Source organism: Heyndrickxia sp. FSL K6-6286, assembly GCF_038630395.1.
Lineage (GTDB): Bacteria > Bacillota > Bacilli > Bacillales > Bacillaceae_C > Heyndrickxia > Heyndrickxia oleronia.
Genome location: NZ_CP152029.1, coordinates 1,097,743 through 1,213,085, shown reverse-complemented (window position 1 = coordinate 1,213,085; position 115,343 = coordinate 1,097,743). Strand labels below are relative to the sequence as shown.

Annotated in this window: 102 protein-coding genes and 1 pseudogene (2 of these 103 only partly in view); 33 read left to right on the top strand and 70 right to left on the bottom strand. The window is 35.4% G+C overall.

The window, feature by feature from the left end:
- The 4 genes in view from neuB to MHI39_RS06020 are tightly spaced (at most 4 nt apart) and all read right to left on the bottom strand, a layout consistent with a single transcriptional unit that may run on beyond the window.
- A protein-coding gene (gene neuB / locus MHI39_RS06035; RefSeq protein ID WP_342540900.1) for an N-acetylneuraminate synthase crosses the window boundary here: on the bottom strand, nt 1-973 show its 5' portion. It extends 101 nt beyond the left edge of the window; the window shows 973 of its 1,074 coding nt (coding positions 1-973); it begins with the start codon at nt 971-973; the stop codon falls past the left edge of the window.
- A gap of 1 nt (nt 974) precedes the next feature.
- On the bottom strand, nt 975-2,129 hold the full coding sequence (neuC, locus tag MHI39_RS06030; RefSeq protein ID WP_342540899.1) for a UDP-N-acetylglucosamine 2-epimerase: 1,155 nt from the start codon (nt 2,127-2,129) through the stop codon (nt 975-977).
- Nucleotides 2,130-2,133: 4 nt separating this feature from the next.
- Complete coding sequence (locus MHI39_RS06025; RefSeq protein ID WP_259549299.1) at nt 2,134-3,294, bottom strand: LegC family aminotransferase; 1,161 nt, start codon at nt 3,292-3,294, stop codon at nt 2,134-2,136.
- A complete protein-coding gene (locus tag MHI39_RS06020; RefSeq protein WP_259549298.1) occupies nt 3,291-4,295 on the bottom strand; it encodes an NAD-dependent 4,6-dehydratase LegB in 1,005 nt (334 codons plus the stop codon). The genes MHI39_RS06025 and MHI39_RS06020 overlap by 4 nt, the downstream gene beginning before the upstream one ends.
- Before the next feature lie 187 nt (nt 4,296-4,482).
- Here MHI39_RS06020 and MHI39_RS06015 point away from each other — a divergent pair, with 187 nt between their 5' ends.
- Together MHI39_RS06015 and MHI39_RS06010 are read left to right on the top strand one after the other, a co-directional pair.
- Nucleotides 4,483-7,089, top strand: coding sequence for an IPT/TIG domain-containing protein (locus MHI39_RS06015; RefSeq protein WP_259549297.1), 2,607 nt, complete (start codon nt 4,483-4,485; stop codon nt 7,087-7,089).
- A 135-nt stretch (nt 7,090-7,224) separates the two neighbouring features.
- A protein-coding gene (locus MHI39_RS06010; protein ID WP_085959889.1) for an IS3 family transposase occupies nt 7,225-8,387 on the top strand; the annotation gives its coding sequence in 2 pieces (ribosomal slippage) (nt 7,225-7,501 and nt 7,501-8,387; 1,164 coding nt in all).
- A 105-nt stretch (nt 8,388-8,492) separates the two neighbouring features.
- Here the strand turns inward: MHI39_RS06010 and MHI39_RS06005 are convergent.
- From MHI39_RS06005 to gnd, 15 genes are all read right to left on the bottom strand, one after another.
- Entirely contained in the window at nt 8,493-10,187 is a 1,695-nt protein-coding gene (locus MHI39_RS06005) for a 6-hydroxymethylpterin diphosphokinase MptE-like protein (RefSeq protein ID WP_342540898.1), read from the bottom strand.
- Nucleotides 10,168-10,698, bottom strand: coding sequence for a hypothetical protein (locus MHI39_RS06000; RefSeq protein WP_259549295.1), 531 nt, complete (start codon nt 10,696-10,698; stop codon nt 10,168-10,170). The genes MHI39_RS06005 and MHI39_RS06000 overlap by 20 nt, the downstream gene beginning before the upstream one ends.
- Nucleotides 10,699-10,758: 60 nt before the next feature.
- Complete coding sequence (locus MHI39_RS05995; protein WP_342540897.1) at nt 10,759-11,571, bottom strand: flagellin; 813 nt, start codon at nt 11,569-11,571, stop codon at nt 10,759-10,761.
- A gap of 149 nt (nt 11,572-11,720) precedes the next feature.
- The gene (gene csrA, locus MHI39_RS05990) at nt 11,721-11,948 is read right to left on the bottom strand and encodes a carbon storage regulator CsrA (protein WP_342540896.1); all 228 of its coding nucleotides are present in this window, start codon (nt 11,946-11,948) and stop codon (nt 11,721-11,723) included.
- 4 nt (nt 11,949-11,952) lie between these two features.
- Nucleotides 11,953-12,390: a flagellar assembly protein FliW gene (gene fliW, locus MHI39_RS05985; protein WP_259549294.1), complete on the bottom strand. Its 438-nt coding sequence runs from the start codon at nt 12,388-12,390 to the stop codon at nt 11,953-11,955.
- Between the two features lie 10 nt (nt 12,391-12,400).
- Entirely contained in the window at nt 12,401-12,991 is a 591-nt protein-coding gene (locus MHI39_RS05980; protein WP_259549293.1) for a DUF6470 family protein, read from the bottom strand.
- Between the two features lie 47 nt (nt 12,992-13,038).
- A complete protein-coding gene (gene flgL, locus MHI39_RS05975) occupies nt 13,039-13,917 on the bottom strand; it encodes a flagellar hook-associated protein FlgL (protein WP_342540895.1) in 879 nt (292 codons plus the stop codon).
- Nucleotides 13,918-13,931: 14 nt separating this feature from the next.
- Complete coding sequence (gene flgK / locus MHI39_RS05970) at nt 13,932-15,602, bottom strand: flagellar hook-associated protein FlgK (RefSeq protein ID WP_259549291.1); 1,671 nt, start codon at nt 15,600-15,602, stop codon at nt 13,932-13,934.
- 30 nt (nt 15,603-15,632) lie between these two features.
- The gene (locus MHI39_RS05965) at nt 15,633-16,124 is read right to left on the bottom strand and encodes a flagellar protein FlgN (RefSeq protein ID WP_259549290.1); all 492 of its coding nucleotides are present in this window, start codon (nt 16,122-16,124) and stop codon (nt 15,633-15,635) included.
- 15 nt (nt 16,125-16,139) lie between these two features.
- Entirely contained in the window at nt 16,140-16,400 is a 261-nt protein-coding gene (gene flgM, locus MHI39_RS05960) for a flagellar biosynthesis anti-sigma factor FlgM (protein ID WP_342540894.1), read from the bottom strand.
- Between the two features lie 330 nt (nt 16,401-16,730).
- Nucleotides 16,731-17,129: a TIGR03826 family flagellar region protein gene (locus MHI39_RS05955; RefSeq protein ID WP_251345382.1), complete on the bottom strand. Its 399-nt coding sequence runs from the start codon at nt 17,127-17,129 to the stop codon at nt 16,731-16,733.
- An 80-nt stretch (nt 17,130-17,209) separates the two neighbouring features.
- Complete coding sequence (locus MHI39_RS05950) at nt 17,210-17,920, bottom strand: ComF family protein (RefSeq protein ID WP_259549288.1); 711 nt, start codon at nt 17,918-17,920, stop codon at nt 17,210-17,212.
- Nucleotides 17,913-19,295 carry a DEAD/DEAH box helicase gene (locus MHI39_RS05945; RefSeq protein WP_342540892.1) on the bottom strand — a complete coding sequence of 461 codons (1,383 nt, stop codon included), beginning with the start codon at nt 19,293-19,295 and terminating at the stop codon, nt 17,913-17,915. The genes MHI39_RS05950 and MHI39_RS05945 overlap by 8 nt, the downstream gene beginning before the upstream one ends.
- A 49-nt stretch (nt 19,296-19,344) precedes the next feature.
- Nucleotides 19,345-20,187 carry a DegV family protein gene (locus tag MHI39_RS05940; RefSeq protein WP_259549212.1) on the bottom strand — a complete coding sequence of 281 codons (843 nt, stop codon included), beginning with the start codon at nt 20,185-20,187 and terminating at the stop codon, nt 19,345-19,347.
- A 200-nt stretch (nt 20,188-20,387) separates the two neighbouring features.
- Nucleotides 20,388-21,284 (bottom strand): phosphogluconate dehydrogenase (NAD(+)-dependent, decarboxylating), encoded by an 897-nt coding sequence (gene gnd / locus MHI39_RS05935; protein ID WP_259549211.1) that lies wholly within the window; start codon nt 21,282-21,284, stop codon nt 20,388-20,390.
- A 269-nt stretch (nt 21,285-21,553) separates the two neighbouring features.
- On the opposite strand from gnd, the gene MHI39_RS05930 reads away from it, so the two are divergent.
- Nucleotides 21,554-22,219: a DUF2569 domain-containing protein gene (locus MHI39_RS05930; RefSeq protein WP_259549210.1), complete on the top strand. Its 666-nt coding sequence runs from the start codon at nt 21,554-21,556 to the stop codon at nt 22,217-22,219.
- 101 nt (nt 22,220-22,320) lie between these two features.
- Here MHI39_RS05930 and MHI39_RS05925 read toward each other — a convergent pair whose 3' ends face one another.
- The 6 genes from MHI39_RS05925 to MHI39_RS05900 all read right to left on the bottom strand — a co-directional run bounded on the left by MHI39_RS05925 (nt 22,321) and on the right by MHI39_RS05900 (nt 29,982).
- On the bottom strand, nt 22,321-22,890 hold the full coding sequence (locus MHI39_RS05925; RefSeq protein ID WP_180212406.1) for a nuclear transport factor 2 family protein: 570 nt from the start codon (nt 22,888-22,890) through the stop codon (nt 22,321-22,323).
- A 139-nt stretch (nt 22,891-23,029) separates the two neighbouring features.
- A complete protein-coding gene (treR, locus tag MHI39_RS05920) occupies nt 23,030-23,746 on the bottom strand; it encodes a trehalose operon repressor (RefSeq protein WP_259549209.1) in 717 nt (238 codons plus the stop codon).
- A 129-nt stretch (nt 23,747-23,875) separates the two neighbouring features.
- Nucleotides 23,876-25,549 (bottom strand): alpha,alpha-phosphotrehalase, encoded by a 1,674-nt coding sequence (treC, locus tag MHI39_RS05915; protein ID WP_259549208.1) that lies wholly within the window; start codon nt 25,547-25,549, stop codon nt 23,876-23,878.
- Between the two features lie 87 nt (nt 25,550-25,636).
- Nucleotides 25,637-27,040, bottom strand: coding sequence for a PTS system trehalose-specific EIIBC component (treP, locus tag MHI39_RS05910; RefSeq protein ID WP_071977775.1), 1,404 nt, complete (start codon nt 27,038-27,040; stop codon nt 25,637-25,639).
- Between the two features lie 1,040 nt (nt 27,041-28,080).
- Nucleotides 28,081-28,761, bottom strand: a complete 681-nt coding sequence (locus MHI39_RS05905; RefSeq protein ID WP_058003586.1) for a response regulator transcription factor — start codon at nt 28,759-28,761, stop codon at nt 28,081-28,083.
- Between the two features lie 81 nt (nt 28,762-28,842).
- On the bottom strand, nt 28,843-29,982 hold the full coding sequence (locus tag MHI39_RS05900) for a sensor histidine kinase (RefSeq protein ID WP_078109169.1): 1,140 nt from the start codon (nt 29,980-29,982) through the stop codon (nt 28,843-28,845).
- 342 nt (nt 29,983-30,324) lie between these two features.
- On the opposite strand from MHI39_RS05900, the gene MHI39_RS05895 reads away from it, so the two are divergent.
- Nucleotides 30,325-30,966, top strand: a complete 642-nt coding sequence (locus MHI39_RS05895; RefSeq protein WP_058003584.1) for a YigZ family protein — start codon at nt 30,325-30,327, stop codon at nt 30,964-30,966.
- A gap of 568 nt (nt 30,967-31,534) precedes the next feature.
- Nucleotides 31,535-32,584 carry an LCP family protein gene (locus tag MHI39_RS05890; RefSeq protein WP_071975051.1) on the top strand — a complete coding sequence of 350 codons (1,050 nt, stop codon included), beginning with the start codon at nt 31,535-31,537 and terminating at the stop codon, nt 32,582-32,584.
- Between the two features lie 141 nt (nt 32,585-32,725).
- Here MHI39_RS05890 and MHI39_RS05885 read toward each other — a convergent pair whose 3' ends face one another.
- On the bottom strand, nt 32,726-32,971 hold the full coding sequence (locus MHI39_RS05885) for a hypothetical protein (protein ID WP_058003582.1): 246 nt from the start codon (nt 32,969-32,971) through the stop codon (nt 32,726-32,728).
- 407 nt (nt 32,972-33,378) lie between these two features.
- Between MHI39_RS05885 and MHI39_RS05880 the strand changes: the two genes are divergently transcribed.
- The 10 genes from MHI39_RS05880 (at nt 33,379) to MHI39_RS05835 (ending at nt 42,025) form a co-directional block, all read left to right on the top strand.
- Nucleotides 33,379-33,555: a hypothetical protein gene (locus tag MHI39_RS05880; protein ID WP_158022171.1), complete on the top strand. Its 177-nt coding sequence runs from the start codon at nt 33,379-33,381 to the stop codon at nt 33,553-33,555.
- Nucleotides 33,556-33,748: 193 nt separating this feature from the next.
- Complete coding sequence (locus MHI39_RS05875; RefSeq protein WP_235813286.1) at nt 33,749-33,814, top strand: YjcZ family sporulation protein; 66 nt, start codon at nt 33,749-33,751, stop codon at nt 33,812-33,814.
- A 224-nt stretch (nt 33,815-34,038) separates the two neighbouring features.
- On the top strand, nt 34,039-34,677 hold the full coding sequence (locus tag MHI39_RS05870; RefSeq protein WP_071975052.1) for a response regulator transcription factor: 639 nt from the start codon (nt 34,039-34,041) through the stop codon (nt 34,675-34,677).
- A gap of 1 nt (nt 34,678) precedes the next feature.
- The gene (locus MHI39_RS05865) at nt 34,679-35,782 is read left to right on the top strand and encodes a sensor histidine kinase (protein ID WP_078109168.1); all 1,104 of its coding nucleotides are present in this window, start codon (nt 34,679-34,681) and stop codon (nt 35,780-35,782) included.
- Nucleotides 35,783-35,900: 118 nt separating this feature from the next.
- Nucleotides 35,901-36,839 carry an ABC transporter ATP-binding protein gene (locus tag MHI39_RS05860; protein ID WP_071975054.1) on the top strand — a complete coding sequence of 313 codons (939 nt, stop codon included), beginning with the start codon at nt 35,901-35,903 and terminating at the stop codon, nt 36,837-36,839.
- A 22-nt stretch (nt 36,840-36,861) separates the two neighbouring features.
- A complete protein-coding gene (locus MHI39_RS05855; protein WP_342540888.1) occupies nt 36,862-37,983 on the top strand; it encodes an ABC transporter permease in 1,122 nt (373 codons plus the stop codon).
- Nucleotides 37,983-39,128 carry an ABC transporter permease gene (locus tag MHI39_RS05850; protein ID WP_071975056.1) on the top strand — a complete coding sequence of 382 codons (1,146 nt, stop codon included), beginning with the start codon at nt 37,983-37,985 and terminating at the stop codon, nt 39,126-39,128. Before MHI39_RS05855 ends, MHI39_RS05850 begins: the two co-directional genes overlap by 1 nt.
- 681 nt (nt 39,129-39,809) lie before the next feature.
- Nucleotides 39,810-41,099 carry an IS21 family transposase gene (gene istA, locus MHI39_RS05845; protein WP_259547020.1) on the top strand — a complete coding sequence of 430 codons (1,290 nt, stop codon included), beginning with the start codon at nt 39,810-39,812 and terminating at the stop codon, nt 41,097-41,099.
- Nucleotides 41,092-41,865, top strand: coding sequence for an IS21-like element helper ATPase IstB (istB, locus tag MHI39_RS05840; RefSeq protein WP_058006956.1), 774 nt, complete (start codon nt 41,092-41,094; stop codon nt 41,863-41,865). Before istA ends, istB begins: the two co-directional genes overlap by 8 nt.
- Nucleotides 41,866-41,869: 4 nt before the next feature.
- On the top strand, nt 41,870-42,025 hold the full coding sequence (locus tag MHI39_RS05835; protein WP_161809585.1) for a hypothetical protein: 156 nt from the start codon (nt 41,870-41,872) through the stop codon (nt 42,023-42,025).
- 693 nt (nt 42,026-42,718) lie between these two features.
- Here MHI39_RS05835 and MHI39_RS05830 read toward each other — a convergent pair.
- Nucleotides 42,719-43,564: a tetrahydrofolate dehydrogenase/cyclohydrolase catalytic domain-containing protein gene (locus tag MHI39_RS05830; RefSeq protein ID WP_259549201.1), complete on the bottom strand. Its 846-nt coding sequence runs from the start codon at nt 43,562-43,564 to the stop codon at nt 42,719-42,721.
- 571 nt (nt 43,565-44,135) lie between these two features.
- Here MHI39_RS05830 and MHI39_RS05825 point away from each other — a divergent pair.
- Nucleotides 44,136-44,636 (top strand): DoxX family protein, encoded by a 501-nt coding sequence (locus MHI39_RS05825; protein WP_071975058.1) that lies wholly within the window; start codon nt 44,136-44,138, stop codon nt 44,634-44,636.
- 163 nt (nt 44,637-44,799) lie between these two features.
- Here MHI39_RS05825 and MHI39_RS05820 read toward each other — a convergent pair whose 3' ends face one another.
- The gene (locus MHI39_RS05820) at nt 44,800-45,156 is read right to left on the bottom strand and encodes a MerR family transcriptional regulator (protein WP_058003573.1); all 357 of its coding nucleotides are present in this window, start codon (nt 45,154-45,156) and stop codon (nt 44,800-44,802) included.
- Between the two features lie 330 nt (nt 45,157-45,486).
- On the opposite strand from MHI39_RS05820, the gene MHI39_RS05815 reads away from it, so the two are divergent.
- Nucleotides 45,487-45,813 carry a hypothetical protein gene (locus MHI39_RS05815; protein ID WP_058003572.1) on the top strand — a complete coding sequence of 109 codons (327 nt, stop codon included), beginning with the start codon at nt 45,487-45,489 and terminating at the stop codon, nt 45,811-45,813.
- Between the two features lie 39 nt (nt 45,814-45,852).
- On the opposite strand, the pseudogene MHI39_RS05810 reads toward MHI39_RS05815, so the two are convergent.
- Nucleotides 45,853-46,403 (bottom strand): annotated as a pseudogene (locus MHI39_RS05810) (GNAT family protein).
- Nucleotides 46,404-46,579: 176 nt separating this feature from the next.
- On the opposite strand from MHI39_RS05810, the gene MHI39_RS05805 reads away from it, so the two are divergent.
- Nucleotides 46,580-47,254, top strand: a complete 675-nt coding sequence (locus MHI39_RS05805; protein ID WP_058003571.1) for a DUF421 domain-containing protein — start codon at nt 46,580-46,582, stop codon at nt 47,252-47,254.
- Nucleotides 47,255-47,401: 147 nt separating this feature from the next.
- Nucleotides 47,402-47,905 (top strand): DinB family protein, encoded by a 504-nt coding sequence (locus tag MHI39_RS05800; protein ID WP_058003570.1) that lies wholly within the window; start codon nt 47,402-47,404, stop codon nt 47,903-47,905.
- Between the two features lie 61 nt (nt 47,906-47,966).
- Here MHI39_RS05800 and sspL read toward each other — a convergent pair whose 3' ends face one another.
- The 6 genes from sspL to MHI39_RS05770 all read right to left on the bottom strand — a co-directional run bounded on the left by sspL (nt 47,967) and on the right by MHI39_RS05770 (nt 52,723).
- A complete protein-coding gene (sspL, locus tag MHI39_RS05795) occupies nt 47,967-48,101 on the bottom strand; it encodes a small, acid-soluble spore protein L (RefSeq protein WP_058003569.1) in 135 nt (44 codons plus the stop codon).
- A 70-nt stretch (nt 48,102-48,171) separates the two neighbouring features.
- Nucleotides 48,172-48,750, bottom strand: a complete 579-nt coding sequence (locus MHI39_RS05790; RefSeq protein WP_058003568.1) for a histidine phosphatase family protein — start codon at nt 48,748-48,750, stop codon at nt 48,172-48,174.
- Between the two features lie 35 nt (nt 48,751-48,785).
- Nucleotides 48,786-49,241, bottom strand: coding sequence for a GNAT family N-acetyltransferase (locus tag MHI39_RS05785; protein WP_058003567.1), 456 nt, complete (start codon nt 49,239-49,241; stop codon nt 48,786-48,788).
- 1 nt (nt 49,242) lies between these two features.
- Nucleotides 49,243-49,776, bottom strand: a complete 534-nt coding sequence (locus MHI39_RS05780; RefSeq protein ID WP_058003566.1) for a GNAT family N-acetyltransferase — start codon at nt 49,774-49,776, stop codon at nt 49,243-49,245.
- A gap of 546 nt (nt 49,777-50,322) precedes the next feature.
- Nucleotides 50,323-51,549, bottom strand: a complete 1,227-nt coding sequence (locus MHI39_RS05775; RefSeq protein WP_083498383.1) for an MFS transporter — start codon at nt 51,547-51,549, stop codon at nt 50,323-50,325.
- A 139-nt stretch (nt 51,550-51,688) separates the two neighbouring features.
- Nucleotides 51,689-52,723, bottom strand: a complete 1,035-nt coding sequence (locus tag MHI39_RS05770) for a metalloregulator ArsR/SmtB family transcription factor (protein ID WP_342540887.1) — start codon at nt 52,721-52,723, stop codon at nt 51,689-51,691.
- A gap of 170 nt (nt 52,724-52,893) precedes the next feature.
- Between MHI39_RS05770 and MHI39_RS05765 the strand changes: the two genes are divergently transcribed.
- Nucleotides 52,894-54,495: a catalase gene (locus tag MHI39_RS05765; RefSeq protein WP_342540885.1), complete on the top strand. Its 1,602-nt coding sequence runs from the start codon at nt 52,894-52,896 to the stop codon at nt 54,493-54,495.
- 60 nt (nt 54,496-54,555) lie between these two features.
- On the opposite strand, the gene MHI39_RS05760 is transcribed toward MHI39_RS05765, so the two are convergent.
- The 7 genes from MHI39_RS05760 to MHI39_RS05730 form a co-directional block, all read right to left on the bottom strand.
- Nucleotides 54,556-55,194 (bottom strand): FusB/FusC family EF-G-binding protein, encoded by a 639-nt coding sequence (locus MHI39_RS05760; RefSeq protein WP_071975064.1) that lies wholly within the window; start codon nt 55,192-55,194, stop codon nt 54,556-54,558.
- A 153-nt stretch (nt 55,195-55,347) separates the two neighbouring features.
- Nucleotides 55,348-55,611, bottom strand: coding sequence for a CD3324 family protein (locus MHI39_RS05755; RefSeq protein WP_058003560.1), 264 nt, complete (start codon nt 55,609-55,611; stop codon nt 55,348-55,350).
- A 373-nt stretch (nt 55,612-55,984) separates the two neighbouring features.
- Nucleotides 55,985-56,749 carry a MerR family transcriptional regulator gene (locus MHI39_RS05750; RefSeq protein ID WP_342540884.1) on the bottom strand — a complete coding sequence of 255 codons (765 nt, stop codon included), beginning with the start codon at nt 56,747-56,749 and terminating at the stop codon, nt 55,985-55,987.
- 17 nt (nt 56,750-56,766) lie between these two features.
- Complete coding sequence (locus MHI39_RS05745; RefSeq protein WP_235849802.1) at nt 56,767-57,561, bottom strand: VOC family protein; 795 nt, start codon at nt 57,559-57,561, stop codon at nt 56,767-56,769.
- A 202-nt stretch (nt 57,562-57,763) separates the two neighbouring features.
- Nucleotides 57,764-57,952: a DUF4177 domain-containing protein gene (locus MHI39_RS05740; protein ID WP_071975067.1), complete on the bottom strand. Its 189-nt coding sequence runs from the start codon at nt 57,950-57,952 to the stop codon at nt 57,764-57,766.
- A 619-nt stretch (nt 57,953-58,571) separates the two neighbouring features.
- On the bottom strand, nt 58,572-59,441 hold the full coding sequence (locus tag MHI39_RS05735; RefSeq protein ID WP_342540883.1) for an RNA polymerase sigma-70 factor: 870 nt from the start codon (nt 59,439-59,441) through the stop codon (nt 58,572-58,574).
- Nucleotides 59,442-59,445: 4 nt separating this feature from the next.
- Nucleotides 59,446-60,744: an FAD-dependent oxidoreductase gene (locus tag MHI39_RS05730; RefSeq protein ID WP_342540881.1), complete on the bottom strand. Its 1,299-nt coding sequence runs from the start codon at nt 60,742-60,744 to the stop codon at nt 59,446-59,448.
- A 512-nt stretch (nt 60,745-61,256) separates the two neighbouring features.
- Between MHI39_RS05730 and MHI39_RS05725 the strand changes: the two genes are divergently transcribed.
- Complete coding sequence (locus tag MHI39_RS05725; RefSeq protein WP_278892304.1) at nt 61,257-61,760, top strand: Crp/Fnr family transcriptional regulator; 504 nt, start codon at nt 61,257-61,259, stop codon at nt 61,758-61,760.
- A gap of 210 nt (nt 61,761-61,970) precedes the next feature.
- Here the strand turns inward: MHI39_RS05725 and glmS are convergent, their stop codons facing one another.
- The 3 genes from glmS to MHI39_RS05710 form a co-directional block, all read right to left on the bottom strand.
- Nucleotides 61,971-63,806 carry a glutamine--fructose-6-phosphate transaminase (isomerizing) gene (gene glmS / locus MHI39_RS05720; RefSeq protein WP_342540880.1) on the bottom strand — a complete coding sequence of 612 codons (1,836 nt, stop codon included), beginning with the start codon at nt 63,804-63,806 and terminating at the stop codon, nt 61,971-61,973.
- 357 nt (nt 63,807-64,163) lie between these two features.
- A complete protein-coding gene (locus tag MHI39_RS05715; protein ID WP_342540879.1) occupies nt 64,164-65,192 on the bottom strand; it encodes a HAMP domain-containing methyl-accepting chemotaxis protein in 1,029 nt (342 codons plus the stop codon).
- Nucleotides 65,193-65,294: 102 nt separating this feature from the next.
- Nucleotides 65,295-66,140, bottom strand: a complete 846-nt coding sequence (locus tag MHI39_RS05710; RefSeq protein WP_342540877.1) for a cache domain-containing protein — start codon at nt 66,138-66,140, stop codon at nt 65,295-65,297.
- 431 nt (nt 66,141-66,571) lie between these two features.
- On the opposite strand from MHI39_RS05710, the gene MHI39_RS05705 reads away from it, so the two are divergent.
- The 4 genes from MHI39_RS05705 (at nt 66,572) to MHI39_RS05690 (ending at nt 70,505) form a co-directional block, all read left to right on the top strand.
- Complete coding sequence (locus MHI39_RS05705; RefSeq protein WP_278892300.1) at nt 66,572-67,117, top strand: IseA DL-endopeptidase inhibitor family protein; 546 nt, start codon at nt 66,572-66,574, stop codon at nt 67,115-67,117.
- 319 nt (nt 67,118-67,436) lie between these two features.
- Nucleotides 67,437-68,696, top strand: a complete 1,260-nt coding sequence (locus MHI39_RS05700) for a glycosyl hydrolase family 18 protein (RefSeq protein WP_058003552.1) — start codon at nt 67,437-67,439, stop codon at nt 68,694-68,696.
- A 173-nt stretch (nt 68,697-68,869) separates the two neighbouring features.
- Complete coding sequence (gene sigX / locus MHI39_RS05695; RefSeq protein WP_071975073.1) at nt 68,870-69,421, top strand: RNA polymerase sigma factor SigX; 552 nt, start codon at nt 68,870-68,872, stop codon at nt 69,419-69,421.
- The gene (locus MHI39_RS05690; RefSeq protein WP_342540873.1) at nt 69,396-70,505 is read left to right on the top strand and encodes a hypothetical protein; all 1,110 of its coding nucleotides are present in this window, start codon (nt 69,396-69,398) and stop codon (nt 70,503-70,505) included. The genes sigX and MHI39_RS05690 overlap by 26 nt, the downstream gene beginning before the upstream one ends.
- 2,008 nt (nt 70,506-72,513) lie before the next feature.
- Here the strand turns inward: MHI39_RS05690 and MHI39_RS05685 are convergent.
- The 4 genes from MHI39_RS05685 to MHI39_RS05670 all read right to left on the bottom strand — a co-directional run bounded on the left by MHI39_RS05685 (nt 72,514) and on the right by MHI39_RS05670 (nt 77,625).
- On the bottom strand, nt 72,514-74,181 hold the full coding sequence (locus tag MHI39_RS05685; RefSeq protein ID WP_342540871.1) for a hypothetical protein: 1,668 nt from the start codon (nt 74,179-74,181) through the stop codon (nt 72,514-72,516).
- Between the two features lie 125 nt (nt 74,182-74,306).
- On the bottom strand, nt 74,307-75,215 hold the full coding sequence (locus tag MHI39_RS05680) for a ketopantoate reductase family protein (protein WP_342540870.1): 909 nt from the start codon (nt 75,213-75,215) through the stop codon (nt 74,307-74,309).
- A complete protein-coding gene (locus MHI39_RS05675) occupies nt 75,212-76,936 on the bottom strand; it encodes a HAMP domain-containing sensor histidine kinase (RefSeq protein ID WP_342540869.1) in 1,725 nt (574 codons plus the stop codon). Before MHI39_RS05675 ends, MHI39_RS05680 begins: the two co-directional genes overlap by 4 nt.
- The gene (locus tag MHI39_RS05670; protein WP_342540868.1) at nt 76,933-77,625 is read right to left on the bottom strand and encodes a response regulator transcription factor; all 693 of its coding nucleotides are present in this window, start codon (nt 77,623-77,625) and stop codon (nt 76,933-76,935) included. Before MHI39_RS05670 ends, MHI39_RS05675 begins: the two co-directional genes overlap by 4 nt.
- A gap of 300 nt (nt 77,626-77,925) precedes the next feature.
- On the opposite strand from MHI39_RS05670, the gene MHI39_RS05665 reads away from it, so the two are divergent.
- From MHI39_RS05665 to MHI39_RS05655, 3 genes are all read left to right on the top strand, one after another.
- Nucleotides 77,926-79,023 carry a serine hydrolase gene (locus tag MHI39_RS05665; protein ID WP_342541424.1) on the top strand — a complete coding sequence of 366 codons (1,098 nt, stop codon included), beginning with the start codon at nt 77,926-77,928 and terminating at the stop codon, nt 79,021-79,023.
- 414 nt (nt 79,024-79,437) lie between these two features.
- A complete protein-coding gene (locus MHI39_RS05660) occupies nt 79,438-80,187 on the top strand; it encodes an SDR family oxidoreductase (protein ID WP_251344836.1) in 750 nt (249 codons plus the stop codon).
- A 144-nt stretch (nt 80,188-80,331) separates the two neighbouring features.
- Nucleotides 80,332-80,748, top strand: coding sequence for a MarR family transcriptional regulator (locus MHI39_RS05655; RefSeq protein WP_078111130.1), 417 nt, complete (start codon nt 80,332-80,334; stop codon nt 80,746-80,748).
- A 76-nt stretch (nt 80,749-80,824) separates the two neighbouring features.
- Here MHI39_RS05655 and MHI39_RS05650 read toward each other — a convergent pair whose 3' ends face one another.
- From MHI39_RS05650 to MHI39_RS05640, 3 genes are all read right to left on the bottom strand, one after another.
- Entirely contained in the window at nt 80,825-82,147 is a 1,323-nt protein-coding gene (locus MHI39_RS05650) for a D-arabinono-1,4-lactone oxidase (RefSeq protein ID WP_342540865.1), read from the bottom strand.
- Nucleotides 82,135-83,316 carry an alanine racemase gene (locus MHI39_RS05645; RefSeq protein WP_342540864.1) on the bottom strand — a complete coding sequence of 394 codons (1,182 nt, stop codon included), beginning with the start codon at nt 83,314-83,316 and terminating at the stop codon, nt 82,135-82,137. Before MHI39_RS05645 ends, MHI39_RS05650 begins: the two co-directional genes overlap by 13 nt.
- Before the next feature lie 155 nt (nt 83,317-83,471).
- Nucleotides 83,472-85,697: an MMPL family transporter gene (locus MHI39_RS05640; RefSeq protein WP_071975083.1), complete on the bottom strand. Its 2,226-nt coding sequence runs from the start codon at nt 85,695-85,697 to the stop codon at nt 83,472-83,474.
- Between the two features lie 122 nt (nt 85,698-85,819).
- On the opposite strand from MHI39_RS05640, the gene MHI39_RS05635 reads away from it, so the two are divergent.
- The gene (locus tag MHI39_RS05635; RefSeq protein WP_079991130.1) at nt 85,820-86,443 is read left to right on the top strand and encodes a TetR/AcrR family transcriptional regulator; all 624 of its coding nucleotides are present in this window, start codon (nt 85,820-85,822) and stop codon (nt 86,441-86,443) included.
- Nucleotides 86,444-86,644: 201 nt separating this feature from the next.
- Nucleotides 86,645-88,255, top strand: a complete 1,611-nt coding sequence (locus tag MHI39_RS05630; RefSeq protein ID WP_342540861.1) for an FMN-binding glutamate synthase family protein — start codon at nt 86,645-86,647, stop codon at nt 88,253-88,255.
- 155 nt (nt 88,256-88,410) lie between these two features.
- Here MHI39_RS05630 and MHI39_RS05625 read toward each other — a convergent pair whose 3' ends face one another.
- From MHI39_RS05625 to MHI39_RS05610, 4 genes are all read right to left on the bottom strand, one after another.
- Complete coding sequence (locus MHI39_RS05625; protein ID WP_342541423.1) at nt 88,411-89,403, bottom strand: metal ABC transporter substrate-binding protein; 993 nt, start codon at nt 89,401-89,403, stop codon at nt 88,411-88,413.
- A 71-nt stretch (nt 89,404-89,474) separates the two neighbouring features.
- Nucleotides 89,475-89,624 (bottom strand): 50S ribosomal protein L33, encoded by a 150-nt coding sequence (gene rpmG, locus MHI39_RS05620; protein ID WP_071975086.1) that lies wholly within the window; start codon nt 89,622-89,624, stop codon nt 89,475-89,477.
- A 30-nt stretch (nt 89,625-89,654) separates the two neighbouring features.
- On the bottom strand, nt 89,655-89,924 hold the full coding sequence (gene rpsN, locus MHI39_RS05615; RefSeq protein ID WP_180212082.1) for a 30S ribosomal protein S14: 270 nt from the start codon (nt 89,922-89,924) through the stop codon (nt 89,655-89,657).
- A 60-nt stretch (nt 89,925-89,984) separates the two neighbouring features.
- The gene (locus tag MHI39_RS05610; protein WP_342540860.1) at nt 89,985-91,175 is read right to left on the bottom strand and encodes a GTP-binding protein; all 1,191 of its coding nucleotides are present in this window, start codon (nt 91,173-91,175) and stop codon (nt 89,985-89,987) included.
- 527 nt (nt 91,176-91,702) lie between these two features.
- Here MHI39_RS05610 and MHI39_RS05605 point away from each other — a divergent pair.
- Nucleotides 91,703-92,410, top strand: coding sequence for a DUF3298 and DUF4163 domain-containing protein (locus MHI39_RS05605; RefSeq protein ID WP_078109654.1), 708 nt, complete (start codon nt 91,703-91,705; stop codon nt 92,408-92,410).
- 132 nt (nt 92,411-92,542) lie between these two features.
- Here the strand turns inward: MHI39_RS05605 and ebgA are convergent, their stop codons facing one another.
- The 11 genes from ebgA to MHI39_RS05550 form a co-directional block, all read right to left on the bottom strand.
- The gene (gene ebgA / locus MHI39_RS05600) at nt 92,543-95,629 is read right to left on the bottom strand and encodes a beta-galactosidase subunit alpha (protein WP_259549180.1); all 3,087 of its coding nucleotides are present in this window, start codon (nt 95,627-95,629) and stop codon (nt 92,543-92,545) included.
- Nucleotides 95,630-95,668: 39 nt separating this feature from the next.
- Complete coding sequence (gcvPB, locus tag MHI39_RS05595; RefSeq protein WP_152984751.1) at nt 95,669-97,252, bottom strand: aminomethyl-transferring glycine dehydrogenase subunit GcvPB; 1,584 nt, start codon at nt 97,250-97,252, stop codon at nt 95,669-95,671.
- A 15-nt stretch (nt 97,253-97,267) separates the two neighbouring features.
- Nucleotides 97,268-98,656 (bottom strand): aminomethyl-transferring glycine dehydrogenase subunit GcvPA, encoded by a 1,389-nt coding sequence (gene gcvPA, locus MHI39_RS05590; protein ID WP_342540859.1) that lies wholly within the window; start codon nt 98,654-98,656, stop codon nt 97,268-97,270.
- A 27-nt stretch (nt 98,657-98,683) separates the two neighbouring features.
- Complete coding sequence (locus MHI39_RS05585) at nt 98,684-99,460, bottom strand: SDR family NAD(P)-dependent oxidoreductase (protein ID WP_071975092.1); 777 nt, start codon at nt 99,458-99,460, stop codon at nt 98,684-98,686.
- Nucleotides 99,457-101,181, bottom strand: a complete 1,725-nt coding sequence (locus tag MHI39_RS05580; protein ID WP_071975093.1) for a trehalase family glycosidase — start codon at nt 101,179-101,181, stop codon at nt 99,457-99,459. Before MHI39_RS05580 ends, MHI39_RS05585 begins: the two co-directional genes overlap by 4 nt.
- A 73-nt stretch (nt 101,182-101,254) precedes the next feature.
- Entirely contained in the window at nt 101,255-102,082 is an 828-nt protein-coding gene (locus MHI39_RS05575; protein ID WP_342540857.1) for a carbohydrate ABC transporter permease, read from the bottom strand.
- Nucleotides 102,083-102,104: 22 nt separating this feature from the next.
- Complete coding sequence (locus tag MHI39_RS05570) at nt 102,105-103,049, bottom strand: sugar ABC transporter permease (RefSeq protein ID WP_071975094.1); 945 nt, start codon at nt 103,047-103,049, stop codon at nt 102,105-102,107.
- Between the two features lie 82 nt (nt 103,050-103,131).
- Nucleotides 103,132-104,388: a sugar ABC transporter substrate-binding protein gene (locus tag MHI39_RS05565; RefSeq protein WP_342540855.1), complete on the bottom strand. Its 1,257-nt coding sequence runs from the start codon at nt 104,386-104,388 to the stop codon at nt 103,132-103,134.
- A gap of 120 nt (nt 104,389-104,508) precedes the next feature.
- The gene (locus tag MHI39_RS05560) at nt 104,509-105,654 is read right to left on the bottom strand and encodes a response regulator (RefSeq protein WP_342540854.1); all 1,146 of its coding nucleotides are present in this window, start codon (nt 105,652-105,654) and stop codon (nt 104,509-104,511) included.
- On the bottom strand, nt 105,647-107,320 hold the full coding sequence (locus MHI39_RS05555) for a histidine kinase (RefSeq protein WP_342540853.1): 1,674 nt from the start codon (nt 107,318-107,320) through the stop codon (nt 105,647-105,649). Before MHI39_RS05555 ends, MHI39_RS05560 begins: the two co-directional genes overlap by 8 nt.
- Before the next feature lie 202 nt (nt 107,321-107,522).
- Nucleotides 107,523-108,746: an MFS transporter gene (locus MHI39_RS05550; protein ID WP_071975097.1), complete on the bottom strand. Its 1,224-nt coding sequence runs from the start codon at nt 108,744-108,746 to the stop codon at nt 107,523-107,525.
- Between the two features lie 618 nt (nt 108,747-109,364).
- Here MHI39_RS05550 and MHI39_RS05545 point away from each other — a divergent pair.
- Both MHI39_RS05545 and MHI39_RS05540 read left to right on the top strand, forming a co-directional pair.
- The gene (locus MHI39_RS05545; protein ID WP_342540850.1) at nt 109,365-109,856 is read left to right on the top strand and encodes a competence protein ComK; all 492 of its coding nucleotides are present in this window, start codon (nt 109,365-109,367) and stop codon (nt 109,854-109,856) included.
- 173 nt (nt 109,857-110,029) lie between these two features.
- A complete protein-coding gene (locus MHI39_RS05540; protein ID WP_058003522.1) occupies nt 110,030-111,709 on the top strand; it encodes a methyl-accepting chemotaxis protein in 1,680 nt (559 codons plus the stop codon).
- 170 nt (nt 111,710-111,879) lie between these two features.
- Here the strand turns inward: MHI39_RS05540 and MHI39_RS05535 are convergent, their stop codons facing one another.
- The 3 genes from MHI39_RS05535 to MHI39_RS05525 form a co-directional block, all read right to left on the bottom strand.
- A complete protein-coding gene (locus tag MHI39_RS05535) occupies nt 111,880-112,920 on the bottom strand; it encodes an MraY family glycosyltransferase (protein WP_259549171.1) in 1,041 nt (346 codons plus the stop codon).
- A 232-nt stretch (nt 112,921-113,152) separates the two neighbouring features.
- Entirely contained in the window at nt 113,153-114,232 is a 1,080-nt protein-coding gene (gene csaB, locus MHI39_RS05530) for a polysaccharide pyruvyl transferase CsaB (protein WP_058003520.1), read from the bottom strand.
- A protein-coding gene (locus MHI39_RS05525; protein WP_342540849.1) for a DUF5693 family protein crosses the window boundary here: on the bottom strand, nt 114,232-115,343 show its 3' portion. The gene runs 751 nt beyond the window's last position; 1,112 of the gene's 1,863 nt are visible here — the last part of the coding sequence; its start codon lies off the right edge, out of view — the gene reads right to left on this strand; it ends in the stop codon at nt 114,232-114,234. Before MHI39_RS05525 ends, csaB begins: the two co-directional genes overlap by 1 nt.

Below are 115,343 nucleotides of genomic sequence, written 5' to 3'. Positions count from 1 at the left end.
CAGTAAGGTTTTCAATTGAAAACTGCTCTCCTTTTTTTATAGCTACATTCGCAACTAAACTCTTTCTTACTACTTCTTTATTTTTTAGTTCTATTTTTGTCGGAACTTTTTCTTTTTGTCCTAAGGCATTTTCAATTAAACGAATGGAATAAACCATTTCCCTTAACTCAGACGGTTCCAATGAAGCTTTATGGTCTGGTCCAGGTAAAGTTTTATTGAGAGTAAAATGTTTTTCAATAGTTACCGATTCTTTTGCCGCGGCAGCAATAGGAACTAAAATGCCTTCTGAATGATCGGATAAGCCAACTTCAAGCTGAAAAACCTCTCTCATTTGATCCATTGCATTTAAATTTATATCCTCAAAAGGAGTTGGGTATTCAGTAGTACAATGAAGTAATTGAACATTTTTCTGTAGAAGTAATTTCGCCTCCGCAGTTTGATAAAACCCTTTTACCTTTTCAAATGTTACATTTGCTATATTTGCATAGCCATAGGCCAAAAATGCTAGAGCATGATGAATCTCATTTATTGTAGCCATTCCAGTTGAAACCATGACTTTTACACCTTGCTTAGCAATTTTGTATAAATAAGGAGCATTGGTAATTTCACCAGATGGGATCTTTATTAGCTTTAATCCCAAATCCTGAATTAAAAAATCTACACTTTCTGAATCGAATGGTGTAGAGAGGAACATAATATTTGTCTTTTCACAATATCTTTTAAGTTGGACGAAGTTATCATAAGACAATTCTAGCTTTTTTAACATTGTATATTGTGAAGAAGATCCACCAAGGTTCCTCTTTTGATATTCAGCCTGCTTAACTGTTTTAGTTACTAATTTTTCTGTTTTAAAGGTTTGAAATTTTATTGCATCCGCACCAGCTTTTACCGCTTCATCTATCAGTTCAAATGCGCATTCCAATGAACCATTATGATTAACACCTGCTTCCGCAATAATAAATGTTTTATTCATTTTATCTATCTCCATCATAAAATTCCTTCATAGTAGATTGAATATTTATCTGCTTTAAAATGTTAGTTATCTTCTCAGAAGTATTTCCATCTCCAAATATTCTGATTGAATTTTCATTGTTAACTTGATAATTCAAAGCTTTCTTAATTGCACTTCGGATTTGATTCATGTTAGGTAAACAATCTATGACTGATAGAGGTCTTTCGCGTCCTTTTTGCCGATCCCCTATATTAACTGTCGGGGTATTCAAATATGGTGCTTCCAAAAGTCCACTCGATGAATTTCCGATTACTATATCCGCATATTTAAGAAGGCTTAAATATCGAAGCTGCCCTAAAGAATCAAATATTTTTCTTTTCCGAGGATTTTCAGTTACAAAATGACTAATTAATTCGTTGATTTTTCTTCCATCATTATCTGCATTTGCTTTTGTAAATATCATTGTTGCACACTCAAATTCGTTTAAAACAGTCAGAAGTTCATTAATACCTTCTAAAGGATCAGTGCTTAAAGTCGTTGGATGATAAGTAATAAGAAAAACTGGTTTATTAAGGTGCATATTTAATGATTCCTCTAACTCTGCTTTACTTAAAAGCTTTAATTTCATGATATTTTCGATACCAGGAGCTCCTACATTAAACACTCTATTAGGTTGTTCACCAAGCCGTATTACCCTATTTCTATGCCCCTCAGTCGATACAAAGTGAATATAACTCATTTTAGTAATAGCATGTCTAATTGAATCATCATATGCACCATAAGTTTTTTCACCACCATGTAAATGAGCAATTGGTATTTTTAAAATTAGTGCAGTTTGAGCAGCTGCTAATGCTTCAAAGCGATCCCCCAAAATGATTAATATATCCGGTTTTAAGGATGAAATTGCGTCGGATAAACCGATTATTCCTAAACCCATGGATTTTACAATAGAAACCGATGTATCTGACGATAGCAACATTTCAACTTTTTTATTTATGATAAAACCATCACTTTCAATCTGCCTATAAGTTAAACCAAACTCTGGAGATAAATGCATTCCAGTTACAATAATTTGTAGTTCTAACTCGGGATCTTTTTGTATTTCTTTCATTAACCAATATAACAACCCATATTCAGCTCTTGTTCCTGTTACAACACAAATTTTCCTTTTCTTCACTTTTTTACTCTCCTAAGTATGGACTACTTGGTATGTTTACAATCTGTTTCACTAATTTTTCAGTCATAGATAAATCAGATTTAGGACATTTTTTGTAAGGTTCTAATTTATGTAGAGGGGTCCATGCTGGTCTTGCCATGACTCCATTTTCATTTAAAGTCCTTAAAACCATATCTAAAGAATATTTTTGGTCATCTATCAGTAGTGTTTGTAGCCAATAATTACTTGTTGCAAATGGTGGTTCCTTAAAAAGTTTAATGCCTTTAACTTCTTCAATTATTTTTTCATATTTATGGACCAATTTGCGCTTATTTTTGATAAATAAAGATAATTGATCTAACTGGGCACAGCCTATAGCGGCATTTATATTTGGCATGCGATAATTATAGCCAACTTCATCATGTACAAATTCCCATTGATGCGGTACCTTTGCTGTTGTCGTTAAATGCTTTGCATAATTTGCCAATTCTTCATCATTAGTTAGAATGGCCCCTCCGCCACCAGTAGTAATAATCTTATTGCCATTAAAACTCATAGCAGCAACAACTCCAAAATTTCCTGTATGAACTCCTTTATAGTATGAGCCCAATGATTCAGCGGAATCTTCAACAACAATAATTTGATATTTTGCACATACCGCTAATAAAGGTTCTATATTTACTGGATGGCCAAAAGTATGCATCGGTACAATTGCTCTTATTCGATTACCTGTGTTTTTATTCACGCAAGCTCCATTCTTTATAATTGATATATCTCTTAAATAAGCTTCAAGCTTCACGGGATCAACACCAAGTGTTTGTGATGAAACATCCACAAAATGAGGTATAGCCTGGCAATAAGCTACAGCATTTCCTGTTGCTATGAAAGTTAAAGATGGGATAAGTACCTCATCCATCGGTTCAACACCGACAATTTTTAAAGCGATATGGAGTGCTGCTGTTCCATTAACAACAGCCACAGCTCTCTTTACCCCTGTATACGCGGCCAATGAATTTTCAAAATCATTCACATATTTCCCAACAGAAGAAACCCACCCCGTTTCAATGCAGTCTATAACGAAATCCTTTTCTCTTCCATTAAGTGTCGGCTCGTGCAAAGGAATAAAATCTTTTGTCATATTCAGTTTTTTAATTTTTTGAGCTAATATTTCTACCTGAATTTTCATATATTGTATTCATCTGCCTTATACGAAGCTAGATTTCTTTTATCCATAAACCAGTCAATCGTTTCCCGAAGACCACGCCTTAAACCCTCTTTCCCTCTATACTTAGGTTCCCAAGAGAGTAATTGCTTTGCTTTTTTATTTTCAGCCCAGAGACGTTCTACCTCACTTTTTTCCGGACGTAAACGTTGGTCATCTGTTTTTATTTCTATTTTCACACCCATGACTTCCGCAATCAAATTCGCTGTTTCACCAATTGAGATTTCATAATTACTTCCTAAGTTAATCACTTCACCTATGGAATTCCCATGATTCATAACAGCAATGAAACCATCTACTGTGTCCTTAATATAGTTAAAATCTCTTGTTGGATGAATCGAACCCAATTGAATATTTCTTGTTCCCGATGCTAATTGCGCTATAATCGTCGGTATAACCGCTCTAGCCGATTGTCTCGGACCATAAGTATTAAATGGACGTGCAATTGCAACTGGTGTTTCAAATGAACGGTAGAAAGATAATGCAAGTTGATCAGCGCCAATTTTTGATGCAGAATACGGGGATTGCCCTTGCAATGGATGATTTTCATCAATGGGAACATATAAAGCGGTGCCATAAACCTCACTTGTTGAAGTGTGTACAACTTTGGCAATATTCAATTCCCTAGCAGCTTGTAATACATTCAAAGTTCCTTTAATATTTGTATCTATATATGTAGCTGGAGAATGATAGGAATAGGGAATTGCAATTAGTGAAGCTAAGTGTAAAACACGGTCACAGCCTATCATTGCCTCTTTCACACCAAAAGGATCTCTAATATCTCCTGAAAAAAATTCGATTTCTTTTTTTACCTTTTCTGATATAGTATCTAACCAGCCGTAGGAATTAAAAGAATTATAATAAACAAATGCTTTTACGGAATATCCCTTTTTAACTAGCTCCTCTGTAAGATGGGAACCAATGAATCCATCAGCCCCAGTCACTAATACTTTATTACTACTCATGACTTTTTCTCCTTATCCATTCTTAAAACTTCCTTCTATTTCTCTATTTTATCATCCATGTCATTATATATATCGTCTTTTTATAAAAAAGATATAGTATTTTTTTCCTATAAATAGACTGGTAATTCTTTTATTCTACTATTATAATATTACTAGATTTATAAAATTATTCAAAGGAGGAAATATTATGAAGAAGAGGCTGTTTAAATCATTGTTAGTCTCAGTAATTTGCCTTTTAATTATTAGCGGACTAACACCGATACATTCTTCTGCAGCAACAAGATCTACTAATTTGGTAGAAGCAACAAAGAGTATTGATTTATCTAAACTTTCATCTGATGATGAAGCTGAGGTTACATTAAATATAAAAGGCACGCCGCAGCAGACAACAAATATTAGACCAAATGATATTATTCTTATTATTGATAAATCCGGAAGTATGTCATCTGATAATCGTCTAGAAGCGGCAAAAACAGCTGCACAAAGTTTTATCGATATTATCGATTTAAATGTTCACCGAGTAGGTATTGTTGATTTCAGTGATACTGCACAATCGATGCCACTTTCTACAGATGCCAGTAGCTTAAAGTCCTATATTGGTAATATAAAACTTGCCGGGTCAACAAATACAAGTGGTGCTGTAAATTTAGCAACATCACTATTAGCAAATCATAGACCTGATGTACAACCAACCATTATTATCTTAACGGATGGGGCCGCTAATGATTATAATGCTGCCAAACAAAGTGCAACCGCTGCCAAAAATGCAGGGATCAACTTCTATTCAATTGCTGTCCTAGACAAAAATGAAGACCCTGATAAAAGTGCACCAAATGCACTATTAAAGGAAATGGCAACTTCTGCAGCTCACCACCATTTTGTATTAGGATCCGTTGGGATTCCTGAAATTTATAAGAAAATCGCTGAAGAAATTGGTGTAGCAAGTGCATATGATGTAAAAATCACAGACACTTTAGCACCAGAATTTGAATTTGTTGGACAAAGTTATAATGAAAATATTCCCCAGCCAACTGTAAATGGCAACACATTAACATGGAATATTAAAGAATTAAAAAGTGATGCGCTAACTTTGAAATATAAAGTTAGAGTAAAAAAATCTACAGCATTAGGGAAATATTCTATCGGAAACACCGCTATTGAATATAGTGATTTTGATAAGAATCACTATAATAATATTGTAACCAATCCTACAGTAACAGTGAATTATCCAAAACCAGTTATTACATCTGTTGAACCAAATAAAGGTCTTACAGCTGGCGGCGAGGAAGTCACTATTCACGGTGATAAATTTAGACAAGATTCGAAAGTATTCTTTGGTAACACTGAAGCTACCGTTCAATCAATTACTGATAAGGAAATCAAAGTTGTTACACCACCGGGGGCTCAAGGTACAACTCAAATAAAAGTCCAAAATCCTGATGGGCAATTTGCTACCAATGATTTTCTTTATTATGCGTATCCAACTATTACGCAAATAACTCCAAATAATGGACCAATTGAAGGTGGTAATAAGGCAACAGTTATTGGTACGAACTTCCTACCTGGATCAAAAGTATATATTAATGATCAATTAGCAGCTACGACATACAGTACAGTTAGCAAGTTATATGTTGTCATTCCATCATCTACTACATTCGGAAAGGTAAATGTAAAGGTGGAAAACCCTGATGGAACATCAGCACAGTTAGTTGAAAGCTATGAATATCTAGAACCACCAACTCCACCAGCTGTGAAGCTAACAAGTCTAAGTGATTCATCCGATCTCTTAAAAGGCGGAAAGCAAGTATATTTATTAGGTGAAAACTTCAATCGTGCAGTAAAGGTTTATTTTGGTGATAAGGAAGCAACTGTGAATTATTTTGCAAACTCAAGTAAAATCAGGGTTATTGTTCCGGAGGGAGATACAGCAGGTTTCGTTACTATTAAAGTGGAGAACCCTGATGGAACGACATCCGAACTTAATAATATTTTTGAATACAAGGCACCACCGCCAGCACCTGCTCCAGAAATAACTTCATTAAGCTTAAATGAAATATTAATTAATGAAGAAAAGACCATCTATATTTTCGGAAACAATATAGCTCCTTCAGCAAAAGTTAGTTTTGGTAATATAGAAGTTCCTATTGATTTTGTTACAACTAGTAAAATACGAGTTAAGGTTCCTAAAAGCGCTGTAGCTGGTACAGTTGATGTTACATTAACAAACCCAGATAATCAATCATCTACACTTGCTAATGGTTTTACATATACAGAACCGATTCCCGATCCGGCTCCTGTAATAACTGAAATATCTGCCTCTACAGGATCTGTTAACGGAAAGGAATTAGTAACAATTAAGGGTCAGAATTTCACACAGTATACAAAGGTATATTTCGGTGATAGATTAGGAATTGTTAAAAAGTTTGTATCTAGTTCCGAAATCATTGTTGAAACACCTTCAAATAGCATTGGGATTGTCAATGTAAAAGTAATGAATGCCGATGGTCAAGAATTTACTTTAAACAATGGCTATACTTATGAAGGTTTAGTAGCAACGATAACTAGTCTTTCTGCTAATAGTGGACCTTTAAAAGGTGGTAACTTGGTTACAGTATACGGAACAAATTTCAATCCATCTATGAAAGTTTCTGTCGATGGAATTGATGTTCCTGTCACCTATTTAGCGCCAACTCGAATTAGAATAAAAATGCCATCAATAAATACAGCAAAAACTGTAGATATAATTGCGGAACTTAATGGTGGTACTTCTTCTATACAATATACTTATTATTAATTGTTTAAACTTATTTAATAACCAATAATAAAAAACCTTAGTCCATCTGATGGAGAGACCCAAATAAATGAGACAAGGAAAAAACACCCCCTGAATCGTATTAATACAATATGATTCTTAGGAGGGTGTTTTTCTATGGGCACAAGAGTACATTACGCAGAAGAAGTAAAATGGGAAGTAATTAAAATGAAACAAGCTGGAATGACAAACAAAGAAATAATGGAACAACTGGGGATAAAAAATAAGACTCAAATTAAAACATGGATGCGATGGTACAAAACAGGCCAAACCTATCGATTTTCGCAACAAGTTGGAAAACAATATTCCTACGGTAAAGAATCGGAGGAAATGAGTGAGCTAGAAGAATTAAAACTAAAGAATAAACAGCTAGAGGCTCAATTGGCAATTATAAAAAAGTACCAGGAGATCGAAAGGAGTTGGAGCCACGAGTCATTGTCCAAGTTGTAGAAGAACTCTCAGCCACTTTTAAAATAATTGATATTCTTGGAGTATTAGGCATACCTAAGTCAACATATTACCGTTGGAAAAAGAAGTATAAAAAAGTTGAGCTAACTTCATTAGAAGAGCTAGTAATCAAGCTGTGTAAGAAAAACTTCTATCACTATGGTCATCGTAAAATTAAATCCATCTTAAACAGAAAGTATGGGATAAATGTAAACCGCAAAACTGTACAAAAAATTATGCAAAAGTTTGAGATTCAGTGTCAAGTTAAGAAGAAGCGACAAAAGTACATTTGTGGTGAGAGTAATATTATTGTGCCGAACACTCTCAATCGTAATTTTAAAGCAAGCCGATTAAATGAAAAATGGGTAACCGACATTACCTACTTACCTTATGGCTCGACTATGTTATATTTATCAACGATTATGGACTTATATAACAACGAAATAGTGGCTTACAAAATAGGTACGAGCCAAGATATTAACCTAGTATTAGACACATTGAGGGAAGCTGTAGAATTACGTAAACCAGTAGGGTTACTTCTTCATAGCGACCAGGGATCTGTCTATACTTCACATGCATATCAGAATTTGGCCAAAGAAAAAGGCATTACCACAAGCATGTCTCGAAAAGGAAACTGCCATGATAATGCCGTCATTGAATCCTTTCACTCCTCGCTAAAGTCGGAAGGATTCAACGCTCAAAGTAGAGCATCTATATCCAATTCTAAAGTAGTACAAATTGTAAATCAATACATGTATCGATATAATCATGTACGAATTCAGGCAAAATTAAACTACCTGTCCCCACTGGAATACAGGGGACAGGCAGCATAGGTGTTTTTTCTAAGTCTCATTTTAACGGGTCAGTTCACTGATTAGGCTAAGGTTTTTATATTTCTAAGATCGTATTTATTTCTATCAACATTTTTTAGAGTGTCATTATTTAGGTTTATTTACCAGTGATGCAATTCTATCATCTTGCAAGACCTCTTCAATATATTTTATAACGATATGATAAAAATTTAATAATTCTTTCGTGAGAAGCATTAAATTTTCACTCGTATAATTTTCTTCATGATTAAAAAATTTAAATTTATTGCTAACTTGATTAAAAACAAATGTTAAATTAGACATGATAATTTCATTCAAAATTTTATTGCTTGCTAATTTCTTAAATTTTTTCGTTACTAATTTCATATCTTCTTTGGAAATCACGCCACTCCTATGAAGATTATTTATTTGCTTTTCAGCTATTTTTAGTTCTAACTTTATTTTATTCATATTTTCTAAAAGGAGATGAATAAATGATTTTCCATCAGTCTCAGTACTAATTTTATTATCATTAATTGTTATTTCATGACGTGGGGGAAGGTCTCCAATTAATTTTGGTGATAAGAAAGTACTTCCCTGTATTTTTGCTCCATACTCAGAAAGATTGTATATCTTCATACCATTCTTAAATGTTTTAATCAAACCCTCAAATGTATCTAAAAAGATTTTTAATGACCGGGTAGTTCCAACTGGATTCCCTTGATTGCTCTCCACGAATAACTCCACTTCCTGATTTAAAGCTCCTTCATGCATTTTAACTCCTGAGGCATAATAATCACCATTTATAAGGGATAAATCCTGGCCTATTAAAAAGACTTCTGAGAAACCTAAATATTCAATAACCTGTAGTGTGAACACAGCAACAGAAGGGGAAGGTTTGAACGTGTATAAATCTGAAGAATATTGCTTTGTGACAAAATCATTCTCAGCCGTAGTTACAATTAATGTGCCATTATGGTTCTTTTGGATATTGGAATTAGACCTAGTTTCGAAAATAACGATTCCATTATAATTTACGTCTTTAAAATGTGTATAAAAATTCACATCACTTGAATCAATAGTTGTTACGAAGTCCGGTTCAATATTTGAATCAATTAAAACACGCAAAGCGGATCCAACTGAGAAGATATAAGCCGATTTTCTTAATTTTTCTATAGTATTAAGATTATTCTCTAATGAAGGTCCAGCGGCAACTAATATTGCCCTTTCACCCTTAAATTTATTCTTTAATTGTTTAATATTTATACTACTATTTATAAATTGAATATTTAATAATGGCTCAATTACCCAGTCTAAAGCAAACCTCATTTCAGTATTATTAATAATTTGTCTTGCTTCTATTCCTTCTTTTATTTCAGCTATAAGTTTTTTTGTTAGCGTCGAGTCAATTTTTTCGTAATTAGGATGTAATTTAATAGAAAATGGAATTGAACCGAACTTACCAATAATAGTCGCAAAGTTAATTGGAGTAAACGTATTGATACTATAATAAGCAATATTTTTGTGTTGTTTAATTAAAGATATATGATCATTATTAATCATAACGTCTTTTAATGGCTCAATAAATATAATTGCCGCAAACTTTTCATCAATTGCATTATTTACTATTTTTTCCAAAAGTATTCCGTTACCTAAACCTATAATAATTAAAACCCCACCATTTTGCTCGATTTTCTTAATAAACCGTTCTGCTTCCCTTTCAGGTGAATAGAGAGAATTAAGGGGTACCTTTGCAAGTTCATTTTCAAATATATAAACTTCTGTAGAATCATCTGCAATACCTTTAATGATATGGTAATCCATTACTATTCTCCTCTTTAATTGCAGCTAATAATTCTTCTAACTTTGGTAAAACTTCATATTCTAATAAATCGAGTAGATATTCTAGATTTCCTTCTTTCATCCGTTCCTCAGCTTTAGCTAGTAACATGTCAAAAAACTTTTCATTAACAATCGAAACATGATAATATTTTTGAATCTTTGAAATTTCTATAAACGATTCCATTGTATCGACAAAATTCACACTCAATGAATGATATTCTTCCTTTTCCCTTACATCTTCAATATAATTTTCCACTTTATTCACATACTTCTCTAAGTCCGAGATGAAATTAACTGCTAAGCTAGAAGATTTTACTGTTTTTATATTCACAACTTCTTCTAAAAGTACTTGGGTAATTTCATAATTATTTAAATAGTTGCCGTTTTTATCAATAATCACTTCATCATTTTCTGATAAATACTGATTAACTAGATCAACCCTATTTTGTTGATTTTTATCCCCAGTTAATAATTTGCCATTGATATATAACATAATTGCCTCCTAATATAAGAATAGATAGCCATTTGGCTATCTATTCTTTATTATATCCAATTAACGAAGTAATTGTAATACCCCTTGAGGTTGTTGATTTGCTTGTGCTAACATTGCTTGTGCAGCTTGAGAAAGAATAGAGTTTTTCGTTTGCTCCATCATTTCTTTTGCCATATCAACATCTCTAATACGAGATTCAGCAGCAGAAAGGTTTTCAGAAGAAGTTCCTAAGTTGTTAATTGTATGTTCTAAACGGTTTTGTAATGCACCAAGTTTAGAACGTTGTGTAGATACAGAGCTGATAGCTGAATCTATTGCAACAATTGCAGCATTAGAGTTAGCATTATTATTAACAGTCAATGCATCTACACCAAGATTACCAGCACCCATATCAGCAATAGCAATTGTAAGTGTTTGTCCACTATTAGCACCGATTTGGAATACTGTACCAGTAATTCCACCACTTAAAAGCTTTTGTGTATTAAATTCTGTAGTAGTACTAATACGATCAATTTCATTAACAAGTGCATCAAATTCTTCTTGAATCGCTGTACGATCCTCAGCAGTATTTGTATCATTTGCACCTTGTACAGAAAGTTCACGCATACGTTGTAGAATAGAATGAGTCTCGTTTAATGCACCTTCAGCAGTTTGAATTAAAGAGATACCATCTTGAGCATTACGAGATGCTTGGTCTAAACCGCGAATTTGTCCACGCATTTTTTCAGAAATTGCAAGACCAGCTGCATCATCACCGGCACGGTTGATACGAAGACCGGATGATAACTTTTCCATTGATTTCGCTTGTGCATTTGTAGCACCAGTTAATTGACGATGAGTATTTAAAGCTGCAATATTATGATTGATAATCATTTTATTTTCCTCCTTGAATTTGAAGTTCACATCCTTGTGAACTTAATTTGATTTTAGAAAGAAGTAAAAGTCGGCCGACCTTTTACTTCTCGCTTACATTATTTATATCGACGGGATTTGCAAAGGTTTAATAGTTCTCGAAAAAAAAATTAATCTTTTTTTGCATTTGCTAGGAGATCGATTAAATGAGAGATATTTTTTGATGCATTGGCATTTTCGTCCTGAATTTCTAAATAAATTTCTTTTCGGTGAATTTCTATATTTTTTGGTGCGGAAATACCTATTTTCACTTGGTCTCCAATAATATTCGTAATTGTAATTTCAATATCATTCCCAATCTGAATGATTTCGCCCTTTTTTCTTGTTAAGACTAACATTTTTTCACCCCTTTACCGACTGCCCGAAAAGTGGGTGTTTAATTTTGTATATTGAATCATTTAAGATGACCTGTTTGGCTAAATTGTTTTTTGTATTAATCACGATGGGTGCTTGCAAATTAGCGGTTGTTTTTTCAAATGGTTCATGTACTGTGACAATCCCAAGCACGCTAATTCCTACATCAGTTTCTATTTCTAGCTGATCAATCGTAGCCTGATCCAATTTGAATTGATAGTTATCGATGAAATAGAATGGATTTGTTATGATAAACGCTAAATCAGCTGTACCAATCGATTGCAACACTGAAAAAAGGTCCTGGTTTGGTAATGCTAATATGATAAATTGTTCTTCATCAGGAAAACCAGGTATTCCATTCTGAAAGTATAAGATTTCCTGCTCTGAAATATCTATTTGTCCGTGATATCTTGTATGTATTTTCATTGGATCACCCCTAAATTTCTTGCTCAAAATTAAATCCTACATATTTCAAATTTACAAAGTCAATCTTCAAGCTTTGATATTGTTTCATCCCGATTATAACATTCCCCGGCTGATAATCTATAATCGGCTTTTGGGCGCGTGTTTGGTTAATTGGCTTATGTGTTTTCCATTCGATATCAACTTTTCCAGGTTCAAAGTCTATTTTCACACTACCCGCCTTAGGAACAAATCCTATATTAAAATCATATGTGGGTCTTTCACTATTCCTCTTTGAAATATTAGCAATAGCATTTCCGTGTTTTTCAATTCTCATTAATTCATTCCCATCTTGGGCCTTTCTTGCTAATCCATTCAACCAATCTTGATATCCGTTTCTGGCAAATTCCTCTACTCTTTTTCGAATTGATTTCAAATCGACATCCGCTCTTGCCTCAGATTGGTCAATTGACAGCATTGATGGTGTTCTATTGATTGTTAACTCAGCTTTTGGCTGTTGTAAATCTAAAACGGCGGATGGCTGCTCAATCGATTGTTTACTAAGTGTTGTTGTCATCTCAATTAAAGCATTTTGTGATTGTAATCTTATTTGTGGAAAGTTCATTATTTTTTCCTCCTAGAGAAAAAAGCTATCCATGAATGAATAGCTCTTTAACGTAAAAAGTCTAATAAAGTTGGTTGTATAATTCTTGCTCCCATTCCCAATGATGCGCGTTGAACTGCCTCTTGGGTTACTAAATCAGTAATTACTTTCTCCATATCAGCATCTTCATTTTTTGACATCATGGATGTTGCATTAATACCTTGTTGATCAATACGGTCTTCCATTAATTCGATACGATTGCTGCGTGCTCCTAATGTCGACCGAGCGTTTAAAATTTTATTTATTCCGGCATCAAGATTGCCTAAATCTGAATCAAAATTCGGATTTGTATTATTTGGATCCAATTTATCAATTAATTGATTCAATTGATCAAATATATCCGATGTTAAAGGATTTTCTGTATTCACCTGTATATAAGAGCCTTTTGATAACTCTAATTTCACTGGATTTGTATTTTGCGATACATCTGCTGGAATCGTTGTAACATCTACAACTGGCGCATTCGTTGTATCAGTTCCATTAAATAAAAATTTATCTCCAACTTTTGTATTACCAATTTCCGCCAATTGATCACGTAATTGCTCCACTTCTTTTCCTACGGCATTCCTTTCAGCACCATCTAATGTACCATTTGCTGCTTGTAGGGTTAAATCTCGAATTCTCTGCATAACCTTGGTCGCTTGATCGAGGGCAGCATCGGTGTTGTCAATCCAATTATGTGCTTCTGTAAAGTTTCTTTTAAACTGCTCTACCTCTTTTAAATTTGTACGGTAGAATACACCTTTCATCGCAACAACTGGATCATCCGAAGGACGAGTTATTTTTTTCTGTGTATACATTTGTTCCGTTATTTTTCCCATTTTTTCATAAGATTTACCCATATTATTTAAAAAATTGTTAGATAACATTGATTGAGTTACACGCATACTATTTCACGCTCCTATCTTCCACCAAGACCCATGCCATTAATAATTTTATCTAACATTTCATCAACAATTGTAATGTTCCGTGCTGATGCATTATATGCTTGTTGGAATTTAATCATATTAATGAATTCTTCATCAATGGATACTGAACTAACTGATTGCCGTTTTTCTTCTATTGATTGAGTTAGTGTCGCAGTATTTGCGGTTAATTTATTTGCTTGTTGAGCTTCGACTCCAAGTTTCCCGATAATAGATTGATAGTTTGATGTTACTGTTCCTGTTGTAAATGGAAGGTCCACCCCACCAATGGATGCACCAATTTTTATTTCTACAGGATTTGTAAAACCATGCAATTGAATAACTGTTCCATCCAATAGATTATATCCTTGAACATTCGCAAGATTAAGGGCATTCATACCATTTCCAGCCTCGACATTTCCATTATTCCCTAATGCTGAAGCTGCAGCAATCATGTCGTTTGTAATTTTGCTATTAACTTTTATTGTTTTTGCTGCACCCTTATAATCTGTCATATTATCAAAAAGAAAGAAATTTTCACCTTGCTTTCCATTTAAATCATATCCCTTTGTATGGACCTCGTTAAAAAGTGTGCCAAACGTAAAAGCAAGTTTATCTAATTGGTCTTGCATTTCCGGATAGATCCCTTTTTCTACTGTTATTGGATTATTATTTTTATCAACCGTGTCATATTGATATCCGTAGTTTTCTATAAGGGCTCTTAATTTTCCTTGGGACAGACCTATTTCACCTTTATCGTTTGCAAAGTCTACTTTTGTTCCAGCAAAGGAAATAGAAGTAATAAAACCAGTATTCGGTGGCTGGTCCAATATACCATCGCCATCACTGTCGGTACCTCCAGAGATTTCTACTGGACTATAGTTCGAACCTTGAACAATATAAACCTCTTGGCCATTGGGATTCGTAATTTTTATATCATAGATTCCTTCAGCAATTGGTGAAGGCTTCCCACCGCTTTGTTTTGCTTCAACTTTAACATCGAAAAATGCAGATAATTCATCTACTAAACGGTCTCTTTCATCATACAAATCATTTGGAAGATATCCATGTGGTTCTACATCTGAGATTTGCTTATTCACATCACTAATTCTTTTAAGAATGGAGTTAATATTCTTAATCGTAGCCCCCACTTCATTCCCTAAATCCTTCTTATTACCTGAAATCGATTCACTTAAATATTGAAAAGTTTCGGCAACTGATTCACCACGCTGCAAGACAACTGAACGTGTCCCATCATTCTCCGGATTTGTACTTAAGTCATGTAAGGATTGCCAAAATTGACTTAAAGTTGCGGCAAGGCCGTAGTCAGACGGTTCATTCATAATATCCTCTAATTTAGCAAGTGATTCCGCTTTTGAGTTCCAATAACCTAATCTATTGTTCTCCCCACGATATTGAATATCTAAGAAAGATTCTCGAATTCGTTGGATGGAGCCTGCTTGTACACCTGTTCCCATTTGCCCAGGTATATCTGGGCGATTCATTGCAGGTGTTGGAAATGCCTTTGTAGCTTCAAAATTAACACGTTGTCTGGAATAACCTAAAGTATTCGCATTCGAAATATTTTGCCCTGTTACATATAGTGCGGATTGTTGGGTGTTCATGCCGCGTTTGGCTGTTTCTAATCCATGAAATGTAGAAAACATTGTGTTACCTCCGTTTGATTAGCAAGCATGTTATGCTTTTGAATTAAAGGTTGATACTGTTTGTTTTTTCATCTTTTTTTGATCCGGTCTGCCGTAGTTCATTGACTCAGGTCGGGGTTGGATCATATCGATTGTCATATTGACAAATTGAAGGCTTTGATGAATCAGTAGTTGATTTAATTCATTGCGATCTTTTAATTTATTGACTACTGACCAAATCTTCTCTTTCAGTTCATTAAGTATTTTCTTGTCATTCCCTGTTACTGCTTCTATGCAGTTGGTTAGGGTGATTTCTGTTGCTTCGGATTTGCCTAATAGTTGTTTAGCAGCCTCTTGCCGTTGTCTTTCCATCGTATTAATGGCTGCAACAAAGGTTTGTTCGTCCTTGAGCATTTTTTGGAGGCCTTCCATATCCCCTTTTTTGATGATTTCTGTTTTTGTTTCGGAGAGTTCATAAAGTTTTTCATGAAGTTGGTATAGTTTTTCTAAAGCCTCGATAAGCGTTTCAGTGGAAGTGGACATGGAGAACCCTCCTTTCTATTTTCCTTGATAAAAGTTTTTGATACCTTTAGCTATTAGCTCTGGGTTGACTTTATATTGACCATTTTGTACTTCGATTTTTAATTGTTCGACTTTTGCACGACGAGCCTGTTCAATAGTAGAAGTTTGCATATCCTTCGCATTCGAAGATATTTCCACTTTATCTGTTTGTTTTCCGCTCTTATTCGCTTGTTCAAATTTATTCATTTGTTTTTTATATGGATTAATTCCGTGTGTACCGTAATTGTTGATTTTCATAATTTTTACGCCCCTTTCGTTCGAACGTATCCCTTGTATATTTATTATATCGGATAAAATGGAAAAACTTTTATAGTAGATTTTGCCCAATAATTAGAAAAAGAATAAGTACTTGTTCAATAGGGCATGTATGAGTGGAATTTGACAAGCTTGATTCTACTTCTTAGGCTTCACGAGAGAAAAAGCACAGCCCGATTACTGCAGGGTTAATGCGTATCAATACGTTTTGCACTAGACAGATCAGGACCTCTTAAACTTTAAAAACTCTCCTATTAAAAAAAATCCAAACGATAGGTTTGGATCCAATTGATAGGACTTTCGCTTCACCTATTAATTTTGACTATAATAGGTCCGATTTCTTATTTCCTCTTTGCGCTTTTCTTCTTTATCAAGTACTTCAAGGTCATTTTTTATTTTGCCTGCACAGCTTGAACAGAGCTTGCCAGTTCTAATTAAAGTGCCACATTTACTACATGGGTAGCCGAGGTTAGGAAATTGGGCAAGCTGTAAGCGTCCTTTTCGTACCCATTTGTAGAGTAACTCCTCCTCTACACCTGTTTCTTCAACAACTGTTTCTGTTGTAGCAGAACGATTTTCCCGTTTTCGTAAAAATTTATAGACGATATCATAAAGTTTTTCTTCTTCTTTATAGCATGATCCACATACATCACGTATATTGTTTTTTAAATAGAGATTTCCGCATTTCGGACAGTTTTCTAGTTCAGGCATCAGGGTCATCCTCCTAATGTATACTTGTACCTCTATTATATCGGATGTATTGATAAATTTGTTAAACCTAATTTACTTTTTTATCCACGTGCTACCGTAAGAGCTGTTACAGAATTTGCACCTGCTTCTTTCAGTTCCTTCGCCGCATGTCTGAGAGTTGACCCTGTTGTGTATATATCATCAATCAGGATAATGGATCGGTTCATAATTGCTGAAGGGTTACTTACTGTAAAAATTTGATGAAGCTGTATCCGTTCTTGTCGTGATTTTTTTGATTGTTTTTCGGTATGGGTGCGATGTAGAATATCCATTACCTGTAATTCTGCTTCATTAGCGAGTGCTGCTGCTTGATTGAAGCCTCTTTCCTTTAATCTTTCTTGACTAAGCGGGATGGGGACGATGGCACTATAATCGAGAGTCTTTAAGATCTCATTTATTTTTTGGGAAAAAATTCTGCTAAGAATATAATCGCCTCGGAATTTGAAGCGTGCGATGATGTCCTTAAGAAAATCATCGTACTCATACAAAGAAATATTTTTATCAAGCACTCCTTTCCATTTCTGATCTTCTTCCCATCGTTGGCAATCGAGGCAGAGGGTTTCTTCTACAATATATTCCTTTGGGAGTTTTTCCATTGGGCGACCACAGATATGACAGATTGGTTGTTTGATTGGAATAAGCTTATTTTCACAGTCATTACATAAATATTTGGGAGGCTGCGGTAGGAAAAGTGTAGTCCATTTCGGTTCAAATGCGATTGGTATATGGCAAATCAAACAATAATCATGCATCAATCAATCCCCTTCCTCTTGCTTCTTTATTCATCTGAACGATATGGCTGTATGCTCTATTCATTGCCATTGTCTTACCATGGTGAAAAAAAGTAATTGTTCCCTTTGGATATTGGGCGCTTCTACCAACACGGCCGGAAATTTGGACGAGGGCTTCTTCGGTAAAGATTCCATCCTCCGCTCCTACTATCGCGACATCAATGTTTGGAAAGGTGACACCACGCTCCAGAATCGTCGTAGTGAGTAGAGCAGGGGTTTCTTTCTTCCGCATTCTTTCTACTTTTTCCTTACGATTGGGATCCTCAGCATGAACCGTTTCTATGTTTGAATGTAATTGTTGAAAAAGTGGGGCTATTTTTTCCATTAATTTGATGTTTGGAAGAAAGATTAATGCTTGCTTATTTGCTTGCAATCTTGCTTTGATCCACTTCTCAATTTTCGGAGGAAGTTTCCCTTTTTCAAAGGACTTTTTCCAATTGCCACACCAAGCAAATTCAGGTATTGGCAATGGTTGACGATGGAATCTTGCGGGGATGGTGACATAGGGACGTTTTCCAGAGAGGCATTCCTGTTGCCATATTTGGTTTGGAGTTGCTGATAAGTAGACTTTTGTCGCATTATTTTTTGCAGCTTTTTGCACTGCCCATTGCAGGGTATGATCATAGGAATATGGAAAGGCGTCAACTTCATCGACAATCATGAGATCAAATCCATGGTAGAATCGAAATAATTGATGGGTGGTGGAGATTGTCAGTGGAGAAAATTGGTTTCGATCCTCACTCCCACCATAAAGGGCCACAACTTGGATAGTGGGAAATACCTTTTGTAGTCTAGGTGCGAGCTCTAGGACAACATCTGTCCTTGGAGTTGCGATGCATACCCGCTGTTTTTGCTTTAACGCTTCATTGATGCCTTCGAAAAGTACTTCTGTTTTTCCTGCTCCACATACCGCCCAAACCAAAAGCTCAGATCTTGTATGAACCGCTTCAATGACACGCTTAGACGCCGTTTGTTGTCCATGGGATAGGGTACCACTCCACTCTAAAGTGGATTCTGTTAGGTCCATTTCTGGTGGGGGACCAATCCAATGGTAAAGAGGTGTACAAGTGGAGACTCGTCCCATTATGAGGCAATTCCGACAATAAGTACAGTTTGTTTGGCAATTCGCACATGGGAATTGCGCAAAAAGATATGGAAACGTGTTTCCGCAACGTTCACATTGAAATTTGTTATTTTGGGTAATTCCTGGTAGAGAGGCAATGAATTTATTGTCGAGATGTTTTTGGATAAGTGCTTTCGGAAAGGGAATTTCAGTTAAGAGGAGTTTACGTCCTGAGAGAAAGGTTTGAAGTTCTTGTGAGAATGGCTGAGTCATTTCTTCACTCCTTTTTATAGGCTGTCTGATAACAGACAGCCCTATTCACTTACTTTATTGTCCAGGTTAAGCCCATCGCACCTTCACCTAAGTGAGTGGCAATGACCGGGCCAAAATAGCTGATGGAGAAATCTACATTTGGATAGAGCTGTTCGAGTTCAGCCTTCCATTCCTTTGCATCCTCCTCACGATTTGCGTGAATGATGGATGCCATTAAGGCTGTTCCTTTAGATGCATCTTCACCAATTAGTTCACTGATTCGATTCATTGCTTTTTTGCGGGTACGGATTTTTTCAAATGGAACAATCACCTTGTCCACAAAATGAAGGAGAGGTTTCACTTTTAGCAAGCTTCCAATAATGGCTTGTGCACTTGTAAGACGTCCACCTCTTTGAAGATTGGATAAATCATCGACCATGAAATAGGCACGTAAGGATGCTTTCAATTCGTCAATTCGGGAGATTATTTCTTCAGGGGATTTCCCTTCCGCTGCCATTTTTGCTGCATCAATAGCATAAAAGCCTTGTGCCATACAGCTAATTTCCGAATCATAGGCATATACCTTTACCCCTTCAACCATTGTTCCTGCGGTTACTGCACCTTGATAGGTTCCACTAATCCCACTCGAAAGGTGGATACTAATGATCGCATCATAGTCCTTTGCTAGTTTTTCATATAAAGCAACAAACTGACCTGATGATGGTTGGGATGAGGTTGGCAGGCGATCCTGTCTTTTTAATTCCTCATAGAATTGTCCAGCAGTAATATCTATTTCCTCTTCATAGGTTTCTCCGCCAATAACGACACTCAGTGGAATCATATGTATGTTTAACTCTTCTCGGACGTCCTTCGGGATATAGGCTGTACTGTCCGTTACGATAACTGTTTTCATTTTCTCTTAATCATCCTCAGTTTAGTTTTATTTCCATTTTATAAAAGAATCCCCAGATTGGAAAGGGGAATTTATAGTTTGGACACCTATACGATCAAAACACTATTATACGAATGACTCGTTACGAATGCAAACAATCAAAAAATAAAAAAACACTTAAGAAACATTTGGTTTCTTAAGTGTTTTAAATGGCTTATCTATTATTTTTCTACTACTGCGTGTCCGCCGAATTCATTTCTTAGTGCAGCAACTACTTTACCAGTGAATGTATCATCCTCTAATGAACGGTAGCGCATCATAAGAGATAATGCGATAACAGGAGCAGCTGTTTGGAAGTCAAGTGCTGTTTCAACAGTCCATTTCCCTTCACCTGATGAATGCATAACACCCTTGATTTTATCTAGTTTCCTGTCTTTAGAGAAGGCATTTTCCATTAACTCCATTAACCATGAACGAATAACTGATCCATTATTCCATACAGTTGAAACTTTTTCGTAATCATAATCGAATGGGCTTTTTTCTAGGATTTCGAAGCCTTCAGCGATTGCTTGCATCATTCCATATTCAATTCCATTATGTATCATTTTTAGGAAATGACCGCTTCCTGCTTTCCCAGTATATAAATACCCTTTATCAACAGAGATTTCTTTGAAGATACTTTCTACTTGATCAAAGGCTTCTTTGTCTCCACCAATCATTGTACATGCACCGTTACGAGCACCCTCTACACCGCCACTTGTACCGCAATCAAGATAAGAAACACCTTTTTCCTTAGCTACATCATAGCGTCTTAATGAATCTTTATAATGTGCATTACCGCCATCGATGAGAATGTCTCCTTCATCAAGTAATGGAAGCAATTGATTGAAAACCTGCTCTGTAATTTCGCCTGCAGGAACCATCATCCAAATTTTACGTGGACGATCAAGCTGTTTCACAAGTTCTTCTAATGTATAGGCTCCTTGACCACCATCTTTAGAAATATTATCTACTGATTCTTTATTTACATCATATGCTGAAACTGCATGTCCTTTTTCCATAAGGTTTAATGAAAGCTGATAACCCATTTTACCTAAACCAACCATACCTATTTGCATGTCATCTGCCGCCTTTCAACTTTTTTTCACAATACCTTCATTATAAAAGAAAAAAAATTCCGTGCAAGTTTTTCGATTCTATTGTTATTCGAACAAATCGACTATCCACTGATCAATGTATAGCTAGTATAACCTAAGCCCTCAATTATTTTCCATCTAGTTCCTTAGTAGGAATTTTAAAAATAGTTGTTCAACTTCTAGATTGAATCATCTATGCTTTATAGAGAGTGGATATTTTAGGATAATTTGGATATGAAAGGGGAGGCTTCATGAAGTCTGGAGCACTAACACCTATTTCAAAATATGAGGGAATTGGTGGCTGGTTAATTCTTGTGATGATTAGCTTACTATTAACGACTATAGCTTCAATTTTTTTCGTTAAAGATATAGTAGTAGATTATTTCCAACCAGAGGTTTGGCGTGAAATTACTACCGCTGGATCTGATTTCTATCATCCATTATTTGTACCAATCATTATTTTTGAAGTAGTGATTAATTGTATCTTTTTTGTCATTGTACCTATTTTCTTATTAGTACTTATGTTTAAAAAGAATCGTCTTTTTCCGAAAGCAATGATTTACTATTTAGTTGGTAGTCTTATTTTACAAATTATTGATACTGCTCTTGTCGTTAACACCATCTATACTTTGGACGCCTACAAGAATATTCAACCCGAATATACAGCCAGTGCCTATAAGGAAATAGGACAATCCCTTATATACACACTCATTTGGGTTCCATATTTTCAAATATCCAAAAGAGTGAAAGCTACCTTTTTGAAAGACTCATTTGAATATAAACCAGCGAAGAAAGAAACCGCTGTAGCAAGTATACCAGCAGAAAATCTGTTCCGAACTTATCACAATAAAAGAGCTGTTTTAGTTAAAGGAAAACGTAGGAAGGAATTAAAGAAACGTCCTTTTTCGGATAATTAGTAGCCTTATAAAAGGGGGCAATTTTCTTGGGCCTCAACCTCTCTTATAACAGAAAAAAAGATTGTCTATTATAGGATCAGATCCCAAATAGACAATCTTTTTTATTTTGTTTCCATCGCAAAGGTGGCGTTTAATTTCCACTGCCCATCCTCTTTTTTGAACGTATTAATTTGACGACTTAATTGTTCGACCTTTTTCTTAGAGCCAGTTTCCGAAACGATGGTTTTCATTTCTGTAAAAATATTGGCTTCATTGTCCTTATAATCAATAATAATCACATTTTGCGGATTGATTTGAATATCAGTTGTTTCAAAGATATTTTTTATATAATCACGTTCTTCATCTAACTTAAAAGAGGTCGGATTTTTCGAAATGGTACTCATATAACCATCTAGATCCTTTTGATTAAAGGTTTTAACATGTTGATCAAATGCAGCAAGTAGAGCCTTTTTCTCCTTAGCCGGGATATTTTCTGCCTCCTGGATTGGTGGCGGCGTGGATTCACCAATATTTTCGCTAGATGAAGCATTGCTATTTTCTTGCTCATTATTTGTAGTTACCTTTGTATCTTCTTGTTTATCTGACGACTCCTCTTCTTTTCCACAAGCAGCTAGCATTAGCGCCCCTACTAGCATAAAGATAAGCAGAAGTCTCGTTTTATGTATATTCATCGGACACGACCTTTCAATCATAATATCTTTATTTTATTGAATATGATTGATATAGACAACTTCTTAAGTGTATATGTAAGAAATACTACATAAATATGGTAAAAAATTCAAAAAGCGCACTACAGCGCAGTGCACTTCATCAATGTCCCCTTCTAGCAAAATCTACGAAACGAAATTTATCGAGACGGTGTCTTGATTCCGTGTATTGAAACAGACTAGCGTCTTCTAAGTAAATATAGTTTTTAACAACGACAATATGCTTATAATCCTTTAAATCTAAATAACGATAATCTTCTTCGGTTGGTTCATCTACAGATATTTCTTTTTTGGCGAAGCTTATTTTTAGGCCTAGTTCTCCTTCAAGATAAGCAAATAGAGAACCTTCACAAATTTCCTTGCTCAATGTTGGAACGACGGATTGTAGTACATAGTCCTTGTCCAAAATGATTCGTTCATTCTCCAATTCCCTGGCACGAGCAATCTTCCAAACTAAATCTTTTCCATTTATATTTAGTTGCTTCTGAATATAGGGATCTGGTTTCTCTAAATCTAGTTCACAGACGATTGTTTTCCACGGTTTCCCCATTTTTTCAGCTAATTCTTTAAAGCTTACTAGACCAGATACCGGGAAATCATATTTTCCTACATCTAAAGTAAAAGAACCCTTGCCTTTTATTTTTTGAATATACCCATTTTGAGATAAAAGATTTAATGCTTTTCGAACGGTTTCACGAGATGTTCCATACTGTTCAACTAATTCATTTTCCGATGGTAGTTTTGTGTTTGGCTTAATATTTCCTGATTGAATTCGTTCAACTAAATTTTCATAGATGGTTAAAAACTTATTTACGCGCATTGTATATCACCGTTTTTTCAGCTCATTTTGAAAGGCCGTTTTTGTAGAGTAAATTGCTAAAGAAAAAAGCCTTTAATAATTAATTCCTATATTTGTCATTGTACAAAGAACTAGCCTGATAAACAATGCTTATTTTTTTAAGTGAAAAATGATTGACTCATAAGGACGTAGTTGGAGTCTATTCATACGTTTACTTGAGTCTGGATAATTGGACAATAGAATTTGAATGTCGTACTCTTCTATATCGATTTCTTTAGGTAATTCAAAACAAGTCTCTTTATCATAAAAATTATTAATGATCATTAATTTTTCATTCTTACCATTACGAACATAAGCAAATATTTCTGGATGGTCTCCCAATATTAATTGATAATCCCCATCTGTAATGATGTCATAATTCCTACGTAACTGGATTAGCTTTTGATAATGATAGAAAATAGAATCTTTATCATGGAGAGCATTTTCTACATTAATTTCTTTGTAATTAGATGCTACATTAATCCATGGCGTTCCCGATGTAAATCCTGCATTAGCCTTGTTATTCCATTGAACAGGTGTACGTGAATTATCACGAGACTTTTCCTGTAAAATCGCTAAAATTCTCTCCTCAGAATAGCCTTTTTCCTTCATGATTTCATAAGCATTCAAGGATTCCACGTCACGATAATCTTCAATTTGTTGAAAGCCTGGATTGGTCATTCCGATTTCTTCACCTTGATAAATATAAGGTGTGCCTTGCATCATATGAATGGTCGTGGCGAGCATTTTAGCGGATTGCTTCCAATACTTTTTGTCATCTCCAAATCGTGAAACAATTCGTGGTTGATCATGATTACACCAGAACAAAGCATTCCAACCACCACCTCGATGCATTTCTGTTTGCCATGTAGAAAGTATTTCTTTCAATTTTATAAAGTCAAAATCCGCTAGTGTCCATTTATCTCCTTGGTCATAATCTACCTTTAAGTGATGAAAATTAAAGGTCATACTAAGCTCGTGACGTTCAGGATTTGTATAAAGAATACAATCCTCGATGGATGTGGATGACATTTCACCAACGGTCATCGCTTCATATTTTGCGAATACCTCCTGATTTGCTTCCTGTAGAAATTCGTGTATTCTTGGACCGTCTGTATAAAACTTTCTCCCGTCCCCTGTTGGATCATTTGGAAAGCGTTGATCCTTTGAAGCTAAATTAATAACATCTAAACGAAAACCATCTACCCCTTTTTCAAACCAATAATGCATCATTTTATATACTTCATGTCTGAGCTGATCATTTTCCCAGTTTAAATCCGCTTGGGTAACATCAAACAAATGGAGATAGTACTGCCCTGTCAGCTCGTCAAATTCCCAAGCTGATCCACCAAATTTAGATCTCCAATTATTAGGGGCTGTCCCATCTGGACTCGGGTCCTTCCAAATATAAAAATCACGGTATCGATTATCTTTAGAAGCTCGTGCCTGTTTAAACCACGGATGCTCGGTTGATGTATGGTTAACTACAATGTCCATTATTAATTTAATATCGCGCTTATGTGCTTCCTGTAAAAGTAATTGGAAGCCTTCCATCGTTCCATAGGGCTTGTAAATTTGATAATAATCACTAATATCATAGCCATTATCATTTTGAGGGGATTCATATATCGGAGTTAGCCAAAGTACATCGATTCCAAGCTCAGATAGGTAATCCAATTTTTGAATGATTCCTTGTAGGTCCCCTTCTCCATTTCCCGTTGTATCATAAAAGCTTTTTGGATAAATTTGATATACAGTTGCTTTTTTCCACCAAGGTTGTTTCATCTTATATCACCACTTTTTCTATTTCTATTGAAGGGGTTGTCGATCTAAGTGGTCGTGCCCCCTTAATCGACAACCCTCTCCATTAGATTAGTTTGATTTTTTGAACTTCGCGAAAATGATTGTTAATACAAATGGTACAACTAGCACAATGGCCATTCCGACAAAGAATGCCCCCCAATTTTGTGGGAAGATCGATAGGAAGGCCGGTAAGCCACCTACACCGACGGATGGTGCTTCTACTCCATTAATGGTAATAAGCATTCCTGCGATAGCGGAACCAATTATCGCTGCAATAAAGGCAAAACGATAGCGCAAATTAACACCAAACATTGCCGGTTCAGTAATTCCTAAAAATGCTGAAATTGCAGATGTTAACGATAGACCTTTTAGCTTTTCATCCCTTGTTGCAAACATCATTCCGAGTGCTGCTGCACCTTGAGCGATATTTGAAAGAGCGACCATCGGCCAAAGAAAAGTGCTTCCAGTTGATCCGATCAATTGTAAATCCACCGCTAGGAAGGTATGATGCATTCCTGTGATAACTAGTGGTGCATATAGTAAACCATAAATAATTCCACCAAGTGCTGGTACTGCATGAAAAATGCCAACGACTGCATCTGTAATCACATTTGCAATAGCAAAAGTAATTGGACCGATAACGATAAATGATAAAAATCCAGTAATCAATAAGGCAATCGGGGCAACTAGTAAAAGTTGAAACGCATCAGCAATCCGTCTTTTCAAAAATATTTCTAGTTTCGCTAATACATAGGATGCCACTAAAACTGGCAATACTTGACCTTGATAACCTACTTTTTGGATTTCTAATCCAAATAGATTCCAAGTTGGTATTTCTTTCGTTGATCCATAAGCCCACGCGTTTAATAAATCAGGATGTACAAGCATTAATCCAAGCACAATCCCCAATAATGGATTACCACCGAACTTCTTTACTGCTGACCAACCAATTAATGCTGGTAAAAAGGTAAATGCAGTATTCGCAATTAAGTTAATAATGCTTGCAAAGTCACTCCACTGTGGGTACACCTCGACAAGCGATTTTTTATCAAAGAATATACCTTGACCAGTTAATACATTGTTGATACCCATTAATAAACCGGCAGTCACAATGGCTGGTAATATTGGAATAAAGATGTCTGCAAGTGTTTTTACTGCTCGTTGAATCGGATTAAGTTTTTTAGCAGCAGCATCTTTGATTTCTTGCTTAGAGGATTCCCCAATCCCTGTTTGGCGGACCAATTCTTCATAAACCTTATCAACCGTACCTTGACCAATAACTACTTGAAATTGACCATTTGCAGAGAATGCACCTTTGACAAGATCAATCTGTTCCAGCTCTTCTTTGTTTACTTTACTTTCATCGTTTAAGGCAAAGCGTAATCGAGTGACACAGTGAGTGGCAGCTGCGATATTTTCTTTTCCACCAATTGCTTTAACAATTTGTTCAACCGAATGCTTGTTAACACTCATTTCTCCCATCCTCCTGTTACCGTTTTCATTTTCACGGTTTTTTATCATGCTCTTTTCTAAGTCTTTTGCTGCTGTTTTTGTAAAATTCGGTATTAGGATTTTCAACTACTTATTGTTTTTCTGTTGAAATTAGGATACAAAAAGACAACCTAGCCAGATTATTTACATGAAAAAAGCGACAAACCATGCGAAGAGCGTTTGAAAATTTTGTATACGATTACAATTCTCCCTTTCTGATAATTCCTTAAATTATTCCCTATAATCTGATTCTGTAAAGGAACTGGCAAATAATAAAGATTTTAAAAGAATAATAGATACCGCTTACAAATAATTTATTGCTTGTATATACAAGATAGAACTTATAGTTTTATCTTAACTTGTATATACAAGTTGGTCAACTAAAAAATTTGAGGAATGTTAATTTTTCTATTTTTCATTTAAGTTAGTGGTCAACGATTGAACTTTATTATGGTCGAGGTATTCTTTTTAAGTTATTCATTTATTATCCGTTTCGTCTTTCTTGAAAGCATCTTTCTCTTCGTTTACCCCTTCTTTGTTTCAAGCTTTAGGCCTGAAACATATTTTTCTCCTTTTTCTCTGTTTATCTGTCTCAAGATCCGGTCTTGAGACACATTTTTCTCCTTTCCCCCTCTTTATCTGTCTCAAGCCCCTGGTCTGAGACACATTTTTCTCCTTTCCCCCTCTTTATCTGTCTCAAGATCCAGTCTTGAGACACTTTATTCTCCTCTCTCCCTCTTCATCTGTCTCAAGATCCAGTCTTGAGACACATTATTCTCCTTTCTCCCTCTTCATCTGTCTCAAGATCCAGTCTTGAGACACATTATTCTCCTCATTTCCATTTTATCTGTCTCATGTCCCACTCCTGAGACACATTTCCACTCCATTTACCCTTTTATCTGTTTCAAGCTCCACTCTTAAACACATTTTCCACGCGATTCACCCTTTATCCGTCCAAGCTCCCTTTCCTCCAACCAAAAAAAAAACACTCCTCAATCGAACTTGAGGAGTGTTGATCAAAATTATCTTACTTCAACCCAACCATTTTTGATTGCTGCAACGACTGCTTGGGTACGATCGTTGGCGTTCATTTTTTGCAGAATATTGCTGACATGGTTTTTAACGGTTTTTTCACTTATGTAAAGAGTTTCACCAATTACACGGTTGCTTCTTCCATCTGCAAGTAATTGGAGAACTTCGCATTCACGTGGTGTAAGTAGATGTAGTGGGCGAACCACTTCCGGTTGCTGATAGCCTGTACCATTATTATGGCGATTGGCTAAGCGACGGAACTCTTCAACAAGGTTACGAGTGATTTTCGGGTGAAGATAGGATCCTCCATCTGCCACAACCTTGACTGCATCGATTAATGCATCTGAATCCATTTCCTTTAAAAGGTAGCCTGTAGCACCTGTTTTTAGTGCATGGGTTACATAGTTTTCATCATCGTGAATGGATAAAATAATGACTCTTGTTTCAGGATATGTTTCTACTAATTGACGCGTCGCTTCAATCCCGTTTTTATTTGGCATATTAATATCCATTAATACTACATCTGGCTTTGTTTCTTCAATTAACTGAAGGGCGCTAGCACCATCGTCGCCTTCTGCGACAATTTCGAATGTTTTTTCGAATTCTAGTATTCTCTTGACACCTTCACGAAACAATTGATGGTCATCTATAATAGCGATTTTTGTAGTCACACTTTTTTCCTCCTTATAAAGTGTTTTTTCAAAGACACTTTCACAATTGTGTTAATTTCATATATTTCAATTTTTATAGGGTTAATCAAATTTCACTTGTATCATAACAATGGTTCCTTCACCAATTTTAGAATCTATCGTTATTTTTCCATCAATAATTTCAACTCGTTCTCTCATGCCCATGATTCCAAATGAACCTTCTTTTTTCTCACGAACATCAAAACCTTTTCCATTATCTTTCACAATAAGGAATACACTATCTTGTTGCATATCGATCTTCACATGGATTTCACTCGCTTGCGCATGCTTAATCGCATTTTGGACAGATTCCTGAACTAAGCGAAATAGGGCTACCTCATATTTTGATGGTAGACGATATTCCTGACCTAGATTGATAAAACGGAACGTTACCCCACTATTATATTCTTCGGTTCGTTCTAGGTATTTTCTGAGGGTCGGAACTAAACCTAAATCATCTAATGCCATAGGACGCAAATCATAAATAATACGTCGAACCTCAGATAAAGAGGATCTTACCATTTTTTTTAGGCTTTTCACTTCTTCTAATGCATTTACAATTCCTTGCTCACGATAGACCTTTTCAACTAAATCAGATCTTAGGAGCATATTTGCAAGCATTTGTGCCGGACCATCATGAATTTCCCGTGAAAGCCGTTTCCTTTCTTCCTCTTGTGCTTCTATAACACGAAGACCAAAATCTTGCTTTTCTTTGGCATCTTCAAGTGCACTACCAATCTCCTTTAAATCACTTGTTAAATAATTTAATACGACACTTGTTTGTGATACAAGATTATTTGCACGATCAATTGTTGCCTCTAAATGAATGAGCCTTCTTTCTAATTCATCCCGTCTCCTACGTAATTGCTTCTCTAATTCGAGATTCATTGAATATTTCATCTGATAATTATGAGCAATTTCATATGCTTCTCGAACTTGCTCTTCTGTATAATCACGAAAATGCTGACTAACAATAGATAGACGTCTTCTTGACTGACGAGTTTTTACTTCGAGATCTTCTCCCTCATCAATCACTTGAGAAACCATTACTTTTACTTCTTTTAACTCATCAGAGAGAGTTTCATACTCTTGGCGGCATTGTTCTCCGATTTGGAAGATTTCGGATTTGCTAGAATCAACGGTATTTATCATCTTTTCCAAGATTTGATCCAATGTCCTTACATCAATTTTTTTCAGTGACATCTCCATTCCTCCAAGGCAAACTTCCTCTAAGTTAGAGTAATTTTACCTCTATTTACAAAAAGATTCTATGCGAAAAATGTGTAAATTAAAAAGTTAGTAAAATATCCCTAATCTAAAAGTTTGATAGAAGGAAAACCTATAGTAACAAAGATATATTCGCTACAAATACTTGAATTTCCTCTATAAATTTTATTTCAACTCTTTTATTATATCATTTAATTTTAGGAAGATTAAAATGATAGAAAAATGTGAGTATCAAAACATTTAATTCGCTGTTTAAATTTTGTTATAGTGAAAGAAGAAAAACGTTTGAACTTTGAATGTACTATAGGAGTGAAATAGATGTTAAAAAAGTATTATACGGTTAAAGGGGATGGTGAACACGAGATCATTATTCAAAAGTCTCGGTTCATTGCCCATATCCATCGTGCAACAACCGAAGAAGAGGCCCTTCACTTTATACAAGAAATAAAGAAAAAACACTGGAATGCCACTCATAATTGCTCAGCTTATATGATCGGACAACAAAATCAGATTCAAAAGGCAAATGATGATGGAGAGCCTACTGGTACAGCCGGTATTCCTATGCTGGAAGTATTGAAAAAACGTGATTTGAAAGATACCGTTGTTGTGGTGACACGTTATTTTGGAGGAATTAAATTAGGAGCCGGTGGATTAATTCGTGCTTACGGTAAGTCTACTTCTGAAGGGATTAATGCAACTGGGATTGTCGAAAGAAAGAGAATGACCATTATTACGACAAAAATCGACTATACTTGGTTAGGCAAAATTGAAAATGAGCTACGATCTTCCATCTATCAAATAAAAGACATTCATTACTTGGATCATGTTGAAATTGAAACCTATGTAGAAGAAGATGATCATGAGACCTTTATTAACTGGATAACAGAATTAACAAACGGTCAAGCGACCATTACAGTTGGAGAGTCTCTCTATCTCGAATTCGATGTTGATCCTCAGTAATTTTATTAGTAGAGCTGTGAATACTTCATAGCTCTTTTTTTGATTTTGTACATTTTTTTATATCTAATAAGGATCCAGCGTGACTTTGAAGATAGTAGCTCTTTTCTAAGTGGATTGAAAGTCTTTCAAGGTAATCAATAGCAACAATATTTTAGAAAAGTTGGCAACTCTTCAATCTTTCTGCGTAAAATAAATTAATAAATATATAAGGATGCTTTCATATAAAAAGATATTTTACACATATAGCATATAACCTTATTTTATTACCTTTACACCCATCCCCTACACCCGATATCGAAATTTTCATTGCAAAAATCACTATATTAGAAAAAGCTGAAAAAAATAGGAAAAGCGCGTTACAAAAAATTCATTTTACAGTCAATAATATACATAGTAAAATAAAATTTGACATAATTTATGAGAAAAATAGAATAATATGAAACTTTTTATCATTTGTAACCGTCTAGAATGAATCTGAGATTATACAAATTCAATCTTGCTACAAAATCGAAACTTCAAAAAATTAACATTTAACCTTAAAACAAACTTTTTTATAAGGAGTGTGGGTATGGGAAGACAGGAGAAAAGTATGAATAAGAAAAAGAAAAAAAGAAAACTTATTGCATGGTTGGTTATCTTTCCAATCTTATTACTAGCATGTTCATTCACGGCATATGGTGCCATTCTATATAAAAAGGCAGAAAAAGCGGTTAATGATTCATATAAGGAAATAGACGGGAGAAAAGGAAAATCAGAATATCGAGAAGCAAAGGTAGATCCATATACAGATAATATTTCGATTTTATTTATAGGGGTAGATGGTAGTGATGCAAGAAATTATGGTGATGCTACCCGTTCAGATGCCTTAATGTTAGCAACATTAAATGAAAAAGAAAAAACAGTAAAACTCCTTAGTATTCCACGAGACTCCTATGTATATATAGATGATGTTGGCTATAAAACCAAAATTAATCATGCCCATGCGTATGGAGGGATCAAATCAACTGTTGATACGGTTGAAAATCTGCTTAAAATCCCTGTTGATTACTATGTAGAAATGAACTTCTACGCATTTATGGAGATCGTTGATACGTTAGATGGGATTGAAGTAGAGGTACCATATAAAATTTCCGAAATTGATTCAAATGATAAAAAGCATGCTATTCGCTTGGATCCAGGACTTCAAACATTAAATGGTGAAGAGGCACTTGCACTTGCCAGAACGCGTAAACAAGACAGCGATATCATGAGGGGACAACGTCAGCAAGAAATTATGAAGGCCATCTTAGATAAAGCTATCTCAGTAAAATCCGCTACAAAGTATAGTAATTTAATCGATGCGATTGGATCAAATATGACAACGAATATGACATTTTCAGAAATGAAATCACTAATTGATTATGGTCTTTCAGGTCATTTAAATATTGAATCACTAACACTAGCAGGGACTGACTCAATGATTGATGGTGTATACTACTATCAACTTGATGATGCAGCACTTGAAGAAATTAAAACAAAGTTATCCACACATTTAGAACTAAAAAATAATGTGGCAAATGTGGATACAAATAATAATTATGATGACGAAGAAAATGCAGAAGAAGAAAATAACTATTGATATAGTTTCTTTTCAAAGCAAAAACTGACTTCATAAAAAAAAACCGCGAAATTGTGATCGCGGTTTTTTTTTATGAATACCCTATTCGGCAAATCCTTACCTTAACTTTCATGATTTCCCAGGTAATAGTGACAAATTATGCTATTTTCCATTACTATTTTTGGTTATATTTTTTGAACTGCTATATAGACCACTTGCCGATAGGCCCAACATTAGTCCAACAATAATGCCTTCTTTAATATTATCTGTGAGATAAAAAAAACTAAGTAAAAGTCCAAGAATAATCGCTACATATGGGGAGTATTTAATTGGAAGTCCTGCTCGTTTAGCCAATTCTACCAATCCAGCAATAAGTGGGATTAAAGCTACATCATAAATTTGAAACATATAATCTTCCCCCTTTTCTATAAGCTCTTAACTAATCAGTGTTTAAAAATTTTACTATTTTTTCTACTACCGATTGAAAGTACTAGCTGAAGAAAAGAGCTCGAAGGCAACTACACACGATAATTAGCCTTCATAAATCCACTATCTTACTTATAAATATATGCAGCTTGTCAACTGATTGGAACGGCTCACTTATAAGATTAGAGTGAGAAAATTCTGTTAATTAAATTATATTCTATATTACACCCTTTTACTACTGCCCATAGTACTAGGACTAAGCAATAAAATTGATTCTTTTTTACGTTTGTGAATATTGCCCTATTTTTCTAAAAACACTTTCGACTGGAATCATCTTACAAGTAATAGTAAAATTATACTAAAAAGGAAAATGAATATAGGAGGACCCTATGGTTAAAGTCACTTTTTTGGAAAATGACGAAAAAATTCAAGTTCCAAATTATAAGGAAACAATTCATGAGCTTTTGCAAAATGGAAGCACAGCAATTTTTCCTAATTTATATGAATATGATAAGCTAACTCTCAATTTAGATGAAATAAAAATATATCTTCAAAAGCAATATTAACTAAACAATTATTATTACTTTACTGACTAATTTATTACTTATTTTCAACAATAAACATTTGTCCATTTCAAATGGCACCTCTCTTACATACAGTAAATTATCTGGTTAAAGGGAGGTGTTATTTATGAGCTGTGGTTACGGCGGAGGTTACGGCTATAGTGGTGGTGGCTATGGTGGCGGATCAACATTTGTATTGATTGTTGTATTGTTTATCCTTTTAATCATTGTTGGCGCGTCTTTTGTTGGCGGTGCATACTAAATGAATTGAACGAAGCGTTATTGACGCTTCGTTCTTTTATTTGTAGCATGAGCAACTTATTCAGCTCCGACAAAAAAAGGACTGGTCACTTCTCAGAGCAGACCCTAGATCCAAATAGGTACTTAACAAAAGATTAAAAACATTTTTTTACTTATTTTTTTCCATTTATCGTAGGCATATAATAGTAATATTGGAACAAGATTATAATAATGGATGTGATGAATATGAAGATAAAAATCATCATTGCGGATGATAACTCTTTTATCCGAGAAGGATTGAAAATCATTTTAAATACATATGAGGAATTCGAAGTTTTGGATACCTTGAATGATGGAAAGGAAGCAGTTGACTATTGCAAAAATAACGAGGTAGACGTGGCATTATTAGATGTACGAATGCCCCATATGAACGGGGTTGAAGCAACAAAAATCATTTCCGAAGAAACTAAAACGAAACCAATGATATTAACAACATTTGATGATGATGAATACATATTAGATGCAATAAAAAATGGAGCAAAAGGCTATTTATTGAAAAATAATGAACCAGAACGGATTAGAGATGCCATTAGAAGTGTGTATAACGGAAATAGTATCATTCAGGATATTGTTTTAGAAAAAATCAAGTCAAATTTATTAGAAACAAAGGAAACTGAAACAAAAATTGATCCCACTCTTTTTACGACAAGAGAAAGAGATATTATGTCTCTTATTGCTAAGGGATATTCAAATAAGGAAATATCTAAGCAGCTATTTATTTCAGAAGGAACGGTGGCTAATTATATTACCTCGATTTTAGGAAAGACTGGTCTAGAGCATCGGACACAAATCGCGATTTATTTTATTACAGGAAAAGTAGATTAATATGGAAAATTGGATCATTTTAAACAAAGTTCTTATTTTACTTTTTATCATTATCAATGGAATACGGGGTATAATTGACAGTCTTTCATGGTTTGTTTTTGCACTCATTTGTTATTTCTGTATAAATATTGCTGTCTATATTTTTAAGCAAAAGATGTTAAAATGGATCTTCTTCCTATTATCTATTACCCTATCCATTTTGGCCTATGTATTCATCCATCCTTTGTTTATTTTTCTATTGCCATTGTCACTAATTGAATTGTCATCACATATAATTGAACGAAAATGGGTTCCTCTGGCCATTTCTGTCATTCCTATTTTTTACATAGAAAAAGCATTACAGCCAGAATATTTCTTGATTGCTATATCAAGCTTTATCATATTCAACATTGCTACGAAATATCAAATTGTCATGCTAAAAAATGAACAACAAATTGATGCAATGAGAAAGTCGATTCAAAAGCTGACAAAAAATTTGAACGAAAATAATGAGTACATTAGACAATCCGAATACACCTTTAAATTGGAGGAACGGAACCGCATCTCTCAAGAGATCCATGATAAAATTGGCCATTCAATGACAGGGGCCCTGATCCAAATGGAAGCAGCGAAACGCTTACTAGAAATTGATAAAGAGAAAGCAATGGAATTACTGCAAAATGCTATTAATATTTCCAGTGATGGCATAGAAAATATTCGTTTAACATTAAAAAATATGAAGCCTCCAACAGCCCAAGTTGGAATCCATCGAATGAAACTCTTTCTTGAAGAGTTTTCTTCCAAGCATCATATAAAAACTGCTTTGACTCATCACGGAAATATGGACATCCTTTCCCCAATCCAATGGAAAATTATCCATGAAAATATAACGGAATCATTAACAAACTCACTGAAATATTCGACTGCCACCTTTATTTCAGTAGACATGAAAGTGCTGAACAAGCTCATTAGAGTTGAAGTAAAGGATAATGGTTCTGGGGCAGACAAAATCAAAAAGGGGCTAGGAATCATTGGTATGGAGGAACGTGCTGCATCCATTCATGGAAAAGTAATCATTGATGGGACTAATGGATTTTCCGTTACTACTCTCCTTCCTATCGACTAAATGAAATTCTCATACAAAAAATATGAATATTTTCATATGAAAAGGATGAACGATTACACTTATATTCGTTCATTCTTTTTTTTATACTTACGATACAAACTTATTTAGGGGTGAGAGGATGAACGTTTTAGAGATAAAAAACTTAACAAAAAAATTTGGTGATTTTATTGCCGTTGATAATATGTCCCTTTCTGTTCAAGAAGGTGAAATCTTTGGTTTTCTTGGTGCCAATGGTGCTGGAAAAAGTACAACGATTAATATGGTTGCAGGGCTATTACGACATAATGAAGGAACCATCAATATTCTTGGCAAAAACATTATGAAAAATAGCCGTTTTGCCAAAATGAATATCGGAATGGTCCCTCAGGATCTAGCCATTTATGAGGATTTAACTGCCTATGAAAATGTAAAATTCTTTGCAGGACTTTATGGTTTACGTGGAAATGCGCTCCGAGCGAGTGTAGAGGAAGCATTAGAATTTGTCGGTTTACAAGATAAACATAAAAGTTATCCGAAAAATTTCTCAGGTGGGATGAAACGACGCCTGAATATTGCTTGTGCCATTGCCCATCAACCAAAACTCATTATCATGGATGAACCAACTGTTGGGATCGACCCACAATCAAGAAATTATATTTTAACCTCTGTTCGAAAACTAAATGAAATGGGATGTACGATCATTTATACAAGTCATTATATGGAAGAGGTTGAGGAAATCTGTTCACGAATTGCTATTATTGATCATGGAAAAATCATTGCAGAAGGAACAAAGGAACAGCTTAAATCGATTATCACCAATACGAAAGATCTTTGGATTGAGGTCAAATCTACTGATAATATTGATCTTGCAGCTATCAAAGCTATTAATGGAGTCGAAGCCGTTCAAATAGATGAGAACTGCATCAAAATCAATTCTGATACAGGTGTGAATAATTTAAATCAAATTATTGAACATTTTATAGGTAGTCATGTTGAGATTCGCTCTCTACAAGAAAAAGCACCAAATTTAGAAACCGTATTTTTAACATTGACAGGTAGAAATTTAAGAGATCAATAAATACAGAAAGGAGGTTATTGGAATGAATATTTTTCATATCGCGATGAAAGAAATCAAATCTGATTTTCTAGATATTCGTACTTTGGTATTTATGCTTGCTTTTCCGATCGTCTTAATGCTTGTTTTAGGCACTGCCCTTTCAAGTACTTTTAATGCAAGTATAACAATAGACGATATGAATGTTTTATATAAAGACCAATCAAATGGAGAGTTTTCCGAATATCTCAATCCATTCATTAAGGCAGCTGAAAAAGAAGGCATTCATTTTAAAAAAGCCGCTGAGAATGCTAATGGAAAAGAAGACATGAAGCAGAATAAATATGATGGATATATCGAGATTAATCCAAAAGGCATTCAGCTTTATATAAATAACCAAAACAGTATAGAGGGCAATATTCTTCAAGGCATGTTAACCTCATTTGTTGATAAATACAATATTGCTTCACAAGTAGTCAAAGTCGCTCCTGAAAAAGTGGGAATGGTATTTACTAATCAGAAACATGAATCATTTATTAAAGAGACTTCTTTGTTGCCTGATAAACAACCTGGCTCAATGGATTACTATGCCATTGTAATGACAACAATGATCGCTCTTTATGGTGCGATGTCTGCTAGCTCCTTAATCAATGGAGAAAGAATTCGAAAGACAGCGATTCGTTTAATTGTCTCCCCAGTAAAAAAGAGTGAAATTTTCATCGGAAAAGTTCTTGGAAATGTTGTACTTAATTTCATTTGTGTATTGCTAGTTGTCTTCTTTAGTAAGCTATTGTTTCATGTCAATTGGGGAGATAATATTTGGATGATATTTCTTGTTCTACTAACTGAAGTAATTCTAGCTGTTAGCTTTGGACTCGGAATAAGCTATATTACTAAATCAAGTGCAGCAGCAACCACCATTATTATGCTGGTCATTCAACTCTCCTCCTTTTTTGGTGGTGCTTATTTTAAAATCGAAAATCCAGAAGGAATGATGAATTTTCTTACAAAGCTTTCCCCCTTAACATGGGAGAACCAAGCAATCACAAAAATTATTTATGCGAATGACTTTTCGGCTGCAATTCCAGCACTTACAATAAATATGTGTGTCGCCATTGTATTTTTATTGATCGCTGTTACCTTTTTAAAAAGACGGGAGGGATTATAATGAAGGATATTCTTTGGTTAGTCGGTAATACGCTTAGTGTCACCTTTCGTAAAAAGAAAAATATCATCATGTATCTATTCATGCCATTAATCGGGATCTTCATTGCCCTTGTTGCCTATGGTGGAGATACAAAAATGAACCTTCATGTAGGTGTTGTAAATCATGATCAACAGGAAATTTCACAAGATACGGTCAAATTTTTACAAGGTTTAAAAAATGTAAAGGTATCAAAAATCAATGAATCCCAAATTCAAGATAAAATAACATCTGGAACGCTCGACACCGTTATCACCCTCGATGAAGGGTATTCTGAAAGTGTCTTAAAAGGATCTCCACAACATATCGAAATCACCTCCATCAAAGGAGCGGCAATAACTAGTTATGTAAAATCCTATTTGTATCAATACATCGATAATATTTCTACTATTAGCCAAATAGCAGATGGTAATCAACAATCATTTGATAAAATGTATAAGGACTTTCAAACAAGTACCTTTAAAGTGACAACTCAAGTCGTATCAGACACGTCTAAAGGAAAGGGAATGACCTATACAGCAGTAGGTTTCCTAATTATGATCATGCTCATGTCAGCAGGAAATATGTCAGAGATTATTCTAACAGAGAAAGAAAATCGTACCTATTTTCGATTATTATCCACACCAATTAGTGCACGAAAATATATCCTGTCTAATGTCATTGTAAACATGATTGTAATGACAATCCAAGTGATCATAACCCTAACGGTGTTAACGACTGTATTTAATATCGATATTCAAATTCCATTGATTGAAGCAGCTCTAGTGTTATTTACTTTTGCCTTGGTCGCAGTCGGTCTTGCATTAGTAATCGTTTCCTTTTCAAATAGCAGGAGTGCAGCAAATGCTCTGCAAAATTTAATTGTCCTACCTACCGTTATGCTTTCTGGATGCTTTTGGCCATTAGAGGTTATGCCAGACTCTCTCCAGAAAATCGCTAATTTCCTTCCACAGCGCTGGACATTGTCTACGATAACAGCACTTCAGGAAGGAAATACACTTGGAAGCTTGTACTTAAACTTTATGATTCTACTTGGTTTTGCACTTGCATTTTTCTTAATTGCAATCTACAAATTTGGTCGAAATAATAATACAAAAAGTTTTGTGTAGATAGTTGTTTGAAGCCTATTCCTGGTTATTGGGAATAGGTTTTTTAAATTTTGGGTGGTCTTTCGTTTTTTTTGTGGGGTTCATCCTTTTTATTGTCCTGTCCTTCGCTTTTTTTGATTGGTTTTCAATTTATTGTGTGGTCCTTCTCTTTTCTTGTTTGGTTCATCCTTTTTATTGTCCTGTCTTTTACTTTTTTTTATTGGTTTCTACTTTTTTGTGTGGTTTACTCATTATCTTGTGTGGTCCTTCTCTTTTCTTGTGGGGTTCATCCTTTTTAATGTCCTGCCTTTTACTTTTTTTTATTGGTTTCTACTTTTTTGTGTGGTTTACTCATTATCTTGTGTGGTCCTTCTCTTTTCTTGTGGGGTTCATCCTTTTTATTGTTCTGTCTTTTATTTTTTTTGATTGTTTTCTACTTTTTTGTGCGGTTTACCCATTTTCTTGTGTGGTCCTTCTCTTTTCTTGTGGGGTTCATACTTTTTATTGTCCTGTCTTTTACTTTTTTTTATTGGTTTCTACTTTTTTGTGTGGTTTACTCATTATCTTGTGGGGTCCTTCTCTTTTCTTGTTTGGTTCATCCTTTTTATTGTATAAATGATACCCTAATCATGTACAGAAACGATTGTCTAAAAATGTACAATTTCGTCGATAATCTTGCATAATATTCTTGAGGTGAATATTGTGCATTTACAATTAAGTATTAATACAGATATTGAAATTAGTAGTCTTTTAGATTTGCCGAAATTAAAAATGTTGATGGAGAATTTAAAAATGAAAATTAATAAGAGTAGCCTGGCTCGGGATATGGGGGTTGATCGGCGTACGATTGATAAATATCTTTCGGGCTATGTACCCAAAACTTCCCGGAAATGCACATCAAAAATTGATGAATATTACGGGACCATTTCGCTGTTATTATCAGAGGATTCTAAACAAGTATTTTATTACAAAAGAGTACTATGGCAGTACTTAAAAGATAATCATGGGTTAAAGTGCGCTGCATCTACCTTTAGAGCTTATATATCATCTAAACCAGAATTTCAAAAGTATTTTGATTCTGGGAAGCCAAAGGGAACACACAGCGAAGTTATTCGCTTCGAAACACCGCCTGCTGAACAAGCACAATTAGATTGGAAAGAAAATATCCGATATATTACAAAAGATGGGGAAATCATCTATGTGAATATTGCCGTGTTGTTACTTGCATATTCAAGATTTAGAACATATTATTTATCCCTTTCAAAATCCCAAAGCGTCTTATTATCTTTCCTGACGGAAAGTTTTGAAGCGCTTGGGGGAGTTCCTAAAACGATTGTGACTGATAATATGAAAACTGTCATGGACGAGCCTCGAACCAAATACACGAAAGGAAAAGTAAATGTACGTTTTGATCAATTCGCACAGGATATGGGATTTAAAGTCAAACCCTGTATTGCCGGAAGACCCAATACAAAAGCCAAGATAGAAGCCCCAATGAAGATACTAGACGAGATACATGCTTATCAAGGAAAGTTTGACTACGAAGAGCTTCATCAATTTGTTCAAAAACTGTGCAATCGAATCAATCATAGCTACCATCAGGGAACAGGGAAAATACCTGTATTGGCATTAAAAAAAGAAAAAGATCTCTTATCCCCACTACCAAATGAAAGAATAAGAGACCACTATAAAATCGATCATACACTCGTTAAAGTAAATACTTCCAATATGATCACCTACAAATCCAATCAGTATTCAGTTCCAGCTGGATACATAGGAAAAACCGTAGGTTTACAAGTATATGATAATCATATCTTTGTTTATTATAACACGGATTTAATTGTCGAACATACCATTAGCCCGTTGAAAATCAATTACAAACAAGAACACTACATAGAAACATTGGCTAGGGGACTGACTTCTTCGACGAATATTGAAGAACTGGCAAAGAAAAATCTAGAGGCAATTAATGAGGTGTATAAAAATGAATAGTAGTTATGCAAAACTTGTACAAAATCTTGAATACTTAAAGTTAAAGCAGATGATCAATCATCTTGATGAAACAATTGATTTCATGACCATAAATCAACTTCCATTTGTAGATACATTAGTCAAACTCACTGATTACGAAATTGATATGAAGGAAATAAACATGGTGAGATCTATGGTAAAGGTTGGGGCATTTCCTCACATGAAAGAAGTAAAGGACTTTGATTTCAATTTTCAACCTTCCATAAATAAGCAACAGATATTAGATTTTACGACATTGCGATTTATTGAGTTAAAAGAAAACATCATTTTTCTTGGCCCAAGTGGGGTCGGGAAAACCCATTTAGCTACCTCAATTGGTATCGCTGCCGCTAAGAAAAGAACCAGTACGTATTTTATTAAATGTAATGATTTGATCATGAACTTGAAAAGGGCAAAACTAGAAAATCGGTTAGAAAATAGATTAAAGCATTATGCCAAATATAAGCTGCTTATTATCGATGAAATTGGATATCTTCCAATTGACGCGGAAGATGCAAAACTGTTTTTTCAGCTAATTGACATGAGATACGAAAAGAAAAGCACCATCCTAACTACAAATGCCAACTTTAAAATATGGGGAGAAATTTTCCAGGATCCCAAAATAGCCAATGCCATTTTAGATCGAGTCCTCCATCACGCAACTGTAGTCAATATAATAGGAGACTCATATCGTCTTAAAAATCATTTTGATAAAGAAAATGAACGAATGACTGAGAAAGGAGATTAATGGAATGGGTACTTATACAGCCATAGGGGCAACTAATTTTTTTCATTCGCACGAGGTAAAATGCAGCCAAAGTGATGTAGAAGAATGGATGAACAGCACAATCACGCTTAACAGAAATGACCAAGTTACTGAATGGGATATGTATGCTTTTAGTGATTGATGGCGATGCAAAGGAACGGCATATGAGCCAGGAATTGATGATCAAACGAAAATCGCAAGATTAATAGATGAGATAAAAAAGCTAAAAAATGAAAATGATAATTTAAAAGAAATAATATATAACCTAGAAGAACAGTTAGGAATACTACCATTTTAATCAAAATTTCCCCTTCCGAAAGGTAGGGGACTGATTAAATAAACACTTTACGTTTGCATTCACAAACATTATTGTACATTCTAAAACAATCAAAAATGTACATAATTCCGTTGACATTTATATTATTGTTCTGTCTTTTATTTTTTTTGATTGGTTTCTACTTTTTTGTGTGGTTTACTCATTATCTTGTGTGGTCCTTCTCTTTTCTTGTGGGGTTCATCCTTTTTATTGTCCTGTCCTTCGCTTTTTTTGAGTGGTTTTCAGTTTATTGTGTGGTTTACCCCTTTTCTTGTGTGGTCCTCTCTTTTTATTGTCCTGTCTTTTACTTTTTTTGAGTGGTTTTCACCTTTTTGTATGGTCCTTCTCTTTTCTTGTCTGGTTCATCCTTTTTTTGTTCTGTCTTTTACTTTTTTTGATTGGTTTCCACTTTATTATGTAGTCTTTCCAATCCTTTGAACCTTCTTCTTCCATTAACTAATCCTAATCCAGTCAATTTTTAAGCAAACAAAAAGGATGAGACTACTCTCATCCTTTCGATTAATTTGCTTTTAATGATTCTTCCGCTGCATCAACTGTGTGTTTTAAAAGCATAGATATTGTGACTGGACCTACGCCACCGGGAACTGGAGTGATTGCACTTGAGTTTACAAGGCAAGCTTCATAATCTACATCCCCAATGTTTCCTTTGTTATATCCAGCGTCTAATACAACGGCACCTGGTTTGATCCAATCACCTTGAATAAAGTTTGGCTTTCCAACGGCAGCTACGACGATATCAGCCAATTTTACGATTTCTGCTAAATTGGTAGTTCGTGAATGACAGGTCGTTACCGTTGCATTTTCATTTAAAAGTAAGGCAGATACAGGTTTTCCTAGGATTGGGCTTCTACCAATAACAACGGCATGTTTTCCTTCAATCGGAATTTCATAGTAGTCTAAGATTTTCATAATCGCAGCAGGTGTACAGGAAGGAAATTTTCCAAACCCTAATGCAGTTTGTCCGTATCCAAAGCTTGTTACTCCGTCAACATCCTTACGAATATCAATTGCATCGAATGCTTTTCGCTCATCAATTTGGGATGGGACTGGGTGTTGAAGTAGTATTCCATGTACGGTGTCATCTTCATTTAACTTTTGAATGGTTTCTAAAAGTTCCTCTGTTGATGTTTCTTTGGGGAGATGGATTTTTATTGATTTCATTCCAAGCTTTTCACAAGCTTTTCCCTTCATATTTACATATGTTTCTGAGGATGGATCATCCCCAACTAGAATTGTAGCGAGGCATGGAGTGATCCCCTTCTTAATAAGGTTTTCCACTCTTTCTTTCAAGCTATTTTTCACACTGTCAGCAACTAATCTTCCATCAAGAATTTGTTTTTCCATTAAGAAACCTCCTTAAAATGTAAGGCTCTTTTCTCAAACATTATTGCAATTGAAGTAATAATGAATGCTGAAGGGTTACATCATTAACTTCACTTTGAAAAGAGCTGCAAACTTCATAAGAACCGCTGTATTGAGTGTAAAAGCCGACTGTTAGACTTTTACAAAAATAAAAAGAGATAAGGGTGGTGAATGATGTTCTACCTTCCTTATCTCTGCCCAGACGACCCGACCCGATATAAACACAGCTCCCAAGTGGTCTATTCCACAAATGTCGTCAGTTACTGTGTTAACAATGATTTAACTAATTCGATCATATCATATAGAATATCGATTCTCAATATCATCATATTTGAAAAAACAGCTTTTAAATCAGAAATATAAACTTAATGAAGATTCTGTGAACGCTATTGTAAATTTAGGAAAAAAAGTTTATATTAGAGCTATAGAAAGTTAGTGAAATATTTCACAAACTTTCTAACAAGCTAGCTGGCTTACAATCTTACATCTTAGATAGCAAAAATTTTTATCATAACTTGTGAAATACTTCACAATATATAAGGAGATGTTGGTCATGAAATGGTTACGAGGACCGAAAATGGCAATTGTATGGACAGTTTTAAGAGTTTGGTTAGGTATTCAGTGGTTAGAAGCCGGGATTGGAAAATTGACACATGGATTTGATGCATTTGGATTTTTACAAGGAGCTATTGCTAATGCAACTGGAGAGCATCCTACCGTACAAGGGTGGTATGCAGACTTCCTCCAACATTTTGCACTACCTAATGTAGAATTATTTAATCATCTCATTCCATATGGTGAATTATTAGTTGGCCTTGGATTAATTGTAGGATTTGCAACTATCCCGGCACTTATTGCAGGAGCATTTATGAACTTAAACTTTATGTTAGCTGGTACAACAAGCACAAATCCTATTTTATATACAGTAGCTATTCTCATCATGGCCGCTGGAGCAGCAGGTTATTATTACGGAGTAGATCGATTGACAATTCCTTATATTAAAAAATGGTGGAATACAAATAAATTAAATCGACATCATGCTCCAACTCATTAAACATGACAATTTGGTAAATTAACAAGTAGAAGCTTATTTCCCTTCAGACTGTCGAGAATTGTCGACAGTCTTTTACATTATATGTTGTCTTCACACTGCCCCAATTGATCTTAAAAATTAATGAAAATAAAAAAGCAGGTTGATTTTAACGATCAACCTAGCGTTATAAATAACCTTTAATTATTTTTGCCTGCGTTTCAAGCGCCTGTTTCCTCCTTCGTAATATTTCTTCCTCTTTTTGCACTGCATCAAGTTGGTCGATTAATTTTTTGTATAATCCTTGAAAGAGTTCCGCCTGACCACAGCCTACTTTTTCTTTAAGCTCAAAAAGCAATTGGATATCCTTTAAGCTTAATCCCATTTCTTTTAACTCGATGATTACTTGAAAATCATTCACTTCTTTTTCCTGAAAATCCTTCCGATGCTTGTTCCACTTCGGTTTAAGTAGCTTCAGCTCTTCATAATGACGAATGGTATCCTTTGAGGCATTTACTAGCTTGGCAAATTCTCCTACTTGCATCTTCTCACCTTATCTATCATTTTATTAGAATTCTTCAAAAAACTTCATATTTCATGTTGACATGGGGTTAACCCCGTAAAGTTTAATGATTTTAATCTCTTTTCTTGAAAGGCTCTTTTCTCAAACATTGTTGCTAATGAAGTAAAGTATTAACCATCGGTTGTAGATTGCTACGTCTTTCATTTCACTTAAGAAAGAGCAGCAAACTCCATAAGACCGCTGAATTCTTTATTGGAAGTAAAAGCCGGCACTTGGGCTTTTACAAAAGGCAACAAACTATAAGTAAATAGCCTTTTGAAAAGAGCTAATTTATCTTTAGGAGGTTGTTTAATGTTTTTTCTTGGACTTTTACTTGTCATCATTTACGGTGGGGGAATAACCCTAAGTGGGGCAATCCAACTTCAGAAACAGAAAATCCCTTATTTAGCTGCTTTAAGCCTTTGTTTATTAGGTTTACTTTTAATTTTGTCAGCTTGCCTGTCGTCTACATTTCCCTTTGCATTATTCATACTCGTTTTTGTTTTACTGTTGATTCATGGTGTGGCATTATTTAATGGATTCCACATGTATGGAAAAATAAATCCCTTGCACCACATAATAAGATTTTGTCTTTCTTGTATAATCATTTTTATTTTTGCTGTTAAACATTTATATTAAACGAAAAGGGTGTCTGGCTTGAATCTACCGGACACCTGATTATTCATCTTGTTGATTGAGCGAAGCCCACTCAGAATAAAGGATTCCATGATCACCCGATCATAGGATTTTCCATCACGGTTGACCGCTTCGCGCATTCTACCCTCTTGTTAAAATCCAACCCTTTCATAAGCACGAATCGCCCTTTTATTATATTCAATCACATCTAATCCTACACGATTGAGGTTTAATTCACAGAAAGCATAGCGAAGCATTAATTGCAGTGCATTTGTTCCAAAGCCTTTATTTCGAAAAGACGGGTCTCCAATTCCAATGGATAATAATCCTGCTCGATTATTCCATTCAATACTATGTATAACAATAAAGCCGATTAATTGATCGTCCTGAATCGTTCGCAATTGAAAATAAAAAGAATTAGAACTTGAGCTTGATTCTTTCTCAATTTGCTGTTTCGTTTTGGGAATGGCAATATCTGTATCAATATTACGAAGATACTCTACATCTTCCCCCCATTTCACCATTATATCTGTATCATTTTCCTGTACTCCTGTTAATTTCACGTATTTTCCTTGAAATAAATTAGTTAGCATATATCCTCCTAAGCAGAAGACCTACAACTCTATAATGAAACTCATGCTTTTTCTAGTTTCTACATTCATTATCATATTTCCTTCTATAAAAACCAGATAAGTTTGCCAAAATAGATAGGGAATAATTGGATGAATGTCGGAGAAAATAATGTCATCTATGCCCAAAGGAGTATTGTATGGAATCTATCTTCATCACCTCTCTTAGAACATTCATTAGCTTTAGTATTTTGCTTCTATTGACTCGAATTCTTGGAAAAAAACAATTAAATCATGTGACTGTATTTACATATATAACCGGAATAGCTCTTGGAAACATTGCTGGAGATATGGTTGTCCATAAAGACATTAAAATTACTGATGGTATTATTGGTTTAACACTATGGTCATTATTAACTTTAATTATCGAATACATTTCATTAAAATCAGTCAATGTTAGAACCATTCTTGATGGGGAGCCTTCGATTATCATTAAACAAGGTAAAATAAATGTAGATGCCATGCGTTCCAATAAATTAAATATGGATGATTTAATGATGCTCATGAGATTAAAGGATGTCTTTAGTATAAAGGAAGTAGAATATGCGATCCTTGAACCTAATGGACAGTTAAGTATTTTAAAAAAAGAGGAATATGAATCGGTCATAAAAAAAGACACACATATTTCAACCAAACGGAGGCCATATCTTCCAACAGAGTTAGTAGTTGATGGAAAAATAATCAAAAAGAATTTGAAAGAACTTAATATTAATGAAGATTGGTTATTGGAAGAATTGAAAAAGAAAGGGCACCCCCATCTAAGTAAAATCTTTTATGCAGAATTACAACCTGACGGGAGTATTCATGTTGATTAAAATAAAAGTTTAGCTGCATTAATTCTAGATTCCGACTATGGCAGGATCATGTATCCTAATCACCATCAATTGAATCACTTGAATATTGGTCACAATATTTATAAACTGAAAGGGCAAAACTAATTGAAATGAATGAGGTGATTATCCATGTTTCAAACCGTAGAAGGATTTTTACAAATGTGGAAATATGAAGTTATGGAAACACAGAAGGTTTTAGACGTTTTAACGGATCAATCCTTGCAACAAGAAATTGCTCCTGGCCATTGGTCATTAGGTCGTGTTGCTTGGCACATTACGACAGCAATTAAAGTAATGGGATCTCAAACAGGTTTACAATTTGATGGACCTGATAAAGACTTTCCAGTGCCAGAATCAGCTACATATATTGCGGATCAATATCGCAAAATGGGTGAGTTATTCGCAGATGCTGTCAAAACTCAATGGACAGATAGCACATTAAGCGAGGTTCACAATGTTTTTGGTAGAGATATGTCGAATGGAGCATTACTAATGTTTATCATTCATCATCAAATCCATCATCGTGGACAACTTACCGTTCTCATGAGACAGGCTGGCTTACCAGTTCCTGGCGTTTATGGACCATCGAAAGAAGAATGGTCAAAAATGGGAATGGAACCACCTAAAATGTAAACATGAAAAGGCTGATTTTGAAATCAGCCTTTTCATCTAAGTATTTTTTTATCAACCACTATTATATTTTTGTATTACTCTTTTTCGCTCTATTTTCTAGCTGGCTTTTAGGATCGTTAGTCATTGTATTGTCTTGTCCATAGCCTTGTGGATTTACTCCTGGAGCTTTTTTTCCACGGTTATTATTTTTAGGCATCCTTTCACCTCCAATACTAATTACTAGCCTCCCTCACCATTCACTTTTTATCCTAAAAACCGCTACATTCTTAAGAATCTAGATGCTTCGCACAATTATATAGATTACATGTCCATCCATTTGATGTTTTATTGAGTTCTGTTATGGATGTGTTTTCTAAATGTCCTTCAAATTCTACTTGTGGGACTAGTTCTTGGATCAGACATTGAATGCAAGCACCGTGTGAAACAATCAGTATATTCATATTTTCATGTTTTTCTTGAATTTCTTGAATAAAAGGTAAAGTTCTTTTCATTACACTTTCCACATCTTCCATACCTAAATCTAGCTCTCTCCAATTATGACCCCATTTAGCTATTCTCTCAGATTCAATTGTTCCTTCAATTTGACCACCACTCACTTCACGAATTCGTGGTTCTAGAACAATTTGTTTATTACCCATTCTTTCACTGATGATTTCCGCTGTTTGTCTTGCTCGTAAAAGATCACTAGAGTATATTACATCCCAATTTTCCATACTTAACCGCTCAGCAAGCTTGTTTGCTTGAATAATTCCATCCTCATCGAGTGGGATATCAGCACTCCCCTGTGCCCTTCTTTCCTTATTCCACGCTGTACTTCCGTGGCGGACAAAACCAATTTTAGTCATATTCACGCCTCCATTCTTGTTAAAAATCTATTCTCTTAATCCAAATCTTGCGATAAGCGAATCATATCTATTGCCTGTATTCCATTTTCAAAGATTTCCTCTGAATAATGTCGAAGGAAAAAATCTCTATCGATTCCCGTTATTCGAAATCCACATTTCTGGTAAAGTGCTAGCTGTGAAATACTTGAATTAGCTGTTCCAATCTCAATAGTTTTGAACCCTTGTTCTCTCGCATTAGCAATCGCATGATTCACTAACTTCTTGCCTACTCCCTTTCCTTGTTCCTTCTCAGATACAGCAATATTTACTAATTCAATCGTCTCTGGCCTTGTCGGTAAAAGTACATAAACTCCATGGACTACACCATTTTCTTCCGCAACAAAACATTGCCCTCGATCAATATACTCCTCAACAAGCTTCCGTGACGGATCGGCTAATAATAAAAGTTCAATTGGAGGACTTTCATTAGCTCCTAATTGTCTAAACTTCATTTTACTCCCCTACCTTTAAAGCATATAATACATGTGGTTTTAATGGATCATTTAGTTCAAGCTTCGGATGCAAAAATGTTTTGACCTTTTTTAAACCAATTTTCTGCATAATTCGTTCTGAACGCGTATTAATTTCTGCTGTGAAGCTGTACACATTTTCAAACTGCAAATTCTCCTCCGCATATTCTAAACAAGCTTTTGCCCCTTCAGTTGCCAGCCCTTTGCCCCAAACTTCCTTTTTCAATCTCCAGCCAATTTCTACACAAGGTGTGAAATCCGCTTCAAATGTTGCGTGATGAAATCCAATAAAACCAATGAACTCCCCTGTTTCTTTTAGTTCAGCAGCATATAGTCCATAGCCATAGGATTGAAACTCATCCATGATGGCCTCGTAAAATGCTGTTGTTTCTTTATGTGTCAGTATCTTTGGAAAATACTCCATCACCTCAGGGTCTTCATTCATTTTCTTAAAATCTAGTAAATCTTTTGTTTCAAAAGCACGCATGCGTAATCGATCTGTTTCAAAGTAAATCAAGTCTATCACCTATTTTCTTTTTTTAGCGATTCTTTTCTTAGACATTGAATGTTAACTAATGGCTCTTTTCTCAACCATTGTTGCTATTTAAGTAAAGTTTTAAGAATTTCTATCGATGAGGACCGCTGCACCTTTCATATCACCGAGAAAAGAGAGACAAACTCCATATGACCGATGAATTCTTATTGGGTGGAAAAGCCGGCAGTTGGGCTTTTACAAAAGCAACAAACTATACGAAAACAGCCACACTTCAAATCACGAGAAAAGAGCTGCAAACTAATGCAACATTCGTCAGTAATGCATTGAATTCTTTCAAATGTTTCATATCCCTACCGATACTCTTAATCCTTTTGTGACTTTACTAACATTTTAAAATCCAAACCTTATATTTCTTCTCGATAACCGATCTATTTCCCTTTATTTTTTTGGCACTTTTCTCAAACATTGTTACTATTTAAGCAAAGTTTTAACTATCGGATGAAGACCGCTACACCCTTCATTTCACATAGAAAAGAGCTACAAACTATATACAAAACAGCCATTCTTTTAAACTGAGAAGTTATCTGCTGCATGTCCCCTGTTTATCCTAAAAGTGATGATTAAAGACAATCCAGCTAATGTAACTAAAATTCCTGATACATTCAAAATCCATGAGATCGATAAATAGTTAATAATAAAAGAACCAAACATTGTTCCGAACGGTACGATAAATGTTGACAAGGTTGAAAGCAAGCTTCCTACACGACCCATTTTATTTTCTGGGACCATGGTTTGGTATAAGGTTCCAATGCCAACACTTGCCAAGCTAACTCCAATACCTAAAATAAATGCAAAGATTAGGAGGGCTATATAGCTTTCAGGAAAAACTCCTGTTATTAGCAAAGCAATTCCTTCAATTGACAAACCGAAGATAACCATTTTTACTCTATCTTTCATGATGTTTAATAATATAATGAGGCTTCCTGATAATGCTCCTACTGAAATGGCAGCATCCACGATCCCCATTCCACTAGCGCCTACTTTTAGTATTTGATTACATAAGACAGTAATAAATACATTTAATGGTGCTAGGAAAAAGTTGATGATGATTCCGCCAACAATTATTAGGTGTAACAGCTTCTTATAGCGTAGAACATAGATGAATCCTTCTTGAAATTGGAGATAAAATTTTCTTTTCACATGATCAATGTCCACTTTTGGTATCGCAAGGAACATTTCACTAAATGCAGAAATAATAAATGAAATCCCATTGATCAAAAATAGGAGCCACATATTTGTAACTGCTATTAGTATTCCTGCAAGTGCTGGCCCAATAATATTCGATAGTTGATTAGTTACTTGCATAAATGAGTTTGCTTTTGGCAAGTTCTCTTTTCCTACTATGAGTGGTATCGTTGCTCCTATCGCTGGACTAAAAAAAGCAGATACAAGTGATGAAGCAATCATCAGTAAATATAATAAATAAATAGGCAGCTCCTCAAAAAACATGAATAAAGCAATCGCAAGCATGATACACCCATTAATCATGTCTGAAAAAACGAGAAGATATTTTTTAATATTCCTATCGGCTAAAACTCCTACAAAAGGCATTACTAATACAGACGGAATAGTAAAGCAAAGGACACTTAAACCTAATGCAATGGACGAACCTGTTGTTTCAATGATATACCACATAATCGCAATATTATAAAAGCGATTACCTAGCACAGAAACACTATTGCCCATCCATAAAAGAAGAAAGTTTTTATTCCTTAATACATTATTTTTCATCATATCCCAACCTTCCATTACCATAAAATCACTCTTTTTATACAAATCGAACTACAATACATTATACAACACACATAAAATGACCCATTCTACACAAATCGAATGTCAATAGTATATATAAGGAGGTCGCCTTATGACCTCCTTACTCTAGTAATGATTTTGTTAATGTTTCCATTAGCTCCTTTAGCTTATCTTTATTAAGTTGATAATAAACTTTATTTTCGATTCTCATAGAATAGACAATTCCAATCGAATGTAAAGTGGATAAATGATGAGAAATAGTTGAATTAGATAAAGACAATGTCTGGGCAAGCTCATATCCATATCTAGGAGCTTTATTTAAAAGCATGATAATTCTTATACGTTTTTCATCTGCAACGATTTTAATGGCATCTAAAACATCATCTTGGCTCATCTTATTTTTGGTGTTAGAATCATATTCATTTATCCCATAGTGGTAAATAAATGACTGCTCACTATCTGATGAAAGAGATGATGTATCATAAAAATAAGATGGAGATAGAATTAGCTTCATCGCTTTATTCTCAATCACATATGAAGGAATAACTGGAAATGCGTCTCCAACCTTTTCCCTCGTTGAAAATATTTGTTTTCCCTTTAAATAATCAATATTTTCTTGCTGCTTCTTCAAAAAGTATGGAAGATCCGTTTTAAAGTAAAACTCATAAAATTGTTTCATTAATGAGATAAAACGATTTTTAGTATTTTCGATATCAACATATAAATAAGTCAATTTCCATTTTTCACTTTCCGGTATGCTTGTATTTTGGATAAACAGTCTAACCTCTGTAAAATCATGAATATCGGATACTTCAGTTGGTGTGAATCCCGTTTCTAGAAAATGTTCAAAAATATGATATGCGGAATCTGATTCAACCTGCTGAATAAATTTCTCTAAAGATTGGTAACAATTTGTTTCAAATGCATATCGAATCATACTTAACCCAATAAACGTTTCTTGGCTAAAAAAGACTTCTAATTCATCCTTCAATATTTGGGGAATACTGTGCACCTTCTCGTCTACCCACTTTTGAAGTTCCCCGTTTAGTTCTCGCTTAGGCTGCTTATTTGTGTAATCTTGGATAACAAACATAGATGAAAGCTGTTCAAACACAGGTGATTGAATAATAATAATATTTTCTCCTAGCTCAACCATTAGATCCCCTCCTATTTTATTCATAATATACCTTTAACATTCTATGTACGTCAACATATATTTTCGATATAAATCAAAACAAAATAATTAGAAGCTCCATTGTATTTTTATACTAATCAAAGCAAAAGCTATCTTCGATGAAAAAAATTTCTAAAAAAGGAGGACATCGAATGTCTAAGGACACAAACCAACCAATCAACCAAACAAATGAAGAACATGAGGACACATTAACAAACAGACAAGGGCATCCGATTACGAATAACCAAAGCATTAGTACAGTAGGAAATCGTGGACCCGCTACATTAGAGAATTATGATTTTATTGAAAAGATTAGCCATTTTGATCGTGAACGAATTCCAGAGCGTGTTGTTCATGCACGTGGTGCAGGGGCACACGGATATTTTGAGGCATATGGAACATGTGGAGATGAACCAATTTCTAAATATACGCGAGCCAAATTATTTCAAGAAAAAGGGAAAAAAACACCTGTTTTTGTGCGTTTTTCAACGGTTATTCATGGCGGACATTCACCTGAAACATTAAGGGACCCAAGGGGGTTTGCTGTAAAATTTTATACAGAGGACGGAAATTGGGATTTAGTAGGAAATAACCTTAAAATCTTCTTTATCCGTGATGCAATTAAATTTCCGGATATGATTCATGCTTTTAAACCTGACCCAATAACAAATCTCCAAGATAATGAAAGATTTTTTGACTTTTGCTGCAATTCTCCAGAAACCTTTCATATGGTCACATTTGTTTATTCTCCTTGGGGAATTCCAGCTAATTATCGAATGATGCAGGGCTCTGGTGTGAATACATATAAATGGGTGAACAGTGCAGGGGAAGCTGTACTTGTAAAATATCATTGGGAGCCAAAACAAGGGATTAAAAATTTGACACAAAAAGAAGCAGAAGAAATACAAGCAACTAATTTTAATCATGCAACACAAGATTTATATGATGCAATTGAAAGAGGCGATTATCCAGAATGGGAATTATTTGTTCAAATCATGAGCGATGATGCGCACCCAGAGCTAGATTTCGATCCATTGGATGATACAAAGCTATGGCCTGACGATCAATTCCCTTGGAGAAAAGTAGGAAAAATGGTGCTTAATAAAAACCCAGAGGATTATTTTACCGAAGTAGAGCAAGCGGCATTTGGGACAGGTGTACTTGTCGATGGGCTTGACTTCTCAGATGATAAAATGCTTCAGGGTCGTACTTTTTCTTACTCTGATACACAACGGTATCGAGTAGGTGCGAATTATTTACAGCTCCCAATTAATGCGCCCAAAAAACGTGTAGCCACAAACCAAAGTGGCGGACAAATGCAATATAAGGTAGATCGTGCACCTGGACAAAATCCTCATGTGAATTATGAACCATCTATTTTGGGTGGATTAAAAGAAGCAAAACAATACGGGAAGGAATATACGCCTCAGATAGAGGGACAACTAGTACGCGAATCCATTGATCGCCAAAGTAATACGAAACAAGCAGGAGAAACTTACCGAAGCTTTGAACAGTGGGAAAAAGATGAATTAATATCAAATCTTGTTTCCGGACTTGCTCCTTGTGATAAGAGAATCCAAGAGAAAATGATCGCTCTTGCTGAAGAAGCAAATGAAGAATATGGACGTAGGCTAAGAGAAGGTTTGGCTCAAGCATCTAAAAGTGGTTCAAGTCAAAAGCCACTTGGAAATAAGGATGCAGATAAAGCACCTGAAAAAGCGATCAATAAAGGTCATGAGGCTGATCCATACTAAAAATAATGGTAACGGCTGTCTGTGTATTGAAACAATCAGGCAGCCGCTATTGGAATACACTCATTTTTTAACCCGTTCAATAAATTCATGAAGTTTATCTACAGAAGTTAAATTTTGATTGCATTTTAGACTATCTATACAAATATAATTTCCTTTTTTAATAAACGTATCTCGCACCTCACCCTTTTTTTCTGTTAAGAATAATCCAACTTCCTCATGCTTATTACATAAAGCACAGATTCCTTTTTGTTGAATCTTTTTAAAGGATCCTTGTAAACCAACAAGTTTATTGTTAAGCATGGCCACAAGATATTTCTTACTAGATCCTTCGTCAATCCAACTTAAATAGGAAATTTCTCTTAAATCCATATCTTCAATTGCTGGTACCTTTAATTTCTTTGCTTTCGGAAACAGCTTTTTTATGGCTTGCTGTGAGACTGATTTGAAAGGAACTACATAAGGCACTATTGTAGCTAAAAATTTCTCAGCATCCGCTGTATCTTGTACATTTATTATTGGTTGAATGAGTTCTTCCTGTTCCTCAGTTAATTCTTCAAATAATTGAACGACCTTTTCCTTTGCTAATGATTTTAGTGCTTGAAGGACATTTCCATCGTTAACAGTTGAATGGCCGTTTATTAAAATTTGTGTTTGTTGCTTTATAAAATGATATTGATCACTTCTTATGAAAGGATCCATGATTTTCAACTCCTAAACTTCAGATTCCTTTTAACTATAGAAGATCATCGTACCTATTGAAAGGTAGAAAATATGTCGGAAATGAACTATACCTAAAAAGGCACTCGTCAACTACCAAGGAGACAACTCCTTCATTGACAGTGCCTTTTCCATTTATTTAGCATAAACAATTTTTTTTATCGTTTCGATTGAAAGGAAATATTCATCTGCCAATTGATCGATTGTTGTGCCGTTTTTAAATGCTTTTTTTATCATCGCATTACGTTGATCAATGTATTTCCTTCCACCAGAGCGAGTCCCCCATTTCTGGTGATTGTTCCGAGGTTTCGGTATATAGATTGTTTCCCCCTGAACATATTTCTGAATTTCCATAATGAGATTCTCAGGTAAAACGGTTGATGCTTTTACATATTTCAATTTTGCCAGCCCCTTATTATTTTATATTTATAAATAAGGTGCAAAGCCAAAATATTAGAAATGCAAAATTAAATATGGGCGATTGTTTATTTTAGTATTGTCCACCCCATGCAAAGTATCGCCTTTCCAATAATAGGCTTTGCATGAGTAGCTACAGACTCTAGCAATTTGGGTTCTATTGCCATTCTTATCACCTCCCAAATTGTGTTAGTAAAAAACGTTTTTTCTTATTATAAAACAAATTAGTTTAGAAAACATCTTGAGTGGTTATAAAATAATAATTTTTTTCTTATAATAACAGCCACAAGCTACTCCATATTTTTGGGATTTTCCGCTATAAATTATATAAAACGATTCGGTTTTTTTTCAAAAATTATTTTACAACTGGAATTAAATAATCAAAGGTACTCGCATCTATGTTCGAATATCTCTCTAGCTTCGAACCTATTGGTTGAAATCCGTAGCGGATGATAACCTGTATATAAGAAAAGCAAAAAAGTGCATCTTCTGGTTTACAGTCCTGTAAAACTGCAAATAGGGTTGGAGAAACTTTTTCAATTCTAAAATCTTTATGATCTCCTGTCAAAGAATTATTTAGAACCTCAAACCCGATCTCTCCTATTATTTTGTCCTCAGTAATCGTTTCAGTTTTTACATATACCTGTTCAGAGCATGTTACTCCAAGTTTTTCTAATTGACTTTTTGCAGTAGTAAAATGCTTTTGAAAAGGATTCGGCTGCCTTGGCGAATGAACCCTCTGCCACACAAAATACTTTTCTGTCTCACAATTTGATAATAATAGTGTTTGTTGCGGATTTTCTACATTGATGCCACCAATATATTTTTGAGCTGCAAGGAGGACCTCCGTTCTTTTGTTCAAGTCCTCTCTCCAACGATCAAGTATCTTTTTTTTCTCCTGATCATTCACTGTAAAATATAGCTTTATATCCTGGATTGAAATACCTGCCTGTCTAAGCGAATCAATCATTTTTGCCTGATATATTTGATCGAACGAATAGGCCCTATAACCATTTTCCAACCTGACAAATGGCACTAATAATCTCTTTTTATCATAAAATCTCAGTTTACTAGGGGGGAGTCCTGTCCTTTTTGAAAATTCCTTTATCGTAAGATTCATTTCATCTGTCCATCTTTTTATTTGTACGACCAAATATTTATTCGGTTATTATCAGAATCATATATATGAAATCCACCCCAACCATTTATTGGGTCTCCTGCAATTTCTGATGGTTTGATCCCATTACGAATTAATTTATTGTATTCTTCAAAGAAAACAGCGGGTCTAATATCAAAATAACATCTAGCCTGATGATCACTCGGTTTTTCAACTGAACTTTTCATACTTTGGAGTAACCATATATTATCCCAATATTGTTGTCCTAGCACATTTCTGTCATAAGCATCTTCTGTCCTCAGATGTGCATAACCCTTTTCTACATTCACCTCAACCACTTCAAATCCAAGGTTCTTTGCATACCATTCCGCAGAAACCTTTGGATCTTTAACATAGATTAAGGAATTTACATTTCCGAAACCTAGAATTCCTGATTCCGGGTAGTCATCGGTATCCACTTTCTGCTTGTCCTCGACAAGTGTTAATCTCGCATCGTTAAAAGCAAAAATGTCACAGAATCTTTGACCATTAGGTAAGATATTTGTTTCAGTGAATTTTACCTCTTTTCTTTCTAAGAAGCTTAAGGTGTGATCAAGGTCATAGGTTACAAATACCAGCTTTACTTGTCCCTCATTACTAGAAGATTGTAAGTGCTCATATTCCCCTTCAAATGACTTTATCGTAACCATCCCCGCTTTAGGTAACTTCATAAATCCTTTCCTACCAACCCAAGAAGTAATTTTATCAACACACTCCCATCCCAGTATCTCCTGATACCATTTTACGCAGTTTTCAAACTCCTCTAAATCTACCATGATAAACCCTCCATCCCAGCGATACAAACAATCAACTCCTATAATGTATTTACATATTAAGGTTAAAGGTTAAACCTAGTGCAATGTCAATCTATATATTTTAAAAATTGTGAAATTTTTATCGGTTATTAGCTTATTAAACTTCCACTTCAAGTTAGTAGAGTAACTTCAACAAAAAAGCAGACAAAGCGTCTGCTTAAAACTAATCGATCTTTTTCTCAAAAATCAATTCCATAGTCAGTGCTTGTCCAGCACCGCCAAAAGGGGGAGTTACAATTTGCAATAACTTCCATCCTTCCCTAGCGTTTTCGTGGATGATTGCTTGATAGTCTTTTTTTGGCTTTCCATTTAATGCCCCAACAGGTATAGTTTCAAATTTATATTCATACATGAAAAACACTCCTAAAAATTTATTTATTATTCTCTACGAAAGATACAAAGAAAGGTTTCAAAAATAAGGTGATTAATCCATAGCTATCCTGGACAATTTCATCAGAAGAAATGATTAATCCCTTCCTGCAGAAGCAATGGCTAAATATATGTCTCGTTACACTAGTACAATATAATATATGTGCCCTAATCGGTTAAATCGGGATGATATTAATTAATTTGGGTTATCAATAGAACTAAAAAAACAGCAATAAATGATATTTCATTTTCCTTTATTAAAAACATTGCAATCAATGGTGTAAATTTTTAAGTAAATACTTTTTATCTTTTTAAACTATTGCTTGTTTATCATAAAAAAACAGAGCCTACTTAACAAAATGCGCTTGCAACAAATTATGCGAAAATAGCTTAACAAAAAGATTGACCCAAGTAGGCTCTTAATATATTCGTTTCAAAGGTTGGTCCACCTATACTCTGAGCGATTACAATACGTTGATCCGAATTTTCTCCTTCAGATTTCTGCAAGGCATTTTTTCCGTCAGAAGGTTAATCACCTTACTAAGGTAAAAGCCCCGGAAGTATATAATTTGTATGCTTTCGATAGTGAATAGTATTGACTGTTATTTATTACTTTGTAAGTGTGCTAATTTATCCGGATTTGCCACCATATAAATGCGGGAAATCTTATCATCAAGGAATTCTATTGAGATCACATAGGCGACATAATCATTGATTGATACGACTACTCCTGGATACCCATTCACATCTTTGAATTCCATTTTCGTGTTTTTAGGCAACTTTTTCATAATGCTCGTAAATAAAAAGACAATTCGTTCTGATGTATAGATTGGATTTATCGCAGCTTTTACTTTACCGCCTCCGTCAGAAATAAATACGGAATCTGTCTTCAATAACTCCAGCATTTTATGAATATTCCCTTCTTGAAACGCCATCGTAAATTGTTCTACCCTACTCCTCATAGATTGAAAATCCAATGATACAGCTTTCGGACGATTTTCCATGCCTTTTTTAGCGCGATGGAATATCTGCCTGCAATTAGTAGAAGATTTTTCAATAATAGCTGCAATTTCTTCATAGCTATACTGAAAAACTTCTCGTAATATGAAGACAGCTCGTTCATCCTCAGATAACTGTTGCAAAAGCAAGAGATAAGCGGTCGAGATAGATTCCTTTATCAAATAAGTATGCGAAGGGTCATTTCCTTCATCCACCAATGGTTCTGGCAGCCACTCTCCAACATAAACCTCGCGTTTACTAGCGGAGGAACGCAATTTGTCTATAGAACTATTCATCACAATCTTACATAGATACGATTTCTTGTTTTCAATGACCTTTTTGCTACTTACACTGTTGTAAGTTAAGAATGCCTCCTGTACAAGATCCTCAGCATCCGTAACACTCCCTGTCATTCGGTAGGCAATCGAAAATAACAAAGGTTTATACGTCTGATACAATTGTTCAGTCTCCAAAACGCTACCCTTCCTTTATCACTATCATTTCATTAGCTTTTAAAATTTCTTGCGCCGCACGCTTCCCACTTGCAACTGCAGCATCAGCTAATATTTCTTCATGACCGGTCCAATCTCCTGCAATATACATGCCTTTCATTTCTGGTATACTCGGACCTGGGTTTCCTTTGCGTTTCGAATGTGGGAAATTATATGATACCGTTAGTTTTGGTAAAAACTGTTGGACAACAACCTCATGTCTCCATCCTGGATGAAGCAAATCCATCACCGATTCTAATTGTTGCTTATCTGCATTTACGTTGATTTCTTCTATAGGATTATGATATTTTGCTAGACTTACAACGACCGTACCATCATCACTTAATTTTGCTGCTCGTGATTGATTTGTGAAAAATAATGATTGATCAAGACCGATTGCAAACTGATGTTGTGGAGTAGGTAATTTTTTCAATCCTAGATCAATGCAGCTTGCTGTAATAGGAATCGCCTGTTCATTCCATAGTCCCAATGAGGTATGCTCTGCATCTTTAATCATTTTCACTGCTTCTTTCGGAGGAGCCGTAACGATACAATCCGCTACATCAAGTACTGTTCCATCAGAACAAAGTATGCTTTGATAGTCACCATGATGCTCAATCTTTACGACATTTTTATTCGAAAAGATTTCAACTCCTGAGGCTATAGCCTGCTGCCGAAGTTTCTCCACAATCGTTCCCCAACCTCCATCAACATACAAAACACCGCCCTTCAAAGAACGTTGTACTTGCTTCAATACTGGCTTTGCAAGCTGTAAGGTCGGAGCATTTGTATAAGTCGTCAATCGGCAGATCGAATAAAAAATATGTCTTATCATTGGATCACTTATTTCCGTTTCAGCCCACTCCTTAAGGCTAACTTCTGGAATGGAACCAACATTTAAGTTCATTAACTTTAACATGAACTTGCCGAACACAAACTTCGATTTCCATGATAAAAGGGAAGATGACATAATCGATGAAAAATCTGTTGGAATAACTTGAACTGACTTATTGAGAATGCTATGAATTTGTACAGATTTTGAAGCATTACCACCAGGAATGGATAATCCAAGTTCAGTTAAAATTGTCATAGCATCCCCTGAAAGGTACAGTCCATGCGGTCCCAAATTCATAAGCACTCCATTTTTATCATTCGTTATCGCCCTGCCACCAAGGCGATTCGATTTTTCCAAAACAACGACCTTTTTTCCTTCTCTCACCAATAAACATGCTGCTGTCAATCCAGCCAATCCCCCACCAATAATTACCACATCATATTTAATCATATAAAAATCCCTCCTAGAATCGTTCTGTAATCAAAACGATTGATGAAAGGATTTTGTGACAGCGAAAATGAAATATTTAAAATTTAGTAGGGATAAGATTTCATAAAAGATAACGGTCAAGCACGTATATTTCCCTCGTCTTAAACGAAAACAAGCAAACCCAATAGTTTTTTGCACAGAACTAAAACCTAAGGGACGGGTTGATTACCTTGAAGGTAAATATTACGCGGGCTCGGGAACTAATAAGAGCGATTGGTTACCTTGATGGAGGATTTTACGCGGACACAGGAACTAATAAGAGCGATTGGTTACCTTGATGGAGGATTTTACGCGGACACAGGAACTAATGAGAGCGATTGGTTACCTTGATGGAGGATTTTACGCGGACACGGTAATCTAAGGGAGGGGTTGGTTACCTTGATGGAGGAATTTCCACGGACACGGTAATCTAAGAGAGGGGTTGGTTACCGCGATAGTGAAATTTGCGCGGGCTCGGGAACTAATGAGAGCGATTGGTTACCGCGAAGGAGGATTTTACGCGGGTTCGGGAACTAACGAGAGCGATTGGTTACCTTGATGGAGAAAATTGCGCGGGCTCAGGAACTGTTGAATCAAACTGTATTGCAGTAGAGCCTTGTGAAGTATTATGTGTCCCTTTAGAAGTGTACGAAGCACATTTAAAATTTGATAGTAAATTTAATCAACTATTACTTCAGGAATTAGCCTATAAGCTTCGAACTTGCACCATTTCATCAAGAGTAAATGCACTCTCACCTGCAGGAGTACGTTTAGCTGCTTATTTATGCACGGTTGAATCCCCATCACATTTAAATCAATATATAAAAACGAATTCTTTAGAGGATGTTGCCTCATTGATTGGCACTACAAAAAGACATCTAAATCGAATACTCAAGGAATGGACAGAGAAAGGGATTATCAAACGAGAAGAAAAAGAAATTCAAATTTTAAATTGGGACAAGATTAATGAACTCTCAGAAAATGTACGTTTTGAATAGTTATCAACGCGAGAAATTTATCAATTATACTAGTGCTTACATTCAAACCCAACAGTTCCAAGTATAAATATAAAAAATATCCCTTTAGAACATCAAATCTAAAGGGATAACATCGTGAGTATTTTACAAATACTGTTAATGTATTAAACATCTTTTTATAAGAATCGCAACTTTATTTCAAATTAGAATACATATTTTGCATTTGCACCATCATTCCACAGTTAAGCTCTTCGCTAAATTTCGCGGACGGTCCACATCAAAACCACGAACTGTTCCTGCATAGTAAGCTAATAACTGCAATGGAATCGCTGCAACAATCGGCATCAAGAATGGATGAACTTCAGGAATATACATCACTTCATCGACAATTTCACTAATATCATCATCTCCAACAGTAGTCACGCCGATAACAAAAGCATCTCTTGCCTTGATTTCGCGAATATTGCTTATGGTTTTATCACGCAGATGCTTTTGTGTAGATAGAGCGATAACTGGAACTCCAGGAGTAATCAGTGCCATCGTTCCATGCTTCATTTCGCCAGATGCGTAGGCATCTGCATGTAAATATGCAACCTCTTGAAGTTTTAATGCTCCTTCTAATGCCAAAACGTAATCTAAGCCCCGCCCAATTAAGAATAGGCTTTCTTGATCCTCGGTTACTTGTGCAAATTGATCGATCGCATCCTGAGTCATGATCAAGGTTTTTTCCACTTCATTAGGGAGCTGTTCCAATTCCTTGATCATTTCTGGAATACGTTCAATTCCTGGGCCATTTATCGTTTCAGTAAGAACGATCGCTAGAAGCAATAAAACGGTTATTTGAGTGGTATATGCCTTAGTTGCTGGAACGGCTAGCTCCGGGCCGGCATTTGTACATATTGTGTAATCTGCCTTTCTTGCAAGATTGCTGCGTTTACGATTTGTAATGGCAATCGTTTGGCATCCATTCGCTTTTGCCTCTTTTAGAGCAGATAATGTATCAGCTGTTTCACCAGATTGGCTAATGACAATGACGAGATTATGTTCATTTAGTGGTCCATGTTCGTAGCGAAATTCGGAGGAAATGGAGACTTCCACAGGTAGATTTAGCATCGTTTCCATCACTTTTTTCCCAACAATTCCTGCGTGATAAGCTGTACCACTTGCAACAATATCAATTTTTTTAAAGGATTGAAGATTCTCTTTCGTTAATAGATTATTAAGTTCTGGTAATTCGACACCGTTTTCGGTCAAACGCCCCTCTAAGGTTTTTTTAATCTCTTTTGGTTGTTCAATAATCTCCTTTAGCATGTAGTGATCATATTCCTTCATGCTGAAATCATCTTTATCCCATTCTACAATGATTTTATCAGGCTTTACTTCTTTCCCATCAACTGTTTGTACATTAATTCCAGTTGAATGAAGGATGGCTATTTCTCCATTTTTTATTGGATAAATTTCCTTCGTATAAGATAAAAGCGCCGAAATATCAGAGGATAAAAATGCCTCATTTTCACCATATCCGATAATTAATGGATTTTCCTGTGAAATGGCAATAATCGTATCTGGTTGCGATTTTGACATAATCGCCAGAGCAAAGGATCCTTTCAATAATGGGACTACTTTTTTTACTGTTTCTGCAAAATCCCCAGTATCAAAGTGAGCAAGGAGATTAGGGATAACTTCTGTATCCGTTTCGGTTGTAAATGTATGTCCCTCATGGATCAGCATATTTTTTAATGCTCGATAATTTTCAATGATTCCGTTGTGAACAACAATATATTTCTCTTCTACATCACATAGGGGATGAGCATTTGCAACTGAAGGGATCCCATGTGAGGCCCATCTGGTATGACCGATTCCTATATTCCCTCTATTGATTGGTTCAATTTCCAAAAGTGCCTTTAAGTCCTCTATCCGACCTTTTTCCTTACGAATTTCTATCGTTTCTATATTTGAAATTGCCAGTCCTGCTGAATCATACCCACGATAGTCTAAATGGGTTAGACAATCTAAAATGATTGAATGAGCCGATGACTTCCCTATATATCCAACAATTCCACTCATTTCCCCATCACCTCGATTAATTTGTTATGAGTATTATATACGAATTTCTATGGGGTGGGTATCGAAAAGAGCCTAATGTAACAATTGTATGTTTGATGAGTGATTCTTACGTATACAGAGGAAAATTGGGTATTATTGAAGACCAGAAGGATTTATTATTGAACGATGGGAATTTCCGTTAAATAGTTTTATTTTACGTATATTAGAAGCATTTCGGGTGAGCCCCTGCTATTTTCCATAGAATCAGATATTTTTTTAGAATCTAGCGCCCATTATATAGAGAATAACTTACGCTAGTTATACTTCTATTATAGAAAAAAAGAGATTGTCCAATTTTTTAGACAATCCCTTTTTTTACTAGATTTTAAATTTCTTTAGTAATAACTGTAAATCCTCAGCAAGATTGGATAGTGACTTTGCTGAATACGAAATTTCTTGCATGGATGCGACGGTTTCTTCTGTTGTGGATGCCATTTCTTCTGCTGCAGCAGAGTTTTCTTTCGCAATTGCTGCTAGATCATTGGCTACAGAGCTCACCTCTTCAACACTAGCGGTAATTTGCTGAGAGATGGCTGCTACATCTTCCATTTGTGGAGCAATTTCCTTCATTCCGTTTAGGATTTCATAAAATTTCTCAATAGTTTCTTTTGAAATAGAAAGACCTGTTTCAACCTTTTTCGTTGCTTCCTCCATTGTTGATGCAGAAGTCTCCGTTTCCTTTTGGATTTCTGAAATTAATTGCGCAATTTGTAATGCAGATTTCCTTGATTGTTCAGCCAATTTTCTAATTTCCTCTGCGACTACGGCAAACCCTTTGCCCGATTCACCTGCGCGTGCTGCTTCAATCGCTGCATTTAAGGCTAGTAGATTGGTTTGATCCGCGATTCCCGTAATCATTTCAATTATTGACCCAATTTCTTTAGAACGATCAGTAAGAGAGGTGATTTTCATATTTGATTGTTCAACCGAATCATATATCTCTTGCATTTGATCAACAGTTCGATTGACAAATTCTCCACCCTCTTCAGCAAGCTGAGTTGTATTCCGCGTTAGATCCGTAACATGTGCGGTATTATCTGCTACTCGCTGAATACCAAGTGCAATTTCGTCCATTGCATTCGCATTGCTCTCGATTCCTGTTGTCTGGTTTTCGGCACCTTTGGATACCTGTTCGATTGCATCAGCTACCTGTTCTGTTGCACGGGTTGTTTCATCTGCGCTCGCATTTAATTCTTCCGACGAAGCTGACAGTTGGATGGCACTTTCATCAATTTGTTGCACTAGATGTCGAATATTCCCGGCCATGTCGTTGAATGCTTCAGCCAGATCATTGATTTCGTCACTAGTTCGAATTTCAATCTTTTGGGTTAAGTCCCCATCACTCATTCGATAAGCAGCATCCTTTAATCGTAGAAGTGGTTTCGTTATCGATCGAATGATAAAAAAGACAGCGATCCCCCCAATGACTACCGCAATTAAATTAATGATTCAAGTAAATATCATGATTGGCTGTGAAGTATCATTTATTTCTGTATTAAATAGTGCGCCACCAATTTTCCATCCAGTCAGCTTATTGGTGCCAAAAATCATGATATTTTCATAACCTTGGGTCTTATAATCAAATTCCCCTGTGCTTTTTTCATATAATTTTTGATAGAATGATTGCTTTGCCTCAGATCCACCTTTTTCCTCTGGGTGTGCAATAAATCGTTTATTATTATCCAGAATCATCGCATACCCTTTTGAGCCGATATTGATTTTTTTAACAATATCATTCATACCTTGTAAAGATATATCGATTCCAATAACTCCTGATCGATCATTTATTGTTTTCGCTATTGTAACAACCATTTCTCCACTAGTAGCCGATACATATGGCTCAGTAATAATTGTTTCACTTGGTTTTTTTAAGGCTTCCTGGTACCATGGTCTTTGTCTCGGATCATAGTCCTCTGCCATTTTTTTATTAGGAGATTGAATCATTAGCCCTGTTTCTGTTCCAACATATATTGCTTGTACATTTTGATGATAATTCATATAATCATCAAGTTTCGTTCGTACAATTGGACTTTCCATTCCTTGATACTCATTCGACTTAATCGTGCTCGACAAATACTCTGCATCACTTAAATATGGGGCAATAGTATCACTAATAAGGGCATTGAGTGTATCTACATTTTCTCTTGCAGATTTTATTAATAGTTTTTCAATACTATTTTTCGAGTTTAAGTATGCTGCAGTTCCAACAATCATCGTTGGAACTAAAAGCATTATGACAAAAGTAATAACAAGCTTTTTTCGAATCGTTAGCTTAAACTTTTTCTGTTCCTTCATGAAGTTACTCCCTCTTTCATTTCATAGATGTCATTTGAATCATGGTGTCCTCTCTCTTTCTTCCACCATTCCGATCAATTTTGAAATTTTTAAATATTAAGACATTATATTTTACCTCATATTTTTTTATCGACATTTTTTTTAAAGTTTTAACGTTTTTTCAACTGCCAAATGTTTCCTTTATTATTCCTATTTAATAGCGTAGGCTTTTTCAAATTTTGGAATCTATGGCTCTAATGAAATCTAATCTTTATGGGTAGGATTTCAATATTTATAAAACTGATTTCACGTTAAAATAGATCAATATATCAACCGAATTATTGGCGCAAAATCAACAATATAACCATTCTAATCACTCCTCCCTTTTCTTTGTAACGTTTTTAATTCTTACACGTCGAAGTAGTTGAAATGAATTTAGAGGAGGAAATGGAATGAGAAAACTGTTCACAGCAATAATGGCGGTGTTATTGATCCTTAGTATTAATATGACAGCTTCCGCGAAAACTGCTACAGGAGATTTAAAGCCAAAGGAGGCTTTGTCTATTGCCAAAAAGGCTCGTACGCATTATTGGAGTACAATGATTGGTCATAACTTAAACAATAAAAATACAACCTGTAAGGTAGAAACCTTTATTTACAAAGGAACAGATTACCGCTATTTCTGTACTGAATTTAATACAAAGAAGAAGTTGGTATCCTATCTTAATGAAGTATTTACACTGAATGCAATTGAAAAAGGGGTTAAAAAATATCGTTTTATCGAATACAAAGGAAAGCTTGCACAACCTAATGCAGATGGGGGGAGTCTTTTAGATTGGGATAGAGCGAAGGGAAAACTTATTTATTCCAAAAAAGATGTTCGCCTATACGAATTTTCCGTTCCATTAGGTGAGACAGGCGAGCGTTCAAAAGAAAAAGTGACCTTTGTAAAAGTAAAAAATCAATGGCTGATCAATGCAATCGATGCAGTAAAATAAAATAGTTTATGGGGGAGAATGAGGAAAAAGAAAATTTCCTCATTCTTAAAGGCTCTTTCCTTAAACATTGTTGCTAATGAAGTAGTGTATTTTTGACTATTAACTCTCGGTTGTAGATTGCTACATCTTTCATCACTGAGGAATGTGCTGCAAACTCCATAAGACCGTTGAATTCTTTATTGGAAGTAAAAGCCGGTACTTAGGCTTTTACAAAAGCAACAAACTATAAAAACAGCATTCTTATATAATTGATAGCGAATGATGACAAACACTCAGCCATACATTGTTATATATAAGCTATTTTAGGGAGTGTGTTAACATGTTTATTTATACGGTTCAACCTGGGGATTCTGTCTATCAGATAAGTCAAAAATATTCCGTCCCATTTGACCAGATTCGTCTTGCAAACGGGCTGAACCAAACAAATATCGTGCCAGGTCAAGCTTTAGTGATTCCTACTAATACATATATTGTTCAACCCGGTGATAGCTTCTATTCCATCGCAAAAATGGCCTATTTATCTGTAAATCTTCTAATACGTGCCAATCCCACCATTTCTCCCAATCGTTTACAACCTGGGATGAGATTAACTATTCCTAATATTTCTAATTACCAAGCAACCGGATTAGGATTTTATACACTAAGAACACCAGAGCAGGATCAAAGTCTCATCAATAATTTTGCACCGTATGCTACCTATATCGCCTTCTTTGAATACCATTTTTCTATTGATGGTTCTTTAAATACAATAAATGATGCTACTGCTATACGCACAGCTTGGTCACGCCGAGTTAAGCCGTTAATGACGATTACCAATTTAACTGAATCTGGATTTAATGCTCAACTAACCCATCAAATGCTTAATCAGCCCTCGGCTAGAAATAATTTAGTTAACCATATTGATCAAATTGTCACTAATAAAGGATATGCTGGTGTGAATATCGATTTCGAGCAAACTCTTGCAGCAGATAGAGATTTATTCACTGGATTTTTAAGAGAACTTCGAGATCGTTTAAAACCAAAGGGGAAACTGTTGACGGTTGCTGTTCCACCAAAAACAAATGATAATATCCCGTGGCTGCGGGGCTATGATTACGGGGGGATCGGATCTGTTGTCGACTTAATATTTATCATGGCCTATGATTGGCATCACGGGGCAAGTGAACCGGGGCCCATTGCACCCATCAATGAGGTAAGGCAAACATTGCAATTCGCGATCGATAGAATACCAAGAAATAAGATCCTATTAGGTCTTCCACTATATGGCTATAATTGGACTCTTCCCTATGTTGAAGGAACCATCTATCCGGGTATATCAAATCAGAATGCTGTCCAATTGGCTATGAATTATCAGGTTCCTATTCACTATTCCGAAAAAGATCAATCCCCGTATTTTCAATATGTTGATGATCAAGGTATCCAGCACGTCGTTTGGTTTGAGGATGCGCGAAGCATGAGCGTAAAGAGCCTACTGATTCGGGAGTTCCAAATTGAAGGTGCCGGTGTCTGGCAACTCACTCTCGGTTTTCCAGAAGGGCCTTGGATCCTTACAAACTTCTTCCATATAAAAAAGTCCTAGATCCTAATAATAACTAGCTATCCGCTTAAGGGTAGCTTTTTCTATGAACCTTTATAACTCTGATTTTCCTTCAAATCAAAAATATTCCTTGTATTACATTTAAATTAAATTTTTTTAATTTCTGTAACCTTTCCTGTTTCAATTACGACAAATATATTTAGGGGGGTATGGAGATGGAGAATCGGTTTTATGAGTTTTATGAAAAATATCATCAAAACTTATTTCAGTTTTTATTTTATATGGTAAAAAATCGCGAACAAACTGAGGATTTGGTACAGGAAGTATACATTCGCGTATTAAAATCGTATCATCAATTTGAAAATCGAAGCAGTGAAAAAACGTGGGTTTTCTCTATCGCTAAGCATGTAGCCATTGATTTTTTTCGTAAACAAAAAAGATGGAAACATCGGCTAGCAGATACATTTGACATGGAAACTAACCAAATAAGTGATCTATCTCCTCTTCCAGAAGATATTGCCCTTCAAAATGAATCTATCCAATTAATGTATCGTTGCTTAGATAAATGTAAGATTGATCAGCGAATGGTATTAATATTAAGATATATTCAATGCTTAACCATTGCGGAAACAGCTGAAGTGCTCGGATGGACCGAAGGAAAAGTAAAAACTACACAGCATCGAGCATTGAAAGCATTGAAACTTTTAATGGAAGCCGAATTAAAGAAAGGAGATGCAAACTGTGGAAAAATACGATTGGAAAGATAATACGTATAATATAGAAGAATTACTCAAGAAATTTCCGGTCGTAAAAGACCATAGGCAACCGCAGGAAATATATGCAGCCATTTCTCCAAAATTAGTGAAAAGAAAGCGACCGTTCTGGTTGTTTCCTGCTGCTGCATCTTTCGGTGTCCTAGTAGTTGTTTTTATTGTTAGTTCTTCCTTATATAATCATAAACCAATGAATTCCTCCAAAAAAGATAGCAGCAAGCAGGAAACGATGGAAATGGACTTGAACACTCTTCAAGCAAATGATGTACCGAATATTTTTTCTGAAACGAATCAACGCTTTGCTGTACAACCCGAGGAAAACTATCTCACTTTCAGTCTTACTGATCCAAACGATAAAAAAATTATTATTCCTATTAGTATGATTACAGACGAAAAAGAGCTCCCTTCTTTGCGCAATTACAATAATAAAATAAGTATAATGCCATTTGACCAATGGGGGCTTCTTCCAATTGATCTTGACAATGTAACGAAACTTTATACGAAAGATGACAAGCTCATTATTGATATAAAATCACATACTACCTCTTTAGATGACAATACCTTTTTTGAGTCAATAAAAGAGACTTTTCGCTGGCAAAATTATCATGAGATTGAATTATTATCAGACGGAAAGTCCGAAGCCATTTTCCCTGTTGAGGAAGCTGGAAACCATGCGTTTATTGAATATATGTATGATGAGGATCATCCTACCTTTCTTACACCAACAAAGGAGAGGTATGACACTTTGTCAGAAGCAGTCAAATATATGGAGAGTGAAAATTTCAAATGGCACAAGCCTCTACATCCACCGATTCCAGATGGAGTAGATATTGAGAAAATTGAAGGTGACAAAAATAAAGAACATGTAAAGATAACATTTACGAATGATTCAAGTTTACAAAATAATGAAGCCACCACCCTTATGTTAGATAGCCTTTTGCTTACTGCACGCGAATTTGGTTACAAAACGGTAACATTTTCTGGTGCAGAAGACTCATCTATCGAACAAATTGGTCCTATACCATTTCATACAGCCATTACCGTTCCCGTCGCTCCCAACCCGGTAGTATTAGAATAAATTTCTACAAAACTGCACGATAAGTGTGGTTTTTTACTTAGTAAATATTATGCTAACCAGAAAAACATAAATAGGGGAAAAACAAAATGAATAAAGGAAAAATAATATTTTTAAATGGCGTATCCAGTTCTGGTAAATTGACTTGAAAAACTCCCGAACTATTTTCATTTGAGCCTTGATGATTTCGATATTATTATTGAAACGCTATTTTCGTATAGTTTGTTACTTGTGTAAAAGATTCAGTGATTCTTATAAGTTTGTAGCTCTTTTCTCAGTGCAATGAAAAAGGACTAGCTATATGAATTGTTATTTTCTTCCTTTATGGCATTCAAATGCTCTCTTTGGTTATCGTGCTCGCGCTATTTCCTCCTTCAAGTTAATCAATCGCTCCCTTTGGTTACCGTGTCCACGCTATTTCCTCCTTCAGGGTAATCAATCTCTTCCTTTGGTTACCGGGCTCGCGCATTTTCCTCCTTTATGGTAATCAATCTCTCCCTTTGGTTACCGGGCTCGCCCTATTTCCTCCTTCAAGGTAATCAAACTCGCTCTTTCGTTACCGGGCTCGCGCCATTTCCTCCTTCAGGGTAATCAATCTCTCCCTTTGGTTACCGGGCTCGCCTTATTTCCTCCTTCAGGGTAATCAATCTCTCCTTTTCGTTACCGGGCTCGCGCATTTTCCTTCTTTAGGGTAATCAATCTCTCCCTTTGGTTACCGGGCTCGCCCTATTTCCTCATTCAAGGTATTCAATTGCTCTCTTTCGTTACCCTGCACACGCTATTTCCTCCTTCAAGGTAATCAAACTCTCCTTTTCGTTACCGGGCTCGCGCCATTTCCTCCTTCAAGGTAATCAAACTCTCCTTTTCGTTACCGGGCTCGCGCCATTTCCTCCTTCAGGGTAATCAAACTCTTCCTTTGGTTACCGGGCTCGCCCTATTTCCTCATTCAAGGTATTCAAACTCTCCTTGTGGTTACCTGGCTCGCGCATTTTCCTCCCTTATGGTAATCAATCTCTCCCTTTGGTTATCGGGCTCGCGCTATTTCCTCATTCAAGGTAATCAATCTCTCCCTTTGGTTACCCTGCACACGCTATTTCCTCCTTCAAGGTAATCAAACTCTCCTTTTAGTTAGCGGGCTCGCGCCATTTCCTCATTCAGGGTAATCAAACTCTTCCTTTCGTTACCGGGCTCGCGCATTTTCCTCCTTTATGGTAATCAATCTCTCCCTTTGGTTACCGGGCTCGCCCTATTTCCTCCTTCAGGGTAATCAAACTCTTCCTTTGGTTACCCTGCACATGCCATTTCCTCATTCAGGGTAATCAAACTCTTCCTTTGGTTACCCTGCACATGCCATTTCCTCCTTCAGAGTAATCAAACTCTTCCTTTAGTTACCCTGCACATGCCATTTCCTCCTTCAGAGTAATCAATCTCTCCCTTTGGTTACCGGGCTCGCCCTATTTCCTCCTTCAAGGGAATCAAACTCTTCCTTTGGTTACCGGGCTCGCGCCATTTCCTCATTCAGGGTAATCAAACTCTCTCTTTCGTTTCCGCGCCCAGGTAATGTCCTCTCATCCTTCACGGTATTCATACGTTCCGCTTATTGTTTAAAACTTTACTAAAAAATGGAAGATCGGAAAGCACAAAGATATATTCCTGTTCCAACATAGTATTTTTTTCATGAGATCATTGCCATATTTTTAAATAAAGGGATTAATCTTGCGATCGACCACATATTACCGATACGTTCGGAAATTGCTTTGACAGTTTGAAAAATTATCCAGTTTGCTTGTAGTCGTCCACTACCCTCTTTATATGCTTGAATTGATTGACAAATTAAATGGAGACCGATTAATTGGACAGGCTAAAAAACAATTAGAATTTGTACATCAGCAAGGAGAGCTATACGATATCCAAATTAATACATACAAAAACTCAATAGAATCTTCTATTAGGATCTGTCTGGAACAGACCATATAAAAAATGGGGCTGTTTCAGACAGCCCCATTTACTTCTATTTAATTATTTCAAATTCCCCGTTCACTGATGTCATTATTTCATCTGTATCAATATAGTTGAATTCAACTGTATTACCTTTTTCAATAAATATTGAATACGGAAAATCGCTGGATTGTACAACAAAAATTTTATCACTGCCCTGTATCATGAATTTTACTGCTGTACCTCGTTCCGTTTCCGCTTTATAGACATGTGAGATGATTCCTTTTTGCGACTTCAATAAAGCTTTATCAGTAGGTGTTGTAGTATCATTTCCTAGTTTTGTAGCAATCGCATATTTATAATCATCGAATAATTTTCGTTTTGTATCACCTGTGCTATAAACTTTTTCATCCTTTGCATTAATTAGCATCATTTCTCGGAATACGTGATTGGAATCCATTAACGGTACAACCCATGTAAATTGACCATAAATCGTATAAAGAATTGGCGTGCCCGCTTCATATTTGTTCGCTCTAAATGTTTTTTCAGCAACATTCATAGCCGATTTTCCATTTAAAAGGCCATTTCCTTCAGTGAAGAAAGTAAATTTCCCCGTTCTCGCATTTAATATCGAGTAACTGACCATTGCCCCACTCCCTGATTTCGGACGGGTAAAGTCGGTAAACCAATGAAGCTGAAGCTCTTGATCAAAGACTCCATTCACCTCATCAACTCCCTCCCAATTTGTTGGGACCATGACATCCTCTTGGGAGAAGTGGGAATTCCAAAATCCATGAACATATTTTCCATACCACTCATTCCAATCCTCTGCAACATTCGTTGGAATGGCATGATCAATAAAGTCAGGTAAGTTGTTTAGGGAGTAATCCGTTGTTTTTCCTGTTACTGGGTCGACTAAATATACTCCTTTTACATCGACAATATTGCGGAACTTTTCATATTTCCCATATGGAATTACATAATATGGATGATCCTCATCATCGGGTTCAAAACTGACATCTAATAGAATCATATCCTTATGAATCGAACGAACATGTCGTTTCACGTCTTTGCTAAAAAATGCTGACGGTACATAGTTCATTTTCACTTGTACGAGCTCGGCTTCAGCCCCTTCATCCTCAGCACTCATTTTAATAAAACCAGGAACCTTTTCTCCTTTTAACCATTTAAAAAATCCGGTATATTCTATTGGAGTCACCCAATAAAGATGATTATCGATTTTTTGAATAGTTGAGTCGCCTAGATCATAATAGGATGAGTGTTTTAGCTCGCCTATTAGCTTTTCACTGCGATATCTCGCATACTTTTCTGGAACTACAGGAATATGCTGCTCATCAATGGCTGATTCCTCTTTCTTTTCAATCGTTACCTTTTGTTTAACGAATTCATATTTATCATTCGTTATTGTCATTGGATAAATAAAGGTAAAATACAGACCTCCAATAATAAAAGCAAGCCCTAGAAGAGGTGTAATTCCACCATACTTTCCACGGACAAAGAGAATATCTAGAATAAAAAACGCACCAATGATAAATAATCCGTAACTAATAAATGCTTCCCATGTATGATCGATAAGACCTACATAGGTAAGTACAAAGATACTTACAATTCCTGCAATCAATCGCAAGCCTTGAAAGGCTAGAAATGACTTCTTTTTATAATTTGCTTTCCATATTAATGGGTTCAAAGTTAAGGCGAATAGTGCTATGAGATAATACATGATGTTTGCCTCCGTTAAAAATAAAATAGTTCTTACTGTACTAATACGTATAAGGATGATAAAAAGTTTCAGTTTAACTTTTCATCCAAAAGATTGCATAATATATGTTAATCATTTGTCAGCTTTCAAATACTACTCTCATACACCTTCAAATTAGTAAATATAAGGTGAAGAATTGGAGTGCTATCTAAATTGGCATGTTCAAGAAGATAGCGAAAAAAATGGTCTGCCTCTGTTGCCATTCCTTTTTCCATGTCCCGTTGCATTGATGATTTCATTTCAGCATTCAATTCTGCAATTTTTTCAAGGGTAGCTTTCCCGCTTGCTGATGTGATTGGTGCACCCATCCATTGCATGATTGATTGTACTTCATGACAAATTTGCTTGATTGATAGTTTTCCTGACATTGCTTCACGAATAGGACCAATCGGAGCTCTCATTAATGTAGTAATCCCCGAAAAAGTAGCAATAAATAAATATTTTTCCCACATCGATTGGTTAATATTTTTGCTATATTCGAATTGTCCCTTCGTTCCTTCAAAAACCGTTTGAAGTGTTTTTATTCTTTCTGTCTCTTCTCCATTTCTCTCACCAAAAACAAGGCGATGAACCGGGCTAGTTTGTACAACATGTCCCTTTTCATTTAATGTTGTTTCAATAAAACAAAGTCCACCTAATATTCTCTTCTCCCCAAATTCCTCTACTAATTTATCAATATGGGCTATTCCATTTAATAATGGTAGAATCATTGTTTCCTCACCAATATATGGACGCATACTTTTAATTGCGCCGTTTAAATGATAAGCCTTTGTAGCAAGTAAAACGACATCAAATGGATCAGCTCTTTCACCGTCGCGAAGAAGCTTTGGTGTCAGTTTCATGTCCCCATGAATACTTTTAACAACTAACCCTACCTCAGTTAATTGACGATACCTATTTTCTCTAACTAGGAATGTAATATCCTCACCTTTTTCCATTAACCGTCCACCAAAATATCCTCCAATTGCACCTGCGCCTATTACTAAAATTCTCATTTATATTGCACCCTTTCTTCAACTTTAAATGTAATGGTAATCGTTGTTCCAACCTTCTCCTTGCTGTTTACAACAATCAATCCACCTAGTAACTTAACGAGCTGCCCTGCAATACTCATGCCTAATCCGGTTCCATGTGGAGAGGCATCCGTATTTGTTCCGCGAAAATATTTCGTAAATAGTTGGGGAATGGCTTCTTCCTTCATCCCGACTCCGTTATCTTTGACATAGATCTCTAATTTTTCATTATTTCCCATGACACCTACTTCTATATTTGTATGTGGGGGATTGTGGATAATCGCATTCATAATAAGATTTTGAAGGATTCGAACGAGCCATTTTTCATCGATCGCAATGTTATAATATTTACAATTCGTTTGAAAGGATAGCTGTTTTCCTAATTCAGGAGAGTGATTAATAGATTCCACAACCGTTCTTCTTACTATTTCTATGACATCTTTTTGTTCTTTTAGAATAGGTATTGCCTTATTTTTTATTGCATAGGTAAGTGTTAAGTCTTGGATTAAAGCTTCCATATAACTTGATTTTTCTACAATAATTTTTGCAAAGTCCTTTACTTCACTATGATCCCAATCATAGCCTGGTGAGGAAAGAATTTGTCCATATCCTTTTATAGAGGATAATGGGGTTTTTAAATCATGGGAAATACCTGCCATCCATTCTTCCCTCTCCCTTTCCAGCTGTTCTCTTTGCTGCTTATTTTTCTTCAATGTAGCTGCTAAAGTTTTGACTGATTGAAAAAGCTCGTCATACACTTTACGCATCCGTTTATTTTTATTTTGCTTTTGAGCATTTTCCATCAAATCTATTTTGTATTCCCCAGTAGCCAATTGATTCACTGATCTCGTTAGATCAAGTAATGGTTTCCCCATCCGCTTTCCATATTGTAGCGCTGCAAATATAACGACACCCATCCAGACGAACAATCCTAAAACTACAACGATAGCCAAAACATAATAGATATTTTTAGGATCAGCTGGAGCCGTTTCATTCGGTAAATGCAAAAGCCAGGTTTGTTTATTAGCTTGATCATAATACAATGTCATTTGATGAAAATATCGGTTAGGATAAGCAATATTAAAAATAAGATCCTCTACCGTATAAGAGCTCTGTAATTTTTCTATTTTTCCATAATGGGCTATTTCCTTCCCATTCTGATCAATGACTTGAACAATCGCTTGCTTCTTTTCTAGCCATTCTTTTTCCTTACTCGGAAAAATGAGGTGATTATTCATTTGTTTTGCCTGCTGTTGAAGCTGCTGAATTTGCTGGTTTTCTTTCTTCGGCTCTCCGTAAATTAGGATGATTGGCTTATCTTGCTTATACACTAAAAACTCATAAGGCGATGGTATAAGTCCAGTCCAATAAGAAGCTAATTCACCACCAATATATCGATTAGGTAATTCGCTTGGTGCTCGATACTCATATAAAACATAACCATTTTCATCAATTAATTGCAGAAAACCGTTTCGTTCAGCCACCTGCTTTAGAAATTTCTTTTCAATATGGTAAGTATCCTTCTTTTTACTAATCGAGTGGTAGAGATGTTCAAAGCCATATTGGGGGAAGTCTTCTTTCAATAATTGCTTGCTCATATAATTTAAAGTGAAATAAATAACAAGTGCAATAATGCAAATAAAAAGGACACTGATAATCAAAAGCTGCTTCAACAGCTGGAACATGAGTTGGCGGTGAATCATTCCGAGTCCCCCACTAATTTATATCCAAGTCCACGTACTGTTAATAAATACTGGGGACGACTAGGATCCTCCTCAATTTTTTCGCGAACCCTACGTATATGAACCATCACAGTATTATCGTCAAAGCTTTCAAAATAGCCCCACACCCGTTCAAATAATTGCTGTTTCGTAAATAACTGATTAGGATGCTTACAAAAAAAGATTAAGAGTTGGAACACCTGCTTTGGACAAGTCACAGCTTCCCCTAACACCCTAAGTTCACCTTGTAATTCATCCACCTCAAATCTCCTATAACGATATACTTTCGAATGAATGGTTTTATCCCAACGTCGTAATCTTGCCTTTACTCGTGCGACAACCTCCATTGGATTAAAAGGTTTCGTAATATAATCATCGCCACCTAAAGCAAAACCGGTTAATTTGTCAGAATCAGTAGAACGAGCAGAAAGAAAGAGAATTGGTGCATCCGTTAATGTTTGGATGATTGGACAAATATCGAAACCGCTTTTTCCTGGTAGCATAACATCTAATAAAATGAGATCAACTTTATTCGTTTGACAAATGGCAAGCGCTTCTTCAGCTGAATTTGCTAGGAGCAATTGCTGAAACCCTTCCTTCAGCAAGATCGTTTGTAATAATTTCAATAATGATCGTTCATCATCCACTAGAAGAATTACGGAATGATACAAACAGGTTCCCTCCTTCCATTTATTCTTGTATATAGGCTGTTTTCTGCCAATAAAGGATTTAATATTCATATGGAGCGAGTAGCTCCTTTTCTCCGTGAAATTCATGATGTAGCGGTCTTCAGTTGATAGTTATTAGTTAAGACTTTATTTAAATAGCACAGTGTTTGAAAAAAGAGCCTTTATATAAACATATCAAATTTCCAATGGGAAATCTGGGATTTTTTATAAAATTAAGGTACTCGTTCTACAGTCTTAAGTTTGGTTAAGTATGATGCCAGTAGGAGGAGATGTAAATTGAAAATGATAGTAAAATGGATTCTAATTGGCATTGGAAGCATTTTAGCGTTAGGCGTGATTTTTTTTATCATCATTTTGACGCCTTGGTACCATAATTTTGCTTTCGGTAAACCTGCAGAAAAAATGCTAGGCTATGTGAACGATCACCCTAAAAAAAGTGCATTAACAGTTATTAAAAATGGAGAAATCATATATGAAAAAAACGGCGATCAGCCGATGCCATTAGCGAGCACTTATAAAATTATCGTTGCTAGTGCATATGCGGAAAAAGTAGCCAATCAAACCCTTAATCCGAAAGAGCTCATACCATTAAAGGAACTCGATAAGTACTATGCACCGAATACAGATGGTGGTGCACATCCAGCATGGATAAAAGAAATAACAAAAGAAGAAAAAACGAGCGATGGGATGGTACCCCTTGAAGAAGTGGTTAAAGGAATGATTAAGTATAGCTCAAATGCAAATACGGAATATCTCATGGATCGTATCGGACTTGAGTTTATTGAATCAGAGGAAAAAAGGCTAGGGTTGTCGTATAGTGAGAAACCATACTATTTTACTTCAGCCATGTTTATTGGAAATTGGCTGAAAGTGGAGAAAAAGCAATCAACAGCTGAAATAGAGAAAAAGTTAAAAGCCATGGACGACAACGAGTACTCACAACTTGCAGCAACGATTCATAATGAGTTAAAAGAAGGAATCTACAAAGCAGGCTTTGGTCGGATTAGTCCATCCATTGATAAAATCTGGTCTGATCGTTTAATTAAAGGAACTACTCGTGATTACGCCATGCTCATGTCTCACATCCAGACAGGTAATGGCCTTTCTAAAGAAAAGGCTGACATTCTTCATGCCGTTCTAGAAACTGAAAAAGGAACAGGAAAAAAAGGTGGATCTACAGAATTCGTGCTAACTGAAGCATCCTATTTCAAAAACAAAGATGGAGATGACGTGAGCTCAGCATTATTCCTCAATAACCTAACAGAAAAAGAACAAAAAACATTATTTTATATTCCAACCTTCGTTCGTATCTTTCAATTAGGACCATTCGATGGATTATCCGTTGCTTTAGAAGCAAATTTATTAAAACTAGATCGATAATGTGTTAAAAAGATAGGTTAACTCTATTTGTGATTAAAAGTATTTGATAGGATTCAATGCTCATCCGCTTCAAATAAGATTAATGATGTATTGAAGATATAAAGGATTGTCTATTAAGGGAACAGAACCTTTAATAGACAATCCCTTTTAATTTTTGATTATTTTTGTATCGTTTGTTGCTTTTGTAAAAGCCCCACTGCCTGCTCTTATTTAATTTGTGACTCTTTTCTCAGTGAAAATTAAGGTGTAGTATTCTTCAGCCTTTATTTATTAATTAAAGATTTTCTTATTTGGCACCAAAGTTTGAAAAAAAAGACAAAATTTTAAATTTGATATAAAAAAAAGAAAGTGATATTATTTAAGTGTAAAATATTTAAGCGTCTAAATACTTTTATTTCAGAAAGAGGGTTCATAATGAGATTATCAGGAAAAGTTGCCATCGTAACTGGTGGAGCATCCGGAATTGGTAGAGGGATTTCATTAGCTATGGCAAAAGAAGGTGCACATGTTGCGATTGTTGATATAAATGAAGGTGCAGGTGAAACTACACTGGCTGAGGTTAATCAATATACTGAAGGAGCCTTATTGATTAGAGATATCTCTGTAAAAGAAAATATTGCGGGAATTGTCCAATCTGTTGTAGAGAAATTTGGAAGGCTAGACATATTAGTCAATAATGCTCATGCATCAAGAAATGTTCCTTTTATGGAAACTACTATGGAACATTTCGATCTATCATTCGGGACAGGTTTTTATCCAACTTTTAATTTTATGCAAGCTTGTTACCCTGAATTAAAGAAAACTGAAGGAAAAGTAATTAACTTTGCCTCAGGTGCAGGGCTTGAAGGTCAACACACACAGGCTTCTTATGCAGCAGCGAAAGAAGCGATACGTGCCATCTCACGTGTAGCTGCAAATGAATGGGGTCCAGATAATATTAATGTCAATCTTATTTCACCAATTGCTGCTACTCCTGGTGTTCAAACATGGAAAGAAAACAATCCAGAAATGTACGAGGCAATGATTAACAAGATCCCTCTTCGTCGCTTAGGTGATCCTGAGGGGGATATCGGAAGAACGGCTGTATTCTTAGCAAGTAATGATTCTGATTATATTACTGGACAAACCTTTATGGTTGATGGTGGGTCCATTAAATTACGTTAAGGTATTTCTATATAACAGGAGCAGAACTTGTTATTGACGGTGGATTTTCTGCTCAATAAACAGTATATTGGAGAAAACCTCTTTTTAAAAAAGGGGTTTTCTTATTATAATAGAACATAGGAATATAAAGGAAGTAGGAAAATAATGGATAAAAATAAAACCATTTTTGAGCTTATTCACGAAATGGATCAAGTCACCAATCAATTAATCATTCAATGGAACCAAATGTTTAGTGAAAGTTTAGGAATTTCACATATTTTAGTCATCAATCATTTAAATAAACACGGGAAAAGTCGTCCATCAGATATTGCTCGTTCATTAGGCTTAACTCCTCCATCACTCACTCATTTGTCTGAGAAACTAATTAAAAAAGGATTTGCCAATAGAATGCGCGATGAAAATGACAGACGTATCCTATATTTGGATATTACAGATGAAGGCCGGAAAGTCCTCAGCAAAGCACAAGAAGCTGGCAAAACCCTTCGTAAACAATTGGTTCAAAAACTAACGGACGAAGAAATCAGCCAGCTCTTAAACCTATACGAAAAACTAAATAAATAAAATAGTAGGTGTCAGGCACCATTTATCCATTTCACGTTAAATTCATACGGTTATTTGCATAAATGGTGTTAAGCACTTAAATGAGTGCTCGAAAATATTTATTCAAATATATTCCTGTTGGATCATAGGTCTCGCGCTTTTCTAGAAATGTCGTCCATTCGGGGTAATTTTTCTTCACTGATTCCTTCGTCAAATTATTCATTTTCCCCCAATGTGGCCGGCCATTGTACTTTTCCATAACATTCCACACCCAACGGAAATATGCCTCGTACGGCATACCTTTATACATATGAAAGGCGAGGAATGCGGAATCCTGTTGATAGTTTGGATTTAAATAGCCGGATTCTCCTTTAACGAATCGGATTTCGATTGGGAAATGAACAAAAAATGGATTTTCTTCAAGCCCTTTCTTTAACTCTTCCAAACACACTAGAAATTGATCAATTGGGATGGCGATCTCACTTTCATAAAATTTTACTTTTCTAGGAGTCGCAAATAATTCATAACCATATCCTGTCTCCACACGATTCGGAATGGTTTTTGCAGAAAGCCTACTTGCCCATTGGGTTCGTTTAGGATTGTGTCGGCATATTTCTGAAAGTAAATAGAAGGCTTGATTTTCAATAACATTCTTACTAATAGTCGATTTCGTTTTTTCCCATTTCTTCTGTGGTTCGGGTGGAATAAGCTCCATTTGTTTGACTTGGATTAGATCCGTTCCTGGAAACCAAAACCACTCTAAGTGGCGAAAAAGGGTTAAATCCTTCTTCCAATTAGTCATTCCTTCTCCAATTGTTGCACGAAAAGTAGTTACCTTTAAACTGTATAATGGAAGAACTTTTAAAGTGACTCGAACAAGAATCCCTAATAATCCTAAGGATACATGTAAAGAATTGGCTAGTGGATCCTCTGTACTTTCCCGTCGATGTGAATGATATGCGCCTGTTCCATCAATCCATTCCCATTTTACAACTTGACTGGAAAGAGAACCGAACGTAATTCCCGTTCCATGTGTCCCTGTAGAAACTGCTCCAGCAATTGTTTGTTCTTGAATATCTCCCATATTTTCCAAAGCAAACCCCTGTTCTTTAAGCAACGGACCGATCTCATATAAATAGGTTCCTGCCCAAAATGTTGCCTCCCCTTTCTCTACATCAATCGCATCTAATCCCCGCATTTCATGTAAGCTCATACATATCTCCTCCGGTAAAGCGATCGAACTAAAAGAATGACTTGCCCCGATTACTCGAATTCGTTTATTATTTTTGAAAGCACTAGCAACAATCGTTTGTAATTCATCGACATTTCCCGGTGTAAAAAATTCTTCAAAATGACCTTGAGCGGTTTCAGCCCAATTTGACCATCGCTTCTTCGATTGCAACGTTTTTAAAGAAAGCATTCTCCTTCACCCCGATATGTTCGAAATTTCCCATCTAATTTACCATCTCGACAAGCTACAAGTTCTTGAAAACGCTCACATAATTCTCCTGCTTTTGAATGTCGGAAATAAACTGTATCTCCTATTTTAGGGATAAAATCATTTGCTTTTAATGGTGTCTGTACTTCACCTGGCCCTTCATTTTGAAGAAGTTCCAAACCTTCGGGCAAATACACTGTTGGCAATTTATCCGTACTCAATGCACCCGATGCTGTATATCCTCCACCGTGACAAACGATAACTCCCTCTTCTGGTTTTCTTGTAACACGAAGACCAAAACCTGCAGCTGGTTTCAGTGGCAATGATGTATGTTGGTCAAACAACGCAGGGAAGTAAAAGGCCGAACCGACTGTGATTTCTGTTACTTCCTTCTGTTCTACTGTCCAGAGTAAACTTCCAGATCCCCCTCCATTAACAAACTTTAAATTTCCAACATATGATTCTATTATTTCCACTGCTTTTTTTCTCCATAATGAAATATTTGCTCTTGAGGATTTTTTTAGTAATGGAATGATGCCCCTTTTCCATTTTTCATGAGGTTTATCTCCAACTCCAGCGATTTGTGCTTCATACCCCATCAATCCGACAACCTTTGTATGCTTGTGTTTGATCCCATTTTCCAATAAATCTTTCAGTGCTTTTTCTTCCGTAAGAGGTGAGCGTTTTGTTCCGAAATAAATAAACGGAAAGGAAGTTGATACATTAATATCTAGGCAAATTAAAAGGATAATATCATTTTCTTCTCCTATTTTTTGAAGCCACTCCCATGTCTCGATCGAATCAACCATCCAAACAATTTCTTTTCCTTCCCGAATAAAAGGAATCAATTGTTCAACGTCTTCCCTTTCTAAAATGGGATACCCCATTAAAAAATGATCAAATCCTTTTTTTGCCAAAAATAAGATTTCCTTTGCAGAAAATGTCATCCAACCTGTACCTGTTGGGAAGGATTGAGCAATATAGTTTAAAACCTCAACCGAACGTATCGATTTTGTAGCAATTCGGATATGCTTATTCCCTAAGTGCTCCTTAACAAATAAGATATTTTCATCTAAATGATTCAAGTCTAAAAAGGCAAAAGGCCTAGCGATATTAGAAAATGCCTTTTCATACTGTGAATATAGTGACATCGTCTCACCTCCTTTATATCTACATTTTCTCTATCACTCTTCAAAAATCTTTCTTTATTACACAAAAAGAGATTGCCTAAAACACAAAGGGGGAAAACCCTTTACTAGACAACCCTTTTCTACATGCTATTAAAAATGAGTATTCTTTATGAATATTATTTTTCTTGTACTTTATTTATATCCTTTTCCCGCCATAGTTTTCCTGGCCAAAAGGCATAACGTCCTAAAATCGTTGTGATTGCAGGAACTAATAATGGGCGGACAACAAAGGTGTCTAGTAAAACACCAATGGCAGTGATAACGCCGAATTGTAATAGAACCTGTATTGGGAGTGTTGCCAGTACAGCAAATGTACCTGCTAGAATGAGACCTGCGGATGTAATGACACTACTAGTTTCACTGACCCCATTTGCAATTGCTACCTTATGTGACTGTGTTCGGCGATTTTTCCAAATGCTTGAGATCATAAAAATATTATAATCTTCCCCTAATGCAACCAGGAATACGAACGCATATAACGGAATTAGTCCTTGAATTGCAGGTATTCCCATCCCATAATGGATAATTAACCATCCTGCCCCCAAGGCTGCCACATAAGAAAATAATACAGTGATGATTAAATAAACCATAGCAACAATAGAACGTAGATACGCTAAAAGCAAAACAGCAATAATAGCAATAACAACTGGTACAATGACTTTTAAATCTCGAGCTGTTGTTGATTCGGTATCATAAAGAGAGGAAGTTTCTCCTCCAATCCAATAGTGGTTATCTGGCTTTATTCCAGCCTCTACTAATGCTGATTTCACTTTCCTTGTAATCTCTGGAATGGACTCCACTGCTTTTTCATCATATGGATTATCCTTCAGATTCACATCATAGGATAAATAATTTTCATTTTCCTTCCCTTTCGTCGGTTCAGATATACTATCGACAATTGACAGCTTACTTAATTCTTCCTTTATATGAATCTCTTTTCCTTCTGTATTAACAATAACTTGGACAGGTGCGAGTTCTCCTTCAGAAAAATGATTGGCCATAATGTCAAACCCTTCACTGGATGCCATGTCCTTAGGAAATGATTCTAATAAATTTTGCGTATATTGAATTTTTGGTGCAAAAGTAGCTAAGACCCCTAGGATGACTACGCTAAGAATGATAACCGTCCAAGGCTTCCCTGTTACCCATTTGCCAAGGTTCTTACTTAAACGACTATGCGCATGGTATCTTCGAACTTTTTTCCCTTTAACTTTTTCCAATTGACGGCTCATTTCTTCCGTTCTTGGGATAAACGGGAAGAAGGCTGCTCTACCAAGAATAGAAAGTAAAGCCGGAAGTAGTGTGAGCGCAGCCATCCCCATAATGAGAATAACTAAACTAAATGGCACGGCAAATCGATGATAGGAGCCAAATTGTGCCAGGAGCAATGTACATAAACTTAAAACTACTGTAATTGCACTCACAAATATAGCTCCTCCAGAATGTCTAATCGCATTTTTCAGTGCAATAAATTTATCCTCTTCTTCAAGGAGACATTCTCGATATTTTGATACTAAAAATAAGCAATAATCCGTTCCAGCTCCGAATAATAAAACGGTCATGATTGATACAGCTTGTGAGTCAACAGTTATGAACCCTTTTTCCGCTAAAAATCCTAAAATAGGGCTTGTTACACCATAGGCAAACCCTACACCAATGATCGGTACAATCGCTAAAAGTGGTGAACGATAAAGTAGAATAAGTAGTACAATGACTAATACAACCGTTGCAATTAATAATGTAATATCTGCTTGACTAAACAATGCAGAAGCATCCGTTGCAATCCCAACAGGACCAGTAAAGCGAACATGTAATCCTGCTTCATTAAGCTTTTTACTGTATATTGAAGGAGAATCCAATTTCGTTAAATGTTTTTGTAGCTCCTCCAAATTGTCTTTTAATTCATCCGTGCTAGCCTCCTTCTTCATAAATATTGGCGTTACCAATGAAGTACCATCATCTGAAGTAGATGCTGAAAGCGCCTGTGGTGGAAGCTTTCCTAACGGCGGGATAAAATTTTGCGAAGACAATGGCTCTTTTTCAAGTTCTTTATATAAGTCATGAATAAGCTGATAATCTTTTTCTTGGAGACCTCCATCACGGTACCATGCTAATAATAATGGGGTTCCGGTTTCATTCGGAAATTGTTGCTTAGCAATTTCCTCTGCCTGAATCGACATCTTGTCATTAGGTAGATTTTCTGCCCCGTTATCAGTCACTTTGTTTACAATAGGTAATGTGGATGACAATACGCCAACCAAGATAACCCAGATCGCGAGCGTGATCCATCTCCCTTTTCGGCTTGCGCTAGACTCAACAAATCTAATTAATAAGTTTTTCATCTTTATTCTCCCTTCCATTTATTTCAAAATGGAATTTATGCTATAATTAATTATATATACTGGTTAGTTAATTATCAAAGAAAACGTAAATTTATTTATAAATATTTTTTGGAGGCATTACTATGGAAATAAAAAAAAATGGACGACCACTTGGTAGACCAAAAACGAATCATCTTGAAAAGCCTAGAAATGAATTGATTTTAGAAACTGCTGCTCGCTTGTTTCTTGAAAGTGGATTTCAAAAAGTTTCGATTGACGATGTTGCAATGAATGCTGGAGTAACTAAAGCAACCGTTTATTATTATTTTGACTCAAAGGCAGAGCTCTACAAGGAATCAATTGTTTCTTTAATGGAACGTATAAAATGTCGTATTGACTTGTTGATGACATCAGATAAGCCTTTATTTGAAAGACTTTTAGATGTAACGACCGCCCACTTGCAAGCAACAACCACTCTCGATCTTGAAGCATTTATGCGGGAATCTAAAACAGATCTCTCCGATGAACAAATTCTTGAAATGAGAATGGTTGAGCATAAAATGTATGAAGGGATTCAAGATGCTCTTCAGCTTGCCGTTGATAATGGAGAAATACCAAAGGTAAATGTTACATTTGCGACACAATCCTACCTTGCCCTTATTAAAGTTGGGAATTATAAATTCCCCGATGGGACTCCGATTTTTTCTTCAATAGAAGAGACATCAGAAAACATTCTAAACATTTTCTGGAAAGGTTTTTTTTCATAATGTGTCGGGCATATTCACATGCCACATGTAGGGGGTTGTCTATTAAAAGGGCTGCCCTCTTAATAGACCATTCTCTGCATAATCCTCCTTTATAACTATCCATAAATGAAGCCAATCATTAGGAATTTTTTTACTTGCAGTTGTAGCATTGTTTATGTTTTAGTTAGTTTAAAAGACTTCTATTTAAGGGATGGTGGTAAGATGGGGTGGACACAAGCAATGATCGTCATTATTTTCATTCTAATGTTAGCAGTTTTTATTTTGCCTCTCGGTTTTTATTTTTTAATTTCCTATCGTGATGCACGGCAGAAAGAACATGCAGTTTTACGAAATTACCCTGTTCTTGGTCGGGTTCGTTATATTGTAGAAAAAATTGGACCTGAATTAAGACAATATTTATTTTTAAATAATGATGAAGGAAAGCCTTTTTCACGTAACCAATATGAGGGTGTCGTGAAATCAGGAAAGTATAAGCAAAGAATCACCTCTTTTGGATCGCAACGCAATTTCGAGGAATCTGGCTTTTATATAAGAAATGCAATGTTTCCAAAACAAAGAGAGGATTTGCGCATCAATCAAAGTCCGAAAATTTCAACTTTTTTATATAAAATCGATAACGAAAAACTAATGAGTCGTAAAGAGCATTCCGAAAAGGCTGATATTGATCCTTATTTATTGTCTGATGATGATCAAATCATCATTGGAAAAGATCAATGTAAAAAACCGTTTTATGTGAAGGGACTAATTGGTCAGTCCGCAATGAGTTACGGCTCACTTGGAAAAAATGCAATTACTGCTCTTTCAAAAGGGCTTTCATTGGCTAGTGGTACATGGATGAATACTGGTGAAGGAGGGCTTTCCTCTCACCATCAAAAAGGTAATGTCGATATCATCGCTCAAATCAGCCCTGGATTATTTGGCTACCGGACCGAAGATGGTGAATTCTCATGGGAACGTTTTAAGGAAAAAAGCGAAATCGAACAAGTAAAAGCTTTTGAATTAAAGCTTGCTCAAGGAGCCAAAATACGTGGAGGACATGTTGAAGCAGAAAAAGTGACTCCCGAAATTGCGGAAATTCGAAGTGTACCACCTTGGACAACAATAGATAGTCCGAATCGATTCCGCCAATTTCATGATACAAAAGGGTTATTAGATTTTATCACTCAATTAAGAGATATTGGTGGAAAACCAGTCGGGATGAAAATTGTTGTAGGTAACCGTGATGAAGTCGAAGAAATGGTGAAAACTATGGCAACGGTAGGTAAATATCCTGACTTTATTACAGTTGATGGTGGTGAAGGAGGAACTGGTGCAACCTACCAGGAGCTAGCCGATGGACCTGGATTACCGCTGTATACCGCCCTTCCAATCGTTCACCAATTGCTAAAAAAATATAAAATTCGTGAGCATGTAAAGATTATTGCTTCAGGTAAATTAATCACTCCTGATAAAATGGCATATGCACTATGTTTAGGAGCTGATTTAATCAATACAGCAAGAGCATTTATGATTTCAGTAGGCTGCATTATGGCGCAAACATGCCATTCCAATACATGTCCTGTTGGCGTCGCAACGACAGATCCAAATCGTGAGAAAGCATTAGTTGTCGAAGAAAAAATGTATCGTGTATGTAACTATGTCGTTTCAACACGCGAGGGTCTATTTAATCTTGCAGGTGCTGCAGGACTATCATCACCAACTGAATTTACTGAGGAGCACCTTATGTTCCGAGCGATGAATGGGCAACTATACTCAGGCAAAGAATATATTCAAGGTGTGCTTAGACCATCCATTGATCAAATAGCCCTTTAAATTAGTTTCGAAAACAAATAAATGCAGGCTGATAGTGAAGATTTCTCCATTTTTTTGTTTAAACTTATTTCTTTTAATAGCTTCCTTGAACAATGTAAATACTGTATTCTAAGATGATAATTTGATAGGGTTGTCTTTTTGACAACCCTATCAAATTATTTTTGGTATTTTAGTAATGTTTGTAAATTCTTTTCCATCACTTTAATATAGTCAAACCCATTTTCCTGATCCTCCTTACTTAAACCTTCTAACGTATTTAGAACTTCTGTTTTAGCTCCAATTTCATTAGCAAGAGTTTCAGCAACCTTAGGAGAGGCAAGTTCTTCAAAATAAATGACCTTTACACTATTTTTCTTAGAAAAATCCTTAATCTCTTTCATTTTTGCGGCACTAGGTTCGATATCGGGAGATAATCCAGCAATCGGTACTTGGATTAGTCCATACTCATTTGTTAAATAGCCAAATGCGGCATGTTGGGTGACTATCTCTTTTTGCTTAATATCCTTTAATCCTTCGCGGAAATCACTGTCTAGTTTCTTAAGTTTTTTAATAAAGGCAACACTATTTTTCTCATACTCTTCTTTATTTTTGGGATCTGCTTTAATAAGAGCTTCTGTAATCGTTTTAACTTCATGTTGTGCCAGCACAGGACTTAGCCAAACATGTGGGTCAAATTCATGATGATGATGATGCTCATGTTCCTCACTAGAATCATGAGCATTTGTATCTCCTTCATGATCGTGATCCCCATGATCATGCTCATGCTCATGCTCTTCCTCTTCAACGCCCTTCTTCAGTGTAATACCTTTACTTGCTTCAACAAAATCTACATTATTATTGGAGATACTTTTACGGATACTAGGCACCCAGCTTTCCATATATTCACTATTAAATATAAATACATCTGCCTTTTGAATATTCGCCATATCTTTTGGAGTTGGTTCCCAATCATGAGGTTCAATAGTAGATGGAATTAGTAATTGCACATCTGCTTTATCACCGGCAATTTGTTTTGTAAATTCATACATTGGATAAAATGTAGCGATTACTTTTATTTTATCGTTTAATGCATCTTTTTTTGATTTTGTATTTGATGATCCTGTCACTTTTCCGCAACCGACCATTAGAATGATTGCAACAACTAGCATCAGGATTGATTTTATTTGTATACTGTTCATTATTCACGTTTCCCCTCTTTTTTGAAATTTTGTTTTTCTCTTTATTTTGTCTCTCTATGCAATGTGCGCCTCTTTAAGCGTGGACAATATTTCATTAATTCTAACCGGTCAGGATGTTGTCGCTTGTTTTTCGTTGTTATATAATTTCTCTCCCCGGTTTCCGTGCACGCTAATGTTATTTTCACTCTCATATTTCTGCCTCCATATTTTAAATTACACAATTACCACGATGATTTTTTTACTCCGGGAATTTGACCTTTATGAGCAAGTTCCCGGAATATGATTCGTGACATTTTAAACTTTCTTAATACCCCTCTTGGGCGACCAGTTACCTCACATCGATAAGTACGTCGTGTTGGGGAAGAATCTCTAGGTAATTTACTTAATGCTCGATAATCACCTTTTTCCTTCAATTCCTTTCTTTTTTCAGCATACTTAGCTACTAGCGCTTGTCTCTTTTGCTCCTTAACGATTTTTGACTTTTTTGCCATGCATATTTCCTCCTTAATTAATATAAAAAAGAATTATTACGATTTAAGATCGAAAGATCATCAATTGCTTAACCATTCAAATGGGTCTTGAAGTAAACTCCAGTCCCCTTCCATTTCTTCCTTCGTTAATAAGCATTGATTTAACGATTGAATAATTCGCTCTTTTTCCATTTCTATTCCAATTAGCACTAGCTCTGTCTTCCGATCACCGTATATTGCATCCCATTGTTCCATTAATTCTTGATTGTCCCTTAGATAAACGTCTTGTTGTTCTTTCGGTAATGCGGCCACCCAGTAAGCCACAGGCTCAAGTTGTACTGATGGTCCAGCCTGGGATAATAATAATGCCAGATCATTTCTTGTCGCACACCAAATTAGACCTTTTGCCCGAATAATTTCCTCTGGCATTTCCTCGATCCATTGATTTAACCTTTCTGTATGAAAAGGGATTCGACTACGGTAAACGAATGATTGTATTCCATATTCCTCCGTTTCCGGTACATGTTCAACTACTTCCAATTCTTTTAACCACCCTGGAGATTGACTAGCAAGATCAAAGTCAAACAGGTTCGTATTTAAAATATCTGTCGGATTGATTACTCCATTCATTGACCGAATCAGCCTTGCTTCGGGCTGAAGTTTTCTCAATATACATTCAAGTTGGTCTAATTGTTCTTCTGGAAGCAGGTCACATTTATTGATGACTAAAACATTACAGAATTCTATTTGATCAATAAGTAAATCAGAGATTGTTCTTACATCCCCTTCCCCCATTGCTTGATTTCTCTCTAGCAATGACTCTCCAGAAGAAAGATCATGCCAAAAACGATTTGCATCCACGACTGTAACCATCGTATCTAGCCTACAAACATTTGATAGATCGATCCCTAATTGGTCATCTATATATGAAAATGTCTGGGCAACCGGGATTGGTTCACTGATGCCAGTTGATTCAATCAGGATATAATCGATATCCCCCTGGCTAGCAAGTTTCTGTACTTCTATTAATAAATCCTCTCTTAATGTACAGCAAATGCAGCCATTCGATAACTCGACTAGCTTTTCCTCTGTTCTCCGTATACCACCACCTTGCTTTATTAGCTCAGCATCCACATTTATTTCGCTCATATCGTTAACAATAACAGCGACCTTTAAGCCTTCACGATTTTTTAAAATATGATTTAAAATAGTCGTTTTTCCAGCCCCTAAGTATCCGCTTAAAACCGTGACAGGTATTTTGCTATCATTCACATCTAGACCTCCTAACTATAAATTGTAATCATTACGATTTAAGTCTTATATTTTATCCTTAACACTCAGTGAATCAGATATTTTCGTTGAGATATGTATACAATAAAAAAGTGTATATCAGTATATAAGGATATGTATAAAACACAAATCGTAATTATTACGATTTAAATCGTACTATACTACCCTTACCTAAGTCAACACTATTTATTTCGACATTTTATCATTTTAAAATCGTCGAAGTATCAGAATTTATTATTTTCCTTTCTTTTGGCTCTTTTCTCAAACATTGTTGCTATTTAAGTAAAGTTATTACAAATAAATATCAACTGAGGATCGCTACACGTTTCATTTTACAGAGAAAAGAGCTACAATCTCCATAAGAACCGCTAGAATCCTTTATTGGGAGTAAAAAGCCGGTAGTTGGGCTTTTACAAAAGCAACAAATTATACGAGAACAGACCTTCTTTTTAAAAGCAATAATTCACTGTATAATATGGAGGTAATAAACTTTTTAGGAGGTTGATTGAATGGGAAAATCAAAATTGTTTAAGATCGTATTGAGCCTTTTGCTTATGTTTCCGTTGGCCTTTTTCACATCTTCTCTCACGAACAAATCCAGTGCCGCATCTTCAAAAGTAAAAATCACCGACACACTTTATAAAGGAAAATCATTTTTAATCTATCCCCAAGTATCTGGTTTAAAAAATAATACAGCACAAAAAAAGATTAATGCTGTACTCACCTCACATGTGGAACATTCGTATCAGTCTTATCTTCAATTAAAAGAAAATGAAAAAGAAGTAAAAAATGAGGATTTCTGTAAAGAAAATCCTTCCTCTTGTAACTTTACTTTAAACACTAGATATGAAGTAAAATATAATGCTGGGGGTGTGTTAAGTATTTTACTATATGATGACTCATATACGGGTGGAGCTCATGGGATGAGCGTCGTTACTTCCTATAATTTCAACATTTCATCTGGTTACAAAATCACATTAAATGATGTGTTAAAATCAAAAAAATCCTATCAAAAAGTAAAAAAATATGTTTCCGATTATATGCTAAAGCATCCAGATTTGTTTTTCGATCCTACTACTAATGATTTTACAATTAATAAGGATACTTCCTTCAATTATACAAAAGAAGGGATAGGTCTTGTTTTCCAAGAATATGAAATAGCCCCATATGCTGCAGGGACGCCTTCCATAAACATACCTATTTACATTTATAAATAAAAGCTGTTTTTATGAAATTTGTAGCTCTTTTCTCCATAAAAAGAACAGGCTTTACTAATTTATATATGTTAAAACTTTACCTAAATAAAAATAGGGACTGTCTGACACTTTGAATTCAGACAGTCCCACTACTTATGTTATGCGCTTACTCAAATATTTCCCTATTTCCTCATTACCATAAAATGGAGTGAATGTGACATTAAATTGAAATTCTACTGGATTTAGCTGATACTTAGGTAATGGGCCCGGACCACAACTGTTACTGCCTAACCCATTTAATTGATAATCTATATTTAAAGTAATAAAATCACGTTTTTTTAATTGATAATGATGCTTCGCTTCATCAATATCCTCTTTAGTAAAATAATGAGCACTAAAATTCATGTCTTGTTCCCCAACCGCTAACAATCCGAGATGATTTCCATTATGGAAGCTCACCCATTTTACATCGCTTCTATTTCCATTTTCCTGTGGAAATTCGTAAGGATAAAATAATTGATCTACTGTTTTGCGATAATGCCCTATCCTACAGGCTTCCTTACTATCTGGGTAATTTTCAAGTGGTCCTCTTCCATACCAGCTTACATGATGAAAATCAGACGGTAGTTGCATTTCCAGTCCAACTTTTGGCCACGTATCAGGTAGTTTCCCAAATGGCTTACCACTGACAGCTAATTGAACTAAACCATTCCCTTGGATGATGTATTCGTATGAACATTCTACTCCCCATCCAGTTACTAATGGAGAAATCATTTCTTCCACACGAACTTTGATGGTTGAAGCATCTAACTGATCATAATCTATTTTCTTAACATCGTGCACGAGCATGTGTAAATATGCTTCTTTCCACTTTTTCACCATATACATTTCATTATCTGTCATGGCACGCCAAAAATTCAATCTTGGCCCTTTCTCCATCATTGATTGTTCATTTGAAATCCAGGAAATTATTCTTCCATCAATTTTTGAGAATTGTATCTCAAATTCATAACCATGAATGACTAAAATGTTTGAATGATCATTTATAAAAATAGGTTCTAACGAGGATGGCATCTGCTTGATTTCATCCAATTTCTCATTAGGCAAATCAATTTGAGCCCAAGCAATTTCATGTCCTTTTTTCGCCCATTTTGTATCTAATTTTAATGAAAACAATAGATTCAGTTTATAATCTACATTCTCTAGTTTCTTGATATGGCTGATTGGAAGACAAATCTCTCCTATTGAATTTGCACAAATATAGGGCAATTCGACTGTTCCACTTGCAACGAAATCACCATTACCTTCGATTCTCCAACTACACTCTAAATGGTCGAGTGATAAGAAATTATAACGATTCTCTAATTGAAAGATCCCTTCTTTTACATCGACAACTTTTACACTCACTGGTTCGATGATCTTTTTATATTGATACAGTCCTGGAGATGGCACCCTTTCAGAATTTACTAATCCATCTAAACAAAAATTACTATTATTTGGTTCATCTCCGAAATCTCCACCATAGGCAAAATACATATCTCCTTCTGGCGTGAATTGGCGTAACCCATGATCGATCCATTCCCATACAAAGCCACCCTGCAAGCGATCAAATTGTTCAATCGCATCCCAATATTCCTTTAATCCACCAGGTCCATTCCCCATCGCATGGGCAAATTCGCATAAGATATGAGGTTTATTCCAATTATCGGATTTAGCAAAATCGAGAATTCGATCGACCGAAGAATACATTGTACTATAAATATCCGTTGCTTTTGTTTCTCGGTCTCCTTCGTAATGAACAATTCTAGTAGGATCGATTTCTTTACATCGTTTATACATCGCTTCAAAATTACGACCAAATCCCGATTCATTGCCAAGCGACCACATAATAATACATGGATGATTCTTATCACGTTCTACCATTCGCTCGACTCTCTCCACATAAGCTGTCTCCCAGCTTGGATCATCACTTAACTGATTCTCATTTCCCAATAATTCAAATCCATGAGTCTCTAAATCTGTTTCATCAATGACATAAAGACCGTACTCATCACATAATTCGTAAAATCTTGGATCATTCGGATAATGTGCTGTACGAACTGCATTAATATTAAATTGCTTCATCATTATAATATCTTTTTTCATTGTCTCATATGAAACTGTCCGCCCGGTATCCGGATCATGATCATGACGATTAACACCTTTAAACAAAATCGTCGTCCCATTTATTTTTAATAGACCATCTTTAATTTCAATAGATCTGAATCCAACACGGTAAGGAATCACTTCTATTGTTTTCCCATTAATATTTTTCAAGATTAAGAGCAAAGTATATAAATTAGGATCTTCTGCTGACCATTTACGCGGTGAGGTGACAAGTTGTTTGACACTGATTGAGATGGAAGAATCCGCCTTCACCAATTGTAATGAAGATTCACCAGCAGCTACACATTCATTCTTATCTAGTAACTGGTATGATAACGATAGTCTTTCTTCCTGTTCACCGGTATTTCTAATCGTTGCCCGTATATCTAAAGAGGCATTGTCATATTGTTCATCTAAGTCTGTTGTTACATAAAAATCATAGATATGTTGTTGAGGTATAGCTATTAAATATACATCTCGGAAAATTCCACTAAACCACCACATATCCTGATCCTCTAGGTATGACCCATCACACCATTGGTAAACTTGAACACCTATGCTATTCATGCCATCCGATATAAATGGGGTAATATCAAATTCAGAGGTCAAACGGCTTCCTTGACTATAACCTACTTCATGGCCATTCACCCATACATGAAAGGAGCTATCTACCCCTTCAAATCGGAGATGAATATTTTGACCATCCCAATCCTTTGGAATATAAAAGGTTCTTCGATAGCAGCCTGTAGGATTCTTTGTAGGTACATGTGGAGGATTCACTGGAAATGGATAATATAGATCCGAATAATGCGGTCTTCCATAGCCTTGAAGCTGCCAAACTCCAGGAACTTGAATCTTATCCCATTGCGAACTATCATACCCCTTTTGGTAAAAACTCTTTGGAATCATCGTGGGATGCTCCGCATAAAAAAAATCCCATTTTCCATTTAATAATTTTTTCGAAGAAGCCATGTCTGGATAAGTGGTTAAAGCATCTTTCACATTAGAAAAAGAAATAAAATGGGCTCTTGGACTTAGGCGATTTCTTTGTAATAGATGCTGATTACGTATGTCGTTATTCAAAAAGAGTGTCACTATCATGTCACCTCAATCTTATAGGTTCATCTTACTTTTTTACTTACTCATGCTTTTTTGTTTATGAATAACCTTCTTCTGATATGCTCTCCAAGTAATACACCATTTCTCTGGATGATCAAGAAAATCCTGCTCATCTAGCTGGTGAATAGTACTCTGATGTGGAGCCTCTTTTACAATCATTGGATTCTCATAAGCTTCTTTTGAAATTTGTTCAAGCGCAGAAATATATTCATCTAAATCTTGTTTCGAATATGATTCTGTAGGCTCCAATGTAAAAGGCTGTTTCACTATATATGGATGATGACTCGTCCAGTAGTGTAATCCAAAATCAGTCATTCTTCTTTGTATATCCTCAGTTGTCACCCCTGTATCCTTTGTTAGCCCTTCCCAGCTATAACGAACTTGTTCTAAGCGGCTTCCTTTTATATAGGGAGCACTTGCTCCTTTAATTTTTCGAACCTTGCTATACATATAATTATTGTTTAGAACTGCTGTTTTTGCTACTTCCTTTAAACCATCTGCTCCTAATGCCCTAATCCATGCATAGGCACGGAGAACAGTTTGTGCTACTCCATGAAACGCGCGAATTTTGCCAATTGAATGCGGTAATTCATCATTTAAGTAATATTTATCGTCTTTATAATCGACAATTGCTGTAGGTAAAAACTCCTTTAAATCTTCTATTACTCCAAGTGCCCCAGTTGCTGGCCCACCACACATGTGAGGAGCTGCAAATGTTTTATGAAGATTAAAGAAACACATGTCAAAGCCTGCTTCTTTCGCACGTGTAATGCCTAATAACCCATTTGCATTAGCTTGATCATAATAGCAAAGCCCACCTACATCATGAACAACTTTTGTAAATTCATTAATTTTCCCATTAAATATTCCTGTATCCTCTGGATTTGCTACAACAAATCCAGCTGTCCGCTCGGAAACCACTGCCTTTAATTTTTCTATATCTGGAAATCCGTCTTCATCTGGATGTAGGGTTATAATTTTGTACCCCTTAACAGCAGCTGTTGCAGCTTGAGAAGGATGAGAAAAAATCGTTGTAATAATTTCATCACGTTGATCGCCTTCTCCTCGTACCTCGTGATACTTCCTTACGATTGATGCCATTGTATATAATGCTTGTGTACCGCCACTTGGCTGGAAAGTAAAGCAATCCATTCCGGAAATTTCACGCATACATAAATCCAACTTATAAAAAATTTCGAGTATCCCCTGAACAGTCGATTCATCCTGCAAGGGGTGAAGTTCAGTCAATTTAGGATCACGTACAAGAAACTCGTTAATTTTTGGAATATACTTCATCGTACAGGTTCCTTGACCAATTTCTACATTAAAATCCGAGCCAAGTGTTTCTTGGGACAGACGAAGATAATGACGTAAAACACGTGCTTGACCTATTTCAGGAAGGGCAGCCTTACTCTTTCTTTTCATCTCTAAAGGAAGATCGGATATTCCATCACCAACCAATTGAGTGATTTCTTCATCCACTGGTGGAACCTCAACACCCTTTTCTCCTTTTTGATGTAATTCAAAAATAATCGGTTCGTTCCATTTCGCTTGATGAAAATCAACATTATGCTTGAAATTCCTTTTCTTTATTTCCATCACATTCGCTCCTCCCTATTTCTGAATGATTTCAGTTAATGAATCAATTAGACGATCAATATCCTCTTTTGTGTGAATCTCTGTAACACAATACAAAGCACATTGACCCAGCTCTGGAAATTCAATAGATAAATCTTTTCCCCCAAAGATTTTATATTGAAGAAGCTTTTGATTGATGTCTTTTACTGTCATATCCGTTTCATTAAAATCAACTATAAATTCTTTAAAAAATGGGGATCGGAAACGTGATCCTTTTATGCCTTTTATATTTGCAAGCTGTTTAACAGCATATTGACTATTTTGTCTAATCGCTTGACCTACATCAGACATCCCATCTGGTCCCATTAAAGCTAAGTAAACGCCTGCTGTTATTCCCCATAATGCTGTTTGAGTTCCAACAGATTCTTTTCCCTTTTCACGTAATGCAAAGGAGGTGCGGTCATAGGCCACGTCACCAAATCCATACTCTCCTTTTTGAATAGTAGGAATTATCCCGAATAAACGAGATGGATACTCCTGAACAAACTCAACCTCATCACGGGTGGCAATAAATCCTGCTTGCCCTCCGCTAAAATTCATATGCATACCAAGTGGTTGTAAATCACCACAAACGATATCTGCACCATAATGACTTGGTGGAGCTAATATTCCAAGTGAGATTGGATCAACCCCTACAATCATTAGGACTCCTTTTTCCTTTAATAATTTTGCTATCGTCTCCCCTTGTGACTCAATAAATCCCAGATAGGATGGATTTTCAAAATATAGGGCAGCAACATCTTCAGATAATTTAACTATTAAGTCTTCAAGATTCATTAATCCAGATTCTAATTGAAAATCAATAAATTCAAATTCTAAATCAGGAGAGCCATAATTCGTTATAATCTTTGTTCGTTCAGGAGCAACAGTTTTGGCAAGAAGTACTTTCTTCCTCTTAGTTATCCTAGCAGCCATTCTAATTGAAGTAGCCGCTGCTTGCCCCCAATCGAAGGTGGGTACATTGACCACATCCATATCAACTAATTCTGCTAATAAACTTTGATACTCAAAAAGTGCCTGGAAGCGCCCATGATCCTCATATGGTTCGCCAGCATAAGCAGTCAAAAACTCTGAACGTTGGTTAATTTCATCGCAAACAGCTGGGATAAAATGCTGCCAGCATCCTGCACCTAAGAAGCTTACATATTCCTTAGTGTTTATATTCTTTTGAAGTATTGCTTCGATATATCTCCTAAGCTCATATTCCGTTAAAGGCTTGGGCAGGTCCATATTTCCCTGAAATTGAAGCTCTTTTGGAATACAATTATATAACTCCATAACGGATTGGACCCCTATCTCATTAAGCATCTCTTCCTGAATTTCTGGGACCATATTTGGAATATATGGGTGTATTTTTTGTGACATCGCTAATTCCCTCCTTAAAATAGTTACTTAAGCTAAACCACCGCCATCAACAACTAGCTCTGTTCCTGTTACCCATGAGGCAAGTTCACTAGCAAGAAATAATACCCCGTTGGCTATATCCTGTGGTTTACCAATTCTCGCTAATGGACGATCTGCACCTGACGAAATTAAAAATATATCTTCATTTAGATTTAGCTGCTTTGCTTCATCCCTAAGTAATGGTGTATCTGTATCACCAGGGCAAATACAATTCACACGAATATTTTGTGGCCCATGGTCAATCGCCATTGCTTTCGTTAAATTAACAACACCCGCTTTTGCCGCACAATACGCCGCCGCCTGATCTCCTCCTTTCAATCCCCATCCCGATCCAGTATTAATAATACTTCCACCGCCAGCAGCAGCCATCAGAGGGATTAAATATTTAGATAGAAGATATACACCCTTTAAAGATACATCGATAACTAAATCCCAATCATTTTCCTCCAGTTCCACTACACTCTTTCTTCGAATAATTCCTGCATTATTAAATAGTACGTCTACACTTCCATACTCTTTCTCTAGCAGTTCTTGAACATGTTGACAATCTGCAGATTTTGTTACATCACATTTAATAAATCGAGCTGAACGTCCTTGATTATTTAGATCCGCTTCCACCTCTTTTCCATTTGTTTCATTAATGTCTAACAATACAACCTTGCTGCCGACCTCCGCTAATAATTGGGCTGTTGCTAACCCTATCCCCGATGCAGCTCCAGTAATCACACATACTTTATTTTTCAATTGAAAATAGTCTCGATTCACTTGGTTACACACTCCTTATTAATTAAACTGCCCGCAATCAAAAACACACTTGAGGTCCAAGTAAATGCAGGATCACGCAGCCCTTCCCCAGTCATCGCGTTAAAATTTTCTGCCATACCTGATTGATTTGCCATCTGACAAAACGCTTCTGCAATTTTGATTGCCAAATCTCCTTCTCCACATGCTAATAATCCATCTATTAAGAGCATAGTGGAAGGAGCCCAAATTGGTCCTCGCCAATAACCATCATCTCGATAATAATCACTAGTTACACTTTCCGTTGCAAAACCATGCTCTGTCTTAAACTTGTTTTTCGTTAATAAATTGGTTAATAATATATTTCTTTGCTCACTAGTTAATCGCTCACCTAAAATGAGAGGGATATAGAGTAAGAGACTATCAGATTTAATCGTCTCATGAGTGGTAGATAAACAGGCTCTAAATCCATTTTCTGTCCAAAAATGCTCCATCATGGCGGAAAAAGTGGCATCCGCTCGCTGTTTCCATTCCAACGCTTCTTTTGCTTTTCCTAATTGTTTTGCAATTTTTTGTAATACATCCATTTGTATAATTAAAAACGCCGATAAATCTGGAGTTTCGACTGGAATTCCTTTTGCAAAAACCGTGCTATTATCCCAACCGCTATCATTCCCATGATTATATTGACAAACTCCATCTTGATCATCGTCACGATGGTAAAACCACCAATTGGTCCACCGTTTTAATGGCTCATATACCTCTACTAATCTTTCATTGTCAATAAACGTTGTTTTTTCCATCATCCACTTCAATGCCCAGCCATGAATAGGTGGTTTACAGCAATTCCACAATGCCCCTTGATCATTTAAGAAATCTGGTAATGCGCCGGAACGATCTTGTTGATCGAAGAAAATACAAAACTGATCCCATGCAAGTTCAGGCTTATTTTCAATAAGTGCCATCGCATTAAAGCAATGATCCCAACTCCAAATATTTGTCATCCAGTTTTTAGACATATACATGGCAGGTCTCTTTAATAATCCATCCGGTTTCACTACACATGACCAAGTAATATAGGATGCCATGTCAAATCCATTGTTGTACACATCAGGGATCTTTAACATCCCCTCTTTCCAGTGCTTAAATTCCTTTTCAGCACGAAGAACATTTTCTTTAAATGAAAGAGATAAGTTGGATTCCTTTTCAAAAACGAGATTATATTCAGTAATCGCTAGATCAAATTCCTCGGTCATCACATCTGGCTTACAATAGGCGAAAATATGCTTACTCTTATCTACCTCAAACGGAGCATCCACTAGCAGTGAACCTTCCAAAGGAATAAGTCGAAATCTTCGTTTTTGAATAAAACTATTCATCTCCCAGGTTGTATCTGGAAAACGCACGGCATAATCATAAGCACCTGTTATAGCAGAAAGCTTTAGTCCCACGCGATTCCCTTTTATTCGAATCGTAGAATCAGAGCTAAAACAGCATTTAATTGAATCACCGCTACCATCTGTCGCAATTAGCGAAAGTAAATGGGGCTCCATCTCAACATCGTAATGAATGCTTTCTTCACCACGTAACATCTCAATGGCAAAAAGTGAACTATCTCGTTCATCTCCTCCGCGAATATGTCGGATAAACAATTTGGTTTGATCAGATCCTTTTCTGTGGATTGGAGAGATAACTAAATAGGAACCATAATAGCTGAACGGAATTTTCATGTTTGCAACCTTCATACTTCCCCTCCTTATCTTTTTCTAAAGCGTTAAAACAAAATGGATGAACTGAAAATCCATCCATTTTTTATCATTATTTCAGTCCTGTTGACTGTACACCTTCAACAATTTTCTTCTGTGCCAAGAAGAATAGGATGAGTGGTACGATACTAATTAAGAACGTGACAGCCATGATTCCGTTTGTATCAACATCGTGAACACCTTTAAACTGAGCTAACCCCAAGGTTAGTGTATATTTACTCTGATCATTTAAGAAAATTAATGGGCCTAAATAATCATTCCAGCTCCCTAAAATATTAAATACAGCAATCAATACAATGACTGGCCAAACTAGCGGCAAATAAATTTTATAATATATTTGGAAAGAATTTGCTCCATCCATTCTTGCCGCTTCATCAAGTTCTTTTGGAATAGACATAATAAACTGTCGGAGCAAGAAAATGTAAAAGGCTGAACCAAACCAGGATGGAACAATTAGTGCTTTTAACGTGTTAATCCACCCGAATAAATTAAACTCCATATATTGTGGAATCATCGTAACATCCCATGGAATCATCATCGTAGCTAAAAGAATAATAAATAAAACATCTCTACCTTTAAATTTGAAACGTGCAAACCCATAGGCAACTAAAGTAGATGAAACGATTTGTCCTATTGTTGTCATAGCGGTAACAATTAAACTGTTCACTAAAAAGTGATTAAACGGTTGACTGTTCCATGCCTTCAAAAAGTTTCCAAAATGCCAGGTTGATGGTAAAAGCTTTGGTGGAAATTGATATAGCTCCTCTGGTGATTTAAGCGCTGTCGAAATCATCCAAAAAAATGGTGCAAGGAATAGGATGGATAATAGAATAAGCATTCCATAGACGAATCCCTTTTGCACTCTTCTTTGTGCTTTCATCTAGGCACCCCCTTTTTAAGTTCTATTTATCGTTTTTTACTTCATTTTCGTAATACACCCACATACTAGAGGATTTAAAAACAACTAAGGTTAATGAAAGAACAATGATGAACATAATCCATGCATTGGCTGATGAATAGCCCATTTTAAAATATTTAAATGCATTCTCATAAACATACATCGCATAAAAATAGGTTGATTGAAGTGGACCTCCACCTGTTAAGACAAGTGCTAAAGTTAGTTGCTGAAATGCACCTATAATCGTCATAATTAAATTAAACAGAATAGTTGGTGACAGTAGTGGCAATGTAATTTTAAAGAATTGATAAATCTTTCCTGCACCATCAATTTCTGCTGCTTCATATAATTCTTGGGGTATATTTTTTAAGCCTGCTAGAAAAATCAGCATCATGGTCCCCTGTCCCCATAAACTTGCGACAACCATTGCCACCAATGCCCAAGTTGTATCATTCAACCAGTTAGGTCCATCAATCCCAATTAAAGATAATAAATAATTAAGAATGCCATATTCCCCATCATAAACGGATCCCCAAATCATCGCTAAAGCGACACCAGATATTACAGAAGGAACATAGAAAAATGTTCGGAATAGAGAGCTTCCTTTTACCCTTTGATTTAATAAAATGGCTAACAACAGTGCTAATATAATATTTAATGGAACAAAGAAGAGAGCAAACTTCACAGTAACCCATAAAGAGTGCCAAAACAGTGGATCATCGGTAAACATTGTCATGTAATTGGATAGTCCAACAAATTTCTTCTCACCGACAATCGGCCAATCAAAAAAGCTAATTACAAATGAAAAAAGCAATGGGCCTAATGTAAAAATTAAAAATCCAATAATCCAAGGTGAAACAAATAAATAAGGAGTAATTTTTCTCCATTGTTTTTTCTTCTTCGTCTGAATCGTTGTTTGTCCGGTAGTGACACTCAAATCGACTCTCATAATTACCCTCTCCTACTAATCCTGAAAGGAGCTTTCTACTAATTTTGGACTTATTAATAGATTTGCTCCCTCATCGTTTAATTTACTTAGATAAGTATTTTTCTGAATCTTTTACCGCCTTATCAAATAATGGCTTTCCATTTTGACCGAGCATAACAGCATTTATGGCAGCCGATAAATTACGATTCACTTCATTCCAATTTTTATTTAATAAAAATGCAGGTGTATTAGTAGCGTTTTCAAGCATTATATAAAATGGCTTGTATAGCGCATCTTCCATTACTTTTGTCTCTTCTACTACACTTTTTCTTACAGGTAGATCTGCTGTTCTCATTTTTATCGCTTTTTCAGAGGAGTAAAATTTCACAAATTTCCAAGCCAGTTCTTTTTGCTTTGAATCCTTCGCAATGGATATAGAAGAGGATGAGATTAATCCTTTAACTGGTTTTGACCCAAAGGAAGGCATCATCACAGTACCGAAATCAACTTTTGCATCTTTATAGCCTTGAATTGGCCAAATTCCACTAATAAGCATTCCAAGTTTGCCTGATTTGAAAATATCACTTGCACTTTGCTGATTTTTCCCTCCAGTTAATACTGCAATACCGTCTTTTACCATGTCACCATACAATTGGATTGCCTCAATTGTTTCAGGGCTATTCATCACCCCGTCAATTTGCTTTCCATCATCACTAATGAAACTACCGCCATTACTCCATACTAAGCTTTGTAAATCATAAGTATCCGGTTCTGAGGTAACTGAAAATCCGTACTGCTTCTTACTCTTATCTGTTAATTTTTTTGCACTTTCTAAAAACTCGTCCCATGTCCAGCCCTCTTGTGGATACGGAATATTATATTGGTCAAAAAGTTTCTTATTATAATAAACAACCATAGTAGAAAAACCTGCAGGCATTCCATATAGCTTCTTATCTACCTTCGAATAGTTAAATAATCCCTCATAAAAATCATCCATTTTAATATCTGGGTCCTTCTCCACGTATGAGTCTAAAGGTTCAAGTGACTGATGATAAGTTGTAAAATCCCACATATACATCACATCAGGAGGATTTTTTGCTCCAAATGAGGCAGCAATCTTTTGATCAAAACCATCTCCATATGCCTCTACTTGCACCTTTACATCTTTATTTTCTTTTTCAAATTCCTTGGCTATATCCTGCTGAATTTTTAACGTATCACCAGTATCCCAAGTAGCAAAACGTAAAATTGTTTTCCCATCCTTTTTCCCATCTCCAGAAGAATTGTTTGAACTACAAGCAGACATAACAAGAACAAACACTGCTACTAACAACGAGAACCATATTCTCCTTTTCTTCATAGGACCCCTCTTTTCTAATTTTTTAACTATTAAAAATATAACCGCTTTCATTTTATATTGAATGAAAGCGGTTAAACACTTCTATTTGTTTGATACTCATTGTACTTTTTAATTGTTTTTTCATTTAGCTTGCCAATTTGTTTGCCCTATATCGTCTTTTTGTTGGATACGATAATTGGAAGGAGGAAAACCTGTACACCGTTTGAACCACTTACTAAAATATTTAGCATCCATAATTCCAATAAGTTCACCAATTTCTTGGATGGTTAATTTCGATTCATTTAAAAGCTGCTTTGCCCATTGAAGACGTTTTTTCTCTATATATGAGTGAATACTTTCACCTGTTGCTCTCTTAAACGATGTACTTAAATGACTCCTACTCATTTTCACTTCTTTAGCAATATCTGAAACGCTCATAGGATTTGATAAGTTTCTAACAATATAATCAATCGCCATTATAATAACATTTGGGCATTCAAATAATAATCCTTCTTTTTGTGCATGGTGAAAAGCTCTTACCACTTTCATCCACTCCTGCATCCCAGATAATGGACCCTCATATATCCAATCCAGATCTTTTTGTCTCGCTTTCAATTCAATGAGATTACCTAAAAAAGTTTGGTGGAAAGCTTGTTCTATAAAAATGAAAGTATAACTATCATTAACTGATAAGGATACAGCATTCACCATCCTTGGGATAGACTTCAATAATGAAGCAGTGGACTTATATATTAGATAGACATAGAAAGGTTGATTCATCCAACTCCAATCATTCTTGAAGAACATCTCCAATTGATGGTCAAAGTCACTTTGATCCTCCCTAATCCAAAAATTAAAGGATTCTTGTATATCTGATGCTATGACTTCTTTATTAGATTGGGATAATTCCTGTTGAAAGGAAGTAAGAAAATGGTCTAATTCCGAATCCTCGAATACTGTTTTTAATATATAGCCTGATGCCCCAAGTTTTAATCCTTCCTGTGCATATTCAAAATCTTTATGACAACTCAATAAAAGGATTTTCGTACGTGGTGAGTATGCCTTAATTCTTCGTGCAAAATCAAGACCATTTTCTTCAGGCATCACAATATCCGTTATAACAATATCTGGATGATATTTTAAAAACTCCTCCCATCCACGTTTTCCATTTGGAGCTTCTGAAATTACCTTCATCCCGTAGTGGCTCCAATTAATCGTTGCCCTTAAACCTCGTCGTACGATTGTATCATCGTCTACAATTAATACTTTAATAAGTGACTTATCCACGAGTATCTCTCCACCTTTTTGGCCAAGATATAGTAATAAATGTTCCTTGATTGAGCACTGAATCCGCTCTAATTAAGAAATCCTTTCCAAAGTAGATTTGGAATTTTTGTTTTACATTATATAAACCAATACCACCACGTACATTATCCTCTGGCCGTGTAAATAAAGTATTCAACTTATCCTGTGACATTCCTTTCCCATTGTCCTTTAAAGACAACCGGAAATATTCACCACTCTCAAGAATCTCTAGTTCAATGATTCCTTCTCCATCCTCAAAAGCATGGAAAAATATATTTTCAAGCATAGGTTGCAATGTCATTCTCGGAATTAACCCATTACTAAGTTTCTCATCCATTACTAAGTGAAAATTAAAATGATCGCCATATCTAAGTCTCTGAATAACTAAAAAATGCTCAATTGCCTCCAACTCTTCCTTTATTGAAATAAGTTCAATAGAAAAATTTAAATTACCTTCAAGAACTTTTGACAAATGTAATAGCATTTGTCCAATTTCCTTATTTCCATCTAAGCGTGCCTTCCACTGAATGGTGTTTAACGTATTAAATAGAAGATGAGGATTAATTTGATAATGGATCGCCTTCATTTCAGCTTCACGTTTCATCAATTCTTTTTGTTTAATCTCTTCCATTAATTGTTTTATCTTATCAACCATTCGATTAAAGTGAAAACTAAGTTTACCTATCTCATCTTTTGTATGAATAGAGAGTTTTGTATCGAAAAGTCCTTTACTTACTTCATCAATTGCAAACTTTAAATTTAAGATTTTCTTTGTAAACTGATTGGAAAAAATAAAGGATAGCATTGACGCCAGTAGAAATGAGATCCCAATTCCTATTAAAACAATTTTAAAAATCACTCGTGACGATTGATAAAATTTATCTCTTGGAACCCGAATTTCAACATTCCAATTATTAATGTTTGTCTGTTCTTTCCAAATAATATCATCTTTCCTAGCTGCTTCTTTAGAAGTAGAGTGGTAAAGTGATTGTCCCAATTCATTTTTAATTTCAATTCTTGAATGGAGATCTTTTTCAAGTACCTTCATTAATTCAAATAAATCATCCACATCGGTTTCTATTAAAAGATATCCATTGTTTAATACTCCATATGAGAATTTTAATGGCACAATTAATCCCAATACATGTTTTGGATTATTATCCTTGTAATGTGTAGGCTGATAGATCCCAATACTAGGATTTCCACTCCAAACACTACGCTTCCATATTTCCTGTTTCTTAAATAAATCGAATTTAAAATCATAGCCCCCATAAAAATACCCTGATGAAGTGATTACGTATATCCCACGAATATTCGATTTTTTATGTGCCTGCAACAGTCTCTCTAAATTATTCATCTCCTTAAAATCTGAGTACGTTTTTGGTTCCTGATGTCTCAAATTTACTGCTGTACTATCCGCTAAGTATTGTTGAATAGCAGATGATCCATAATACATATCAACTAAAATTTGATCTAATTGAGTTTTAATTTTCTCCCCTGCAAAGTGGTTATAATTTGCTAATTTTCCATTAACAACTTTAGAGGACTGTAAATATGAAATAATTCCTAGTGTTAGTAAAGGAACCAGTGCAACAATTAAAAACATAATAAATAATTTTTTCTGGGTGCTAAGCCTATTTATAAACACTTATGTCTTTTTCCTCCTTAAGAAAACCTTATAAAAACAATACCTTATTCCTAAAATTAAAAAAAGATATAATATTTTAAAAATGAGCGCTATAAAAAAAGAGTTTCTCAATAACCTATATGCGGCCAAAGAGAAACTCTTATTATTTATTCAGAAGCTATATTATTTCCATGTCTTTTAAAATAATAGAAATGACAAACTCTTATACACTATCCTTAGATATTTCCATTTTTTTCGGTACTGCTTTGTTGTAAAGTGGCAAGATAAACAGCACTCCGATAATAAATAGTGCAGCTGAAAGTTCGAACATTGTAACGATTGTCCATTGATCCTTAAGGTATCCAGCCATACTCATTGTTACTACCATTGATCCCGTGAATAATGGGCTCAGTGTACCATTTACCCTTCCGATATAGTCGGAATCTGTATTTTGTAAAATCATCGTATTAATCCCAATCTGTATACTCGGCATGAAGAAGCCACACATAAATTCTACAATTAATGTTACCCAAAGTAGAGTGGATGCCCCAATAATGCTCATACCAATCGCATTAGCTAACATCCCCATCATCAATAGTCTTTGAGGAGGCGTTGTTTTTGAAAATATCATTGAAAAGACCCCACCTAATATCATCCCGACACCGTTTACCATGAGAAGCCATTGAAGATTTTCTTTTGGCAAGCTTAATCGCTCAGTAACAAGAAAAATATTCAGTGGTTGAATTAAACCAATTCCTAAGCCAGCTGCCATAAAACAAATGCCTAACAGCTTTAATTCTCTCTTAGCTAGTACATACCGAATTCCACTCTTCATTTCTTCCCAAAGAGTAGTTGTTTTTTCTCCCTTCTCCATAGAATGGTCTGCTGGTATTAGTGTTAGGGCAGCAGCAGATAGTAGAAAAGCAATACCCGTAATCATTATTGAAATATCAATCCCAAACTGTTGGAAGACAAAGGTTCCTAGAACTGGACCTAAGATCATAAAAATAGCAAAAATGGTTTGATAGATGGACATAGCTGATTGAATCAATTCCTCTTGCAGATGCATCTTAAAGAGTTTCATCCCTGATGGTTGTGAAAATTGTGAAAGGATGGCTGAGATGAGTGTAGCAAAGAATACTGCCTTCCAAGTACCAAATACTAGTGCAAGAATCACTGCAAAGATGGACACAGCACTTAAAAAATCACACCAAATCATAGTTTTTTTCGGCTTCCAACGATCTGCAAATGTTCCTCCAATAAATGAGAAAATAAAAATCGGTGCAAATTCTGCAACTGAGATCATTGAAACAGCTAATGCATTCCCATTAGTTTTCTCCATAACGAATAAAAGAACTGCAAAGTTTCTAACCCAAATTCCAACCTGTAAAAATAACGCTGATACAAATATCGCACGAACAAATCTATTTTTTAATAATTGTCCCATAGGATTCTCCTTTTCTTATTTCATTTTTCCCTTTTTGATAATGGCTCTTTTATCAAGTTATTGTTGCCATTTATAAAAATCTTATCTCATAGTTAATGGTCCAAGACCATCAAGCAACTTCATATACGAAAACAGTATTGACTATTTGAAATTCATAAAGACTCCTTTCATAAACAAACTCATACGCCATTAGGATTTGTACTAATAGAGCACAGTAAAAAACCCCTTATCTGCATTTTTTGCGATAAGAGGCCGTCTAGAACCATAAAAGGACATTTGTACAGATCAAACGATCTGATAAACTGTACAATTCTTTTTTAGTTAAAAGCATAGACTAATCCCATTATCAAAAAATGCATCGTAATATTAACGAATGTTTTCAAAAAATAGGATTAGTTATTCATCGCCCTTTGGTTCACTCCTTTTTTATTAGTGTAAACAGTTTAACTGATTATTTTCTATTTTTCAATAGCAGATAAATAATTTTTTTAAATAATAAATTATTTTATCAATCATAAACCCATATACAAGAGTGTGAAAATTCTAATAAATATATGGATTTTCATGGAAATTACTAGTATAATAGAACTATTAATTTTACCAAGGAGGGATTTATAGGTGATTAAAGAAGTTGATTATACTATCTCTAGCTCCACTATGGCACTTGAACCTATAGATAAAGGGGGATTCCTTACTAAGGTTTATGATGAAAGTGGAATCATTTTAAGTACCAATTCTCCCCTCGAGTTACTTATAAATGCCTGCGATATTAGAGATTCTAATTATCACTGGCGAATAAACATTGTTAAAAAGACATTATCCTTTTATAAAAAAACTCCGTTAGTTATTTGTCCAATTGAATCGATTTATGCATTTCCAACCACTTCTCCCCAAGAATATCACTGCCAATGGATTTTCCCGGAACATATTGATGTATATGCAATGAAAATGGGGCGCCCAGTTATTATTTTTGATAATGAACTAGAAATGGACCTGAACTGTCAAATGCGCATCCTAATAGAACAAATAGATCGTTCCAAAAAGTGTATCACTCATTTTCGTTCCTTATTGCAAAAAAGCTTTATTCACATATTATATAGAAAAAACTAACCTAAAAATTCCTATATCAACTACTAATGAAGGTAGATGATACGCAAGATCCCTTTAACCCATTTTTTTACTCAACCACAACCTTTTTCCTATGATGTTTGACATGTCTATGGTACTATTATTTTGGTATATTTTTAATTTTTTAAATTAATATGCATCTAGGAGGAGTACATATGCGTAGCTTAAAGGGAAAAATTATTGGTGGTTTTAGTATTATTGTGGCCCTTTGTGTAATTTTAGGTATGTTCAACTATATTTCTATTATGGAAAATAATAAAAAAACCAATAAGATTATTTCTAAACAACTTCCACTTCTAACCGCTAATAATAATCTAAAATATAATATCTCCCAAAGAATTTCAGCTGCTAGAGGATATATTTTATTTGACGATGTAAATTATAAAGTGGAGTTCGATCAGTATACTGAACTTAGTAAAGATTTTCAAAATGAAATTCTTAAGTTGACCAACTCAAAGGAAGAAAAAGAACTAATCAATAGAAGCGTTAGTTGGCAGAAATCCATTGAAGATGAAGTGTTCAAAGTATATGATTCTGGAGACAAGGAAAAAGCATTAGAGAGTTTTAAAAATAAAATTACCCCTGAAGGAAATTTAATCATATCGGGATTTCTGCAGTTATCTACCAATCAGGAAAATGACATTCTGAAAAATGGGAATATTGCCATTGATTCAGGAAAGAGCTCTTTAAATTTAAGTATGATCGTATTAATTATCATCATTATTCTGTCTATCATAATATCTTTAGTCATTTCAAGCTCTATTACAAAACCGATACTAAAAGTGGCAAAACGAATGAAGCTAATTACTGCAGGTGATTTAACTAGTCCTGACATTAAAACAAAAGCAAAGGATGAAGTGGCCCAATTAACCAAGAGCGTTAATGAAATGAATGAACAACTGCGGCAGTTTGTCTCAGAAATTTCAACTGCATCAAAAACTGTTTCACAGCAAAGTGAAGAATTAACTCAAGCTTCTAATGAAGTTGTAGAAGGTAGTAAACAAATTGTTTCAACCATGCAGGAATTATCTGCAGGTGCAGAAGTACAAGCCGGTTCTGCTTCTGAACTTTCCGAATCTATGCATACTCTATCGAAAAAAATAAATTTAGCCAAAGAAAATGGAATGTATGTATCAGAGACTTCTCAGAAAGTACTTTCGCTCACAGAGGAAGGAAATCAGGCAATGAACTCTTCTGTGGAAAAAATTCAGTTAATAAATGACACGGTCAAAGAATCAGTGAATAAAGTTACTGTATTAAAGGAACATACACAAAGCATTTCGGAATTAATTTTAGTGATTAAAGAAATATCAGACCAAACTAATTTATTAGCTTTAAACGCTTCAATTGAAGCTGCCCGCGCAGGTGAACATGGTAAAGGGTTTGCTGTCGTTGCGAATGAGGTTAAAAATTTAGCTGAACAAGTAAATGTCTCAATTTCAAATATCACTGCTATTGTGACAAATATTCAATCTGAAACAGAAAACGTGACAGAGTCATTAATACAAAGCTATCAACAGGCGGAACAAGGGGCAAAACAAATCAATCAAACTGGCGAAACTTTCAATAAAATTAATCATTCAATCCAATATGTAGGCAAAAAAATGCAAGATATATCAAATGATATTAATGATATTGCTCAAAATAATGAAAAACTTAACATAGCGATATCCAATATCGCCTCCGTTTCTGAGGAGGCAGCTGCAGGAATCGAACAAACATCAGCTGCGGCGGAACAATCAAGCAGTACACTAGAAGAAGTTTCAACACATGCCGGCAAGCTAGCAGGACTAGCAGAAGATCTTAATACATTAATTCATAAATTCAAAATATAGAATTTTACCTAAAGAAAAGTATCATGAATGAATAAAAGGATAATCTAAAAGGTCCATCCCCTTTTAGGATTATCCTTTTCCTTTTTAGAACGTTCCCTAATAATGATTCACATGAGTTTATCCTAAGTAATGACAAAAAAACCTCTACAATATGTAGAGGTTTTAAATAATTACGATCGATTTCTTATGAACTTTATTAACGGTTTATAATCCTTGCCGATTAAGCCGATACTTTCTACAAAAAGTTCAATCGCAATAAGCATAACTGCAATGAAGATAAATGATCCCCACATTGTTGCCATTGTGAAAATAAATGCAGCTAAACCAAACATGGCAGCTAATGCATAAATAATAAGTACAACTTGACGGTGAGAAAAACCGATTCTTAATAAGCAATGATGCAGATGTGATTTATCAGGAGCGCCAATCGGCTGTTTATTCACAATCCGGCGAATAATCGCAAAGAATGTATCCGAAATCGGAACACCTAATATAATAACTGGAATGATCAAAGAGATAAATGTCAGACTCTTGAAGCCTAATAATGATAATACAGAAATAATAAAACCTAAAAATAATGCTCCCGTATCACCCATAAAGATCTTAGCAGGATGAAAATTATACAATAGAAACCCGAGCGTACTTGCTAAAACAATAGCCGCCATAATAGCAATACCAAGATTCCCTTGTAAGATTGCCATTCCACAAATTGAAATAAGTGCGATAGATGATACACCTGCTGCTAATCCATCTAATCCATCAATAAGGTTAATCGCATTGGTAATTGCGATGATCCAAATGATCGTAAACGGTATACTGAATATTCCAAGCGATAGTGCTCCACCGAAAGGCAGGTTGATAATATCAATATGAAGACCTCCCCAAAGGACAACTACTAGGGCTGCAATAATTTGACCAAGAAGTTTTACTTTCGCTGAAAGCTCCTTCATATCATCAAGAACGCCAGTAATTACAATAATTAAGCTTCCGATAATGATCGGTAAGGTGTATTTCTGTTCTGGACTTAAAATCAACATTCCAATAATAAAACTAATAAATATCGCTAATCCACCTAATCGTGGCATAATTTTTTGATGAACTTTTCGATAATTTGGTTTATCTGTCGCGCCAATTTTTATAGCGAGTTTCTTTACTAAAGGAGTTAGTAAAACCGAACTTATAAAGCATATAAATATCGTTAAGTAGAGCATTTAAATCCTCCTTGAAATTAGCGTACCCATTTATCCACTCAAAAAAACTGGGATAATCCTACATAAATAATTTATTTTCAATACACCAATTTGTTTACAAGTTTAATGATTTCTTCTAGTCTATAATTCTACTCTTATCCAATCATACGGATTATATCATAAAATATTTGAATAGAATAGTAGACATTATAAAAATTAAAATAAATGTAAAAAAAGCTCCAAATATGGAGCTTTATTTCGAATGAAAGACATCAATTGCAGACTTCGCAACATGAATTGCCTCTTCCTTTAATGGTTCAACAATTTCAATCAATTTCTTTCGTTCATTATTTCGCTGTTCTAACATTCGTTCCATTTCGGTAAATACTGTCTCATCATCCCATCCTGTATCTTTTACATGACCTAGTACTGGTTGTTTCACCCTTGAAGCAAATGCATCAATTTTAGGGTCATAGGAAAGAGCTATAAAAGGTGTATAGGTAATTGCTGCAAATATTAAAGAATGGAGTCGCATACCGAATAGTAAATCTGATTTACCAATCATATCAATTTTTTCCTCAATTGAGGCATCATAAGGATAAATACTACTTTCTTGTTTCATTAATCCTGCTACTTCTTGTGAAGCAAGATCATCATGTTTTCCATGCATCGGTATAAATAATACACCCACTCCATTTTCAACACAACGATCCAATGCTAAAGCAATTTTTTCCTTATAGTGATTTTCTGTTGGCCAATCACGGACACTTACACAAATTAATGATTCTGGAAATGATCGTTCTTGGAGCCAAGTGTTTTTTACTTGGCCAATTGAAAGACCCATGACCGGATCTGGAACGATCGAAATTTCCTTACTAATACCAATGGAACGTAATAATTCTTTAGACTCCTCGTCTCGAACTGTAATTTGTTTTGCTTTATTTAACGCGCTTTTTACTATCCATTTACTATATGATTTATTAAATGGTCCCATACCTTGTGAATAGACAAAAACAGGTTTGTGAAGCCATTGTGCAATTTTCATAATCCCGGAATAGTAAGGTACACTTCTGAAGCCTGTTTCATCTTGAAGTAGGCTTCCACCTCCACTAATAAGACCATCGGCTGACTTTAATGCATTGATTATTTCTTTTAATTTCCATCTGTTGACAGCCTCAACATCGTATAACTTCGCTGTAGAATCAGGGTTATTAGATAACACAGTTATTTTTATCGATGGGTCTTGAAGCCTAAGCGCTTGGATGATAGAAAATAAAATGGCTTCATCCCCTACATTATTAAACCCGTAATAGCCTGAAATAACCACTTGCATTACTTCCACCTCAATTTAAAAACCGTCCTAATATATTTATAAATAAATGAGAATACACCTATGAAAATAACCCCTACTATAAATCCTAATACTAAACTATAAGCACTTCTTAAAAAGGAGACATACAATGGTATGTGCAAATGTGTAAAGGTATTAACTAATGATAAAAACCCAATTACACCAGGAATAAGGAAAAATAAACCGACTTTTTTATTAAATCTCATGATATGCAGACCTAATAGATAGATTGGAAAACCAATTAAAAATTCTTTCGTTCTAGGTCGAACATATAAAGTTTCCTCAATTAATTGTCTAATCTTCAGCTCAATAGAACTAACTGAACCTTCATTTCCAGTTCGACTCAAGTAATAATATGCGACACCTGCTAAGACAATTATAACAGCCACATGCCAATAACGAATATTCATTACGAGTAATTTTTTGATATTTCCCCACAGCGCGTAAACAACCATAAATAGGATAGGTAAAATATATAGTAGTTTAACCCCTCTAAACACCTGGATTTTGACTAAATATTCATTGCCATTTAAAATCGAAACGACAATAAATATTCCGATTAAACTGATAATCGCTGCACGCAAATAGGAAAGAATAATATCTTTAAATGAACGAATTTCCTTCTTCGGTACAATAGCAAAAATCGGAGTAATAACGGCAATAACTAAAGCAAATACTTGGGCTAATAGATGACTATTAGTAAACAATGCTCCAATTGCACCAATTAAACCAAGACCACCAATGACAAATGCCCAGCGTTTATTGAATACAACAAAGGCAGCCAATGTTGCAAATAAAACACCTGCTATGAAGGCTACAGCCTTAGACCAGAATGGTGTATTAATGTGTTTAAATGGCTCTGCAATCCCCGCATGAAATTTCCCAGGCATTTTTTCATGTACATCTGTTAAAAATGACGTTGTTTCCTTCAATACATCCTTCGGTTCCCCCGTTTTTAGATGCATGTAAATGGCACGTATATTTCGTTCCTTAACCGCACGTACAACACGATCAACACTTGCCACGTTCGACTGATCATCTAAGTTAATGCTATGAAGTCGAATAACATTATAATCAAAAGTATGTGCTACAC

Bases quoted from the DNA above. Each gene is read 5' to 3' on its own strand.
- MHI39_RS05930 (WP_259549210.1), top strand. From the start codon at position 21,554: ATGAAGTCTGGAGCACTAACACCTATTTCAAAATATGAGGGAATTGGT.
- MHI39_RS05825 (WP_071975058.1), top strand. From the start codon at position 44,136: ATGAAATGGTTACGAGGACCGAAAATGGCAATTGTATGGACAGTTTTA.
- MHI39_RS05730 (WP_342540881.1), bottom strand. From the start codon at position 60,744: ATGATTAAATATGATGTGGTAATTATTGGTGGGGGATTGGCTGGATTG.
- MHI39_RS05650 (WP_342540865.1), bottom strand. From the start codon at position 82,147: ATGCTTTCTTTAAAAACGTTGCAATCGAAGAAGCGATGGTCAAATTGG.
- MHI39_RS05850 (WP_071975056.1), top strand. From the start codon at position 37,983: ATGAAGGATATTCTTTGGTTAGTCGGTAATACGCTTAGTGTCACCTTT.
- MHI39_RS05890 (WP_071975051.1), top strand. From the start codon at position 31,535: ATGGGAAGACAGGAGAAAAGTATGAATAAGAAAAAGAAAAAAAGAAAA.
- MHI39_RS05675 (WP_342540869.1), bottom strand. From the start codon at position 76,936: ATGATTCACCGCCAACTCATGTTCCAGCTGTTGAAGCAGCTTTTGATT.
- MHI39_RS05995 (WP_342540897.1), bottom strand. From the start codon at position 11,571: ATGATTATCAATCATAATATTGCAGCTTTAAATACTCATCGTCAATTA.
- MHI39_RS06025 (WP_259549299.1), bottom strand. From the start codon at position 3,294: ATGAAAATTCAGGTAGAAATATTAGCTCAAAAAATTAAAAAACTGAAT.
- MHI39_RS05700 (WP_058003552.1), top strand. From the start codon at position 67,437: ATGTTTATTTATACGGTTCAACCTGGGGATTCTGTCTATCAGATAAGT.
- MHI39_RS05925 (WP_180212406.1), bottom strand. From the start codon at position 22,890: ATGAATATACATAAAACGAGACTTCTGCTTATCTTTATGCTAGTAGGG.
- MHI39_RS05830 (WP_259549201.1), bottom strand. From the start codon at position 43,564: ATGGAAAAACAAATTCTTGATGGAAGATTAGTTGCTGACAGTGTGAAA.
- csaB (WP_058003520.1), bottom strand. From the start codon at position 114,232: ATGCAAGTGGTTATTTCAGGCTATTACGGGTTTAATAATGTAGGGGAT.
- rpsN (WP_180212082.1), bottom strand. From the start codon at position 89,924: ATGGCAAAAAAGTCAAAAATCGTTAAGGAGCAAAAGAGACAAGCGCTA.
- MHI39_RS05820 (WP_058003573.1), bottom strand. From the start codon at position 45,156: ATGCAAGTAGGAGAATTTGCCAAGCTAGTAAATGCCTCAAAGGATACC.
- flgL (WP_342540895.1), bottom strand. From the start codon at position 13,917: ATGCGTGTAACTCAATCAATGTTATCTAACAATTTTTTAAATAATATG.
- MHI39_RS06000 (WP_259549295.1), bottom strand. From the start codon at position 10,698: ATGTTATATATCAATGGCAAATTATTAACTGGGGATAAAAATCAACAA.
- gcvPB (WP_152984751.1), bottom strand. From the start codon at position 97,252: ATGGAAATAAAGAAAAGGAATTTCAAGCATAATGTTGATTTTCATCAA.
- MHI39_RS05550 (WP_071975097.1), bottom strand. From the start codon at position 108,746: ATGGGACAATTATTAAAAAATAGATTTGTTCGTGCGATATTTGTATCA.
- MHI39_RS05865 (WP_078109168.1), top strand. From the start codon at position 34,679: ATGGAAAATTGGATCATTTTAAACAAAGTTCTTATTTTACTTTTTATC.
- MHI39_RS05945 (WP_342540892.1), bottom strand. From the start codon at position 19,295: ATGACTCAGCCATTCTCACAAGAACTTCAAACCTTTCTCTCAGGACGT.
- MHI39_RS05710 (WP_342540877.1), bottom strand. From the start codon at position 66,140: ATGAAGGAACAGAAAAAGTTTAAGCTAACGATTCGAAAAAAGCTTGTT.
- treR (WP_259549209.1), bottom strand. From the start codon at position 23,746: ATGCGCGTAAATAAGTTTTTAACCATCTATGAAAATTTAGTTGAACGA.
- treC (WP_259549208.1), bottom strand. From the start codon at position 25,549: ATGAAACAACCTTGGTGGAAAAAAGCAACTGTATATCAAATTTATCCA.
- MHI39_RS05965 (WP_259549290.1), bottom strand. From the start codon at position 16,124: ATGTCCACTTCCACTGAAACGCTTATCGAGGCTTTAGAAAAACTATAC.
- MHI39_RS05800 (WP_058003570.1), top strand. From the start codon at position 47,402: ATGTTTCAAACCGTAGAAGGATTTTTACAAATGTGGAAATATGAAGTT.
- MHI39_RS05655 (WP_078111130.1), top strand. From the start codon at position 80,332: ATGGATAAAAATAAAACCATTTTTGAGCTTATTCACGAAATGGATCAA.
- MHI39_RS05580 (WP_071975093.1), bottom strand. From the start codon at position 101,181: ATGAAGGTTGCAAACATGAAAATTCCGTTCAGCTATTATGGTTCCTAT.
- gnd (WP_259549211.1), bottom strand. From the start codon at position 21,284: ATGCAAATAGGTATGGTTGGTTTAGGTAAAATGGGTTATCAGCTTTCA.
- MHI39_RS05680 (WP_342540870.1), bottom strand. From the start codon at position 75,215: ATGAGAATTTTAGTAATAGGCGCAGGTGCAATTGGAGGATATTTTGGT.
- flgM (WP_342540894.1), bottom strand. From the start codon at position 16,400: ATGAAAATCAACAATTACGGTACACACGGAATTAATCCATATAAAAAA.
- MHI39_RS05665 (WP_342541424.1), top strand. From the start codon at position 77,926: ATGATAGTAAAATGGATTCTAATTGGCATTGGAAGCATTTTAGCGTTA.
- glmS (WP_342540880.1), bottom strand. From the start codon at position 63,806: ATGAGTGGAATTGTTGGATATATAGGGAAGTCATCGGCTCATTCAATC.
- MHI39_RS05900 (WP_078109169.1), bottom strand. From the start codon at position 29,982: ATGTCACTGAAAAAAATTGATGTAAGGACATTGGATCAAATCTTGGAA.
- MHI39_RS05570 (WP_071975094.1), bottom strand. From the start codon at position 103,049: ATGAGAGTCGATTTGAGTGTCACTACCGGACAAACAACGATTCAGACG.
- gcvPA (WP_342540859.1), bottom strand. From the start codon at position 98,656: ATGTCACAAAAAATACACCCATATATTCCAAATATGGTCCCAGAAATT.
- sspL (WP_058003569.1), bottom strand. From the start codon at position 48,101: ATGCCTAAAAATAATAACCGTGGAAAAAAAGCTCCAGGAGTAAATCCA.
- MHI39_RS05605 (WP_078109654.1), top strand. From the start codon at position 91,703: ATGGGAAAATCAAAATTGTTTAAGATCGTATTGAGCCTTTTGCTTATG.
- MHI39_RS05870 (WP_071975052.1), top strand. From the start codon at position 34,039: ATGAAGATAAAAATCATCATTGCGGATGATAACTCTTTTATCCGAGAA.
- MHI39_RS06015 (WP_259549297.1), top strand. From the start codon at position 4,483: ATGAAGAAGAGGCTGTTTAAATCATTGTTAGTCTCAGTAATTTGCCTT.
- flgK (WP_259549291.1), bottom strand. From the start codon at position 15,602: ATGTTTTCTACATTTCATGGATTAGAAACAGCCAAACGCGGCATGAAC.
- MHI39_RS05565 (WP_342540855.1), bottom strand. From the start codon at position 104,388: ATGAAGAAAAGGAGAATATGGTTCTCGTTGTTAGTAGCAGTGTTTGTT.
- MHI39_RS05885 (WP_058003582.1), bottom strand. From the start codon at position 32,971: ATGTTTCAAATTTATGATGTAGCTTTAATCCCACTTATTGCTGGATTG.
- MHI39_RS05660 (WP_251344836.1), top strand. From the start codon at position 79,438: ATGAGATTATCAGGAAAAGTTGCCATCGTAACTGGTGGAGCATCCGGA.
- MHI39_RS05540 (WP_058003522.1), top strand. From the start codon at position 110,030: ATGCGTAGCTTAAAGGGAAAAATTATTGGTGGTTTTAGTATTATTGTG.
- istB (WP_058006956.1), top strand. From the start codon at position 41,092: ATGAATAGTAGTTATGCAAAACTTGTACAAAATCTTGAATACTTAAAG.
- MHI39_RS05765 (WP_342540885.1), top strand. From the start codon at position 52,894: ATGTCTAAGGACACAAACCAACCAATCAACCAAACAAATGAAGAACAT.
- MHI39_RS06005 (WP_342540898.1), bottom strand. From the start codon at position 10,187: ATGGATTACCATATCATTAAAGGTATTGCAGATGATTCTACAGAAGTT.
- MHI39_RS05630 (WP_342540861.1), top strand. From the start codon at position 86,645: ATGGGGTGGACACAAGCAATGATCGTCATTATTTTCATTCTAATGTTA.
- MHI39_RS05575 (WP_342540857.1), bottom strand. From the start codon at position 102,082: ATGAAAGCACAAAGAAGAGTGCAAAAGGGATTCGTCTATGGAATGCTT.
- MHI39_RS05625 (WP_342541423.1), bottom strand. From the start codon at position 89,403: ATGCTAGTTGTTGCAATCATTCTAATGGTCGGTTGCGGAAAAGTGACA.
- MHI39_RS05705 (WP_278892300.1), top strand. From the start codon at position 66,572: ATGAGAAAACTGTTCACAGCAATAATGGCGGTGTTATTGATCCTTAGT.
- treP (WP_071977775.1), bottom strand. From the start codon at position 27,040: ATGAGTGTTAACAAGCATTCGGTTGAACAAATTGTTAAAGCAATTGGT.
- MHI39_RS05835 (WP_161809585.1), top strand. From the start codon at position 41,870: ATGGGTACTTATACAGCCATAGGGGCAACTAATTTTTTTCATTCGCAC.
- MHI39_RS05635 (WP_079991130.1), top strand. From the start codon at position 85,820: ATGGAAATAAAAAAAAATGGACGACCACTTGGTAGACCAAAAACGAAT.
- MHI39_RS05785 (WP_058003567.1), bottom strand. From the start codon at position 49,241: ATGAAGTTTAGACAATTAGGAGCTAATGAAAGTCCTCCAATTGAACTT.
- MHI39_RS05645 (WP_342540864.1), bottom strand. From the start codon at position 83,316: ATGTCACTATATTCACAGTATGAAAAGGCATTTTCTAATATCGCTAGG.
- MHI39_RS05775 (WP_083498383.1), bottom strand. From the start codon at position 51,549: ATGATGAAAAATAATGTATTAAGGAATAAAAACTTTCTTCTTTTATGG.
- MHI39_RS05815 (WP_058003572.1), top strand. From the start codon at position 45,487: ATGTTTTTTCTTGGACTTTTACTTGTCATCATTTACGGTGGGGGAATA.
- csrA (WP_342540896.1), bottom strand. From the start codon at position 11,948: ATGTTAGTCTTAACAAGAAAAAAGGGCGAAATCATTCAGATTGGGAAT.
- MHI39_RS05685 (WP_342540871.1), bottom strand. From the start codon at position 74,181: ATGTATTATCTCATAGCACTATTCGCCTTAACTTTGAACCCATTAATA.
- MHI39_RS05855 (WP_342540888.1), top strand. From the start codon at position 36,862: ATGAATATTTTTCATATCGCGATGAAAGAAATCAAATCTGATTTTCTA.
- MHI39_RS05980 (WP_259549293.1), bottom strand. From the start codon at position 12,991: ATGAACTTTCCACAAATAAGATTACAATCACAAAATGCTTTAATTGAG.
- MHI39_RS05745 (WP_235849802.1), bottom strand. From the start codon at position 57,561: ATGGTAGATTTAGAGGAGTTTGAAAACTGCGTAAAATGGTATCAGGAG.
- MHI39_RS06020 (WP_259549298.1), bottom strand. From the start codon at position 4,295: ATGAGTAGTAATAAAGTATTAGTGACTGGGGCTGATGGATTCATTGGT.
- MHI39_RS05805 (WP_058003571.1), top strand. From the start codon at position 46,580: ATGGAATCTATCTTCATCACCTCTCTTAGAACATTCATTAGCTTTAGT.
- MHI39_RS05940 (WP_259549212.1), bottom strand. From the start codon at position 20,187: ATGAAAACAGTTATCGTAACGGACAGTACAGCCTATATCCCGAAGGAC.
- MHI39_RS05955 (WP_251345382.1), bottom strand. From the start codon at position 17,129: ATGCCTGAACTAGAAAACTGTCCGAAATGCGGAAATCTCTATTTAAAA.
- MHI39_RS05895 (WP_058003584.1), top strand. From the start codon at position 30,325: ATGTTAAAAAAGTATTATACGGTTAAAGGGGATGGTGAACACGAGATC.
- MHI39_RS05880 (WP_158022171.1), top strand. From the start codon at position 33,379: ATGGTTAAAGTCACTTTTTTGGAAAATGACGAAAAAATTCAAGTTCCA.
- MHI39_RS05760 (WP_071975064.1), bottom strand. From the start codon at position 55,194: ATGGATCCTTTCATAAGAAGTGATCAATATCATTTTATAAAGCAACAA.
- fliW (WP_259549294.1), bottom strand. From the start codon at position 12,390: ATGAAAATACATACAAGATATCACGGACAAATAGATATTTCAGAGCAG.
- rpmG (WP_071975086.1), bottom strand. From the start codon at position 89,624: ATGAGAGTGAAAATAACATTAGCGTGCACGGAAACCGGGGAGAGAAAT.
- MHI39_RS05770 (WP_342540887.1), bottom strand. From the start codon at position 52,723: ATGGTTGAGCTAGGAGAAAATATTATTATTATTCAATCACCTGTGTTT.
- MHI39_RS05740 (WP_071975067.1), bottom strand. From the start codon at position 57,952: ATGTATGAATATAAATTTGAAACTATACCTGTTGGGGCATTAAATGGA.
- MHI39_RS05860 (WP_071975054.1), top strand. From the start codon at position 35,901: ATGAACGTTTTAGAGATAAAAAACTTAACAAAAAAATTTGGTGATTTT.
- MHI39_RS05790 (WP_058003568.1), bottom strand. From the start codon at position 48,750: ATGACTAAAATTGGTTTTGTCCGCCACGGAAGTACAGCGTGGAATAAG.
- MHI39_RS05750 (WP_342540884.1), bottom strand. From the start codon at position 56,749: ATGAATCTTACGATAAAGGAATTTTCAAAAAGGACAGGACTCCCCCCT.
- sigX (WP_071975073.1), top strand. From the start codon at position 68,870: ATGGAGAATCGGTTTTATGAGTTTTATGAAAAATATCATCAAAACTTA.
- MHI39_RS05715 (WP_342540879.1), bottom strand. From the start codon at position 65,192: ATGAGTGATGGGGACTTAACCCAAAAGATTGAAATTCGAACTAGTGAC.
- MHI39_RS05640 (WP_071975083.1), bottom strand. From the start codon at position 85,697: ATGAAAAACTTATTAATTAGATTTGTTGAGTCTAGCGCAAGCCGAAAA.
- MHI39_RS05950 (WP_259549288.1), bottom strand. From the start codon at position 17,920: ATGCATGATTATTGTTTGATTTGCCATATACCAATCGCATTTGAACCG.
- MHI39_RS05535 (WP_259549171.1), bottom strand. From the start codon at position 112,920: ATGCTCTACTTAACGATATTTATATGCTTTATAAGTTCGGTTTTACTA.